Origin of the sequence: Streptomyces sp. ISL-98 (assembly GCF_018614055.1) — a bacterium.
GTDB lineage: Bacteria > Actinomycetota > Actinomycetes > Streptomycetales > Streptomycetaceae > Streptomyces > Streptomyces spiramyceticus.
In genome coordinates, this window is record NZ_JAGGPB010000036.1 from 1 (window position 1) to 107,170 (window position 107,170).

Sequence of the window (107,170 nt, forward strand, 5' to 3'; positions counted from 1 at the left end):
TGTGCTGTGCTGTGCTGTGCTGCCACGGTGCGGTGCGGGTTGCCTGCGGCGCTTTCCCCTCCCCGCCCCTTCCCGAAACTGGGGCTCCGCCCCAGACCCCGGTCCTCAAACTCCCCCAAGGACTGCGTCCAGGGGGGACCCCCACGGGCTGAAAAGACCAGCCCGTCCGGGGGTCCGGGGGCTTGCCCCCCCACGCGGCGGCAGCCGCAAATGTCACAGCCGGGAAGGGGGCGGGTGGGGGCAAAGACCCGTCCCGGGTCCCTAACCGCCGGTCACCACGTCCGCCCAGCGCCGCGCCACACCGCCCCACACCGACCGCAACGCCCCCTCCTCCCCCTCCACCTCGCGCATGATCTCGCCCGCGTCCAGGCCCAGTTCGCGCAGCGGGCCCGCGTCCTCGCGGCCCCAGTGCGCGATGTCCCCGGCCAGCACCTCCGGATGGAACTGCACCGCCCACACCCGGCGGCCCATCCGGTACGCCTGATGCGCGCAGCGCTCGCTCGTGAGGAGCGGTACCGCGCCGTCCGGCAGGACCGCGCTCTCCTCCCAGTGCCACTGCACCGCACGCAGCGCCGCTCCGGAGGCCGCCGGAGGGCCGAACAGTGCGTCCTCCGCACACTCCTGAAGCGGCGTCAGTTCGCAGAGCCCGACCTCCGGACGCGCGGCCCGCCCCGCCTTGCCGCCACAGGCGACGGTGAGCAGCTCCGCGCCCAGGCAGATGGCGAAGGTCGGCAGATCACGTGCCACGGCCTGCCGCAGCAATCCCCGCACGCCCTCCAGCCACGGCGCCCGCTCGTCCTCGTACGGACCCATGGAGCCACCGAGGACCAGCAGCCCGTCGTACGCGTCGAGAGAAACGGGCAGGTCCTCGCCCCGCCAGGGTCGGCACAGCTCCAGCGCCGGCCCCCGCTCCTCGATCCACTCCGCCATCCTGGCGGGCCCGGTCCCGTCCTCGTGCTCGACGACGAGGATCACTTTGCCCGGCACACTCGACACCCCGGCACCTCCCGGCGCAGACCATTCGGCGGCCGCTCATCACGGCGAGGGAGCGACTCTATTCGCCCTTAGCATTGCTCCGATCATTTCTGACCGAATCTGTACGGGAGTCACCATGAATCTCGGGGTGCGCTGGACCCTGCACGGCGACGGGCGGACCCCCGCCCCCGGAGCCGTGGTACGCCCCGACGAGCGGCTGTCCTGGCCGCGTACGGCCGGGCTCGGCGCCCAGCACGTGGTGGCAATGTTCGGTGCGTCGTTCGTCGCGCCGGTGCTCATGGGCCTGGATCCCAATCTGGCCATCATGATGTCCGGTGTCGCAACGGTCATCTTCCTGCTGGCCACCCGCGGCAGGGTGCCGAGCTACCTGGGCTGTTCGCTGTCCTTCGTCGGCGTGGCCGCGACGATCCGCGCATCGGGCGGCGACAGCGCGACCGTCACCGGCGCGGTTCTCGTCGTCGGCGTCGTGCTTTTCCTCGCGGGCCTCGCGGTGCAGAAGTTCGGTGCCCGGATCATCCACACGGCGATGCCGCCCGTCGTCACCGGCGCCGTCGTCATGCTGATCGGCTTCAACCTGGCGCCTGTCACAGCATCGACGTACTGGCCGCAGGACCAGTGGACCGCGTTGCTGGTGATGCTCTTCACCGGCCTGGCCGTGGTCTGCCTGCGCGGATTCTTCTCGCGCGTCGCGATCTTCCTCGGCCTGCTCTTCGGGTACGGCATCTCCTGGGTCTTCGACCGGGTCTTCGGCAAGATCTACTCCCCTGTCGGCGGCGCCGAGGCCGTCGATCACTGGCGGCTGGACCTCTCCGCCGTCGGCCGGGCGGACTGGATCGGGCTCCCCTCCTTCCATGCGCCGAGCTTCGAGTGGTCGGCGATCCTCGTCGCGCTGCCGGTCGTCATCGCGCTGATCGCCGAGAACGCCGGGCACGTCAAGGCCGTCGGCGAGATGACCGGCGACTCGCTCGACGACAAGCTGGGCACCGCGATCGCGGCCGACGGCGCCGCGTCCATGCTGTCCACGGCGGTCGGTGGGCCGCCGAACACGACGTACTCCGAGAACATCGGCGTCATGGCGGCCACCCGCGTCTACTCGACCGCCGCCTACTGGGCCGCCGCCGGCTTCGCGCTGCTCTTCGGCCTCTGCCCCAAGTTCGGCGCGGTCGTGGCGGCCATCCCCGGCGGCGTACTCGGCGGAATCACCGTCATCCTGTACGGCATGATCGGGCTGCTCGGCGCCCAGATCTGGACCAACGCCCGGGTGGATCTTCGGAATCCGCTGAACCTGGTGCCCGCCGCGGCAGGCATCATCATCGGTGTCGGCGGCGTCAGCCTGAAGATCACCGACACCTTCGAGCTCAGCGGTATCGCACTCGGCACGATCGTGGTCATCACCGGCTACCACGTGCTCCGCGCCCTGGCTCCTGCCCACCTCAAGGACCAGGAGCCGCTGCTGGACGCGGGGACGTCGACGTACGACACGGAGGAGACGCCCGCCGGGCGCTGAGCGCCGAGCCTAATCGCCCCGCGCCAGCTGATACGCGTAGTCCGGCGTAAAGGTCCCCGCCGCCCCCTTGCAGCCGTCCGACTCCCCCGGCAGCTTGATCCACAAGTAGGCGTCCACCCGCGCCACGCCGGTACGGGTCGTCGGCGTTCGGCCGAGTGCGCGGCCCGCCGGGTCGCACCACTGCCCTGCGGCCGGCGGCCCGTTGCCGTTCCTGCTGGTGTCGATGACCGCGCCGAGCCGCGACGGGCCGCCCAGGGCCGCGAGTACGCTCCGGGCGTAGGCCGTCTCGTCGGCGGTGCGGTGGAAGTTCGAGACGTTGGTGAAGATGCCGTCGCCGCTCGTCGCGGCGCCCGCCTCCCGCAGCGCCGCGGCCTGCTTCCGGGCAGAGTGCCAGCCGGAATGGCCCGCGTCGAAGTAGACCCTGGCCTTGGGGTTCGCGGCGTGCAGCGTACGGCCCGCGCGGGCCAACGACGCGAAGCGCGCGGCCCTTTCGCCTGCGGAGAGGCAGTCGGCGAGCGCGATCGAATCGGGCTCCAGAATGACGATCACCTGGCCACTGCCGAGCCCCGCGGCGAACTCCCCGATCCATTCGTCGTACGCGTCCAGGTCCGGCGCACCGCCCTGCGACGCCCCTCCGCAGTCCCGGTCGGGTATCGCGTACGGCACCAGGACCGGCACCCGCCCCGCCGACGCCGCGGCCGAAGTCACCGAGCCGACCTGCGCGGTGACGGCTCCAGGGTTGTACGCCGCGAACCAGACGGCGGCGGGCCGGTCGGCGATCCGCGACGCGATGAGCGCCTGCCTCGGGTCGCCGCGGTTCGCCCGTACCCAGTCCAGCACCTGGGACTCGGAGTGCCGGTAGAGCGTGCCGTTCACGGGAGTGGTCGGCGGCTGCGGCGCGGCCTTCTTCGTGGGCTTCGCCGACGGCTCCGGCGGCTGCGACGTCGACGGCGAGGCGCTCGATGAAGGTGCGGGTGAGGACGACGGAGCCGCAGGCGTCGTGGGGCTCGGCCGCGCCGGCAACGGCGGTTGCAGCGTGGGCGTTCTCGTCAGCCGCGGCTCGGCGGTCGTCCTGTCCCCGCCGCCCTCGACCGCGGACATCATGCCCGTGACCGTACCGACGGCGACGACGGCCGAAGCCGCGACGACCATGACGGCCCGGCGCTTGGCGCGCCTGCGCTCGATGCGTGCGATACGGCGCTGCGCACGAAAGCCTGACACCGTGAACTCCCCCCCAGGCAACCGGTCCCCCGGTGCCGCCGGGGCCGTTCGTTCCCCCGTTCTGGGGAAGCCCCGGCCGACGGCACCCGTCCGGAAGCCTAAGGCTGGGACGCTGCCCATATGGCGCAGATCGAGCACTTCCCAGCTCAGGCCGACCACTCCCGGACCTCGGTCGACACCGTAGTGGCGCGGATGCGCGCCTTCCGCTCCGACTGGCCTGCGTCCGACGGCCTCGCGGTCTTCAACCGGGTCTATCTGGCGGTCACGGAGGAGATCGGCCTGCGCATCGACTGCGGCCTCTTCCCCGACGCCCGCACCGCAGCCACCCTCGACGTGCTCTTCGCGGAGCGCTATCTGGCCGCGGTCGACGCCACGTCGGCGGGGCGGCGGCCGCCGGACTGCTGGCGGCCGCTGTTCCAGTACAGGCGCCATCCGGGCGTACGGCCGCTGCAGTTCGCACTGGCCGGGATCAACGCGCACATCGGGCACGATCTGGCGCTGGCGGTGGTCGACACCTGTCACGCGCTCGGCTGCCTGCCTGCCGACCTGGAGGGGGACTTCGACCGAGTGGGCGACACGCTCGTGGCGCTGGAGGAGCGCATCCGCGAGGAGCTGATGCCGGGGCCCGATCTGCTGGAGATCGCCGATCCGCTGACCCATCTGCTGGGCTCGTGGAGCCTGGAACGGGCCCGCGACACCGCCTGGTCTGCTGCCAGGCTCCTCTGGGGGCTGCGTCAACTGCCGGAATATGCCGAGGAGTTCAGGGAGCGCATGGACGCGGGGGTCGGGCTCGTCGGGCGGATGCTGCTGACTCCGCTGCCCGGCGGGCGGCACGACCGATGAATCCCCGGTGAACAGCGTCCGTCGGACCGCCGGAGGCCTCTCTTCCGCCCCACACCCCGCCCTACCCTGACCCGCACAAGTGCACGATCAAGGAGTGCACCGGCCGCTGGGCGAGGACACACGTGAAGTGGTTGAACCCCGAGAACGTGGTGGCGCTGCTCACCGCGGTGGTAGGTGTGGCGGCCGCTGTCGGCCCGTTCTGGTACGAGCGGAGGGTGCCCCGCCGCAAGCGGATCGGCTACCGCGTACAGATGGACACACCGATAGGCGGCGACGCGCGCAACGGTCACGGCACCGTGCGGCTCGGCCTGTTCGACGACTCCCCGGACATGTCCGACGCCACGCTCGTCCTGATCCGTATCGAGAACGACGGCGCACAGGGCATTTCGGCCGCCGACTACACCGGGCCCGACACCCACGGCCTCACGGTCCACTTCACCGATCGTACGGTCCGCGGCCTGGCAGTCACCCAGACCAATCCCGAACACGCCCATCTGATGGCGCACTTCACCCCTGCCGCCGGGATGCGGCACGACCTGAACCGGATCCATCTCCCGAAGGTGCCCCTCAACCGGGGCCAGCACTACAAACTCCTGGTCCTGCTCGGTGAGGGCGGCGTGGGCAGTCCGGTCCGGGTGACCGGCGGCCTCCAGGACGGCGACGTGATGCCCAACGAAAGCACCACCCCGGACGACAAACCGCCCCTCTTCAGCAGACCGGCCCGCATGATCACCGTGGCGCTCGCCGTCTGCGTCGTCGCCCTGGCCACCCTCACCGTCCTGCGCGACGACGCGGCACCGCCGCCCATGGGCTGCGCCACGGGGAAGCTGACCGTCACCGGCTCCACAGCGTTCACCCCGGTCGCCGAGGAACTGGCCGAGAAGTACCAGCAGCAGTGCCCCGGTTCGGAGGTCACCGTGGACACGCACGGCAGCACGGCCGGGATCCGCGGCCTGGACGAGGAGGGCCGGGCCGCCGAGGGCGGATCGCCGCCGCTGATCGCCCTCTCCGACGGCCCCAAGCCGAACGGATACCCCGCGTTGCGCGAGAGCCGGGTGGCCGTTTCCGCCTTCGCCCTGGTGCTCAATGACCGGGTGCCGCTGAAGGGTCTGACCACCACGCAGGTACGGAAGCTGTACGCGGGCGACATCCGCAACTGGAAACAGCTCGGCGGCCCCGACCTGCCCGTCCGCCTGGTCAGCCGGGACGCCAACTCCGGGACCCGCCAAGTCTTCCAGCGCCGCATCCTCGGGCGGGGCGAGCCCGCCAACTCCTCCCAGGACTGCGTCGGCCCGGACGACTCCACCAGCACGGTCATCCGCTGCGAACTGGACTCCACCGAACAGGTCCTGGCCAGAGTGGCCGCCCTCCCCGGCGCCATCGGCTACAGCGAACTCCGCTCCGGCACAGGCCCCCAAGGCCTGCACCGCCTGCGCCTGGACGGCCGGAAGCCGAGCATCGAGCACATCGGCGCCGACGGCTACCCGTACCACGAGATCGAGTACGCCTACACGTACGGCAGCCCGCCCGCCGACTCCCTGGTCTCCAGCTTCCTCGCATACATGACGCGCGGCAGCGGCCAGGACGTCATGCGCACCCACGGACATCTGCCCTGCGCGACCCCGGAGGCCGCGGAGCCCTGCGCGGGAGAGTGAACGAGGCGGTTGAAGGCTGTCCGGGGCCGGCCGGATCGCGGCCGACCCCGGACAGCACGTTTCAGTCCTCCGGCAGCTCGACCGGGGCGATCTCGTCGTAGAGGTCGCCGGGACCCGGGTTCGTCGGGTCGGTCGTACCGCCGAAGTGGTGCATCACGCCCCACACCGCGTTGAGGGCGGTCTGCACGGCGCCTTCGGCCCACCCGGCCGTCCAGGAGATGTCGTCGCCCGCGAGGAAGATTCCGCGCTTGTCCTCGGGGAGGCTGTCCTGCATGAAGTGGGTGAACAGGCGGCGCTGGTAGCGGTAGTGGCCGGGCAGGTTCGCCTTGAAGGCGCCCATGAAGTACGGCTCGTTCTCCCACGACACCGTGACCGGGTTGCCGATGATGTGCTTCCGGATGTCGACCTTCGGGTAGATCTCGCCGAGGGACTTCAGCATGACCTCCATCCGCTCGTTGGCGGACAGCGGCAGCCACTTGAGGCTGTCGTCGCACCAGGTGTACGAGAGGCAGATGGTGGCCGGCTTGTCCGGACCGTCGTCCAGCAGGTACGTCCCGCGGGTCATCCGGTCGGTCAGCGTCATCGACATGACGTCCCGCCCGGTCTCCTCGTCCTTGTCCAGCCAGAACGGCCGGTCGACGGGCACGAACAGCTTGGACGACTCCATGTAGTGGGTGCGCTCCATCGCCGTCCAGTGGTCGATGGGGAACAGCGAGTCGTCGCACGCGATCTTGGAGAGCAGCATCCAGGACTGGGCGGTGAAGACCGCCGCCGGGTACGTCCGGATGTCGCCCGAGGCGTCGGTGACCGTGATCCGGTTGCCCGCGGTGCGGTGCAGCCGCGTCACGGCGGGCTTCGGCTGCCCGTCGTGGAGGGACTTCAGCGACGTACCGAGCGGCCAGTGCACGATCTTCTGCGGCTCGCGCTCCCAGAGCCTGACCGGAAGCTGCTGGCTGCCGCCGACGATGCCGCGGTGGTGGTCGTCCGCCTCGGTGTAGACGACACGCAGGATCTCCAGGATGGAGTTCGGGAAGTCGGTGTCCCAGCCCCCGGTGCCGAAGCCGACCTGGCCGAAGATCTCACGGTGGCGGAAGGACTTGAAGGCCTCCGACTCGCACAGGAAGCCGTAGAAGGTCTGGTTGTCGAGCTTCTCGACGAGCGTCGCCCAGATCTCGCGGATGCGCGGAACGTCGCGCTCGCGCATGGCCTGGTTCATGTCGGAGAAGTCGGCGCCCTCCTCCAGGCAGGCGTTCCACGCGTTCATGACGTCGCGGTAGACCTGCGGGAGGTCGTCGACGGTCACGGCGTAGTGGGACTCGCCCTTGAGGTCGACGATCGTCGAGGGGGTCTCGGGGGCCAGCGGGTTGGGGAACGCCTTCGTCTCCAGGCCCACCAGGTCGATGTAGTGCTGGAGCGCCGTGGAGGACGGCGGGAAACGCATCGCGCCCATCTCGGCGGTCAGGGACTCGTCGCAGCCCTCGAAGCCGACGGTACGCAGCCGGCCGCCGATCTGGTCGGCCTCGTAGACGACGGGCTTGAGGCCCATCTTCATCAGCTCGTACGCGGCGATGATGCCGGAGAGTCCACCGCCGATGACCGCTACCTCGGTGCCGTGCTCGGTCGCGGGTATCTGGCCGAGCCCTGCCGGGTTCGCGAGGAAGTCGTCGTACGCGTACGGGAAGTCCGGACCGAACATGGTGATCGGCGGCTGCGCGTCGGTGTGCTGGACAGCGGTGGGCACCGTTGACGTCATGAGGGTACGGACTCCTTGCAAAGCGGCAGAAAGGTGTGAGGCGGGGAGGGCTCAGACCAGGGACGTGTACAGGGCGGGGCGGCGGCCCTGCAGATACGGGTTGTTCTCGCGCGAGGCCCGCAGGAGCTCGGGGTCGACGTCGCCGAGGACCAGCTCGGGGTCACGGCTGGCGCGGGCGCGGGCAACGCCGTCGGGTCCGGCGAGGCAGCTCAGGCCGACGAACTCGAACTCGCCCTCGGGGCCGGTCCTGTTGACGTACGCGATGTACATCTGGTTCTCGAAGGCCCGGACGGGGACGACCGATTCGGCGACGAACTCGGCCGGGTGCATCAGGGCGGTCGGCACGAGGAGGAGGTCGGTGCCCGCGAGCGCGTGGGCGCGGACGTTCTCCGGGAACTCCACGTCGTAACAGATCATGATGCCGACGCGGAGCCCGCCGAGCTCGGCCTGGACGACGGTGTCGTCGCCGGGCGTGAACCACTTCTCCTCGAAGCAGCCGAAGAGGTGGGTCTTGCGGTAGTTGGCGAGGCGTACGCCATCGGGGCCGATCAGCTGGGCGGAGTTGTAGACGACCTCGCCGTCGCGCTCCGGGTAGCCGTAGAGGACGGCGAGTCCGTGGCGTACGGCGATGTCTGCGACGGTGTCGGCCGCCTCCCCGTCTGCGGGCTCGGCCAGCCGGTGCACGTCCGCGTCGATGGCGTAGCCGGTCAGGAACATCTCGGGGCAGACCAGCAGCCCGGCACCTGCGGCCGCCGCACGGCCGGCGGCGGCGTCGAGAGCCCTGAGGTTGTCGTCGACGGAGCCAGGACGGCCGGAGCTCTGGAGCAGGGCGGTGCGCAGCGGCGGCATGGCAGTCCTCGGGCAGGTGGGGCGGGGTGTGAGGGAGACGTTTAAGACGGTACGTTCCGCGCTCGTGCCCGGACAAGGCGCGACCGTTGCGGACCGACCGTCGATCTGTTGCGCAGTTCGGCGGAGCGGCGGTGATTCATTGCGCGGGCTCTCCTGCTGGGGAACGAGCCCGCCCCGCCGTGCGGCGGAGAGCCGTACCCGACTCTCGCGCGATGTGGCGGAAGGGGTGCGGGCGGAACAGTAGCGGGCGTCGGAACACCCGCATCGGAACACCTACAGAGGGGCTGTCATGAACCGTCGTCTCACGCACCGCCGTACCAAGATCGCCGCGATCGCCGCCGTACTCCTGATCACCACCGCCACGGCGGCAGGTTCCGCGGTGGCCGACGGAAAGGGCGGCCCGGGGAAGGAACGTGAGGCGGCCGCCCTGACCGGCACGGCCAAGCTGCAGCGGCCTGCGGGCGACGACGTGACGATGTCCTTCGACGCCCACCTGGACGCGAAGGACAGGCAGAACCCACTGGCCGCGCACGGCACCTTCCGATTCAGCCACTACATGGGCGACTGGGGCGGCGCGGCCGAGGCGAAGGTCGACTGCCTGATAACCGGCGGCAAGGTGGCCGTGGTGTCGGGCGTCGTCACCAAGGCCGACCGGGACCTGAAGGACGCGGTGGGCAAGCGGGTCGGCATCACGGTCCACGACACGGGCAAGGTGGACGGGCTGGGCTACAGCTGGGCCGCACTCGGCCTGCCGCAGGAGTCGCCGGACGACTTCCCGAAGTGCGTGAGCTCGGCGCCGTTCGAGAAGACGAAGGCGGGCACGGGTGACCTGAAGGTCCTGCCGTGGAAGTTCGACCGCCCGGCGAATTAGCTCCGTCCGGGGAAGGGGCGGGGACGGGAAAGCGCCGCAGGCACCCGCACCCGCACCTACGCCGGCGCCCCCGAAGAGAACCGCCGCAACAGCGGCGAAAGCACCAGCACCGACTTCGTCCGCTCGACGAACGGCTCCCCCGCGATCCGCTCCAGCACCCGCTCGAAGTGCCGCATGTCGGAGGCGAAGATCTGGACGACGGCGTCCGCGTCGCCGGTGACGGTCGACGCGGACACCACCTCCGGGTAGCGCGACAGGCCACGACGGATGTCCTCGGGGGACGTGTTGTGACGGCAGTACATCTCGATGAAGCCCTCGGTCTCCCAGCCGAGCGCCGCCGGGTCCACCCGTACGGTGAACCCGGTGATGGCGCCTTCCGCCCGCAGCCTGTCCACGCGCCGCTTCACAGCGGGCGCGGACAAGCCGACCTCGGAGCCGATGTCCGCGTACGAGCGGCGGGCATCCTCAGCGAGGGCGTGGACGATGCGTTCGTCGAGATCGTTCAGTCGCACTACGGTGTGGATCACTTCTCTGCGGTGGCCAGACTGGAGCGGCGCAAGCCGTAGAAGAAGTAGATCACGAGCCCGACCACCATCCAGACACCGAAGACCGCCCAGGTGACTCCCGGCAGCTCCAGCATCAGGTAGGCGCACAGGAGGAAGCCCACGATCGGGGTGACCGGGAAGAGCGCGACCTTGAAGGTGCGGTTCATACCGGGACGCGTGTAGCGCAGGATGACGACGGCCACGTTGACCAGCCCGAAGGCGAAGAGCGTGCCGATGCTGGTGGCGTTGGCCAGCTCGCCCAGGGGGATGGTGGCGGCCAACGTTCCGCAGAACAGGCACACGATGATCGTGTTGATTCGCGGCGTGCCGGTCTTCGGATCGACCTTGGCGAAGACCTTGGGCATCAGGCCGTCGCGGGACATCGCGAAGAGGACGCGAGTCTGGCCGTAGAGGACGGCGAACACGACGCTGGCGATGGCGACGACCGCGCCGGCGGCGAGGACGACGCTCCACAAGGCGTGCCCGGTGACGTTCTCCATGATCTGCGCCAGTGCAGCCTCGCTACCCTCGAAGTCCTGCCACGGCATGGCGCCGACGGCGACCAGCGCGACGAGGCAGTACAGCGCCGTGACGATCAGCAGCGAGAGCATGATCGCGCGGGGCAGGTCCCTCGTCGGGTTCTTCGCTTCCTCGCCGGCCGTGGAAGCCGCGTCGAAGCCGATGAACGAGAAGAACACCAGCGAGGCGGCGGAGGTGACAGCGGTTACGCCGAGCGGGGCGAGCGGGGTGTAGTTGCCCGCCTTGATGCCCATGAAGCCGATGACGCAGAAGAGCACCAGCGTGGCGATCTTGATGACGACCATGATCGTGTTGATCCGGGCGCTCTCCTTGGCCCCGCGGAGCAGGAACACCATGCAGAGCAGCACCACGACGAGGGCGGGCATGTTGATGTAGCCACCCTCCCCCAGCGGTGCGGAGAAGCCCTCGGGGATGGTGATGCCGATGGTGCCGTCGAGCAGCTCGTTGAGGTACTGGCCCCAGCCGACGGCGACAGCCGCGACTGAGACGCCGTACTCCAGGACCAGGCACCAGCCGCAGATCCAGGCGACGAGCTCACCCATGGTGGCGTAGGTGTACGAGTACGAGGAGCCCGAGACCGGGATGGAGCCCGCGAGCTCGGCGTAGGACAGCGCCGAGAACAGCGCGGTCAGACCCGCCAGGATGAAGGCGATCCAGATGGCCGGACCGGCCATCGCGGTGCCCTCGCCGAGGACGACGAATATGCCGGTGCCGAGCGTCGCACCGATGCTGATCATGGTCAGCTGCCACATGGTGAGCGAGCGCTTGAGCGCGCCGCCCTCGCCCTGGCCGCCTTCCGCGACAAGCTGCTCGACGGGCTTGCGCCGCATCAGCCGGTTGCCGAGATGCGGACGCTCGGATTCCGGTTGGGGGGTGACGGGTGGCGCTGCGTCCAACACTGGGGTGGCTCCTTATCGCTGCCGATCGGGAAGGCGGCGACCGCGGCGGATCCGCTCCGGGGGTGACTTGAAACACCCCGGAGCTCGGGAACCGCCGAGCAGGCGGTCCCCGCCACTCCACGTACAGCGTTGAACCCTACGAGCTGTGCGTTCAGATCCGTAATGCAGCAACCTTGCGCATCGGCGAACGATCATTGCGCACAAGCGCGACGGGTGACTCTTTGTTGCGCCTCACCTTTCGATTTCCCTTTTGTCCGGTTGACGTGCCGTCAGCCCTGGCGCATCCTGCGGCGCCCGTACGTCGGCCAAGATGCGGAGGCAATCGATGCGGAGGCAACCGATGACGTGGCTCGACCCGAAGCCCTACCTGCGCGGCGTCGCCTGGTTCGACGGCGGACGGGCGGTCCGCGCGGATCCCGCCGACCTCGACCGGCTGCCGTGGGACATCCGGGAACGCTCCCGCGTCCCCGTCGGCGTACGCCTGGAGTTCACCGCCCGGGGCGCCACCGCCGTCGACATCCGCTACCGCGCCGCCCTGCCCGGCCCCACCGACGCGTTGTACGGCCTCGCCCACACCTTCGCCCTGTGGCACGACGACGCTCTCGTCCAGGAATTCACCCCGGACCCGGCGGAGGAGGCCGTCGTACGGATCCAACTCCCCGCCCTCCAGGGCAGTTTCACCGTCCATCCGCCCGAGAGCGTGTCCCCCGAGATCCTCGGCCTGCGCCCGGCCGACGGCACCATCGCCCCCGCCGCCCGCCGGCCCCGCTGGCTGGTCCACGGCGACTCGATCACGGAAGGCTGGTGGTCCACCCGCCCCGCCCACGCCTGGCCCGCACGGGCCGGCCGCGCGCTCGGTCTGGACGCCGTCAACCTCGGCTACGCGGGCGCCGCCAGGGGCGAGCTCGCCACCGCCGAGCAGCTCGCGGCCCTCCCCGCGGACCTCCTGACGCTCGCCTTCGGTACCAACTGCTGGTCCGGCGCCCCGTTCTCCGCGCCCCTGCTGTACGAGACGGTGCGGGCCTTCATCGGCCTCGTACGCCGCGGCCATCCCGATACACCGCTGCTCGTCCTCTCGCCCGTCCTGCGCCCGGACGCGGAGCGGACGGCGAACGCCCTGGGTGCCACCCTCGGAGACCTCCGTACGGCCCTGGAGGAGGCCGCCAGGGCCCGTATCGCCGAGGGTGACACCCTGCTTGCTCTGCTCCCGGGCCGCGACCTCCTGGCCCCGGAACACCTGGCCGACGGCCTGCACCCGAACGACGCGGGCCACGCGGTCATGGCGGATGCCGTCGCGGCCGCTCTGCGGGAGGCGGGCTTCGTCGCCCGCTCCGGCCGGGACGCGTGTTCGCCCACGGCGTGACCGCTGACGGGTCGTGAGGGGCCATGGGTTCGCGATGGCCGGGTATGCGAGCACGTGATGACTGAGGAACCGCCCATGGTGGTCCTGGATTCGCCTGTCCAGGATTCACCGCAGGGAGACAGCGCGAAGGCCCGGGAAACCGCTGCCCATTACCTGGCACAGCACTGCCCCTGGGCCGACCTCGACGCCGTGCTGCTCGTCGTCAGCGAGCTGGTGACCAACGCCGTCAGGCACACCCCGGGCTGGTGGCGGCTCAGGCTGCTGGCGGGCCTGGAGGAGCTGGTGGTCGAGATGGACGACTCCAGCGCACAGCCGCCCGTGCCCCGCGAGCCGGACTTCTCCGGCGGCGGCGGATTCGGCTGGCCCATGGTGCTCAGGCTGGCGGGCCGGGTCGAGATCCGACCGCTGCCGCAGGGCAAGCGGGTACGGGCGACCTGGCCGCGCCCGGTCCATGCGTACTAGAACACGTACACAACACCGCGGCCGGTCCCCGCGGAAGCGGGAACCGGCCGGGAGTGGACAGACAGCGGAGCGTCAGCTCCAGCTGGCGTGCAGCGGCTTGCCCTCGGCGTAACCGGCGGCGCTCTGCACACCGACGATCGCCTTCTCGGCGAACTCCTCCAGCGAGCTCGCACCGGCGTACGTGCACGAGGAACGGACGCCCGCGATGATCGAGTCGATCAGGTCCTCGACACCCGGACGCACCGGGTCGAGGAACATGCGCGAGGTGGAGATGCCCTCCTCGAACAGCCCCTTGCGGGCCCGGTCGTACGCCGACTCCTCGCTCGTACGGTTACGGACGGCGCGTGCGGACGCCATGCCGAAGGACTCCTTGTAGGCGCGGCCGTCGGCGGAGTGCTGAAGGTCGCCGGGCGACTCGTACGTACCGGCGAACCAGGAGCCGACCATCACATTGGACGCACCGGCGGCGAGCGCCATGGCGACGTCGCGCGGGTGACGGACGCCGCCGTCGGCCCAGACGTGCTTGCCGAACTTCTTCGCCTCGGCGGCGCACTCCATCACGGCGGAGAACTGCGGGCGGCCCACGCCGGTCATCATGCGGGTGGTGCACATGGCTCCGGGGCCCACACCGACCTTGATGATGTCCGCGCCGGCCTCGATGAGGTCGCGCACACCCTCGGCGGCGACGATGTTGCCCGCGACGATCGGGACCTGCGGGTCGAGCGAGCGCACGGCCTTGACCGCGGCGATCATCGACTCCTGGTGACCGTGCGCGGTGTCCACGACGAGCACGTCCACACCGGCGTCCAGCAGCTGCTTGGCCTTGCCCGCGACGTCGCCGTTGATGCCGACGGCGGCCGCGATGCGCAGCTTGCCGTCCGCGTCGGTGGCGGGCGTGTAGAGGGTCGCGCGCAGGGCGCCCTTGCGGGTCAGGACACCGGCGAGGCGGCCGTCCTTGTCGACGGCGGGCGCGTACTTGTGGTTGGCGGCGTCGAGCCGGTTGAAGGCCTCGCGCGGGTCGATGTCGGCGTCCAGGAGAACCAGGTCCCTGGTCATGACCTCGGACAGCTGCGTGAAGCGGTCGACGCCGGTCAGGTCGTGGTCGGTGACGACACCGATCGGACGGCGGTCCGCGTCCACGACGACGCCCGCGCCGTGCGCCCGCTTGGGGAGCAGCGACAGCGCGTCGGCGACGGTCTGCGTGGGGGCCAGGACGATCGGGGTGTCGAGCACCAGGTGGCGGGACTTGACCCAGGAGACGACCTCGGTGACGACGTCGATCGGGATGTCCTGCGGAATGACGACGAGCCCGCCGCGACGGGCCATGGTCTCGGCCATCCGGCGGCCGGCGATCGCGGTCATGTTCGCGACGACCAGCGGGATGGTGGTGCCGGTTCCGTCAGGCGCTGCGAGGTCCACGCCCTGGCGGGAACCGACGGCCGAGCGGCTCGGCACCATGAATACGTCGTCGTACGTCAGGTCGTACGGCGGCTTCAGATCGTTGAGGAAACGCACGTGCTGAACATCCCAGTCGTTCGGAGTTGGCCCCCGGGCATTTCAGCCGGGGAAAAACGCACGTACTTCAGTGTCCCACGACCGCACGGTTACACCCTCCGGGTCAATCCTCCAGGTCACAGGGGGTGCCCTGGTCGGATCCTCCAATCACCGCGCCGCGTCGTCGGGGTCTGCCCGGTCCAGCGCGGGCCGAGGCGCCGTTCCCGTCTCTCCCAGCAGGTAGTCCGCCGCCGCGGTGTCCGTGACCAGGCTGGTGACCAGACCGGAGCGCAGTACGGCGTCGATGGCGGACGCCTTGCGCAGTCCGCCCGCGATCGCCACCACCTCGGGGATACGCCGCAGCCGGTCGGCCTCGACGGTGATGCACCGCTCGCCCAGGTCGCGCCCGACCCGGCGGCCCTGCGCGTCGAAGAGGTGCGCGGACATCTCGGCCGCGACGCCCAGCGAGGCGTAGTGGGCCCGCTCCTCGTCGCTGAGCATGTCGTGGACCGTGGAGATTCCCGGCTCCCAGGAGCCGATGGAGACGGCCGCGACGGTCACCTTGTCGAAGTACTCGAAGGCGCGCGCGATGCCGGTCTGGTTGCGCAGCGCCGCCGCGGTGGCCGGGTCGGGGAGCAGCATCGGCGCGTAGATCGGGTGCGCCTCGCCGCCCGACACCTGGGCGGCACGCCGTACGGCCTCGACCGAGCCGCGCTCCGCCGTCCCGGCGTCGTACACACCCGTCAGCTGGACGACCGTGCACGGCGGCAGCTGGTGCAGGGCGGCCGCCATGTGGATGGTGGACCGGCCCCAGGCCAGGCCCAGCACATCGCCTTCCGTCACCAGCTCGCCGAGCAGGTCGGCCGCGACCTCGCCCAGGTTCTCCGGGTCGGTGGGGGCGCTGCCGGTGGTCGTCTCGTCGACGGCGTCCGCCGGGGACTCGACGACGACCGCGTGCCGCAGGCCGTAGCGGGCCCGGAGCGCGTCGGAGCGCTCGGCGTCCAGCTCGGCGGGTACGCGGATTTCGATGCGTACGAGATCACGTTCGAGCGCCGTCTCCAGGACCCGGGCCACCTTGAAGCGGCTGACGCCGAACTCCTCGGCGATCTGGATCTTGGACTTGCCCTCCAGGTAGAAGCGGCGGGCCATGGCCGCCGCCTGCACCAGCTCAGCGGGTCCCATCCGCAGGGCTGACCGACCCGCCGACATAGCAGACACCGCGTTCTCCTCACTGCTGTTCACACTCTGGACTCGCAGTTCATCCTGTCAGACCGCGAGTTGTTGATCAGCCCCGAAGGGCAGGCGTTCACCGAGCCGTGGCTCAGTGGTTGCATGCCCAGGCGGCGGAGGCCGTCGCCTCGGTCGCCTGGTTGCGCAGCATGCGCACCGCTGCGGCCGGGTCCTGGGCCCCGTACACGGCGGAACCGGCGACGAAGACATCCGCGCCCGCCTCGGCGCAGCGCTCGATGGTCGAGGCCGATACGCCGCCGTCGACCTGGAGCCACATCTCCAGGCCGTGCTTGGAGATCAGCTCCCGGGTGCGGCGGATCTTCGGCAGCATGATGTCGAGGAACGCCTGGCCGCCGAAGCCGGGCTCGACGGTCATGATCAGCAGCATGTCGAGCTCGGGGAGCAGGTCCTCGTACGGCTCGATCGGTGTGGCGGGCTTGAGGGCCATGGAGGCGCGGGCGCCCTTGGCGCGGATCTCGCGCGCCGTGCGTACGGGCGCGGCGGCGGCCTCGGCGTGGAAGGTGACCGATCCCGCGCCCGCCTCGACGTACTGGGGGGCCCAGCGGTCGGCGTCCTCGATCATCAGGTGACAGTCCAGCGGGATGTCCGTCGCCCGGCTGAGAGATTCCACGATCGGCACACCCAGTGTGAGGTTGGGCACGAAGTGGTTGTCCATCACGTCGACATGCAGCCAGTCGGCGCCTTCGACTGCCTTCGCCTCCTCCGCCAGGCGGGAGAAGTCGGCGGAGAGGATACTGGGATTGATCTGAACGGCCATGGGCCAAGCCTGCCACGTTCCGGGGCACTTCCCCTCCCCGGTACGTCCCCAGTAGGTCTTCGGTACGGACCAGAGGCTCCCGGGATCAGTACAGTCGGTGTGAATCCCGGCGATTCGGCCCACCGCGAGGGGCTATGAGGGCCTGTTGGGGGCGTCATGCCGGACGCACAGGAGCTTCGACCGCCGTCGCGAAAAGGCGTGGCCCACCTGGTCTGCGGACGCCGCAGCAAGTGGGTCGTGGTGGCTCTGTGGCTGTTGGTGATGATGCTGGCCTTCCCGCTGGCAGCGAAGCTCACCGACGCCCAGGACAACGACGCCGCGTCGTGGCTGCCCGGCAAGGCCGAGTCCACCCAAGTCCTCGAGGAATCCGAGGAGTTCAGGCCCGAGGTCATCACCGCGATCGTCGTGTACGCACGGGAGAGCGGCCTCACGGCGGCCGACCGCGCGCGCATCGCGGAGGACGTGGCAGCCATCAAGGAGCTGCGGGACCACGGGCTGCGCGGCGACGAGACCCGCGGCCCTGTCTTCGACCGGCCCGACGACCCGCGGGCCGCCCAGGTCTTCGTACCGATCACGATGGACGAGAAGGGCTGGGACCGGATCGCGCCCGCCGTCGACTCCATCCGCGCCGAAACCGGCACGGGTGACTCCGGGCTGGCTGTGCACATCACCGGGCCCGGCGGCACCGCGGCCGACTTCTCCGAGGCCTTCGAGGGCATCGACTCGACGCTTCTGCTCTCGGCGCTCGGTGTGGTGATCGTGATGCTGCTGATCACCTACCGCAGTCCGTCGCTGCTGATCGTCCCGGTGATCTCGGTCATCGGCGCGCTGTCCGCCGCGCAGGCGCTGATCTACCTGCTGGCGGAGCATGCCGATCTGACGGTCAACGGGCAGAGCGCGGGCATCCTCACGGTCCTCGTCTTCGGCGCCGGTACGGACTACGCCCTGCTGCTGGTCGCCCGCTACCGCGAGGAGCTGCGCCGCCACGAGGACCGGCACGAGGCGATGGCCCTGGCGCTGCACCGCGCGGGCCCTGCGGTGCTGGCCAGTGGTGCGACCGTGGTGCTCGGCATGCTGATGCTGATCTTCGCGGAGATGAACTCCACCAGCGGGCTCGGACCCGTCGCCGCGATCGGCGTGGCGGTCGCCCTGCTGGCCATGCTGACGCTCTTCCCCGCCCTGCTGGTGATCTTCGGCCGCTGGGTCTTCTGGCCGGTGATCCCGCACCTCGGCTCGCCCGAGCCCACCGAGCGCGGCATCTGGGCGCGCTCCGGCCGGCGCATCGCCCGCCGCCCGCGCATGATCTGGGCCGCCACCACCCTCGTGCTCGCCGTTTTCGCCCTGGGGCTGACGCAGCTGCGCGCCGCGGGCGTCAGCAACGCCGACGCGTTCACCGGCACACCCGATTCGATCACCGGTCAGGAGGTTCAGGCCAGATACTTCCCGGCGGGCAGCGGCGATCCGCTGGTGATCATCACCAATGCGGCGCAGGCCCGGCAGGTCGGCGAGACGGTCGCGCAGACCCGTGGCGTGCTGCCGCAGTGCCGAACCGCCGGGTACGAAGCCCGTGCACGAGGGCCGTGTGCTGATCGAAGCGACGATGACGGATCCCGCCGACAGTGCGGCGGCCAAGGACACGGTGGAGCGGACACGGGACGCCGTGCACGCCGTCCCGGACGCCGACGCCCAGGTGGGCGGCGGTACGGCCGCCCTGCTCGACGCGGAGGAGGCCACCACCCACGACAACATCCTGATCATTCCGCTGGTGCTGGCCGTGGTGATGCTGGTGCTGATGGTGCTGCTGCGGGCGGTCATCGCCCCACTGCTGCTGATCGGGACCGTCGTGCTCTCGTTCGCCGCCGCCCTGGGCGTGAGCGCCCTCGCGTTCCGGTACGTCTTCGACTACGCAGGCGAGTCGACGGACTTCCCGCTCTTCGTCTTCGTGTTCCTCGTGGCGCTGGGCATCGACTACAACATCTTCCTGTCCACCCGGATCCGCGAGGAGGCCCGCTCCCAGGGCACCAGGGCGGGCGTGGTGACCGGCCTGGCGGCGACAGGCGCGGTCATCACCTCGGCCGGCCTGGTCCTCGCGGGCACGTTCGCGGCACTGGGCACACTGCCGATCGTCGCCTTCGCGGAGATCGGCTTCGCGGTCGCGCTGGGCGTGCTGCTGGACACCTTCGTCGTACGGTCCGTGCTGGTCACGGCCCTGTTCCTGGACGTCGGACCGAAGGTGTGGTGGCCGAGCCGGCTCGCCCGCGAGGACGCCCCGCCGGACACGGGCGGGCCGCCCTCACCGGAACGGGTGCGGGGCGGTGCCCCCTAGGGGGTGTCCGGTCGATCTCCGTGGGTGAAGGAGCGGGGCTTGGTGCGTGCAGCTGCAAGGCGGAGAAGGGAGGCGACGCGATGGGGGTCCCCCCTGTTCGAGCGCAGTCGAGAACTTGGGGGAGTCGCCGACCGACGACAACGCCGCAAATGTGCGTGCCAAGCCCCGCGACGCCACGGAGATCGACCGGACACCCCCTAGGCCGTACGGCGCAGCAGCGCGAGGTACATCGCGTCCGTACCGTGCATGTGCGGCCACAGCTGTACGTCGGGTCCGTCGCCCAGCGCCGGAACGCCCGGCATCAGCGGCCTCGCGTCGATCCACTCCACCTCGACCGGCCGGTGCCCGCCGCGGCCCTTCAGCACGTCATCCACGACAATTCGCGTCTCGGCGAGGTGCGGTGAGCACGTCGCGTACCCCACCACACCGCCCACGCGCACCGCGTTCAGCGCCTCGCGCAGCAGCCCGCGCTGGAGCGGGGCGAAGCTCTCCAGGTCCTCCGGGCGGCGACGCCAGCGCGCCTCGGGACGGCGGCGCAGCGCGCCGAGCCCCGAGCACGGGACGTCCATCAGGACGCGGTCGAAGGTGCCGGGGCGCCACGGCGGGTTCAGGCCGTCGGCGGCGATGACCTGGTACGGGCCGGGGTTGCCCGCGAGTGCGCGCTCGACGAGGCGGGCGCGGTGCGGCTGCTTCTCAGAGGCCAGCAGCGCGGCGCCGCGCCGGGCGGCCAGTGCGCCGAGCATGGCCGCCTTGCCGCCGGGACCCGCGCAGCCGTCCAGCCAGCGCTCGTCCGGGCCTTCGAGCGGCGCGTTGGCGAGGGCGACGGCGACGAGCTGGCTGCCCTCGTCCTGGACGCCGGCCCGGCCGTCCTGCACGGCCTCGATGGCTCCGGGCTCGCCGCCCTCGGCCAGCCGCACGGCGTACGGCGACCAGCGGCCGGGCAGCCCGGAGTCCTCGCCCAGTACGTCCAGCAGTTCGTCGGGCGTGGAGCGGCCGGGGCGGGCGACAAGTGTCACCTCGGGCCGCTCGTTGTCGGCTTCGAGGAGGTCCTCGATGCCGGCCCGCCCGCCGCCCAGCGCGTCCCACAGGGCGGTGACGATCCAGCGCGGGTGGGAGTGGACGACGGAGAGGTGGGCCTCGGCGTCGTCGTCGTACGGCGGCGCGACCTGCTTCACCCAGGCGTCGAGATCCTGCGCGGCGATCTTGCGCAGCACGGCGTTGACGAACTTGGCCCGCCCTTCGCCGAGCACCACACGCGCCAGCTCCACGCTCGACGAGACGGCGGCGTGCGTGGGGATGCGGGTGCCGAGCAACTGGTGCGCGCCGAGCGCCAGTACGTCGAGGACCGGCGGGTCCACCTCGCGCAGCGGCCGGTCGATGCACGCCGCGATGACCGCGTCGTACGTGCCCTGGCGGCGCAGCGTCCCGTACACCAGCTCGGTGGCGAGCGCCGCGTCGCGCGCGTCGAAGTCGCCCTTGGCGCGGGCCTTCTTGAGCAGCGGCGGCAGGACGAGGTTCGCGTACGCGTCGCGCTCGTCGACGGCGCGCAGCGCCTCGAAGGCGAGGAAGCGGACCGGGTCCTTCTGGGGACGCCGGTGCGGCTTCGCGGGGCGCTTGGCGGGTCGGCTACGAGGCTGGTCGTTCACGTAAAAGGTGCTCCGCTTGAGAGGGGGACGAACCCTCTCAGCGTACGTCCGCCACGCCGAGGTGTTCTCCCGGGGCGATCCGCACACCGCGCGCCCAGTCGGCGGCGAGCATCGGCTTCTTGCCCTGCGGCTGGACCCAGAGCAGCTCGACGGCGTGCGATCCGGTTCCGGCATACACATTCTTCTTGGCAGCGGACAGCTCGCCGGGGCCCAGGTCCGCGCGGTCGGGCAACGGCTTCACGGCGACCAGCTTGAGCCGCTCGCCGCGGAACAGCGTCCACGCCCCCGGCGCGGGCGTGCAGCCGCGCACCACCCGGTCGACGCGCAGCGCGGGCGCCGTCCAGTCCACCTGGGCGTCCTCGACGGTGAGCTTGGGCGCGAGCGAGATGCCTTCCGCGGGCTGCGGCACGGCGTGCAGAGCGCCGTCCTCGATACCGTCCATGGTGGCGGCGAGCAGCCCGGAACCGGCGAAGGCGAGCCGGGTGAGCAGGTCGCCGCTGGTGTCGGTGGGCCGTACCTGCTCGGTGAGTACGCCGAACACGGGCCCGGAGTCCAGCCCCTCCTCGATCAGGAACGTCGAAGCGCCCGTGACCTCGTCGCCCGCGAGGATCGCGTGCTGGACGGGGGCCGCGCCGCGCCATGCGGGCAGCAGGGAGAAGTGGAGATTGACCCAGCCCCTGGGCGGGATGTCGAGGGCGACCTTGGGCAGCAGCGCGCCGTACGCGACGACGGGGCAGCAGTCGGGCGCGATCTCGCGCAGCCGCGCGAGGAAGTCCGCGTCACGCGGGCTGAACGGCTTGAGCACCTCGATGCCGGCCTCCGCCGCCCGCTCGGCGACGGGGCTGGCGACCAGCCTTCGGCCGCGTCCCGCGGGGGCGTCGGGCCGGGTGACGACGGCGGCAACTTCGTGCCGGTCGGAGGCGATCAGGGCGTCCAGGGCGGGTACGGCGACCTCGGGGGTGCCTGCGAAGACAAGCTTCATCGGTGGCGCGGGCCTCTCGGGCGGGAAGGTATCGGCAGCGTACGGACGATGGCGGAATCGGCAGGCGCACCAGTCTATGGGCCGGGCCGACAGGGGGCGTACGCGCATCCGTGCGCCCCGCGCACAGACGGGTACGCCCCATCAGCGTGACCCCGGCGCCCGGTGGCGCGTTGTCAAGAGAGATTGACCGAACGGCCCGACAGCGGCCCCGACCTTCCTTCCCTCCCTCCCTTCTTCTACGCCGGTTCGAGAGGCTTGTTCATGGCCGACCACGCCACCCACGACGCCCAAGCACGGGCCAGCCTGCATCTGTTGGTACGGGACATCGAGCGGGTCCGGCGGCAGGTGGACGCACTGCGCACCCTCACCGCCCAGCTCGGCAACGTCTACCGCCCGCGTCGTTCCGGCCCGTCCACGGGCTTCGTCGTCTACGGCAGGGCGCCCGCCCCGACCGTCCGCCTCGCGCAGGAACTGCGGGACAGCGTCGAGACGCTGGTGACGGCCGCCGTGGACTTCGACCGTTCGCTCGGTTTCTCCTGGGACGCGGTGGGCTCGGCCCTCGGGGTCACGAAGCAGGCGGTGCACCGGCGTTACGGCGCCCGGCGGGCGGCGGCGCAGACCGGTGCCTCCACCGAGGGCGAGCTCGCCGTCGAAACGCCGGCCGCGACCACGACGCGCACACTGCCGGCCCCGCCGGTCCTGCCCGCGGTGCCCGCAGCCCGCTCGATGCCACCGCAGCCGACACCGGCCGGCCACGCCCTGCGCGAGGAGGCCCGTCCCAACGCCTTCCCGGGCCCCCGCAACGGCTGACGTTCCCTACCCCCGTCGGCCGCCCCGCGAGTACGCCGACACGGCGCGTACGCCGGGGCGGCCGAAGTGTGCGGCGTGCGCCGGGGGCGCGACCAACCGCTGTCGACGACCGTGCCGACCGTGCCCCTGGAGGCCGTGGCCCCGTAGGCGATACGCCGGTGGGCCACTGGCCGCAGGCCTTGGGCCGCAGCCCGTGGGGCCACCTTCCCGTCACCCCACCTCAGCCGCGAGCGGCGCCATGGGGGCTGGGAACTTGCCCCCCGCGGCGGAGCCGCACATGTCACAGCCAAGAAGGGGCGGGCAGGGGGACAGCGCCGCGCCGCAGGCAACCCAGATTGACGCTCCCCTCCGCACCAGCCGGGCCGCCCCTACCCAGGCGCCCGTACGGCGGGGCCACACTCACGCGGGCGAGGCCGCCCACTCACCCAATGTCGAGCGGATCGATCCTGATCCGAACAGGATCCCCGCCCCCGCGAACCAACCGCGCCACCTGCGCAGACTTCAGCGCCGCAGCCAGCGCCGCACCGCTGCCCGGCGGCACCCTGAGCAGTGCGCGCTCCCACACCTCGCCCACCGGAGGATCCCCGGGCCTGCGCGGTCTGCCCGGTTCCGCCACGGGCAGCGGCACCGGCCCCAGCACCTCGGCGTCCCCCGGCAGCTCGGCAGCAGCCAGAAACGCGGCGACCGCCTCGGGGTGCCCACTCACCGCGGCCATCCGGGACACCGGCGGAAAGCCCAGCTCCGCACGCTCCGCGAGCTCGCGCTGCGCATGCCCCACCGGGTCCCACCGCACCAGCGCCTGCACCGGCCGCAGCGTCGGCTCGGCCACCACGACCACCGTGCCGCCCTCGCCCTGCGCCCTGACCAGCGCCGCAGCGCTGATCCAGCGCCGCAGTGCCTCCTCCCCGGCCCGCAGATCCGGCCGCCCGAGCATCGCCCAGCCGTCCAGCAGCAGCGCAGCGGCGTATCCGCCCTCGGCCACCGGCTCCGCCCCCGGCGTACTCACGACGAGCGAGGGCGCACCCGGCACCGAATCCAGCACATGATCACGCCCCGACGTACGCACCGGCACCGCCGGAAACGCCCGCCCCAGCTCCTCCGCCGTGCGCTTCGCACCGACCACCTGGGCCCGCAGCCGCACGCTCCCGCACTCGCCGCAGCGCCACCCGGCCGCGTCCCGGCCGCACCAACCGCAGTGGAGTTCCTGCTGGTCGGCCGCTTCGAGCGGCCCGGCGCAGTGCCGGCACCTGGCGGGCGTACGACACCGCTCGCAGGCGAGGCTCGGTACGTACCCACGCCGCGGCACCTGCACGAGCACCGGACCGGTCTTGAGCCCGTCCCGCACGGTCTGCCAGGCCAGGCTGGGCAGCCGCGCAGCCCGCGCCGCACCGTCCCGCGCCAGCTCCGCGTCGCCGACGGTACGTATCAGCGGGGCCGCGGCCCGCACCTGCTCGCGCCCGGCGCGCAGCGGCGCCGCCCACGTCCCCTCGACGAGCTGAGCCGCCTCCACCGTGCAACTGACGGCCCCCAGCAGAAACGCGCACTTACTGTGCTGCGCCCGCAGCTCCAGCACCTCCCGCACATGCGGAAACGGCGCGTTGTCGTCGCTGTGGCTCGAATCCCCGTCGTCCCACACCACGACGAGCCCCAGGTCCGCCACGGGAGCGAACATCGCGGCCCGCGTCCCGACAACCGCCCGCACCGACCCGCGCCGGACGGCCAGCCACTGCCGGTATCTCTTCTGCGGCCCGGCATCGGCGGTCAGCAGAACATGCTGCCCCTTCCCCACCAGCGCGGTGAGCGCAGCATCCACCCGCGCCGCACTGCGCCCGTCCGGCAGGACGACCAGCGCACCCCGCCCCGAAGCGAGTGTCGCCACCACCGCACGGGCCAGCTCGTCCGGCCAGTGCGGCCCCGGCAAAGCGGTCCACACGGCCCGCGGCGCCCCGCCGCCCGCCAACTCCCGCAAAAAGGCGGGCCCTTGGGCATACCGCTCCCACGTCCCCGCCTCCGGCACACCGGGCGGCGGCAACGGCTCCGGCGACGGCTTCGCCTCAGCGGGCCCGTTCCTCGGCGGGATCGCCAGCTGCAGTACGTCGGCGAGGCTCCCCGCGTAACGGTCGGCGATCGCCCGCGACAGCTCCAGCAGCTCCGGGCTGAGCACCGGCTCCGGTGACACCACATAGGCGAGCGCCGCGAGAGGCCCGGCGTAGTCCGACTCGGCCCGCCGCTCTATGAGAAAGCCGTCGATCATCCCGCCGCCCTCACGACGCCCCTCACGCACGTTGTGCGCTCCGGCACCGAACCGCACCCGCACCCGCACCCCGGGCTGCGCGACGGCGTCCAGCTCCTCCGTCACGGCATAGTCGAAGTACTTGTCGAGGTGCAGCACCCCCTTGTCGACCATGACCCGCGCGACGGGCAACTCCTTCGCCAGCGGCGCCCCCCGCCACGTCCGCGGCTTGGCCTTCGGAACCTTCGCCTGCCGCACGGTCTCCCGAATGAGCGCAAGCTGCTCCGGCACCCCTGCCCGGGGCTCTTCGGACCGCTCGTTCTCCCTGCTCACAACCAAATTCCTACCAGACACCACTGACAGCCCGAACGCACAGCCAGGGCGCACGACGGCCCCGGACCATCCCGGTCCGGGGCCGTCGCTGCCGAGCAGTGCGGGTTACAGCCCCGCGGCCTTGCGCAGTGCCTCCACGCGGTCGGTGCGCTCCCAGGTGAAGTCGGGGAGCTCGCGGCCGAAGTGGCCGTACGCGGCTGTCTGGGCGTAGATCGGGCGCAGCAGGTCGAGGTCGCGGATGATCGCGGCCGGGCGGAGGTCGAAGACCTCGCCGATGGCCGTCTCGATCTTCTCGGTGCCGACCGTCGCCGTGCCGAAGGTCTCGACGAAGAGACCGACCGGCTCCGCCTTGCCGATCGCGTACGCGACCTGGACCTCGCAGCGCGCGGCGAGGCCCGCGGCGACGACGTTCTTGGCGACCCAGCGCATCGCGTACGCCGCCGAGCGGTCGACCTTGGACGGGTCCTTGCCGGAGAAGGCGCCGCCGCCGTGGCGGGCCATACCGCCGTACGTGTCGATGATGATCTTGCGGCCGGTGAGGCCGGCGTCGCCCATCGGGCCGCCGATCTCGAAGCGTCCGGTCGGGTTGACCAGCAGGCGGTAGCCCTCGGTGTCCAGCTTGATGCCGTCGTCGAGGAGCCCCTTGAGGACGTGCTCGACGACGAACTCGCGGATGTCGGGAGCGAGCAGCGAGTCCAGGTCGATGTCCGAGGCGTGCTGCGAGGAGACGACGACCGTGTCGAGGCGGACGGCCTTGTCGCCGTCGTACTCGATGGTGACCTGGGTCTTGCCGTCGGGACGCAGGTAGGGGATGGTCCCGTTCTTGCGGACCTCGGACAGGCGGCGGGAGAGGCGGTGCGCGAGGTGGATCGGGAGCGGCATGAGCTCCGGAGTCTCGTCGCACGCGTAGCCGAACATCAGGCCCTGGTCGCCGGCGCCCTGCTTGTCGAGCTCGTCCTCATCGCCCTCGACCCGGGTCTCGTACGCCGTGTCGACACCCTGAGCGATGTCGGGGGACTGCGCGCCGATGGACACCGACACGCCGCAGGAGGCGCCGTCGAAGCCCTTCTTCGAGGAGTCGTACCCGATGTCGAGGATCTTGTTGCGTACGAGCGTGGGAATGTCGGCGTAGGCCTTGGTGGTCACCTCGCCGGCCACGTGCACGAGGCCAGTGGTGATCAAGGTCTCCACGGCGACCCGGGAGGACGGGTCTTCCCGCAGGAGCGCGTCGAGGATCGTGTCGCTGATCTGGTCAGCGATCTTGTCGGGGTGGCCCTCGGTCACGGACTCCGAGGTGAACAGGCGGCGGGACACATCGCTCCCTGGGGTTGCAGCGGCTGCTGGCTGATCATTGATGGAAAGAGCCGGGAGCTGCGCCCGGCGTCGTTCCGGCATCAGTTTATCGGTCGCATCCGGTCGGCGGACCACGTGTCTCGCTTCGTGGGAGCCCTGTGACCAGCGGCACTGCATTGTGCAGCACCTCCAACACCGGCCGCCAGAGGGCACAACGCCGGAATTTCCCCGGTTTGGGGCGACCCGTGAAGCGGCCAAGAATTAACCCAGTCGACGTGTCACAAGGTCCCAGACCGTGTCGGCGAGGGCTTCCTTGGGGCCGTACGGAACCGGGGTCTCGTCCCCGTCGGCGGCGAGCACCACGGCTTCGTTCTCCTCGGAGCCGAATGTCTTGCGCTCCCCCACCTCATTGACGACCAGCAGGTCACAGCCCTTGCGCCGGAGCTTGTCCCGGCCGTTGGCGAGGACGTTGTCGGTCTCGGCGGCGAAGCCGACGACCACCTGGCCGGGCCTGCTCCGCTCTGCCGAGATCTCCGCGAGGATGTCGGGATTACGGACCAGCTCGACGGCGGCGGGCTCCTGGCCGTCCTTCTTCTTGATCTTTCCCGAGGCGTATGCCGCCGGGCGGAAGTCGGCGACGGCCGCCGCCATCACCACCGCGTCGGCGTCGGCGGCCGCCTTGAGCACGGCTTCGCGCAGCTGCACCGCGGTCCCGACGCGGACGACGTCGGCGCCGGCCGGGTCCGGCAGGCCGGTGTTGGCCTCGATGAGCGTGACCCGGGCGCCGCGCGCGACGGCGGTGCGGGCCAGGGCGTAGCCCTGCTTGCCGGAGGAACGGTTGCCCAGGTAGCGCACGGGGTCGAGCGGTTCGCGCGTACCGCCCGCGCTGATCACGACATGGCGGCCCGCGAGGTCCGGCTCGCTCACACCGCGCGCGAGGACCCGGCGGCAGAGCTCGAAGATCTCGTCCGGGTCGGGCAGCCGCCCCTTGCCCGTGTCGACACCGGTCAGCCGGCCCACCGCGGGCTCGACGACGACCGCCCCGCGGCGGCGCAACGTCGCGACGTTCTCCTGGGTGGCCGGGTGCTCCCACATCTCGGTGTGCATGGCGGGCGCGAAGACCACCGGACAGCGGGCGGTGAGGAGCGTGTTGGTGAGGAGGTCGTCGGCGAGGCCGTGAGCCGCCTTGGCCAGCATGTCGGCGGTGGCGGGGGCGACGACGACCAGGTCGGCGTGCTGGCCGATGCGTACGTGCGGGACCTCGTGGACGTCGGACCAGACCTCGGTCGAGACGGGGTTGCCGGAGAGCGCCGACCAGGTGGCCTCGCCGACGAAGTGCAGGGCCGCGTCGGTCGGCACGACCCGTACGTCGTGACCGGACTCGGTCAGCCGTCGCAGCAGCTCGCACGCCTTGTACGCGGCGATGCCCCCGCTGACCCCCAGCACGACCTTCGGCTTGCGTGCCTTGTCCACTGCGTCTCCCCGCTGGCTCTCCGGTTTATGTCCCTATGACACACCACAGGCCCGGCAGTCGTACTGCCGGGCCTGGGATGAAAAAGATTCCTGCGCCTGCTGACTACTGCGCCGGACCCTCAATGGCCTCGGAGGTCAGCAGACCCGCATTGATCTCGCGCAGGGCGATCGAGAGCGGCTTCTCGTGGACGTGGGTGTCCACCAGAGGGCCGACGTACTCGAGCAGACCCTCACCGAGCTGCGAGTAGTACGCGTTGATCTGACGCGCGCGCTTGGCCGCGTAGATCACGAGGCTGTACTTCGAGTCAGTAGCCTCGAGCAGCTCGTCGATCGGCGGGTTGATGATGCCCTCGGGCGTGGAAATGGAAGAGGACACGCTCTACCTTCCGAAAACTTCTGGAAAATGGGACAAAGATCAAACAACTTCCATCAAGGCTAGCAGCTCACGCGCCACGTCCTCGACGGAGGTGTTGACCAGGGTGACGTCGAACTCCGCCTCCGCGGCGAGTTCGACCTTTGCGGCCTTGAGACGGCGCTCGATGACATCGGGCGCCTCAGTACCGCGACCGGTCAGCCTGCGGACCAGCTCGTCCCAGCTGGGCGGGGCCAGGAATACCAGCAGAGCCTCCGGCATCGACTCACGGACCAGCCGTGCGCCCTGGAGATCGATCTCCAGGAGCACGGGCACGCCCGCTTCGAGGTGCTCGTTCACGGCATGCCGGGGCGTGCCGTAACGATTGCCGGCGAACTCGGCCCACTCCAGCAGCTCACCATTGGCGACCAGCTTGTCGAACTCCTCGTCGCTGACGAAGAAGTACTGGACGCCGTGGCGCTCGCCGGGGCGTGGTTTGCGCGTGGTGGCCGACACCGAGAGCCAGACCTCGGGGTGGACCTTGCGCATATGGGCGACGACCGTGCTCTTGCCGACCCCGGAGGGGCCGGAGAGCACGGTCAGCCGCGGACGTACGTCCGGGGGCACGGGGGTCGTCCCCCGGGATGTTGCAGCCATGGATGCGATTATCCAGGTTCTCGGGAGTGCCCGAGAACGTCAGGCGGGGCCGCCGCCGAACTCGCGCTCCAAAGAGGCGATCTGGTTGGAGCCCAGACCACGCACACGGCGGCTCTCGGAGATCCCGAGTCGCTCCATGAGCTGCTTGGCGCGGACCTTGCCCACGCCGGGCAGAGACTCAAGAAGGGCGGAGACCTTCATCTTGCCGATGACGTCGTTCTCCTGTCCCTGCTTGATGACCTCGTGGAGGGAGGCGCCGGAGTGCTTGAGTCGATTCTTGACCTCGGCCCGCTCCCGGCGAGCCGCGGCGGCCTTTTCGAGCGCGGCTGCGCGCTGTTCAGGGGTAAGGGGCGGAAGAGCCACGCCTACGTCACCTCGGATGTCGAACTGTCGGATACGGACCGGTGAGGAAGCTAGTCGCCCCACACCAGGGTGAGCAACGAACAGCGAGCTGCGCGTTTGCTCTCGACGGAGACTAGCGGCCATGACCGCTCCAGTCAGCGAGAACAGACGAAAAGTCCTGGTCAGCCTCTGTCGAGCTGGACATTCAAGACATAACACCCTGGTTTTGGGTCAGGATTCCGTCAACATGACTCGCGCAGCCGTCGGCGGGTGCCGGATCGGCCTCCTGTCACGCTCCTGAGACCGCCGTACGGACCTCGTCCGCGAAGCGAGAAGCGGAATCCCGCAGTCCGGCAATATCGGGGCCGTGCCTGAGCACACCGCGGCTCACGCTCGGCACGACATTGCCGACCGCCGAGCCGAAGACGCCCGGCAGATCGGCCGGAGTCGCACCCTGCGCGCCGATGCCGGGAGCCAGCAGCGGGCCGTTGATGGCGAGGTCGACACCCGCGTCGCCGAGGGTCGCACCGACCACCGCGCCGACCGATCCGAGCGGCTCGGCGCCCTCGTTCTCGGCCGCGATGTGGTCGAGCATCAGCTGCGCGAGGGACCGGCCGTCGGCGGCGGACGCGCGCTGCACCTCGGCGCCCTCCGGGTTCGAGGTCAGGGCGAGGACGAAGACGCCGCAGCCGTTGATCACGGCGGCGTCCAGGGCCGGGCGCAGCGAGCCGAAGCCGAGGTACGGCGAGACCGTCACCGCGTCCGAGAACAGCGGCGAGTCCTTGTCCAGGTACGTAGCGGCGTACGCACCCATGGTCGAGCCGATGTCGCCGCGCTTGGCGTCCATCAGGACCAGCGCACCGGCCGCCCGGGACTCCTCGACCGCCTTCTCCAGTACGGCGATGCCGCGCGAGCCGAAGCGCTCGAAGAACGCCGACTGCGGCTTGAGTACGGCAACCCGGTCGGCCAGGGCCTCCACGACGGTGCGGGTGAAGGTCTCCAGGCCCTTGATGTCGTCGTTCAGGCCCCAGGCGCCGAGCAGCGAGGCGTGCGGGTCGATGCCGACACAGAGCGGTCCGCGGGTGTCCATGGCGCGGCGCAGGCGGGCGCCGAAGGGCTCGGGAGTCTTCACTTGGCGGCCTTCCGGGTCTCGGCGCCGACGGCGTCGGCGAGGGTGGCGTACGGGCTGTTGGCGAGGCGCGCGGCCAGACCCTTGTGGATGGCGCGGCCCCAGAACGGGCCCTCGTAGATGAAGGCGCTGTAGCCCTGGACGAGCGTGGCGCCCGCGAGGATGCGCTGCCAGGCGTCCTCGGCGTTTTCGATGCCCCCGACTCCGACCAGGGTGATCCGGTCTCCCACGCGGGCGTACAGGCGGCGCAGGACCTCCAGGGAGCGCGCCTTGACGGGCGCTCCGGACAGTCCGCCGGTCTCCTTGACGAGAGCCGGGTCGGACTTCAGGCCGAGGCCCTCGCGGGCGATGGTGGTGTTGGTGGCGATGATGCCGTCGAGGCCGAGCTCCAGCGCCAGGTCGGCGACGGCGTCGACGTCCTCGTCGGCCAGGTCGGGTGCGATCTTGACGAGGAGCGGGACGCGGCGGTCGGTGACCGTACGGTCGGCCGCCTCACGCACGGCGGTCAGCAGCGGGCGCAGCGACTCGGTGGCCTGGAGGTTGCGCAGTCCGGGGGTGTTCGGGGACGAGACGTTGACGACCAGGTAGTCGGCGTGGGCGGCGAGGCGCTCGGTGGAGGTGACGTAGTCGGCGACGGCCTCATCCTCCGGGACGACCTTCGTCTTGCCGATGTTGACGCCGACGACGGTCCGGAAGACAGGGTTACGGGCCGCCAGGCGGGCCGCCACGGCTTCGGAGCCCTCGTTGTTGAACCCCATGCGGTTGATCAGCGCGCGGTCCTTCACGAGGCGGAAGAGGCGCTTCTTGGGGTTGCCGGGCTGCGGCTGGGCGGTGACCGTACCGATCTCGATGTGGTCGAAGCCGAGCATCGACATGCCGTCGATCGCGACGGCGTTCTTGTCGAAACCGGCGGCGAGACCGAACGGGCCGTGCATGCGCAGGCCGAACGCCTCCGTGCGGAGCGAGGAGTGGCGCGGCGCGAGTACGGCGGCGACGAAGGTGCGCAGCACCGGTACGCGGGCGGCGAGGCGGATCCAGCGGAAGGCCAGGTAGTGGGCCTGCTCGGGGTCCATGCGCTTGAAGACGAGGTTGAAGAAGAGTTTGTACATGGTGTGCCTTCTGGGCGAGGTGCGAGGGGTGCCGGGCTCATGAAGAGGGGGACACCGGTCGGTGTCCCCCTCGTTCGCCCTACTCTGCGCGGGCCGCGGTCAGATGTTCCGCGTGTTCCTGGAGTGAACGGACGCCGACGTCGCCGTGGTTGAGCGCGTCGATGCCCTGGACGGCGGCGGCGAGCGCCTGGACCGTAGTGAGGCACGGGACGCTGCGCGACACGGCAGCCGTACGGATGTCGTAGCCGTCGAGGCGGCCGCCGGTGCCGTACGGGGTGTTGACGATGAGGTCGACCTGGCCGTCGTGGATGAGCTGGACGATGGTCTTCTCACCCGCCGGGCCTTCGCCCTCGCTCTGCTTGCGCACGACGGTGGCGTTGATGCCGTTGCGCTTCAGCACCTCGGCCGTGCCGGAGGTGGCGAGCAGCTCGAAGCCGTGGGCGACCAGTTCGCGCGCCGGGAAGATCATCGAGCGCTTGTCGCGGTTGGCGACCGAGATGAACGCGCGGCCCTTCGTCGGCAGCGGACCGTACGCCCCCGCCTGCGACTTGGCGTACGCCGTGCCGAAGACCGAGTCGATGCCCATGACCTCACCGGTGGAGCGCATCTCCGGGCCGAGGACCGTGTCCACGCCGCGCCCGTGCATGTCGCGGAAGCGGCTCCACGGCATGACGGCCTCCTTGACGGAGATCGGCGCGTCCGGCGGCAGCGTGCCGCCGTCGCCGGTCCTCGGCAGCAGGCCCTCGGCGCGCAGCTCCGCGATGGTGGCGCCCAGCGAGATGCGGGCGGCGGCCTTCGCGAGCGGCACCGCGGTCGCCTTCGAGGTGAAGGGGACGGTGCGCGACGCACGCGGGTTGGCTTCCAGGACGTACAGGATGTCGCCGGCCATCGCGAACTGGATGTTGATCAGTCCGCGTACGCCGACACCCTTGGCGATGGCCTCGGTCGAGATCCGCAGCCGCTTGATGTCGAAGCCGCCGAGGGTGATCGGGGGCAGCGCGCAGGCGGAGTCACCGGAGTGGATGCCGGCTTCCTCGATGTGCTCCATGACGCCGCCGAGGTAGAGCTCGGTGCCGTCGTAGAGCGCGTCGACGTCGATCTCGATCGCGTCGTCGAGGAAGCGGTCGACCAGCACCGGGCGGGTGGGGCTGATCTCGGTGGATTCGGCGATGTACGAGGAGAGGCGCGTCTCGTCGTACACGATCTCCATGCCGCGGCCGCCGAGCACGTACGACGGGCGTACGAGGACGGGGTAGCCGATCTCGTCGGCGATGGCCTTGGCCTCGTCGAAGGTCGTCGCCGTGCCGTGCTTGGGGGCAGGCAGACCGGCCTCGGCGAGGACGCGGCCGAAGGCGCCGCGGTCCTCGGCGGCGTGGATGGCCTCGGGCGGGGTGCCGACGACGGGTACGCCGTTGTCCTTGAGCGCCTGGGCGAGGCCCAGCGGGGTCTGGCCGCCGAGCTGGACGATGACGCCCGCGATCGGGCCCGCGAGGGACTCGGCGTGGACGATCTCCAGCACGTCTTCGAGCGTGAGGGGCTCGAAGTACAGGCGGTCGGAGGTGTCGTAGTCGGTGGAGACGGTCTCCGGGTTGCAGTTGACCATCACGGTCTCGTAGCCCGCGTCGCTGAGCGCGAAGGAGGCGTGGACGCAGGAGTAGTCGAACTCGATGCCCTGGCCGATGCGGTTCGGACCCGAGCCGAGGATGATCACGGCGGCCTTCTCGCGCGGCGCGACCTCGCTCTCCTCGTCGTACGAGGAGTAGAAGTACGGCGTCCTGGCAGCGAACTCGGCGGCGCAGGTGTCGACCGTCTTGTAGACCGGGCGGACGCCGAGCGCGTGCCTGACCTCGCGTACGACGTCCTCGCGCAGGCCCCGGATCTCGGCGATCTGGACGTCGGAGAAGCCGTGCTGCTTTGCGTCCGCAAGCAGGTCGGGGTCGAGCTTCGGGGCGGCAGCCAGGCCGTCCGCGTGCTCCTTGATCAGGTACATCTGGTCGACGAACCACGGGTCGATCTTCGTGGCGTCGAAGATCTCCTCGGGCGTCGCACCGGCACGGATGGCCTGCATGACGGTGTTGATGCGGCCGTCCGTGGGGACCTTGGCGGTCTCCAGGAGCGCGGCCCTGTCGCCGGGCTCACCGACGAAGGTGAACTGGCTGCCCTTCTTCTCCAGCGAGCGCAGCGCCTTCTGCAGCGCCTCGGTGAAGTTGCGGCCGATGGCCATGGCCTCGCCCACCGACTTCATGGTGGTGGTGAGGGTGGCGTCGGCGGCCGGGAACTTCTCGAAGGCGAAGCGCGGCACCTTGACGACGACGTAGTCGAGCGTGGGCTCGAAGGACGCGGGCGTCTTCTCGGTGATGTCGTTGGGGATCTCGTCCAGCGTGTAGCCGACGGCCAGGCGGGCGGCGATCTTCGCGATCGGGAAGCCGGTCGCCTTCGACGCGAGCGCGGAGGAGCGGGAGACGCGCGGGTTCATCTCGATGACGATGATGCGGCCGTCGTCGGGGTTGATCGCGAACTGGATGTTGCAGCCGCCCGTGTCCACGCCGACCTCGCGGATGATCGCGATACCGACGTCCCGCAGCCGCTGGTACTCGCGGTCGGTCAGCGTCATCGCCGGGGCGACGGTGATCGAGTCACCCGTGTGCACGCCCATCGGGTCGAAGTTCTCGATGGAGCACACGACCACGACGTTGTCGTGCTTGTCGCGCATCAGCTCCAGCTCGTACTCCTTCCAGCCGAGGATGGACTCTTCCAGGAGCACCTCGGTGGTCGGCGAGAGCGTGAGGCCCTGTCCGGCGATGCGGCGCAGCTCTTCCTCGTCGTGCGCGAAGCCGGAGCCGGCGCCGCCCATGGTGAAGGAGGGGCGTACGACGACGGGGTAGCCGCCGAGCGTGTCGACGCCCGCGATGACGTCGTCCATGGAGTGGCAGATGACCGAGCGGGCGGACTCGCCGTAACCGATCTTGGCCTTGACGGCCTCGACGACGCCCTTGAAGAGGTCGCGGTCCTCGCCCTTGTTGATGGCCTCTACGTTGGCGCCGATGAGCTCGACGCCGTACTTCTCCAGCACGCCCTGCTCGTGCATGGAGATCGCGGTGTTGAGCGCGGTCTGGCCGCCGAGGGTCGGCAGCAGCGCGTCGGGGCGCTCCTTGGCGATGATCTTCTCGACGAACTCCGGGGTGATCGGCTCGACGTACGTGGCGTCGGCGATCTCCGGGTCGGTCATGATCGTGGCCGGGTTGGAGTTGACCAGGATGACGCGCAGGCCCTCGGACTTGAGGACGCGGCAGGCCTGGGTGCCGGAGTAGTCGAACTCGGCGGCCTGGCCGATGACGATCGGACCTGAGCCGATGACCAGGACGGACTGGATATCGGTGCGCTTAGGCACGCTGGCCCTCCATGAGCTGTACGAAGCGGTCGAACAGGTACGCGGCGTCGTGCGGGCCTGCGGCTGCCTCGGGGTGGTACTGGACGCTGAATGCGGGCTGGTCGAGCAGCTGGAGGCCTTCGACCACATCGTCGTTCAGGCAGATATGTGAAACCTCTACTCGCCCGAACGGGGTCTCGGAGACCTTGTCGAGCGGGGCGTCGACGGCGAACCCGTGGTTGTGCGCGGTGACCTCGACCTTGCCGGTCGTACGGTCCTGCACAGGCTGGTTGATGCCGCGGTGGCCGTACTTGAGCTTGTACGTGCCGAAGCCGAGCGCCCGTCCCAGGATCTGGTTGCCGAAGCAGATGCCGAAGAGCGGAGTCTTGCGCTCCAGGACAGCCTTGATGACGGTGAGGTCGACCGTGGACGGGTCGCCCGGGCCGTTGGAGAGGAACACGCCGTCCGGGTTGAGGGCGTACACATCCTCAACACTGGCGGTGGCTGGCAGGACGTGCACCTCGATGCCGCGCTCGGCCATGAGGCGCGGGGTCATGCCCTTGATGCCCAGGTCGATGGCGGCGACGGTGAACTTCTTCGCACCGATCGCGGGGACGACGTACGGCTCCTCAGTGGTGACCTCGGCGGCGAGCGAGGCGCCCACCATCTGGGGCGCTTCCTTCACGCGGGCGAGCAGCGCTTCCTCGTCGCCCAGTGCCTGGCCGGAGAAGATGCCGACGCGCATCGCGCCGCGCTCGCGCAGGTGGCGGGTGAGGGCGCGGGTGTCGATGCCGCTGATGCCGACGACGCCCTGCTGGACGAGCTCGTCGTCCAGCGAGCGCCGGGAGCGCCAGTTGGAGGGGACGCGTGCGGGGTCGCGTACGACGTAACCGGCGACCCAGATCTTCCTGGACTCGTCGTCCTCGTCGTTGACGCCGGTGTTGCCGACGTGCGGGGCGGTCATCACGACGACCTGGCGGTGGTACGACGGGTCGGTGAGGGTCTCCTGGTAACCGGTCATGCCGGTGTTGAACACCGCCTCGCCGAAGGTCTCCCCCACGGCCCCGTAGGCGCGGCCGCGGAAGATGCGGCCGTCCTCCAGGACGAGTACGGCGGGAGCCTTGGCGGCTCCCCGGGTGGAGATCGTCATCGTGCGGTGCCTTCCGTCGTGATGAATTGCTTCATGGAGTTGATGGCTTCGACCCAGGCGGCGTGCTCCGCCGCGCGGTCGGAGCGGAAGCCGGAGTCGAGCAGCTTGTCGCCGTGCTGCCAGGTGACGACCAGCAGGCCGCCCTCGGCGAGGACCTTGCCCGCGATGCCCTTGTCGAGGCGGGCCTCGCGCAGCGCAGCCGCGGGGACGAAGAAGTCGGCAGCCCCGGGTCGTACGACATCGAGACCCGCGTCGGTGAGCGTCAGCTCGGCCCGGCTGCGCGTGCCGAGGCCGTGGGCCACGATCCGGTCGAGCCACTGCCCGGCGGTCGTGGAGCCGTGGTAGCGCCCGCTCATGCTCAGCTTCGCCTCACCGGGCGCCTCGGGCGCGGTGGGCAGCTCGGGCAGGTCCGACTGGAGCGTGCCGCGCCACTTCCATCCCTGGCGCATCAGCCAGTAGAGGAGCGCGACGAAGAGCAGCAGGCCGACGACCCAGCCGATCCGGGCGGCCACGTCGGTGACTTCCGCCGACTTCTGCTCCGCGGCGACGGCCTCGGCCGCCAGATGGATGAAAGGTGTCACGCCAGATTCCCGTCGACGACCGTTGCGCGGCCCCGGAGCCAGGTGTGGGTGACGCGCCCCGGCAGCTCACGGCCCTCGTAGGGGGTGTTGCGGCTGCGGGAGGCGAAGCCCGAGGGGTCCACGGGTCCACGGTAAGCCGGATCGACCAGCGTGAGGTTGGCGGGCTCGCCTGCCGAGACGGGGCGGCCGTGGCCCTCCAGGCGGCCGATGGCGGCCGGCCGGAACGACATGCGGTCGGCGACGCCGGCCCAGTCGATCAGGCCGCTGTCGACCATCGTCTGCTGGACGACGGACAGGGCGGTCTCCAGGCCGACCATGCCCATGGCCGCGGCCGCCCACTCGCAGTCCTTGTCCTCGTGCGGGTGCGGGGCGTGGTCGGTGGCGACGCAGTCGATGGTGCCGTCGGCGAGCGCCTCGCGCAGGGCCATGACATCGGCCTCGGTGCGCAGCGGCGGGTTCACCTTGTAGACCGGGTTGTACGTACGGGCCAGCTCGTCCGTCAGCAGGAGGTGGTGCGGGGTGACCTCGGCAGTGACGTTCCAGCCCTTGGACTTGGCCCAGCGGACGATCTCGACCGAGCCTGCGGTCGACAGGTGGCAGATGTGCACGCGGGAGCCGACGTGGGCGGCGAGGAGGACATCGCGGGCGATGATCGACTCCTCGGCGACGGCCGGCCAGCCGCCCAGACCCAGCTCGGAGGAGACGATGCCCTCGTTCATCTGGGCGCCCTCGGTCAGTCGGGGCTCCTGGGCGTGCTGCGCGACGACGCCGTCGAAGGCCTTCACGTACTCCAGTGCGCGGCGCATGATCACGGCGTCGTCGACGCACTTGCCGTCGTCGGAGAAGACCTTCACACCGGCGGCGGAGTCGTGCATGGCGCCGAGCTCGGCGAGCTTCTTGCCCTCCAGGCCGACGGTGACGGCGCCGACGGGCTGGACGTCGCAGTAGCCGGACTGCTTGCCGAGGCGCCAGACCTGCTCGACGACGCCGGCGGTGTCGGCGACGGGGAAGGTGTTGGCCATGGCGTGTACGGCGGTGAAGCCGCCGACGGCCGCCGCCTTGGTGCCGGTCAGGACGGTCTCGGAGTCCTCCCGGCCGGGCTCGCGCAGGTGGGTGTGCAGGTCGACGAGCCCGGGCAGCAGGACCTTGCCCTCGCCCTCGACAACGGTCGCGCCTTCGGCGCTCAGACCGGTTCCGACCGCCGCGATGGTCTCGCCGTCGATCAGTACGTCCTGGGGCTCGCCGCCCAGCACCTTCGCGCCACGAATAAGGATCTTGCTCATGGTTACTTGGTCTCCTCGGTGCGGGCGTGGTTGGAGCCGGGGGTGGCGCTGGGGCTGATGGCGGGCTCGTTGCCGCCCAGAAGCAGATACAGGACGGCCATCCGGGTCGAGACACCGTTGGCGACCTGCTCGACGGCCGTGCAGCGGTCGGAGTCCGCGACCTGCGCGGTGATCTCCATGCCGCGGTTCATCGGGCCGGGGTGCATGACGATGGCGTGCCCGGGCATCCGGGCCATGCGGTCGCCGTCCAGGCCGTAGCGGCGCGAGTACTCGCGCTCGGTCGGGAAGAAGGCGGCGTTCATCCGTTCGCGCTGCACACGCAGCATCATCACCGCGTCGGACTTCGGCAGCACCTCGTCGAGGTCGTACGAGACCTCGCAGGGCCAGTGCTCGACGCCGATCGGGACCAGGGTGGGCGGCGCGACGAGCGTCACCTCGGCGCCGAGGGTGTGCAGCAGGTGGACGTTGGAGCGGGCGACGCGGCTGTGCAGTACGTCGCCGACGATCGTGATGCGGCGCCCGTCCAGGTCACGCCCTATGCCGGCGTCCGGGCCGACCAGGCGGCGGCGCATCGTGAAGGCGTCGAGCAGCGCCTGGGTGGGGTGCTCGTGGGTGCCGTCGCCCGCGTTCACGACCGCGCCGTCGATCCAGCCGGACGTCGCCAGGCGGTACGGGGCGCCGGAGGCGTGGTGGCGGATGACGACGGCGTCGGCGCCCATCGCCTCCAGGGTCAGCGCGGTGTCCTTGAGCGACTCGCCCTTGGAGACGGACGAGCCCTTGGCGGAGAAGTTGATGACATCGGCGGAGAGGCGCTTGGCGGCGGCCTCGAAGGAGATGCGGGTCCGGGTCGAGTCCTCGAAGAAGAGGTTGACGACAGTACGTCCGCGCAGGGTCGGCAGCTTCTTGATCGGCCGGTCGGCCACGCGGGCCATCTCCTCGGCGGTGTCGAGGATCAGCACGGCATCGTCGTGGGTGAGGTCGGCGGCCGAGATGAGGTGGCGCTTCATCTGGTGCTCCGTGGTTCGTGAAGGGGCGCTGGTGTGAAGGCGGGCAGGGCAGGCTCGGGTACGGGCCCGGTCTCGCTCTTCGGGTCCGTACGGGAAAGCGCTACTGCTCGCCGGCCGGAGCGGTCTGCTGGAGGCCGAGCAGCACGGCGTCGCGGCCGTCCTCCTCGGACAGCTGGACCTTGACCGTCTCCCGCAACGAGGTGGGGAGGTTCTTGCCGACGTAATCGGCGCGGATCGGCAGTTCGCGGTGGCCCCGGTCGACGAGGACCGCGAGCTGCACGGCGCGGGGGCGGCCGATGTCGCCCAGTGCGTCGAGCGCGGCCCGGATCGTCCGCCCGGAGAAGAGCACGTCGTCGACGAGGACGACGAGCCGGTCCTCGATGCCGTCACCGGGGATTTCCGTCCGCGCGAGAGCACGCGCGGGGCGCATGCGCAGGTCGTCGCGGTACATGGTGATGTCGAGGGAGCCGACCGGCATTTTGCGGCTGGTGATCTCTTCGAGCTTGGCGGCCAGCCGGCGGGCCAGGAAGACACCGCGGGTGGGAATGCCGAGGAGCACCACGTCGTCGGCACCCTTGGCGCGCTCGACGATCTCGTGGGCGATGCGGGTCAGTACCCGCTCGATGTCCGGACCCTCGAGGACGGGGCGCGGCGCATCGGAATTCATTGCGTCCATTGGAAACGGACCTCCTTCTCCGCCTCACGGGACGGACCTTAAAGGACGTCGGAATTGCGTCGTCAACGGTACCAGTACGTTTCCCGGGTCTTGTCGCCACCCCTCGGAAGGGGTGGCCCGGACTCATTCGGCTTGACGCACCCAAGTAACGCTGCGTAACCTCACAGTGAGTTACCAGCCGCGCGGCGGAGCCGCACGTATTCACAGCGTCCGGGGAGCCATATGTCCAGCGAATACGCAAAACAGCTCGGGGCCAAGCTCCGCGCCATCCGCACCCAGCAGGGCCTTTCCCTTCATGGTGTCGAGGAGAAGTCCCAGGGCCGCTGGAAGGCCGTCGTGGTCGGCTCCTACGAGCGCGGCGACCGCGCTGTGACCGTACAGCGCCTCGCCGAGCTGGCGGACTTCTACGGCGTCCCCGTGCAGGAGCTCCTGCCCGGTACGACGCCCGGGGGCGCCGCCGAGCCGCCGCCGAAGCTCCGTCTTGACCTGGAGCGCCTCGCCCATGTCCCGGCCGAGAAGGCGGGCCCGCTCCAGCGCTACGCCGCGACGATCCAGTCGCAGCGCGGCGACTACAACGGCAAGGTGCTGTCGATCCGCCAGGACGACCTGCGCACTCTGGCCGTCATTTACGACCAGTCGCCTTCGGTCCTTACCGAGCAGCTCATCAGCTGGGGCGTGCTCGACGCGGAGGCTCGCCGCGCAGTTGCCCACGAGGACATCTGAGCAACGCAGCAGAAACGTAACGCCGGGGTCGGCGGAAGCTTTCGGGCTTCCGCCGACCCCGGCGTTTTTCTGTGCTGAGGGTGCTGAGGCTTTCCGCGGCGGCTCGGCGTGCGGCGGGCACGGCAAAGGGCCCGGGGCACGCTCTGAAGCATGCCCCGGGCCCTTGAGCCGTAATACTCCGAGTCGGTGGCTAGTCGCGACGCAGACTCGGCTTGAGGTCCTTGAAGCGGCCCAGCAGGCCGTTCACGAAGGACGGGGAGTCGTCGGTGGAGAACTCCTTGGCGAGTTGCACCGCCTCGTCGATCACCACCGCGTCGGGAGTCTCGTCCACCCACACCAGCTCGTACGCGCCGAGCCGCAGGATGTTGCGGTCGACGACCGGCATCCGGTCGATGGTCCAGTCGACCGCGTAGGTCGCGATGAGGTCCTCGATGCGGTCCGCGTGGTCCGCGTACCCCTCGACGAGCTGCATCGTGTACTCGCTCACCGGCGGCTGCCGGGTGTCGGTCCGGGCATGCCGCATCCAGTCCGCGAGGACCGTCTGCACGGACTCACCGCGCTGGTCGGCCTCGAAGAGGATCTGGAAGGCGCGCTTACGCGCCGTATTCCGGGCAGCCACGGTTAGCTGTTCACCCGGCCGAGGTACTCGCCGGAGCGGGTGTCCACCTTGATCTTCTCACCGGTGGTGATGAAGAGCGGGACGCCGATCTCGTAGCCCGTCTCGAGCTTGGCGGGCTTGGAGCCACCGGTGGAGCGGTCGCCCTGGACGCCGGGCTCGGTGTACTCGATGACCAGCTCGACGGCAGCGGGGAGCTCGATGTAGAGGGGGCTGCCCTCGTACATCGCAACGCTGGCCTCGAAGCCCTCGAGCAGGAAGCGGGCGGCGTCGCCGACGACCTCGGGGGTGACGTAGATCTGGTCGTACGTGTCCATGTCCATGAACACGAAGCTGTCGCCGTCCTTGAACGAGAACTGCATGTCGCGCTTGTCGATGTTCGCCGTCTCGACCTTCACGCCGGCGTTGAAGGTCTTGTCGACGACCTTGCCGGAGAGAACGTTCTTGAGCTTGGTGCGCACAAAGGCAGGGCCCTTGCCGGGCTTGACGTGCTGGAACTCGACGACGGACCAGAGCTGGCCCCCGTCGAGCTTGAGCACCAGGCCGTTCTTGAGGTCGTTCGTGGAAGCCACGGTTGCGGAATCTCCTGGACTGAAGGCTGGTGGGACCTCGGATGCGCGCTGCGGCACTGGGCTACAGCGCGAGCAGCTCCTTGGTCGTAATGGTGAGTAGCTCGGGTCCGCCGTCCGCCTCGGGGCGCACGACGAGCGTGTCATCGATCCTGACACCGCCCCGGCCCGGGAGGTGGACCCCCGGTTCGACGGTGACCGGCACGCAGACGTCCAGTTTACCCATGGCCGCAGGTGCCAGCTGCGGGTCCTCCTCCATTTCGAGTCCGACACCGTGTCCGGTCTGGGGCGCGAGGCCCTCGCCGTGGCCCGCAGCATCCAGTACGTGGCGTGCGGCGCGGTCGACTTCGCGGTACTCGACGCCGGGGGCGAGAGCCTCCCTGCCCGCCCTCTGAGCGGCGAAGACGAGGTCGTACAGCTCGATCTGCCAGTCTGCGGGCGTCGTACCGATGACGAAGGTACGGCCGATCTCGCACCGGTAGCCGCGGTAATTGGCGCCGAGGCAGACGGAGAGAAAATCACCCTCTTCAACGCGCCGGTCGGAGGGCCTGTGCCGGCCCAGACCCGAGTTCGGCCCTGTGGCCACCGAGGTGGGGAAGGCGGTGCCGTCGGCGCCGTGGTCGACGAGGCGGCGCTCCAGCTCCAGCGCGAGGTGCCGTTCGGTCCTTCCGACCAGGATCGATTCGAGCAGCTCGCTCAGCGCCTGGTCGGTGATCTCGGCCGCGATCCGCAGGCATGCGATCTCGTCCTCGTCCTTGACGATCCGCAGCTGCTCGACGGCGCCCGCGAGGTCGTTCAGGCGCAGCCCCGGTGCGACCGAGCTCAGCGCGCGGTGTCTGGCGACGGTCAGGTGGTGTTCCTCGACGGCGAGCGATGCGGCGCCTGACGCCGCGACGAGATCGGCCGCGGCGACGACAGTGTCGCCGCCGGGGACCGGCAGGACCCTGACCCGCAGCTGTTCGTCCGGGCGGCCGTCCAGAGGGTCGGTGGCGGCCGTACGCGAGCAGAGCAGCGCGTCCTCGCCGGGGCCGACCAGCAGCACGGACCCGGGCGGCGCCCCGCCCGCGAGGTAGCGGACGTTGGCCGGACGGGAGACCAGTGCGGCGGCGCTGCCGGAAGCGGCGCACCGGTCGCGCAGCCGCCCGCGGCGAACCGCATACAGCTCTGACATGTTTCGAGCGTACGAGCGGTGCCGCGGCCCGGCAGTGCGAGCGCGTCCGACCGGGCCGCCGCATGGAGGGGCGGCCTACCAGGCAGGCGGGCTCGCGATGGAGCGTGCCAGCACCTCGTCCAGGACACGGGCCGTGGTCGGCACGTCGTACTGCGAGTTGTCGATGATCGGCAGCCCCGAGCCGTACCAGCCGGCCATCCGGCCGTGGATACGGGCGACCTCCTCGTCCGACAGACGGCGGTTCCCACTGCGCTGGGCGTTGCGTTCCAGCACGATCTCCAGGCCGGGGAGGATGACGACGGGCAGCAGCCCGGGACCGACGTGGCGCTTCCAGCCGCCGAGCCCGACGACGGGACGGTCCGGGAAGACGGCGTCGTCGACGATGCACGATATGCCGTTGGCGAGGAAGTTACGGGCGGAGAAGCCGCAGGTGCGGCGGGCGAGCCGGTACTGGGCCTCGGACTGGTCGTTCCAGCCGGACTGGGGGTCGGCGAACCCGGAGCAGACCCATTCGCGTACGTCGTCGAGGCTGATGTGCGCGGTCGGCACGCGGCGGTGCTGTGCCCAGTACTTGGCGACGGTCGTCTTGCCCGCGCCGGCCGGCCCGATGAGCAGCACGGCCAGCGTCGTACTGCCGGTGTCGGTGGGCGCGGCGGCCGGCGGCGGCGCCGGAAGCGCGACGGGCCCGCCGGGCGGCAGCTGAATGTGCCCGGTGGTGTCCCGGGGCGGCGCCCCCTGAACATGTTGCGAAGCGGACCCGCCCCAGCCGGAACCCTGGGCATGCCCTTGCGCGCCACCGCCAAGGCCCGCCCCGGAACCGTGCGTGGCCTGTGGGGCGTGGGGTGCGTGAGGCGCCTGTGGAGGCGCAGGGGGGCCGCCGGGGTGCGGGGCACCGTGGGCCGCTCCCGGGGTCTGCGGGGGGCCCTGGGGCGCCGGTGGCCCGTCGGAGTGTGGGGCACCGTAAGCGGGATGCGAGGCGCCTGAGGCGGCACCGGAGACCTGCGGGGAGCCCTGCGGCGCCGGTGGTCCGGCGGGGTGCGGCGTGCCGGGAGCGCCGTGCTGGGCGCCGGAGATGGCTTCCGGGGCCTGGGGGTGTCCTTGGGGTGCCGGCCCTGTGGCGTGCTGGGTGGGCTGGGCCCATGCGGTGCCGGGCTGGTGGGGTGGTGGCAGCGGAGCCCCCACTGCGTGCTGCATCCGGTGCCACTCCGTCTCGTACAGGCGACTCGTGCTGGGCGGCCAGGGCGGACCGGGCCTACCGAACGGTACCTTCCCCGCCCGCCCTACTGTGAACGGGCGGGGACGGTCCAGAGTGCCCTGTCAGCCGTCGAGTTCGTCGGCGAGGGCGCGCAGCGCGAGCCGGTACGAGCCGATGCCGAAGCCCGCGATCGTGCCGCTGGCGACGGCCGCGACCACCGAGGTGTGCCGGAATTCCTCGCGTGTGTACGGGTTCGAGATGTGCACCTCGATCAGCGGAGCGGTGCGCTGGGCCGCCGCGTCCCTCATCCCGTACGAATAATGCGTGAACGCACCGGGGTTGAGAACGACCGGAATTGACCCGTCCGCGGCCTCGTGGAGCCAGCGGATCATCTGGCCCTCGTCGTTCGTCTCGCGTACGTCGACGTCGAAGCCGAGCTCCTTGCCGAGCCGCCCGCACTCCTCGACGAGCCCGGCGTACGAAGTCGCCCCGTACACATCGGGTTCCCGCGAGCCGAGCCTGCCGAGGTTGGGCCCGTTGAGGACCAGGACCCGTCGCGTCACTTGGACACCTCGCCGTACGCGGCCAGCAGCACCGCCGGGTCGGGGCCTTCCAGCACGGTCGGCTTGGCGAGGCCGTCGAGGACGATGAAGCGCAGCAGGTTGCCGCGGGACTTCTTGTCGACCTTCATGGTCTCCAGCAGCTTGGGCCACTGGTCGCCGCGGTAGGTGAGCGGCAGCCCGACGGACTCGAGCACGGCTCGGTGCCGGTCGGCTGTCGAGTCGTCAAGCCGGCCCGCCAGACGGCCCAGTTCGGCGGCGAAGACCATGCCGATGGAAACGGCCGCGCCGTGGCGCCAGTTGTAGCGCTCGTTCTTCTCGATGGCGTGCGCGAGCGTGTGACCGTAATTGAGGATCTCGCGCAGACCCGATTCCTTCAGGTCGCTCGACACGACGTCGGCCTTGACCCGGATGGCGCGCTCGATCAGCTCGGCGGTGCGCGGCCCCTCGGGCGTACGGGCCGCCACCGGGTCCTCCTCGATCAGGTCGAGGATCACCGGGTCGGCGATGAAGCCCGCCTTGATGATCTCGGCGAGGCCGCTGATGTAGTCGTTGACCGGCAGCGAGTCCAGCGCCGCCAGGTCGCAGAGAACACCGGCGGGCGGGTGGAAGGCGCCGACGAGGTTCTTGCCCTCGGCGGTGTTGATACCGGTCTTGCCGCCGACCGCCGCGTCGACCATGCCGAGCACGGTCGTCGGTACGGCGATCCAGCGCACCCCGCGCAGCCAAGTGGCGGCGACGAATCCGGCCACATCGGTGGTGGCTCCGCCGCCGACGCCCACGATGACGTCGGTGCGTGTGAAGTTGGTCTGGCCGAGCGCCTTCCAGCAGTACGCCGCGACCTCGACGGTCTTGGACTCCTCGGCATTGGGCAGCTGGATGGCGATGGCTTCGTAACCCTGGCTCGCGAGGTCCTCGCGGATCGCCTCACCCGTGCCGGCGAGTGCCTCGGGGTGCAGGACGGCCACGCGCTGGGCCCGTTCGCCGATCAGCCCGGGGAGCTCACCGAGGAGCTGCCGGCCGACCAGCACCTCGTACGGCGCAGCGCCCTCGCTGCCGCCGACCTGGATACGGGTGGGTGCCTGCTCGGTCATACGTCCTTCAGCTCCAGTGCGTCGAGGACCGCCTGTGCGACCTCTTCGGGGGTGCGGTCGTCGGTGTCGACGACCGCGGTGGCCACCTCGGTGTAGAGGTGACGGCGTGCTTCCATCAGCTGCTTCCACTGCTGGCGCGGGTTGACGGCCAGCAGAGGGCGTGCGGTGTTCAGCCCGACGCGCTTGATCGCTTCGCCCACGCTGATGGAGAGGTAGACGACGCGCTCTCCGGCCAGCGCGGTCCGCGTGCCCTCGTCGAGGACCGCGCCGCCGCCGAGCGCAAGGACGCCCGTGTGCTCGGCGAGCGCCGCCTTCACGGCCTCCCGCTCCAGCTCACGGAAGCGCGCCTCGCCCTCCTCGACGAAGATGTCGGAGATCTCCCGGCCCTCGGCCGCGACGATGTCCGCGTCGCTGTCGCGGTACTCCGTACCGAGCCGCTCGGCGAGCAGCTCGCCCACGGTGGACTTGCCGACCCCCATGGGCCCGACGAGGACGACCAGCGGGCCGGTCACCGTACGACCAGGTTGTCGAGGTACGACTGCACGTTGCGCCGGGTCTCACCGACGCTGTCGCCGCCGAACTTCTCCGCGACCGCGTCCGCGAGGACCAGCGCGACCATCGCCTCGGCCACGATCCCGGCGGCGGGCACGGCGCACACGTCGGAGCGCTGGTGGTGCGCGGCGGCGACCTCGCCGGTGACGACGTCGATGGTGGCGAGCGCGCGCGGCACGGTCGCGATGGGCTTCATCGCCGCCCGTACGCGCAGCAGTTCACCGGTGGACATGCCGCCCTCGGTGCCGCCGGCCCGCCCGGTGGTGCGGCGTACGCCGTCCTCGGTGGGGACGATCTCGTCGTGCGCCTTGGAACCCGGCACCCGGGCCAGGTCGAAGCCGTCGCCGACCTCGACGCCCTTGATGGCCTGGATGCCCATGAGGGCGGCGGCCAGCCGGGCATCGAGCCTGCGGTCCCAGTGCACGAACGACCCCAGTCCGACGGGCACGTTGTACGCGAGCACCTCGACGACGCCACCGAGGGTGTCGCCGTCCTTGTGGGCCTGGTCGATCTCCGCGACCATCGCCTTCGACGCGTCCGCGTCCAGGCAGCGCACCGGGTCCTCGTCCAGCCGCGCCTCGTCCGCGGGCACGGGCAGCACACCGTACGGCGCCTTGGCGGCGGCCAGCTCCACGACATGCGACACGATCTCGACACCGGTGGTCTGCTTCAGGTACGAACGGGCCACCGTGCCCAGCGCGACCCGCGCCGCGGTCTCCCGCGCGCTCGCCCGCTCCAGCACCGGCCGCGCCTCGTCCAGCGCGTACTTCTGCATGCCCGCGAGGTCGGCGTGGCCGGGGCGCGGGCGGGTCAGCGGGGCGTTACGGGCCAGCTTGGCGAGCTCGTCGGGGTCGACCGGGTCGGCCGACATGACCTGCTCCCACTTGGGCCACTCCGTGTTGCCCACCATGATCGCGACGGGGCCGCCCATGGTCAGCCCGTGGCGTACGCCGCCGAGGAAGGTGACCTCGTCCTTCTCGAACTTCATGCGCGCACCGCGCCCGTAGCCGAGCCGCCGCCGGGCGAGCGCGTCCGCCACCATCTCCGTGGTGATGGGGACGCCGGAGGGAAGACCCTCCAGCGTCGCGACGAGTGCGGGTCCGTGGGACTCCCCCGCCGTCAGCCAACGCAACCTGCTCAACGGTGCTCCTCGATGCTCGCGCCTGGGTCTGAATCGGCGCGGCCGGGTGCGCGGCCCTGGCCCGCCACCACTGATCCTCCCACGACCGGGCCCCGATCCGGCCGCCGGTCCAGCAATCGGACGACGTCAGCCGACGTCAGCGCCGGTCGCCGTCGACGGGTGCGTACGAGCCGAGGTAGTCGGCGCCGCGTCCCTGGCCGTGCTGCGCGGCGGCGTGGACGGGCCGCCCGGCGCGCACCGCACGCCGGTACTCGATCTTCCGCTTGATCTTCACGGCCCAGCTCACGAGGACCACGACCACGACCAGCACAATGAACGTGATCTGGACCCAGTCGGGCATGAAGGTCAGCAGACCGTCCAGAATCTTGCTGGCGCCGGAGGCTTGTGGCAGGCCGGATTCCATGGATGTTCTCCCCCTCGGGTGTTTCGACCGGCAGACCCTATCGGGCGGCCAGCGCCTGCTCCCCGGCCCCCCTCATGACGGCGAGCGGCGCGGCGGCGCAGCCCGTCATCTGCTCCACCTGGAGCACGGCCTGATGCACGAGCAGGTCGAGCCCGCCGACGACCGAGCCGCCGTGCGCCGACCAGGCGGCCGCGAGCGCGGTCGGCCATGGCTCGTACAGCACGTCGAAGAGCGTGCCGGGCCGCTCGGGCACGGCCTCGGCGAGGGCATCGGTGGTGCCGGCCGGGGTGGTCGCGATGACGAGCGGCGCGTCGAACGCCCGCTCCGCCTCCGCCCAGTCGGCGATGCGCACGTCGACCCCGAGCCGCTCGCCCCACTGCCGCATCTCGTTGCCGCGGGCCGCAGTGCGCACGTACGCGGTGACCGGGCCCGTACACAGCCGGGAGAGCGCGGCGAGCGCCGACGAGGCGGTGGCCCCGGCGCCGAGGACGGCTGCGGAGCCGACCTTCTCGACGCCGCGCTCGCGCAGGGCGGCGATCATGCCGGGGATATCGGTGTTGTCCCCGATGCGTCGGCCCTCCTCGGTGACGACGACCGTGTTCACCGCCTCGACGGAAGCCGCCGTGTCGCTGATCTCGTCGAGCAGCGGGATGACGGCGCGCTTGAGCGGCATGGTCAGCGAGAGGCCGGCCCAGGACGCGTCGACCTTCTCGAAGAAGCGGGGCAGGGCGGCCTCGTCCACCTCGAAGCGGTCGTACGACCAGTTGGTCAGGCCCAGTTCCTCGTATGCGGCGCGGTGCAGGACGGGTGAGAGCGAGTGGGCGATGGGCGACCCGAGTACGGCCGCCCGGCGTGCCTCAGTCACTTCCCTGGCTTTCATTGAACTTGTCCTTCAGCTCCTGGAACTCGGAGTAGGTCTTGGCGAACTCCGTCTTGTGCTTACCGTCGGTCGCCACGAAGTACAGCCAGCCGTCCTTGGTCGGCTTCAGGGCGGCAGTCATCGCCGCGCTGCCCGGGTTGCCGATGGGCCCGGGGGTAAGGCCCTTCTGCGTGTATGTATTGTACGGGTCCTGATTGCTGTTGATCTCGGACTCGCTGATGTCGATTTTGCTCTGGCCCTTGAGGTAATTGAAGGCCGAGTCGAACTGCAGCAGCTGATTCGTCTGCGTATTGGTCGGCTTCAGGCGGTTGTAAATGACCTCGGCCATCTTGCGGAAGTCGTCGTCCGTCTTGCCTTCCGCCTGCACAAGGCTCGCGACCGTGATGAGCTGCAACGGAGATTCCAGGCCCAGCCTCTTGGCCTCCGCTTCGATGCCCTGGCTCGCATATTGCCCATTGGCCCGCGAGACCATTTCCTTGAGCACGGACTCGGGCGTCGACTTCTTGCCGACGTCGTAACGCGAGGGATACAGGAAACCTTCGAGCGGGTCCTTGATCTTCTCGTTGTCGTTGGCCCACTCGGGCAGTCCGAGTTCTTTGAACTCGGCCTTGGCGACGTCCTTGGTTGTACCGGGTTTGAGCTTCAGCTTCTCGTCGATGGCCTCGTAGACCTTCACGTTCCGCTGGCCCTCGATGATGACGAGGGCATTCAGGTTCGCCGGATTGGCCATGAGCTCGACGGCCGCCTTCGCGGACATCTCCTTCTTCATCGGGTAGACGCCGGGCTGGATCGACTTGCCCTTGGGGTTGGCGGTCGCCGCGGAGACGAAGGCATCCGAGCTCTTGACCACACCCGCCTCGGTCAGGATGCCACCCATCTGTCCCAGTCCCGCGCCCTGGGGGATCTCGACCTCGACGGAACCCGTGCCGCTGCCAGTGAAGTCGGCAGGCGCACCGAACTGCTCCTGCCAGAACTGATAGCCGAAGTAGGCGACGCCACCCCCTCCGCCCACCAGGACCAGCGCGACGAACAGGCACGCCGTGCCGTTGCGGCTCTTCTTCTTTTTGGTCTTTCCGCGGCGGTCGCCGCCCCGGCCCCGACGCGTCTCACGCGAGTCGTCGTACCCGTCGTCATCGTCGTCGTCGTTGCCGCCCGCGAAGAAGGGGTGCTCCTCCGGACCTTCGAGGTCGGCGTCCCACTCGGGCTCCGGTGCCTGCTCCGGCACCGCGTGGCGCTGGTTCGGGGGCTGCGGCGGGGGGTATGCGTCCGGGGCGGCGTAGTAGTCGGGGTGCTCCGCGCCGCCGTAGGCGGGCTGCTGGCCGCTGTACGGGTCGGCGGGGTTCATGCCGTACGGCACGGCTCCCTGCTGCTGGCCCGTGTCCCAGCCGCCGTTGGCGTACTGCTGCTGGTCGTTGTACTGGGGCTGCTGCCCGCCGTAGTACGGCTGCTGCGGCTGCTGTTGCGGTTCCTGCTGGTAGTGCTGCGGCTGGCCGCCGTACGGACCCTGGCCCTGTACGGCCTGCTGTCCTGCCCATCCCTGGTCCCCGTACAACGGGTCCTCGGGATGCCACGGTTCGTGGCCTGCGCCCCGGCCGTACTCAGTCATGAAACCCCATAGTGTGCCGCGAGGCGGCGGCTGCGCGCGCGTGGGGCACGGCATCCGGTCCGCCTCTTCTTTGTGCGGCAGTTGTTCGAACACCGCCGCATCGCGCGGAACGTTACCGTATCGCGATCAGACAACCACTTCGACGCCCTCGCCCGGGGGAATGCCTGAGACCCGTTCGGCCTCCAAAGCGTTCTGAAGAATGACAATTGCGGCCGCTTGGTCGATCACAGAACGGCCCTTCTTGGACTTCACGCCCGAAGCGCGCAGTCCCTGACTGGCCGTCACTGTGGTCATCCTCTCGTCGACCAGTCGCACCGGAGTGGGTGCGATGCCGCGAGCGAGCTCCTGGGCGAAGACCCGGACCTTGGCCGCCGCCGGCCCCTCGCCCCCACTGAGGGAGCGAGGGAGGCCGACCACGACCTCGATCGGTTCGTACTCCTCGACGAGCTGCTTCAACCGCCGGTGGGCGGCCGGGACGTCACGTCCCGGCACGGTCTCCACCGGCGTGGCGAGGACCCCGTCGGGGTCGCACGAGGCGACCCCTATCCGGGCGTCCCCGACGTCGATCGCGAGGCGACGGCCGCGTCGCATCAGGCGATCTCGCCGACTGCGCGTTCGACGGCGGCCACGGCGTCGCCGATGGCGTCCGGGTTCTGGCCGCCGCCCTGGGCGACGTCCGGCTTGCCGCCACCGCCGCCGCCGAGGGTCTTGGCGGCCGTACGGACCAGCTCGCCGGCCTTGAGACCGCGCTCGCGGGCGGCTTCGTTGGTTGCGATGACCGTCAGCGGGCGTCCGTTGGCCGTGGTGAACAGGGCCACGACCGTCGGGCGGTCGCCCGGAATGCGGCCGCGGACGTCCAGGACCAGCCTGCGCAGGTCGTCGGCCGACGTGCCGTCGGGCACCTGGCCGGTGACGAGAGCGACACCGCGTACGTCCTGGGCACCGGAGGCGAGTCCGGCGGCGGCCTGGAGGACCTTCTCCGCGCGGAACTTCTCGATCTCCTTCTCGGCGTCCTTGAGCTTGGCGAGCATCCCGGAGATCTTCTCCGGCAGCTCCTCCGAGCGGCCCTTGACCAGCTCCTGGAGCTGGGCGACGACCGTGTGCTCCCTGGCGAGGAAGTTGTACGCGTCCACGCCGACCAGGGCCTCGATACGCCGTACGCCCGAGCCGATCGACGACTCGCCGAGCAGCTTCACCAGACCCAGCTGGGCGGTGTTGTGGACATGCGTACCGCCGCACAGCTCCTTGGAGAAGTCGCCGATGGTCACGACGCGGACCCGCTCGCCGTACTTCTCGCCGAACTCGGCGATGGCGCCCTGCTTCTTGGCCTCGTCGATGCTCATGACCTCGGCCTGGACATCGAGTTCCCGGGCGAGCACCTCGTTGATCTTGTGCTCGACGTCGGTGAGGACCGTGCCGGGTACGGCGTTCGGCGAGCCGAAGTCGAAGCGGAAGCGGCCGGGCGAGTTCTCCGAACCGGCCTGGGCGGCCGTCGGGCCGAGAGCGTCGCGCAGCGCCTGGTGCGTGAGGTGCGTGGCGCTGTGGGCGCGGGCGATGGCGCGGCGGCGCTTCTGGTCGATGACGGCGTAGGCGGAGGCGCCGAGCGTCACCTCGCCCACCTGGACCGTGCCCTTGTGGACGGAGACGCCGGGGACCGGCTGCTGGACGTCGCGGACCTCGACGACGGCGCCCGAGTGCAGCTTGATGCGGCCGGTGTCGGCGAGCTGGCCGCCACCCTCGGCGTAGAACGGGGTGCGGTCGAGGACGATCTCGACGTCGTCGCCCTCGGTGGCGGCCGGGGAGGGCACACCGTCGACGAGCAGGCCGACGACGGTCGACTCGCCCTCGGTGGAGGTGTAGCCGGTGAACTCCGTGGTGCCGGACTGGTCGGCGACCAGGCGGTAGGCGGACACGTCGGCGTGCCCGGTCTTCTTGGCCTTTGCGTCGGCCTTGGCCCGGTCCCGCTGCTCCTTCATGAGGCGCCGGAAGCCGTCCTCGTCCACGGAGAGGCCCTGTTCGGCGGCCATCTCCAGGGTGAGGTCGATCGGGAAGCCCCAGGTGTCGTGGAGCAGGAACGCCTTGTCACCGGCGAGGACCTTGCCGCCGGCGGCCTTGGTCTCCGTAACGGCGGTGTCGAGGATGTTCGTGCCGCCCTTGAGGGCCTTGAGGAAGGCGGCTTCCTCGGAGACGGCGACGGTCTCGATGCGCTTGCGGTCGGTCAGCAGCTCCGGGTACTGCTCGCCCATGGTCGTGATGACCACATCGGCCAGCTCGGCGACGACGGGCTGGGTGGCGCCCATCAGCCGCATGTTGCGGATGGCGCGGCGCATGATGCGGCGCAGGACGTAGCCGCGGCCCTCGTTGCCGGGGGTGACACCGTCGCCGATGAGCATCACGGACGTACGGATGTGGTCGGCGACGACGCGCAGGGAGACGTCGGAGGCGTGGTCGGCGCCGTAGCGGACGCCGGTGAGCTCGGTGGCCTTGTCCATGACGACGCGCAGGGTGTCGGTCTCGTACATGTTCTGCACGCCCTGCAGGATCATGGCGAGACGTTCGAGGCCCAGACCCGTGTCGATGTTCTTCGACGGCAGGTCGCCGAGGATCGGGAAGTCTTCCTTGCCCTCGCCGGCGCCGCGCTCGTACTGCATGAAGACCAGGTTCCAGATCTCCACGTAGCGCTCGTCGTTGACGGCCGGGCCGCCCTCTTCGCCGAACTCGGGACCACGGTCGTAGTTGATCTCCGAGCAGGGGCCGCAGGGTCCGGGGACACCCATCGACCAGAAGTTCGGGCCCATGCCCAGCCGCTGGATGCGCTCGGCGGGCACACCGATGACGTCGCGCCAGATCTGCTCGGCCTCGTCGTCCTCCTTGTAGACCGTGATCCACAGGCGCTCGGGGTCGAGGCCGAAGCCACCGTCCGCGACGGAGCTGGTGAGCAGCTCCCACGCGTACTTGATGGCGCCTTCCTTGAAGTAGTCGCCGAACGAGAAGTTGCCGCACATCTGGAAGAACGTGCCGTGGCGCGTGGTCTTGCCGACCTCTTCGATGTCCGGCGTACGCACGCACTTCTGCACGCTGGTGATGCGCGGGGCGGGCGGCTTGACCTCGCCGAGGAAGTACGGCTTGAAGGGCACCATGCCCGCGGGGACCAGCAGCAGGGTCGGGTCGTCCGCGATGAGCGACGCCGAAGGCACGACGTTGTGTCCGCGCTCCTCGAAGAAGCGCAGCCAGCGGCGGCGGATTTCAGCCGACTCCATCAGTGGTCCTCATTCCGGTTGTACGAATGCTGGGTGTAATCGAGTGCGGCGATGCGTCGCTGCACGGGAAGCTCGGGGTCGTTGTGCGCGTCGAGGCCGAGGGCCTCGCCGAGTTCGGCCTCGCGCTGCGCCATCCCCGCCTTGACGTCGAGCGCGAAGTCCTTGAGCCGGTGGCCTGCTTCGACCGCCTTGTCGGCGGCCTGCGCGGCGAGGCTCTCGGGCGTCAGCTGCTTGAGCTTGCGGTTGACCTTGGTGGTGGCCCACACACCGGCTGCGGCGCCTGCGGTGAACCAGAACGTACGGCGGAACATTGCGGCTTCAGCCCTTCCGCTTCCTGCGCCGGGGGGACGGTACGGTCCGGCCGACGATCACAGTGCGACGGGACGGTTCCGCCGGGGTGTCCTTGCTGCGGCCGATCGCCCGGCGTACGCCGTATCCGAAGGCCGCGACCTTGACGAGCGGGCCGCCGAAGGTCGATGCGACGGTCGTGGAGAGCGCGGACGCGTTGGAGGTGACTTCCTGGACGTCGGAAGCGATGGCGTCGACCCGGTCGAGCTGGGTCTGCGCGGAACGCACGGTCGCGGAGGCGTCGGCCAGCAGCGGGACGGCCTGCTCGGTCACGTCCGCCACGAGCTTGGTCGTCGCCTTGAGCGTCTGGGCCAGCCTCACCAGCACCACGGCGAGAAAGGAGACCAGGATCGCCCAGAAGACGGCCACCAGGATGCCGGCCACCTCTCCACCGGACACTTTGCACCGCTCCCTGTACGTGAGAAAAGTCGTCCTGCGAGCCTATCGCGCCGGGGCTCGGGGTCCGTACCGCATTACGTGTGCGTGGAGCGGGAGTTGCGCAGCGTGATTGTACGGAGTGCTTACGGATGGGTACGCTCCGTGTCCCATGCGACGCACTTTTCATTCTGTGTCTCCCTCGTCCCCCTCCCCCGATCACGGCAATCTGCCCGCTGAGCTGAATCCGTTCGTGGGGCGGCGCGAGGAACTGGCGGAGTTCGGCCGTCTGCTGGAGGAAGCCCGGCTGGTCACCGTGACCGGGGTCGGCGGGGTCGGAAAAACGCGATTCGCCCTGCGGGCAGGTGCCAGGCTGCAGGAACGGTACTGCGACGGGGTGTGGCTCGTGGAGCTGTCCGCCCTCGACGACGCCGACCTGCTGGAACACGCGGTCGCTGAGGCGCTGGGGCTGACCGATCACACCAGCAAGCCGCCGCGCGATGTGCTGGTCGGGCATCTCGCCGGGCGTCAACTCCTGCTCGTACTCGACGGTTTCGAGCATTTCGTCGACGCCGCTGCCGGCCTGGTGCGGGAACTGCTCCGGCGCGCGCCGGACCTGCGTGTGCTGGCCACGGGCCGGCTGCCGCTGTGCGTCGACGGCGAGCAGAACTTCCCGCTCCCGCCGATGCCGGACTCCGACGCGGTCCAGCTCTTCGCCGACCGGGCCGCCGCGGGGCAGCCCGGTTTCCGGCTCACGGAGGCCAACAACTCCGCCGTCCGGGAGCTGTGCCGTCGCCTGGACGGGATTCCGCTCGCCCTGGAGCTGGCCGCCGGGCGGCTGCGCGCTCTGTCCCTGGAGCAGGTGCTCGACCGGCTCGACGACCGGTTCCGGCTGCTGACCGGCTCCACCCGGGGTGCACTCCCCCGGCACCAGACGCTTCGTACCGCCATCGGCTGGAGCCATGAGCTGTGCACGCCTGAGCAGCGGCTGCTGTGGGCTCGGCTTTCGGTGTTCGTGGGGCAGTTCGACCTGGAGGCGGCGGAGTACGTCTGCGGCGGACCGGAGCCGGCGGGCAACAGCGGGCTGAGTGGCCCCAGCGTCCTCGATGTGCTCGCGGAGCTGCTCGCGCAGTCCGTCGTGACCCGCGAGGACACCCCGTCGGGCGTCCGCTACCGGATGCTGGACACCGTCAGGGAGTACGGCGCCGACTGGCTGGCGGCCACGGGCGACGCGGTGCGCGTGCGCCGCAGACACCGGGACTGGTACCTGGGGCTGGCGACGTGGTGCGAGCTGGAGTGGTTCAGCCCCCGCCAGGCGGAGGTGGCGGCACGCGTCGACTGCGAACTGCCCAATCTGCGCAGGGCGATGGAGTACTCGCTGGAGAATCCGGAGGACGTGCATCTGGGCCAGTACCTGGCGGGCACGCTCTGGTTCTACTGGGTCGGCTGCGGACGTCTGTCGGAGGGGCGGCACTGGCTGGACCACGCGCTGGAGGCGGAGAGCGCGCACGAGGCGCACCGCCTGAAGGCGCTGTGGGTACTCGGTTACGTGGCCGTGCTGCAGGGCGACGCGATCGGGGCACTCGCCGCGCTCCAGGAGTGCCGCGAGAGCGCCGACCTCACCGGCAACGCCGTGGCGGCGGCGTACGCCGTGCACAGGTCGGGCTGTCTGGCGCTGGTGTCCGACGACATGCCGCGCGCGGAGGAGCTGCTGCGTGAGGCGCTCGCGCGGTACGAGGAGATCGGCGAGCTCAACAGCAATGTACTGATGGGGCAGGTCGAGCTGGCGATGGCGGTGGCCTTCAGCGGCGACCTGGAGCAGGCCGTCGCGATCTGCGAGGAGGTCAGGGAGGTCTGCGAGGACCACGGTGAGCGCTGGGCTCTCGCGTACGCGCTGTACGTCCTGGCCTATGCGGCATGGACGCACGAGCGGACCGACCGGGCCCGGGAGCTGCTCGAAGAGTGCCTCGCCATCGACCACGCCTTCCACGACCTGCTGGGCGCGGTGCTCGCACTGGAGCTGCTGGCGCTGGTCACGCTGGACCAGGGCGATCCGGCGGAGGCGGCCGTGCTGCAGGGGGCGGCCGAGCATATCTGGCCGTCGGTGGGGCTGCCGCTGCTCGGTTCGGCGTACTACAACGCGCCGCACGCGCTGTGCGAGAAGCGGGCGCGCGAGCGCCTCGGCGACGGCCCGTACGAAAAGCTACGGCGCGAGGGGGCACGCCTGGGCCTGGACGCGGCGGTGCGAAGGGCCCTCGATGGGCCGCCGGCTCCGGCGGATCCTGCCCCGCCCCGGTCGCGCATCGCGCGTTCGCCCCGCAGCAGCGGACCGAAAACGCGCGAGCCCGCCGCCTCCCGCTCCGTACGGAACGAGGAGACGACGGGCTGAGGCACTTGCCCGACTACGGCCGCTGGATCAGCGGGCGTAGTACTCGACGACGAGCTGCTCGTCGCAGATGACCGGGATTTCCTTGCGGTTCGGGTCGCGGTCCAGGCGGAAGGCCAGGGCCTTCAGGTTCACCTGGAGGTAGCGCGGCGTCTCACCCTCGGTGTCGTAGCCACCCTCGCGAGCGACCTGGAAGGGGTGCTTCTCGCGGCTGCGCTCGCGGACCATCACGACGTCGTCGGGACGGACGCGGAACGACGGCTTGTCGACCTTGCCACCGTTGACCTCGATGTGGCCGTGAACGACCATCTGACGGGCCTGGTAGATCGTGCGGGCGATGCCCGAACGCAGGATGAGCGCGTCGAGGCGGCGCTCGAGCTCGATGACCAGGGCCTCGCCGGTCTTGCCTTCGGCCTTCTTGGCGCGGTCGTAGGCGCGGGCCATCTGCTTCTCGCTGATGTCGTACTGCGCGCGCAGACGCTGCTTCTCGAGCAGACGGACCTTGTAGTCCGAGTTCTGCTTGCGCCCACGGCCGTGCTCGCCCGGCGGGTACGGACGGGCCTCGAAGTACTTGACAGCCTTCGGCGTCAGCGCAATACCGAGCGCACGGGACTTCTTGACCTTGGGACGCGACTGGTTAGGCACGTTCTCCAGACCTCCGTTGTAGGTTAGGTTAGGCTCACCTTACTCAAGGAGATCGCATGTCTCGCCCGGGGAACACCACACACCTCACGGACAACACGAAGAAGGCCGACAGCGAAAGTGTCGACGCGACGGAGGTCCGATCAGATCGTGGTCAGCCGCGTCCCAGCGGACTTGAAATCGCGCGGATGCCGTCAGCAGCCGAGCGCACACGAACTCTCGTACAGAGTACCTGCTCCGCGGTGGTACTTCTGCCCGGTCCTGCCGTGGCCCGTCCCGAGCAGCTGGTTCCCGAGGAGCGGAGCGTCGGTCCCGACGGCGAAGTGTTCCTGCTCTTCCCCGCGGATTCGCCGGTTGTACGCGCCGCCACGCACGCCCAGGACGACGAGCTGGCCGTGACGCTGGAGATCACGGATGTCGCGCCGGTCTCGGTCCCCAACCGTATCCGGGGCCGCGCCTGGGTCTCCGGCTGGCTCACCTGCGTACGCGGGCTGGCCGGGCCCGGGCGCATGCTGCTGCGGCTGGAGGTCGGCGAGGCCAGCGTGGACGATCTGTGGGGCGCCGGATCGGTCGAGCCCGAGGAATTCGCGGCGGCGGCCGCGGACCCGATCGCGGAGCACGAGGCGGAGCTGCTCCAGCATCTGCACTCGGCGCACGGCGACCAGGTGCGGCAGCTGTGCGGGCTTGCGGGAGAACGGGCCGAGTCCGGCAACGGCGATGGGGCCACCGAGTACAGCACGGTGCCCGTGGCGCTGGACCGGTTCGGGCTGCGGGTGCGCTTCAGCAGTTCCGACAGGCACGGTTTCGACGCACGGTTCGACTTCCGCGAACCGGTGCGCGACATCATCGGGCTGCGCCGTGCCATGCACCAGCTCTTCGAGGCCGCCGCCCACTGACGCCGCCCACTGGAACGGTGTGTCAGGGGCGTGCGTCCGACGGGCCGTCCCCGCGCAGCCTGCCGCGCACCTTCTCCACGACGTCGGCGTAGCGGGCTTCCGCTCCGTAGCGCGTGGGCTCGTAGTAGGTCTTGCCGTGCACAGCGTCCGGGGCGTACTGCTGAGCGGCGATCGCGCCCGGCACGTCGTGCGGATACACATAGCCCTGCGCATGGCCGAGCTTGGCCGCGCCCTTGTAGTGCCCATCGCGAATATGCGGCGGGACGGGGCCCGCCAGTCCCTTCCGTACGTCCTCCTGGGCGGCGAAGATCGCATTCGTCGCGGCGTTGGACTTGGGCGCGAGGGCCAGCGCGATGGTGGCATGGCTGAGGGTGAGCGCGGCCTCCGGGAAGCCGATCATGGCCACGGCCTGGGCCGCTGCCACAGCCGTCGGCAGCGCGGTGGGGTCGGCCAGGCCGATGTCCTCGCTGGCCGAGATCATCAGCCTCCGGGCGATGAATCTGGGGTCCTCGCCCGCCTCGATCATGCGGGCCAGGTAGTGCAGCGCGGCGTCCACGTCGGAGCCTCGGATGGACTTGATGAGGGCGCTCGCCACGTCGTAGTGCTGGTCGCCGTCGCGGTCGTACTTCACCGCCGCGCGGTCGACCGTCTCCTCGACCGTTTCGAGCGTGACCTCCTTGTCGCCCTTGGCCATGGCCGCCCCCGCGGCCGCCTCCAGGGCGGTGAGCGCACGCCGGGCGTCGCCGCCCGAGATCCGCAGCAGATGCGCCTCGGCGTCGTCGGCCAGCGTGACCGCGCCGCCGAGACCGCGCTCCTCGGTGAGCGCCCGGTGCACCAGGGAGCGCAGATCGTCGTCGGTCAGCGATTCCAGCGTGAGCAGCAGGGAGCGGGAGAGCAGTGGGGAGATGATCGAGAAGTACGGGTTTTCGGTCGTCGCGGCGATGAGCGTGACCCAGCGGTTCTCGACGGCGGGCAGCAGGGAGTCCTGCTGGGCCTTGCTGAAGCGGTGGATCTCGTCGAGGAAGAGGACGGTCTCCTTGCCGAAGCCGCCCGATGCGCGGCGGGCGCCGTCGATGACGGCCCGCACTTCCTTCACGCCGGCGGTGATCGCGGAAAGCTCCACGAAGCGCTTCTGGGTGGCCTGGCTGACGACGTACGCCAGAGTCGTCTTGCCGATGCCGGGCGGGCCCCAGAGCAGCACCGACGAGGGGCCCGCGGGGCCGCCGCTGCCCTCACCGACCAGTCGGCGCAGCGGCGCTCCCGGCTTCAGCAGGTGCTGCTGGCCGACGACTTCGTCGAGGGTGCGCGGGCGCATCCGGACGGCCAGGGGGCTGCTGGACGGATCCTTCAGCTGGCGGTCTTCTGCGGCTGCGGTGAACAGGTCTGGCTCCACGCACGAAGCCTATGTCAGCCCACTGACAACGCCGACGGCTCAGCTCTGGCCGGTCCAGAAGTCCCACCAGCGGGTCAGGATCAGCATGCCGATGATCCCGATCCACAGCACCGGCGGCACCCAGTGGAATTCCACCAGTGCGCTGCGCAGGCCCTCGGGGGCCCGGATGATGCGGTGCTTGATGTTGTGCGTGGTGACGTAGCAGAACATCACGATGGTGGCGACCCAGGCCAGGCAGCACCACAGGCACAGCGAGCCGATGTTGTACAGCGACTGGTACTGGAGCCAGGTGCAGAAGCCGACACCGAAGAGCGTGCCCGCGTTCAGGCCGAGCCAGAACCAGCGGCGGAAGCCTGCCCCGGCCAGCAGGGCCACGCCGATGCAGACGACCATCGCGTACGTGACAAGGCCGAGCATCGGGTTGGGGAACCCGAAGGCCTCGGCCTGCTCGCTCTTCATGATGTTGCCGCACGCGACAATGGGGTTGAGGCTGCAGCCCGGTTCGAACGTCGGGTCCTCGAGCAGCTTGATCTTGTCGATCGTGATGATCCAGGAGGCCAGCAGTCCCGCCAGACCGGTGATCACCAGCAGCAGGGCGAACCCACGGCCGCTGCCTGTCGTGCCCTTCGGATCCTCTCCCGCACGGTCGGAGGAGACGTCGTCTACCGCTGCAGTCGTCATATCGCCGTTCCATCGCTCAGTGGCCTGCCGGGCAGGGCCATTCTGCCGCACCAGCACCCGTGTCCACCGTTCGATGGACATAAGGAAGTACGCATGTCCGCGCAGGTTGACGGGTGACCGGACGGCAAGGGCCCGGCAGTCCAGTGGACGGCCGGGCCCTTGCACGCAGGTCAAGCCGGGTCAGCCGAGGCGGCGCCGGATCTCGTCCGTCACCTTGTCCAGGGCGACGGCCTCCTGCTCGCCGGACTCCATGTCCTTGAGCTGGACCACGCCGTCCGCCAGGTCCCGTTCACCCGCGACGATCGTAAACCGGGCGCCGCTGCGGTTGGCCGCCTTCATGGCCGCCTTGACGCCCTTCCCGCCGTACGCGAAGTCGGCGGCGACACCGGCCTTGCGCAGCTCGGTGACCGTACCGAACAGGAGCCGGCGGGCCTCCTCGCCGAGCGGCACCGCGAAGACACTGGTCGTGGCGGGCAGTTCGAGCTCGATGCCCTCCGCCTCCAGCGCCAGGACCGTGCGGTCCACGCCGAGCGCCCAGCCGACCGACGGCAGCGAGGGGCCGCCGATCATCTCGGACAGGCCGTCGTAGCGGCCGCCGCCGCCCACCGCGGACTGCGAGCCCAGACCGTCGTGGACGAACTCGAAGGTGGTCCGCGTGTAGTAGTCGAGGCCGCGCACGAGCTTCTCGTCGTCCTCGTAGGAGACGCCCGCCGCGTTCAGCAGCTCACGTACCTGCTCGTGGTACGTCTTGCACGCGTCGCACAGGTAGTCGCGCAGCATGGGAGCGCCCACGAGCTGCTTCTGGACCTCGGGACGCTTGTCGTCGAGTACGCGCAGCGGGTTGATCTCGCTCCGGCGGCGGGTGTCCTCGTCGAGGTCGAGCCCGCCGAGGAAGTCCTGCAGCGCGGCCCGGTAGACGGGACGGCACTCCTTGTCGCCCAGCGAGTTCAGCAGGATGCGGAACTGGGAGAGGCCGAGCGAGCGGTACGCCTGGTCGGCGAGGATGATCAGCTCGGCGTCGAGCGCCGGGTCCTCGGTGCCGATGGCTTCGGCGCCGACCTGCGAGAAGTGCCTGTAGCGGCCCTTCTGCGGGCGCTCGTAGCGGTAGTACGAGCCGGAGTACCAGAGCTTGACGGGCAGGTTGCCGGCCTTGTGCAGGTTGGCTTCCAGCGCCGCGCGGAGCACAGACGCGGTGCCCTCGGGGCGCAGGGCGAGCTGGTCGCCGCCCTTGGTCGTGAGGGTGTACATCTCCTTGGTCACGATGTCGGTGGACTCACCGACTCCGCGCGCGAAGAGCTCGACATTCTCGAAGCCGGGCGTCTCGATGTAGCCGTAGCCGGAGTTCTTCAGCGGTGCGGCGATGGCCTCGCGTACCGCCAGGAACGTCGCGGACACCGGCGGGATCAGGTCGTACGTGCCCTTGGGGGCCTTGAAGGTACTCACAGGAAGTCTTGTCACATTCCTCGTCGGGGAGCGGCGGCCAGACCGTTCAGATACGGGTTGGTGGCGCGCTCGCGGCCGATGGTCGTCTGGGAGCCGTGGCCGGACAGCACCACGGTCGAGTCGTCGAGCGGCAGGCACACGCGGGCCAGCGACTCGAGCATCTCGGCGTGGTCGCCGCCGGGCAGGTCGGTGCGTCCGACGGAGCCGGCGAACAGCAGGTCGCCCGAGAAGAAGACCGACGGAATGTCGGCCTGTTCGGGCAGCCTGAAGGTCACCGACCCCTTTGTATGGCCGGGCGCATGCGAGACGGTGAAGTCGAGACCGGCCAGCTTCAGCTCCGCGCCGTCCGCCAGCTCCTTGACGTCGTCCGGCTCACCCACGGTCAGCTCGCCCATCAGCGGCATGCCGATCGAACGGCCGAGGGCCTTCTCCGGGTCGCTCATCATGTACCGGTCGGCGGGGTGGATCCACGCCGGTATGTCGTGCGCTCCGCACACCGGGACGACCGAGGCGACGTGGTCGAGGTGGCCGTGCGTGAGCACGACGGCGACAGGCTTGAGCCGATGCTTGGCGAGCGTTTCCTCGACTCCCGCGGCGGCCTGGTGGCCCGGGTCGATGATCACGCACTCCTCACCCGCGGCGGGGGCGACCAGATAACAGTTGGTCCCCCAGGCCCCGGCGGGGAACCCGGCAATAAGCACGATCGTCCTCAATATGTCGTCCGGCGGGAGGCTGCTGTGGTGATTTGCAACAGGTCAGAGCCTACCGGCGCCGCTCAGCCCACAGCGAACCCATATACGGTACGGGCAAGCTCGGCTCGGCCGGACACCAGTGACAGACGAGACGTACGAGGAGAACACCGGTGGTCAGCAACGATCAGCGGCGGCGCCAGCTCGCCCGGGAAAAGTTCGAACGGCAGCAGCAGCGCCGCGCCGCGGCCCGGCTCAAGTCGCGCCGCCGCAACGCCGTGATCGCCTCGGCGCTGGCCGTGGTGCTCGCGGCGGGAGCGGCGGCGTTCGCCACCGGCGCTCTGGGCGGCAGCGACGACGGCAAGCAGAGCGTCGCCGACTCGACGCCCAGCAGCTCGCCGTCGAAGGCGCCCGACCCGTGCGAGAAGCCCGCCGCCGGTTCGGTCAAGAAGATGTCGTTCAAGAAGGAGCCGGCGCTCACCATCGACAAGTCGGCGTCGTACGCGATGAAGTTGCAGACGACCTGCGGCGACATCACGCTCGCCCTGGACGCGACGAAGGCTCCGCGCACGGTGAACTCCTTCAACTTCCTCGCCAGGAAGGGGTACTTCGACCACACCAAGTGCCACCGCCTGACGACGGCCGGCATCTACGTCCTGCAGTGCGGCGACCCGACCGCCCAGGGTTCCGGCACCCCCGGCTACAAGCTGCCGGACGAGAACCTCAAGGACCCGAAGCTCAAGGGCGGGGTCTACCCGGCGGGCACGGTCGCGATGGCGAACGCGGGCCCGGGTACCGGCGGCAGCCAGTTCTTCCTCGTCTATCAGGACAGCAAGTTGCCTCCCAACTACACACCGTTCGGAACCATCAAGGGCGGTCAGGACGTGCTGAAGAAGATCGCTGATGCCGGTGAGGCGACCGGGCAGGGCGACGGGGCGCCGAATGCCACGGTCGTCATCGACAAGGCGACGGTCACCAAGTAAATCCGGCAGGGCGGGATGCGGACAGCCGCCCTGCCGTTCGCCTATGTTGGCGGTGTGCGGGGCGCCTGTGGCTCCGCGAAGAAACTGTGGACGATGCCCGGGGGTCTCAGGCCCTTCGCAGGCATCATGTGGAGGAGGCGCTGTGAGCAGCGACCCGTGGGGCCGTGTCGACGAGACCGGCACCGTGTACGTGCGTACGGCCGATGGCGAGAAGGTCGTCGGATCCTGGCAGGCAGGCTCTCCCGAGGAGGCTCTGGCCTACTTCGAGCGCAAGTACGAGGGCCTGGTTGTCGAGATCGGCCTCCTCGAGCGGCGGGTGAAGACCACCGACCTGTCGGCCAAGGACGCCCAGACCGCGATCGACCACCTGCGCAAGCAGGTCGACGAGCACCATGCTGTCGGTGACCTCGACGCGCTGAGCAAGCGCCTCGACGCGCTGGTCGCGACGGTCGAGTCGCGCCGCGAGGAGCGCAAGGCCGAGAAGGCGAAGCAGACCGACGAGGCGAAGCACGCCAAGGAGAAGCTGGTCGCCGAGGCGGAGGAGCTGGCGCAGAGCGAGCAGTGGCGGGCCGCCGGTGAGCGGCTGCGGGCGCTCGTGGACATCTGGAAGGGCCTGCCCAGGCTCGACCGGAAGTCCGACGACGAGCTGTGGCACCGCTTCTCGCACGCCCGCTCGGCGTTCTCCAAGCGGCGCAAGGCGCACTTCGCATCGCTGGACGCCCAGCGCGAGGAGGCCCGCAAGGCCAAGGAGAAGCTGGTGGCGGAGGCCGAAAGCCTTTCGGGCTCCACCGACTGGGGTACGACCGCCGCGCGCTACCGCGACCTGATGACCGAGTGGAAGGCCGCCGGCCGCGCCCAGCGCGACGCCGAGGACGATCTGTGGAACCGTTTCCGCGGCGCCCAGGACGTCTTCTTCGCCGCCCGCAGCGAGGTCTTCGCCGAGCGGGACGCGGAGCAGTCCGAGAACCTCAAGCTCAAGGAGGAGCTCGCCACCGAGGCCGAGAAGCTGGTGCCGGTGAAGGACCTGAAGGCGGCCAGGGCCGCGTTCCGTTCCCTCAACGAGCGCTGGGAGGCCATCGGCCACGTGCCGCGCGACGCCCGCCCGAAGGTCGAGGGCCGGATGCACGCGGTGGAGCGGGCGCTCCAGGAGACCGAGGAGAACGAGTGGCGCCGTACGAACCCTGAGGCGCGTGCCCGCGCCGCGGGTCTGACGGGCCAGCTCCAGGACGCCGTCGACAAGCTGCGTACGCAGATCGACGCGGCGCGCGCCGCGGGCAACAACGCCAAGGCCGACAAGCTCGCCCGCGAGCTCGAAGGCCGGCAGGCGCTGCTCGACCAGGCGCTGAAGGGCCTGGAGGAGTTCGGCGGCTGATGTGCCGACGCGAAGGCCCCGGTACGGATCTCCGTACCGGGGCCTTCGTTCGTACCGCTCGTGCTGCTACGGCCTGCGGGCCGAGGTCACCCGGTAGACGTCGTACACGCCCTCCACGCCCCGTACGGCCTTCAAGACGTGTCCCAGGTGCTTGGGGTCGCCCATCTCGAAGGTGAAGCGCGAGGTGGCCACCCGGTCGCGGGACGTCTGGACGGCCGCGGACAGGATGTTGACGTGCTGGTCGGACAGCACGCGGGTGACGTCCGAGAGCAGCCGGGACCGGTCGAGGGCCTCGACCTGGATGGCGACCAGGAAGACCGAGGACTGGGTCGGGGCCCACTCGACGTCGAGGATGCGCTCGGGCTCCTTCGACAGCGACTCGACGTTCACACAGTCCGCGCGGTGAACCGAGACGCCGCTGCCGCGGGTGACGAACCCGATGATGGGGTCGCCGGGGACGGGCGTACAGCACCTGGCCAGCTTGACCCACACGTCGTCGACGCCCTTGACGACGACGCCCGGGTCGGCGTTCGCGCGGCGCTTGCCGCGGCCGTGCGTGGGCGGTGTGCTCTCGGCGATGTCCTCGCTGGCGGCCTCCTCGCCGCCGACGGCCTGCACCAGCTTCTGTACGACGCCCTGCGCGGCCACATGGCCTTCGCCGATCGCCGCGTACAGGGACGAGATGTCGGGGTAGCGCATCTCGTGCGCGAGGGTGACGAGCGAGTCGCCGGTGAGGATGCGCTGGATCGGCAGGTTCTGCTTGCGCATGGCGCGCGCGATGGAGTCCTTGCCCTGCTCGATCGCCTCGTCGCGGCGCTCCTTGGAGAACCAGGCGCGGATCTTGTTGCGGGCGCGGGGCGACTTGACGAAGCCGAGCCAGTCGCGGGACGGTCCGGCGCCGGCCGCCTTGGAGGTGAAGACCTCCACCAAGTCGCCGTTGTCGAGGGTCGATTCGAGGGGTACGAGCCGCCCGTTGACCCGCGCCCCTATGGTCCGGTGGCCGACCTCCGTGTGGACGGCGTACGCGAAGTCGACGGGTGTGGCACCGGCCGGGAGCGCTATGACGTCGCCCTTGGGCGTGAAGACGAAGACCTCGTTGCGGGACAGGTCGAAGCGCAGGGACTCCAGGAACTCGCTGGGGTCCTCGGTCTCCTTCTGCCAGTCGAGGAGCTGGCGCAGCCACGCCATGTCGTTGACGGTGTCCTGGCCGCGCCCGGTGTTCTTGGGTACATCGGTACGGACCTTGGAGGCACCTGCTACGGCCTCCTGCTTGTACTTCCAGTGGGCGGCGATGCCGTACTCGGCGCGGCGGTGCATGTCGAACGTACGGATCTGGAGCTCGACGGGCTTGCCGCTGGGGCCGATGACCGTCGTGTGCAGCGACTGGTACATGTTGAACTTGGGCATCGCGATGTAGTCCTTGAACCGGCCGGGGACCGGATTCCATCGCGCGTGGACGGTGCCGAGGGCCGCGTAACAGTCGCGGACGGTGTCGACAAGTACCCGAATGCCCACCAGGTCGTAGATCTCGGCGAAGTCGCGGCCTCGCACGATCATCTTCTGGTAGACGCTGTAGTAGTGCTTCGGCCGGCCGGTGACGGTGGCCTTGATGCGGGCGGCGCGCAGGTCGGACTGGACCTCGTCGGTCACTATGGCGAGGTATTCGTCGCGCTTGGGGGCGCGCTCGGCCACAAGCCGCACGATCTCGTCGTACATCTTGGGGTAGAGGATCGCGAAGGCGAGGTCCTCCAGCTCCCACTTGATGGTGTTCATGCCCAGGCGGTGGGCCAGGGGCGCGTAGATCTCAAGCGTCTCGCGGGCCTTCTTCTCCTGCTTCTCCCGCTTGAGGTAGCGCATGGTGCGCATGTTGTGCAGGCGGTCGGCGAGCTTGATGACCAGGACGCGCGGGTCCTTGGCCATGGCGACGACCATCTTGCGTACGGTCTCGGCCTGTGCGGCCTCGCCGAACTTGACCTTGTCGAGCTTGGTGACGCCGTCGACGAGGAGCGCGACCTGGTCGCCGAAGTCGCGGCGCAGGGTGTCCAGGCCGTACTCGGTGTCCTCGACCGTGTCGTGCAGCAGGCCGGCCATCAGCGTCGCCGGGTCCATGCCCAGCTCGGCGAGGATCGTCGTCACGGCGAGCGGGTGCGTGATGTACGGGTCGCCACTCTTGCGCTTCTGACCGCGGTGCCAGCGCTCGGCGACCTGGTAGGCGCGCTCGATCTGGCGCAGCGTCGCCGTCTCGATCTTGGGGTCGTTGCCGCGCACGGCCCGCAGGAGCGGTTCGAGGACCGGGTTGTACGGGCTGGAGCGCTGTACGCCCAGACGGGCGAGCCTGGCCCGTACCCGGTTGGAGGAGCCGCCGCCGGTGCGCGGGGTGGAGCCCTGGACGGGCTTGGGCGCGGAGACGGGCGTGGCGCCGTTGGCCCTCTCGGGGGCGGCTTTGGGCTTGCCGGCCGGTTCGTCGTTCTTCGCGGGAGGGGCGCTCTTCGCGGGTGCCGCGGCGGGTGCGCTCTTCGCGGGCGGGTTGCTCTTCGCCGGAGCGGGGCTCTTCGCGGGCACAGTCGACCCTGCCGCGGCCTTGTCGGCCTGCTTGGGGTCGGGCTGCGCGGCTGCGGGTCCCCCCGGACGGGCGCTGGGGGAGAGTGGCTGGGCCTCGTCTGGCAAGAGCGCTCCTCGTGCGGGTCCGGGTCCCCCGGTCAGGCCCGGAAAGCCCATGGTATCGATCCCCGGGCCCCGGTTCCCCCCGGGCCTGTTACTTGGGGGAACGCGAGAGGCGGGTCCGGGAATTCCTCCCGGACCCGCCTTTTCCCGTATGTCGATCCTGGTCAGACCGTGATCAGGGCCTCCAGCGGAGCGCCCTCGAGAGCCGGTTCCAGACGGGCACGCCCGTCGAGGAAACCGAGCTCCATGAGCACCGCGACCCCTGCGACCTGCGCACCTGCCCGCCGGATGAGCTCCAGCGAGGCTTCGGCGGTGCCGCCGGTGGCGAGGACGTCGTCGATGACCATGACGCGGTCGTCCGCGTTCAGGTCCTCGGCGTGGATCTCGATCTCGGCGGTGCCGTACTCCAGCTCGTACGCCTGCTTCAGCGTCGCACCCGGCAGCTTCCCCGCCTTGCGTACGGGGATAAAGCCGAGGCCGGCACGGACCGCGACCGGCGCGGCCAGGATGAAGCCGCGCGCTTCCAGGCCGGCGACGCGCGTGGCGCCGTACCGTACGCACAGCTCGGCGAGGGCGTCGGTGAGTGCGGAGAACGCCACGGGGTCCGCGAGCAGGGGGGTGATGTCCTTGAACATCACGCCCGGCTTCGGATAGTCCGGGACGTCCCGGATGCGGCTGAGCAGGAGCTCCTGCGTGCTCGTGCCCGTCATCGCCGCTTCCCCGAAGGCTTGCCGCGGCCACCACTGCGGCCACGGGGCCGGCCGACGACCGCACCGGCGGTCTCGGCGTCGTCCTCGAACCCGTCCTGCGGCGCGTCCGAGCCGTCGGATTCCTCCGCCGACTCGCCCTTGGCCGCAGCGGCCGCCCGCTTGGCGAGCACCCGCTTCTTCAGGGCCTTCATCTGCGGCTCGCGCTCCTTCAGGTCGGCGACCAGCGGAGTGGCGATGAAGATCGAGGAGTACGCACCGGCGGCGAGGCCGACGAACAGCGACAGGGAGATGTCGTTGAGCATGCCCGCGCCCAGCACACCGCCACCGATGAACAGCAGGCCCGCCACCGGGAGCAGCGCGACCACGGTGGTGTTGATGGAACGCACCAGCGTGCCGTTGAGGCTGCGGTTGGCGATCTCGCTGTACGTCCAGCGGGTCTGCTTGGTGATGTCCTTCGAGCCCTCCTTGAGACCGTCGAAGACGACGACGGTGTCGTAGAGGGAGTAACCGAGGATAGTCAGCAGACCGATCACGGTGCCCGGGGTGACCTCGAAGCCGACCAGTGCGTACACACCGACGGTGATGGTGAGGTCGTGGATCAGGGCGATGAGGGCGGCCACGGCCATCCGCCACTCGAAGGCGATGGCGAGATAGATGACCACCAGGACCATGAAGATCGCGAGACCCGTCCAGGCCTTGTTGGCGATCTGCTCACCCCAGCTGGGGCCGACCAGTTCGGCGTTGATGGACTCTGCCGTGACGCCCAGTTCCTCGGCGAGCTTGTCCTCGACCGGACTGGAGCTCGCGGTGTCCAGACCACTGATCTGGATGCGCATGCCGCCGTTGCCGAGCTCCTGGACGATCGCCTCGTGCCCGGAGGCCTTCTCGGCCTCCTCCTGGACGTGCGCGACCGATACATCGGTCTTGGGCGTGGTGAAGACGGCACCGCCCTCGAACTCGATGCCCATGACCAGACCCCGTACCGCCAGGCCGACGATGGCCGTGATGGTGATCAGGATCGAGATTCCGTACCAGATCATCCGCTTGCCGACGAAGTCGTAACCGACCTCACCGCGGTAGAGGCGGGCGCCGATGCTGCCGAGTCGAGACATCTCAGGCCTCCTTCGTGTCGATGGGGGCGGAGACGCGACGCGTGCGGCGCAGCGGGGGCTGGACGCCGAGTCGCTTCGGGTCCAGGCCGGACCACGGGTGGCCCCGGCCGAAGAACTCCGTGCGGGCCAGCAGGGTCATCAGCGGCTTGGTGAAGAGGAACACCACGACCACGTCGAGCAGGGTGGTCAGGCCGAGCGTGAACGCGAAGCCCTGGACCTTGCCGACGGTCACGAGGAACAGCACCGCGGCGGCGAGGAAGGACACGAAGTCGGAGACCAGGATGGTGCGCCGGGCACGCGGCCAGGCACGCTCGACGGCCGGCCGGAGCGTACGGCCCTCGCGGATCTCGTCACGGATGCGTTCGAAGTACACGATGAACGAGTCCGCGGTGATACCGATCGCGACGATGGCACCGCACACCGCAGGCAGGTTCAGCGCGAAGCCGATGCCCGGGCCGAGCAGCGTCATGATCGTGTACGTCAGGATCGCCGAGACGATGAGGCTGACGATCGCGACGAACGCCAGGCCGCGGTAGTAGGCGACCAGGTAGATGACGACCAGCGCGAGACCGATCGCACCGGCGATCAGACCCGCCTGGAGCTGCTCGCCGCCGAGCGCCGAGCTGACGGTGGTGACGCTGGCCTCGTCGAAGGAGAGCGGCAGTGCGCCGTACTTCAGGATGTTGGCCAGGTCCTGGGCGGACTCCTGGGTGAAGCTGCCGGTGATCTCGGCGCTGGCGCTCAGGGTCTGGTTGACCGTGGGGGCCGAGACGACCTCGCCGTCGAGGACGATGGCGAACTGGTTCTGCGGCTGCTGCTGCTGAGAAAGCTTGCTGGTGATCTTCTGGAACTTCTTGGAGCCACCGTCGGTGAACTCCATGTTGACCTTCCAGAGGCCACGCTGGGTGTCCAGCTGGGCGCTGGCGGTGTCGACGTCCTTGCCGTTGACCTCGGCCGGGCCCAAGATGTACTTCTCCCACTGGCCCTGGGAGTCCTTGCCGCAGGCGACCGACGGGTCCTCGGGCCTGACGCCCTCACCGGCCTTGACGCGCTGGGCCTCCTTGGTGCAGTCGAGGGCCAGGAACTTCTCCTGAAGCTTGGTGACCTCGGGGTCGGCCGAAGGTGTGGCCGAAGGCTTGGTGCTCGCGTCCGGGCTCTTCGAGGGGCTGCCCGTCGGAGTCGGCGTCGGGGCCTTGAGCGCGTCCGTGACGGCGCGGCCCTGAGTGGTGGGGCTGGTCGACGGGGTGGCGGTCGGCGTGGACTTGTCCTTGTCGCCGTCCTTGCCGCTCGTCGAGGCACTCGGGGAGGGAGTGGCCTTGGGGTCCGGCGTCGGGGCGCCCGCGGCGAGCGTCAGCACCGGCCGGAAGTAGAGCTGAGCGGTGGTACCGACCTGCTCCCGGGCCTGCTTCTCGTTCGTTCCCTTGGGGATGTTGACGATGATGTGCTCTTCGCCCTGGGTCTGAACCTCGGCCTCGGAGACACCCAGACCGTTGACGCGGCGGTCGATGATCCCGACCGCGGTGTCCATGTTGGTCTTGTTGACCGCGTTGGGCATGCCGGGCTCGCTCTTCGCCTTGAGCGTGATGCTCGTACCACCGGCGAGGTCGATGCCCAGACGCGGTGTGAGCTCACCGGTCGCGAACATCCCGCCGGTGAGGGCGACCATGGCGATCAGGATCAGAGCCAGGGCACGCCCTGGCCTCCCCGGAGCGCCCGCGGGCCTGCGGCCCTTCTTCGGTGCTGCCACCTTCTCGTTTCTCCCTGTCCAACCGCCCCCGCGCCGGGTGAGCGCCGGGGGCGGCCACGAAGTATGTGGGGCCCAGCCCCGCAGAAGCAGAAGTCGGCACGGTCCGGGGACCGCGGTACGCCGGTAGGCGTCGCCGCGGTCCCCGTGCGTGACTACTTGGCGTCGCCCTTGCCGTCGGCCTTCTTGTCCTTCGGCTCGTCGCCGGCCGCGGCGACAACGTCGTCCGCCTCATCGGCCTCGTCCGCCTCGGGCTTCTTGCCGAGGTCAATGCGCGCGTCGTCGTCCGAGTCCGCATCTGCGGCTTCGGTCAGCGAGGAGGCGTCGTCCGGAACGAGGGGAGCGTCGGTCTTGAGGTCGTCCTCGCCGTGGACGATGCGGTTGTACTCCTCGTCGTCGAGGACGGCGCCGACGGAGTTCTTCGCATAGACGGCGTGCACGCCGGGCGCGACCTCGAGCAGGATCGTGTCGTCGTGAACTTCCTTGACGGTCGCGTACATGCCCCCGATCGTCCTGATGCCGGTGCCGGGCTGCATCTCGTTGCGCATCTGCGCAGCCGCCTGCTGCTTCTTCTTGGCGGACCGGGTCATCAGGAACATGGCCCCGATGAGCACGATGAAGGGGAGGAGGGTCACGATATCCACGGGACGAAATTCCTTCGCACGACCGCGCTGGGAGGCGGCCTGATCTACGGGGGTGGGCACGCCGACCTGGAAGGGCGGCATCGGCGGAGTCTAAGCGAGTCCGCATCAATGGAACAACGCCCAGCATCGCACCGTGGTTCCTTGCCGGGCGAGCCTCCCGCGCCGTCAGGCCCCGAAGAGGCCCTGTTGTCCGCTTCCGCCGGGCCCCTGCTGGGGCGGCACGAGCCCGAGATGCGCCCATGCCGCGGGCGTGGCCACGCGCCCGCGCGGCGTACGGGCCAGCAAGCCCTCCCGTACGAGGAAGGGCTCGGCCACCTCTTCGACGGTTTCCCGCTCCTCCCCCACGGCCACCGCGAGCGTCGACAGCCCCACCGGTCCGCCGCTGAACAGCTTGAGCAGGGCACCAAGGACGGCGCGGTCGAGGCGGTCCAGGCCCCGGGCGTCGACCTCGTACACCTTGAGGGCCGCGGCGGCGATGTCGCGGTTTATGACGCCGTCGGCCTTGACCTGGGCGTAGTCCCGGACGCGGCGCAGCAGGCGGTTCGCGATGCGGGGCGTGCCCCGGGAGCGTCCGGCGATCTCGGCGGCGCCCTCCACATCGATCTCGACGTCGAGGAGACGGGCGGAGCGGTGGATGACCCGCTCCAGCTCGGCCGGTTCGTAGAACTCCATGTGCCCCGTGAAGCCGAAACGGTCGCGCAGCGGGGGCGGCAGCAGGCCGGCCCTGGTGGTCGCGCCGACGAGGGTGAACGGCGGCAGTTCGAGCGGGATGGCGGTGGCGCCGGGGCCCTTGCCGACGATGACGTCGACGCGGAAGTCCTCCATCGCCATGTAGAGCATCTCTTCCGCCGGGCGGGACATCCGGTGGATCTCGTCGAGGAAGAGGACCTCGCCCTCCTGGAGGGAGGAGAGGATCGCGGCGAGGTCGCCGGCGTGCTGGATGGCGGGGCCCGAGGTGATGCGGATCGGGGCGTTCATCTCGGCCGCGATGATCATGGAGAGGGTGGTCTTGCCGAGTCCGGGGCCGCCGGAGAGCAGCACGTGATCGGCGGTGGCGCCGCGTGCGCGGGCCGCGCGCAGGACCAGGTCGAGCTGCTCGCGGACCTTCTCCTGGCCGACGAACTCGTCGAGGTCCTTCGGGCGCAGCGCGGCCTCGACGGCCTGGTCCTCGCCGTCGGCGCCGGAGTCGACCAGGCGCTGGTCGATGTCGGATCCGGTCTCGTCCCAGTTCATGTACGGATCTCAGTTCTCGCGGGTCAGCGGGCGCGGTTGAGGGTCTGGAGCGCGGCACGCAGCAGTTGCGGTACGGGCGGCTGTTTGCCCCCGGCGAGGGCGGCCTCGGCCTGCGGCGTGACAGCGGCGACCGCTTCCTCCGCCTCGCGGGACGCGTACCCGAGGCCGATGAGCGCGGCCTGCAGCTGCTCGCCCCAGGGTGCGGGCCCCGAGGCGACGCGCTGGGCGCCGAGGTGTCCGCCGGTGCCGAGCGGTGCGCCGAGGCGGTCCTTGAGTTCGAGGAGAAGCTTCTGGGCGCCCTTCTTCCCGATGCCGGGGACCGCGGTGAGCGCCTTCTCGTCACCGGTGGACACGGCGACGCGCAGCGCGTCCGGGGAGTGCACGGCGAGCATGGCCTGGGCGAGCCGGGGGCCGACGCCGCTGGCGGTCTGGAGGAGCTCGAAGACCTGCCGCTCGTCGTCGTCCGCGAAGCCGTACAGGGTGAGCGAGTCTTCCCGTACGACCAGGGAGGTCGCGAGCTTCGCGTCCTGGCCGATGCGCAGCGTGGACAGCGTGTTCGGCGTGCACTGCACGGACATGCCGATGCCGCCGACCTCGATGACGGCGGTGGTCGGGGCGAGTGCGGCGACCGGGCCGCTGACGAACGCGATCATCGCGTGACCTTCCGTACGGGGATGCGGGGGGCGCGGGCCGCGGCGTGCGCCTGCTGGAGGCGGTTGAGCGCAGGAGCGCGCCAGATGTGGCAGATGGCGAGCGCGAGCGCGTCGGCGGCGTCGGCAGGTTTGGGCGGGGCGTCCAGTCGTAGCAGCCGGGTCACCATGGCGCCGACCTGGTCCTTGTCGGCCCGGCCGCTGCCGGTGACGGCCGCCTTCACCTCGCTCGGTGTGTGCAGGGCGACGGGCAGTCCCCGGCGGGCCGCGCAGAGCATCGCGACGGCGCTGGCCTGTGCGGTGCCCATGACCGTACGGACGTTGTGCTGGCTGAACACCCGCTCCACGGCGACGAATTCGGGCTCGTACTCGTCGAGCCACTGCTCGATGCCCCGCTCGATGGCGACCAGCCGCTCACCGAGCTCGGCGTCCGCCGCCGTACGGACGACTCCGACGCCGACCATCTTCAGGGGACGGCCCGCGACGCCTTCCACCACACCGACACCGCACCGGGTCAGCCCCGGGTCCACGCCGAGTACACGCATCGCGCCCCTCCCCCCACTCGACCAACTGTTCCTGCGTCCATGCCTGATCAGCACAGTAGCGGCTGGCTCTGACAACGCACGGACGGGCCGCCGGGAGCGTGTCCCGTCGGCCCGTCCATGCTTGTTGAGGCACTGTCGACGTGCTGATCAAACCTCAGGCCGCGTCGACCTTCTCCATGACCTCGTCCGAGACGTCGAAGTTGGCGAAGACGTTCTGCACGTCGTCGCTGTCCTCCAGCGCGTCGATGAGCTTGAAGATCTTCCGCGCGCCTTCCTCGTCGAGCTCGACCTGCATGGTCGGGACGAAGTTGGCGTCGGCCGAGTCGTAGTCGATGCCGGCGTCCTGGAGCGCGGTGCGGACCGCGACCAGGTCGGTGGCCTCGCTCAGGACCTCGAAGGACTCACCGAGGTCGTTGACCTCCTCGGCGCCCGCCTCCAGGACGGCGTCCAGGACATCGTCCTCGGACAGCTCGCCCTTGGGGACGATGACAACGCCCTTGCGGTTGAAGAGGTACGAGACGGAACCCGGGTCGGCCATCGAACCGCCGTTGCGGGTCATGGCGACACGTACGTCGGAGGCGGCACGGTTGCGGTTGTCGGTGAGGCACTCGATGAGCACCGCGACACCGTTCGGGCCGTAGCCTTCGTACATGATCGTCTGGTAGTCGACGCCGCCCGCCTCAAGACCGCCACCGCGCTTGACCGCGGAGTCGATGTTCTTGTTGGGGACGGAGCTCTTCTTCGCCTTCTGGATGGCGTCGACGAGCGTCGGGTTGCCCTCGGGATCGATGCCGCCGGTACGCGCGGCGACCTCGATGTTCTTGATCAGCTTCGCGAAGAGCTTGCCGCGCTTGGCATCGATCACGGCCTTCTTGTGCTTCGTCGTAGCCCATTTAGAGTGGCCGGACATCCGCCTGTCTCCTTCGCGTAACCAACTTCTGCTGCGTTCGCCAGAGATCCTACCGGGATACGGTCAGCGCCCGGCGCGCACCATGTCCGTAAAGAGCTGATGCACCCGGTGGTCACCCGTCAGTTCCGGGTGAAAGGACGTGGCAAGGGCGTTTCCCTGCCGTACGGCGACAATGTGGCCCTCGTGCTCGGCGAGCACCTCGACCTGGGCGCCGACCGACTCCACCCACGGGGCGCGGATGAAGACGCCCTCGACGGGGTCGCCCTCGATGCCCGCGACGTCGACGGTTGCCTCGAACGACTCGTTCTGACGGCCGAAGGCGTTGCGGCGCACGATCATGTCGATGCCGCCGAGCGTCTCCTGGCCCGAGCGCGGGTCGAGGATCTTGTCGGCGAGCATGATCAATCCGGCGCAGGTGCCGTAGACGGGCATGCCGTCCTTGATGCGCTCGCGCAGCGGCTCCAGCATGCCGAAGAGCACGGCCAGCTTGGACATCGTGGTGGACTCGCCGCCGGGGATGACCAGGCCGTCGATCTCCGCGAGCTCCTCGGGGCGCCGGACCGGCCTGGCCGTGGCGTCGGCCACGGCCAGGGCGATCAGGTGCTCCCGTACGTCGCCCTGGAGAGCCAGGACTCCGATCACAGGGTTGCTCATCACAGGTACTACCAGCCGCGGTTGGCGTAGCGCTCGGACTCGGGGAGGGTGTCGCAGTTGATGCCGACCATGGCCTCACCCAGGTTGCGCGAAGCGTCCGCGATGATCTTCGGGTCGTCGTAGAAGGTCGTGGCCTTCACGATGGCGGCGGCGCGGGCTGCCGGGTCGCCGGACTTGAAGATGCCGGAGCCGACGAAGACGCCCTCGGCACCGAGCTGGCGCATCAGCGCGGCGTCGGCGGGGGTGGCGACGCCGCCCGCGGAGAAGAGGACCACCGGCAGCTTGCCCAGCTCGGAGACCTCCTTGACCAGCTCGTACGGGGCGCGGAGCTCCTTGGCGGCGGCGTACAGCTCGTTGTTGTCGTAGCCGCGCAGGCGGGCGATCTCGTTCTTGATCTGGCGCAGGTGACGGACGGCCTCGACGACGTTGCCGGTGCCGGCCTCGCCCTTGGAGCGGATCATGGCCGCGCCCTCTGCGATACGGCGCAGGGCCTCGCCCAGGTTGGTGGCGCCACAGACGAAGGGGGTGGTGAACGCCCACTTGTCGGAGTGGTTGACCTCGTCGGCCGGGGTCAGGACCTCGGACTCGTCGATGTAGTCGACGCCGAGGGACTGGAGGACCTGGGCCTCGACGAAGTGGCCGATCCGGGACTTCGCCATCACCGGGATCGACACGGCCTCGATGATCTCTTCGATCATGTTCGGGTCGGACATCCGGGCCACGCCGCCGTCCTTGCGGATGTCGGCCGGCACGCGCTCCAGCGCCATCACGGCCACGGCGCCGGCGTCTTCGGCGATCTTCGCCTGCTCGGCGTTGACGACATCCATGATGACGCCGCCCTTGAGCTGCTCAGCCATGCCGCGCTTGACGCGTGCGGTGCCGGTCTCGGGGGCCTGGGTGGTGCTGGTGCTGGACACGGGTGGACCTCGCTGGGTAAGGAGAAGGCTCTTGCTTCCCCGAGGGAACAGTTCCCGACCAGTCCACCGCAAGGGCCAATGGATGGGCGGTGGCTCGTTTTGCTAGCTCCCTGGGCGGGTTTTGCTAGCTGCCAGGGCGGTCGGCCAGTGCCACAGGGGGCGCGTCGTCCATCTCGAACGCCAGGGGGAACGGGGCGTGGCCTGCCAGTCGGAACCAGCGGACCTTGCGGTGGCGGCGCAGTGCGCGGGCCGCGCGCACGGAGTCGTTGTGGAAACGCCGGGCCATCGGGACGCGCCGTACGGCCGCTGCGAGCTCCCCTGCAGCCTCCTCGCCGCCGGACGCCTCCTTCACGGCCTCGACCTGCGCGGTCTCGCCGAACACCGCTCGCAGCGCCTGGCTGAGCTCGCTCTCCGCGACCTCGCGGTGGTCCTCTTCGGCCTGACGGGCGGCGTGCGCGGCCTCGTACAGGACGATCGAAGCGGCAGGGTCGAGCACGCCGGACGTTGCCAGCTCCTGGGTGACCGAGGCGCGGCGCAGCAGCTGGGCGTCCAGGGCGGCGCGGGAGGCGTCGATACGGGCGTGCAGACGGTCGAGGCGGCCTGCGGTCCAGCTGAGGTACAGCCCGATCGCTACGAGGGCTACGACGATCCAGATGATCAGGGTTACGGTCACGGGCCGCAAGGTTACCGGGGACGCCGGTGTCGGCTCTTCGCCGGCGCCGCGTGGGTCCGTGCGGGGGTTGGCTTGCGCCGCGTGGGTCCGTGCGGGGTCGGGCCGCTCCGGGGGTGCCATTCGGGACTGCATGATTTAGCTGCCCGGCGGGGGCTGCGTTCGCGAAGCCAGTAATTGGCGCACAAATCACGCTTTACGTCCCGAACAGCGCCCCCTGCGCGACCCGCCCCCTCGCCGCCGTTCGCATCCTGGTTCAGACGGCCCCGTACCAAGGCCCCCCGCCGGCGTCAGCCGCGGGCCGCCAGGCCGAAGCGGGCGCGGAGGCCCGAGCGGTCGTCCGCGGCCACCGAAGCCGCGCCGTCGGTCACCGTCTCGTACACCGCCAGGATGTCCGCAGCGACCGTCGACCAGTCGAACCGGCGTACGTGCGCACTCCCCCGCTCCCGCAGCTCCACCAGCCGCTCCGGGTCCGCCAGCAGCCGTACGGCCGCCGAGGCCAGCGCGTCGGCGTCCTCGTTGGCGAAGAGCTCGCCGGCCGCACCCTGGTCCAGGACCTGGGCGAAGGCGTCGAGGTCGCTGGCCAGCACCGCCGCGCCCGCCGACATCGCCTCGACCAGGATGATGCCGAAGCTCTCGCCGCCGGTGTTGGGGGCGACGTACAGGTCGACACTGCGAAGCAGCCGCGCCTTGTCCTCGTCGCTGACCATGCCGAGGAATTCGACCTGGCGGCGCATCTCCTTCGGCAGCGAGGCGACGGCCTCCTGCTCGTCGCCGCGCCCCGCGACCAGCAGCCGCGTGTCCGGGCGCTCGGCCAGGATCTTCGGGAGGGCACGCATGAGGACGGGCAGGCCCTTGCGGGGCTCGTCGATGCGCCCTATGAAGCCGATGGTCTGCCCCTGCCACGCGGGCTTGGCCTCGGCCTTCGCGAAGAAGTCGACGTCGACCCCGTTGGGGATGACGACGGCGTCGCCGCCCAGGTGCTCGACCAGGGTCCGGCGCGCGTACTCGCTGACCGCGATGCGGGCGCTTATTTTCTCCAGCGCCGGCTGCAGGATCGGGTAAGCCGCGATCATCGCCCGGGACTTCGGGTTCGAGGTGTGGAACGTCGCGACGATCGGCCCCTGCGCGGCCCAGCAGGTCAGCAGGCCCAGCGAGGGCGCGGTCGGCTCGTGGATGTGGATCACGTCGAAGGTGCCGTCGTGCAGCCAGCGCCGGACCCGGGCGGCCGAGAGGAAGCCGAAGTTGAGGCGCGCGACCGACCCGTTGTACGGGACGGGAACGGCCCGCCCGGCGGAGACGACGTACGGCGGCAGCGGCGTCTCGTCGTCGGAGGGGGCCAGGACGGAGACCTTGTGGCCGAGCCCGATCAGGTGCTCGGCCAGGTCGCGGATGTGGAACTGGACGCCGCCGGGGACGTCCCACGAGTAGGGGCAGACAATGCCGATCTTCACGAGGACTCCTGACGCGGCTCGAGGTCGGCGAGCCACAGCCGTTGCAGCATGTGCCAGTCCTCCGGGTGTTCGGCGATGCCGGTGGCGAAGGCGTCGGCCAGCGCCTGCGTCATGACGGACGTCTTCTCGTTACGGGTACCCGTCTCGGGTACTTCGACGGGCGGATGGATCCGGCCCCGCATCAAGGATTCGTCGTACGACAGGGTCACCGGCAGCAGCAGCGCCCCCGTCTGCTGCGCCAGCAGCGCGGGCCCGGCGGGCATCCGCGCGGTCTCGCCGAAGAACTCGACCTCCACGCCCGAAGCCGACAGATCGCGGTCGGCGACCAGGCAGACGAGACCGCCGTCGCGCAGCCGCCGCGCCAGCGTCCCGAAGGCGCTGCCGCCGCTGTGCGGCAGGACCTCCATACCGAGGCTCTCGCGGTACGCGACGAACCGGTCGTACAGCGTCTCGGGCTTGAGCCGCTCGGCGACGGTCGTGAAGGGCACCTCGAGCTTGGTGGTGACCCAAGCGCCGGCGAGGTCCCAGTTGGCCAGGTGGGGCAGCGCGAGCACGACGCCCCGCCCCTCGGCGAGGCCCTCCGTCAGCCGGTGGATGTCCTTGATCTCGACGGCGGTCTTCACGCGCTCCGCACTCCACGCGGGAAGCCGGAAGGATTCCATCCAGTAGCGCATGTACGAGCGCATACCGGCCTTGGAGAGCTCTGAGAGGCGCTCGGGGCCCGCGTCCGGCACCACCCGGGCGAGGTTGGACTCCAGCCGCAGCACGCTCTTGCCGCGCCGCTTCCACACCGCGTCGGCGATGGTGCGCCCGAGGGCGACGGACACCGGCTCGGGCAGTTTCTTGACCGTGCCCCAGCCGAGGCCGTACAGGGCGTCGGTCAGCCGTTCCTTGCCACCGCTCACGACGTCGCCCCGGTTCCCGCCTCGGCATCGGCCTCGGCCGATTCGCGGCGTACGGTCACGACTCGCTGTCCCAGCGTCACCACGCTGCCCACGGCCACGATCCACAGCGCGATCGGCAGCAGCACGTCGATCCCGGGAACGCCGAAGTTGTGCAGCCCGGCCAGCCCCGCGGCGACGAGCGTGATGACGAGCCGCTCGGCCCGCTCCACCAGACCGTTGACGGCCACCGGCAGGCCGATCGATTCTCCGCGTGCCTTCGTGTACGAGACGACCTGGCCGCTGGCCAGGCAGAAGATGGCGACGGCGCACAGGATGTTGTCGTTGCCCGTGCCCGCGTACCAGAGGGCGATCCCGCCGAAAATCGCCGAGTCGGCGACCCGGTCGAGCGTCGAGTCCAGGAAGGCGCCCCAGCGGCTCGAAACCCCGGCCTGTCGCGCCATATTGCCGTCGACGAGGTCGGAGAAGACGAACAGCGTGATGACGATCGTGCCCCAGAAGAACTCTCCCCGGGGGAAGAAGACCAGCGCGCCCGCCATCACTCCGGCCGTGCCGATGAGAGTGACCGCATCCGGGCTCACCCCGCGTCGGAGGAGAAATGCGGCGAACGGTGTGAGGACACGCGTAAAGAATGCACGCGCGTACTTGTTCAGCATGGCCTTCCCGAGGGTCGGTGGCCGTGCGACCCCTTGCGGCCACCGGCTGGCCCATCGTAGCCACGACGGCGCACGCCCAGTGCCGGGGCCCGGCCACCCGTCGATCGGGTACGACGTATGGACGCAATGTGAGCCGAGTGCAAAGCTCGAATGACCGCGGGCGTCATCGGCGTCGCCTCGCTACTGCGGCTCCCAGATGTCCGCGCCCCCTCTCCTCAGCGTGCTCTCAGACTGGGAGGCACAGATCATGGGCGACAAGGCGAACGCACACCCCGGGGCCGCCGGCAGGGCAACAGCGGCCGACCGGCCCTCGTCCGTACGGAACGTAGTGCTGGTCGGCCCCAGCGGATCGGGAAAGACCACCCTGGCCGAGGCTCTCGCACTGGCGGCGGGAGCGGTCAACAGGGCGGGCCGGGTCGAGGACGGCGCGACCGTCTCCGACTACGACGAGATCGAGCACCGGCAAGGACGGTCGGTCCAGCTCTCGCTGGTCCCCGTCGAATGGGGCGGCATCAAGATCAATCTCCTGGACACACCCGGATACGCCGATTTCGTCGGCGAGCTGCGAGCCGGTCTGCGCGCTGCGGACGCGGCCCTCTTCGTCGTCTCGGCGTCGGACGGCGTGGACGGCGCGACCAGGGCGGTGTGGGAGGAGTGCGCGGCGGTCGGTATGCCGCGGGCCATCGTCTTCACCCACCTCGAAGCGGCCAGGTCCGACTTCGACGAGATGACCCGGCTCTGCGCGGAGACTTTCGGGGGCGACGACCCCGACGCCGTACTGCCGCTCTATCTGCCGCTGTACGGGCCCCAGGGACCCGACGGGCACGCCCCCGTCAAGGGCCTCGTCGGCCTGCTCTCGCAGCGCATCTTCGACTACTCCTCCGGCGAACGGAAGGAGGTGCCGGCCGAGCAGGACCAGCTGCCGCGCATCGAGACCGCCCGCAGCCGGCTCATCGAGGGGATCATCGCCGAGAGCGAGGACGAGACCCTCATGGACCGCTATCTCGACGGCGAGGAGATCGACTACAAGACCCTCGTCGAGGACCTGGAGAGGGCCGTCGCGCGCGGCACCTTCCACCCCGTCCTGGCGGCCGCCCCGGCGGCCGAGGGATCCCGCGAGGGCATCGGCACGATCGAGCTCCTGGAGCTCGTCACGGGCGGTTTCCCGACCCCCTCCGAGCACGAGGCGCCCGCGGTCACCACCCCGGAGGGCAGCCCGCGCCCGCAGATCACCTGCGATCCGGACGGGCCGCTGGTCGCCGAGGTGGTCAAGACCGCGTCCGACCCCTACGTCGGCCGGGTCAGCCTGGTGCGGGTCTTCTCCGGCACCCTCCGGCCGGACGAGACCGTACATGTGTCGGGGCACGGACTCACCGACCGCGGCCACGAGGACCACGACGTGGACGAGCGCATCGGCGCGCTCTCCTCCCCCTTCGGCAAACAGCAGCGCACCCTCAGCCAGGCAATCGCCGGCGACATCGCGTCCGTCGCGAAACTGATGCGCGCCGAGACCGGGGACACCCTGTCCGCCAAGGACGATCCGCTCCTGATGGAGCCCTGGACCATGCCCGACCCGCTCCTGCCGCTCGCCATCCAGGCGCACAGCAAGGCGGACGAGGACAAGCTCTCCCAGGGCCTGTCGCGGCTGGTCGCAGAGGACCCGACGATGCGCCTGGAGCAGAACCAGGACACCCGTCAGCTGGTCCTCTGGTGCCTGGGCGAGGCCCACCGGGACGTGGCGCTGGAGCGCCTGCGCAGCCGTTACGGGGTCCAGGTGGACGTCGTGCCGTACAAGGTGTCGCTGCGCGAGACCTTCGGCGAAAGGGCGGGCGGGCGCGGCCGCCATGTGAAGCAGTCCGGCGGCCACGGCCAGTACGCGATCTGCGAGATCGAGGTCGAACCGCTGCCCCCGGGGTCCGGGATCGAGTTCGTCGACAAGGTCGTCGGCGGCTCGGTACCGCGCCAGTTCATCCCCTCCGTGGAGAAGGGCGTACGCGCCCAGGCGGCACGCGGCGTCGCGGCGGGCTACCCGCTGGTGGACGTACGCATCACCCTCCTCGACGGAAAGGCGCATTCGGTCGACTCCTCCGACGCCGCGTTCCAGACAGCGGGCGCGCTGGCGATGCGGGAGGCCGCGGCCGAGGCGAAGATCCATCTGCTGGAGCCGGTCACGGAGATCGTGGTGATGGTGCCCGATCACTATGTCGGCCCGGTGATGAGCGATCTGTCGGGGCGGCGCGGCCGGGTGGTCGGCACGGAGCAGGCAGGGCCGGGTCGTACGCTCGTACGGGCCGAGGTCCCCGAGATCGAAATCGGACGGTACGCCGTCGACCTCCGGTCGATCTCGCACGGCACCGGGCAATTCAACCGCTCGTACGCCCGCCACGAACCCATGCCGCCGCAGCTTGCGGGCAAGATCCGCGAACAGGCCGAAAAGGGATCGTAGTTGACAGTGCCGTCCGCCCAATTGCCTTGCGGCGGGCGGCATTCCACTGTCCCATTACGGGCAGGGAACACCCGGATACGCTGTGTCCCAGCTCAGAAGGTGTGCCGGGAGCAGTAGTCGGGAACAGGCCGCAGGAGCGGTTGCGTGCGGCGATGGGGGCAGCAGTGGCGGACGACGGATACGACTTCTCACCCGGGGCACAGATCCCGCTCCAGGGCTCGGCGGGGCAGACCGCGGCGACGCACGCGCTCGCATCGGCGGCGTACCGCGACAGCCCGGTCGACGAGATCCTCGGCGCCAACAGCGACTGGCACAAGTCCGAGGTCAAGAAGGGCAAGCTCTCCCTCTTCGAACCGAACCTGGGCGAGGCGTTCTCGCGGGCCGTCCAGGTGCGCATGCTGGGCGGCGCCCGCAAGCCCCTCATCCAGTCCTTCGGCACCGAACCCCAGACCGTTGTCGAGCACTGCCTCGCGGCGACCCGCATCCGTAAGGAGCGCGACGCCAAACTCACCGGCGTCATGGTGGTCTTCGGCCTGGCCTTCCTGCCGGGAATGCTGATCTGGCTGGCCATGTTCCAGCTCCGCCGTACGATCGCGGGCTCCAAGGACAAGCGCGCCGGAGCCCTCGCGACCGCCGCCCTGGTCGCCGCCGGCGGTCTCGCCGTGATCTTCCTGATCAGGCTGCCCTTCGGCGGCTTCTGGGCCATCTACCTGCGGGCGATGGTCGTCACCCCCGTCATCGGCTGGCTCTGGGCCAAGCAGATCAGCGAGACCACGGCCAAGGACATGCGGGCCCGCTGGGAGAGCCTGCTGGCCGGCGGCGGCGTGGGCGCCAAGATCCCCGAGGCCGTACCCCGCGACCCCAACGAGTCCGCCGCCGAGCAGCTGCGCCAGTCGCTCGCCAGGCTCACCGCCGAGCAGCACAGCAACGCCGTCTTCTACGCCGGCCCCAAGGGAATACTGGGCATGGGCACCCGCTGGGGCAGCTGGCAGCTCGCCGAAGAGCTCGTCCCGCGCGACTCCGGCAAGGAAATCCACGGCTTCCGCAGCTGGGACGTCGTACGCGCCATCCACGACCAGCTCCGCATGCTGGAGCGCGGACCGCTGCACACGGGCGGCTTCCCGACCCCCTCCGTACGGCACTGGGTCGTCGCACCGGTCGGCGAGAACGCGGCCGAGGTGGCCAGGCCCGAGGGCCAGAATGTCGACGCGTTCCAGATCAAGGGCCACGAAATACAGCGGATCTGCAACGAGCAGCAGTTCGGCGCCGGCAACCGCCACTATCTGGGCGTTCAGTTCACACTGTGGGACGGCCAGCTGGTCATCACCATGCTGATCACCGTCACCGTGCTGCACGAGACCCTGCGCATCGAAGTCACCGGCCACGCGCTGGGCCCGGTGCACTCCCTCTTCACCACCAAGCCCAAGCCCAAGACCATCACGGTCAGCAAGACGGTCAAGTTCTGGGAAACCGTCGACAAGAACCAGCCACTTGTCGACGCCGACGAGGTGGTGCGCCTCGCCGTCCGCGCCCCGCTCACCTGGTTCCCGCCGATCCTGGACTTCTTCGGCGGCAAGCTCGTTCTTCCCGAGCCGTTCGGCCTGCGGCACGCCTGGGCGGAGAAGCCCTGGCGCCACCGCTTCATGGCCGACGACGCGATGCGCGCGGCCACGCCCGTCCTGCGCGTCGTCCACGCGGCGGCCATCCGCGTCCTCGACGACCACGGCGTGGACACGGACCGCTTCAGCAACCGCTCGCTCATCCTCAGCGGCATGGTCCAGGACCCGGCACCGAGGAACGCGGACCTCTACGACGCGTAGAGCGACACGTAAGGCTTCAGGAGGTCAGACGGAGGCGGCGGGCGGCCAGGCGTCCGCCAGCATCTTGCGGGTGTCCCCCAGCAGCTGCGGCAGCACCTTGGTGTGCCCCACGACCGGCATGAAGTTCGTGTCCCCGCCCCAGCGCGGCACGAGATGCTGGTGCAGATGCGCCGCGATACCCGCCCCTGCCACCGCGCCCTGATTCATCCCGATGTTGAAGCCCTGCGCCCCGGAGGCCGTACGCAGCGCGATCATCGCGCGCTTGGTGAACTCGGCGAGCTCGGCGGTCTCCGCCGCGTCCAGGTCCGTGTAGTCGGCGACATGGCGGTACGGGACGACCATCAGATGCCCGCCGTTGTACGGGTACAGGTTCAGCACCGCGTACACCTGCTCACCACGCGCCACGACGAGGCCGTCCTCGTCGGACTTGGCCGGAATCGAGCAGAACGGGCAGCCGTCCTCGGCCCCCGGACCCGTCGGCTTGTTCTCACCCTGGATGTATGCCATCCGGTGGGGCGTCCACAGGCGCTGGAACGCGTCCGGCGTCCCGACTCCGATCTGCTGTTCCGGCTCAATCGTCATGCGAGCCAGCATATTCGCTCACGGTGAGGGAGCAGCAGTGAGGGGCGGCCCCTGACGGGACCGCCCCTCGGGGCACTGGTTTGCGCGGGGGCCGGTGTCAGACCTGTACCCGGCGCTCCACCACGTCGACGAGCTCGGCAATGGCTTCGTCGCGGGGAATGCCGTTCTTCTGCGACCCGTCGCGGTAGCGGAAGGAGACCGTGCCCGCATTCATGTCGTCGTCGCCCACGATGACCATGAACGGGACCTTGCTGCGCTGCGCGTTGCGGATCTTCTTCTGCATACGGTCCGAGGAGGCGTCCACCTCGACCCGCAGGCCCTTCTTCTTCGCCTCGGCGGCGAACTCCTGCAGGTACGGGACGTGCGCGTCGCCGATCGGGATGCCGGTGGCCTGGACCGGGGCCAGCCACGCCGGGAACGCGCCCGCGTAGTGCTCGAGAAGCACTGCGAAGAAGCGCTCGATGGAGCCGAACAGCGCGCGGTGGATCATGACCGGCTGCTGCTTGGTGCCGTCCGCCGAGGTGTACTCCAGGTTGAAGCGCTCCGGCAGGTTGAAGTCCAGCTGGACGGTCGACATCTGCCAGGTACGGCCGATGGCATCCTTGCACTGGACCGAGATCTTCGGGCCGTAGAAGGCCGCGCCGCCCGGGTCCGGGACCAGCGGGAGGCCCTGCTTCTCGGCGACCTGGCGCAGGGTCTCGGTGGCCTCTTCCCAGATCTCGTCCGAGCCGACGAACTTCTCCGGGTCCTTGGTGGACAGCTCCAGGTAGAAGTCGGTCAGACCGTAGTCGCGCAGCAGACCGAGGACGAAGGTGAGCGTCTTGTCGAGCTCCTCCGCCATCTGCTCCTTGGTGCAGTAGATGTGCGCGTCGTCCTGGGTGAAACCGCGGGCCCGGGTCAGGCCGTGCACCACACCGGACTTCTCGTACCGGTACACGGTCCCGAACTCGAAGAGGCGCAGCGGCAGTTCACGGTACGAACGCCCGCGCGCATCGAAGATCAGGTTGTGCATCGGGCAGTTCATGGGCTTGAGGTAGTAGTCCGTGCCCTCGTCGAGCTGCATGGGCGGGTACATGCCGTCGGCGTACCAGTCCAGGTGGCCCGACTTCTCGAAGAGCTTCCCCTTGGTGGCGTGCGGGGTGTAGACGAACTCGTACCCCTCCTCCTCGTGGCGCTTGCGCGAGTAGTCCTCCATGACCCGGCGGATGATGCCGCCCTTGGGGTGGAAGACCGCCAGGCCCGAGCCGATCTCGTCCGGGATGGAGAAGAGGTCCAGCTCGCTGCCGAGCTTGCGGTGGTCGCGCTTCTCGGCCTCGGCGAGGAACTCCAGGTGCGCCTTCAGCTCGTCCTTCGACGGCCACGCGGTGCCGTAGATGCGCTGGAGCATCGGGTTCTTCTCGCTGCCGCGCCAGTACGCAGCGGCGTTGCGCATGAGCTTGAAGGCGGGGATGTTGCGGGTGGTGGGCAGGTGCGGACCGCGGCACAGGTCCTTCCAGCACAGGTCACCGGTCTTGGCGTCCAAGTTGTCGTAGATGGTCAGCTCGCCGCCGCCCACCTCGACGTCCGCGCCGTCGTCCGTCGAAGCGGAGCCCTTGATGCCGATGAGCTCCAGCTTGTACGGCTCGTCGGCCAGCTCCTCGCGGGCGGCCTCGTCGGTGACGACACGGCGAGAGAAGCGCTGTCCGCGCTTCTGGATCTCCTGCATCTTCTTCTCGACGGCCTTGAGGTCCTCGGGGGTGAAGGGACGCTCGACGTCGAAGTCGTAGTAGAAGCCGTCCTTGACCGGCGGGCCGATGCCCAGCTTGGCCTCGGGGAAGAGCTCCTGCACGGCCTGCGCCATGACGTGCGCGGTCGAGTGGCGCAGGATGTTCAGGCCGTCCTCGGACGAGATCTCGACCGGCTCGACCTCCTCGCCGTCGGCGAGGACGTACGCCAGGTCCTTCAGCTCGCCCGCCACGCGCGCGGCGACGACGGTGCGCTCGCCGGGGAATAGCTCGGCCGCCGTAGTGCCCGTTGTCACCACGCGCTCTTCCCGCTCGGAATCGCGTTGGATGAACACACGGACGTCTGACACCGGTCTCTCCTGACTGAGGGGGACGCACGCGATTTGCTACGCGCGCAATCACTTACTGTACCGAGCCCGGCGCCCCCATCGCGAAACGGTTATTCCCCGCCGCACGCCTCCTCGAAAAAGTCCAGGTTCTCGTGGAGCGACTTCATCAGCCGGTCCCGCTCCGCATCGTCCACCTGCACGGGCACCACACTGTTCGCCCCGGTCAGCCGCCGGAAGCCGCCCCGGCTCTCCAGCTGCCCGTGGACCCTGATCGGCAGCCCGACCAGGTGTGCGTGGCCCGCTATCCGGTACGCCTCCTCGTCGAGCACCATGCGTACGTGCGGCACCTCCGCGCCGGCCAGGACGCGCATCCGTACCGTGCCCGCCCCGCGCGGCCCCGAGCGCCGCATCCGTACCACCGCGCCCGTGATCCGTACGGGTACGGACGGCTCGTCCAGCATGTAGCGGGCGCCTGCCTCGCGCAGGGCCGGCAGGTCGCCGGGCGAGAACTCGACCGGCTCGGGGTGCACCGCGCAGCCTGCCGGTACGCCCGCGGCGGGCGACCAGTCCAGGGCGATACGGGCGCCTTCGGAGCCGTGCACCAGCGCGATGAGCGCGTCGGTCAGCTCGCGGCTCACGCCGGCCTCGACGGCGGAGTCGAAGGCCTCCATGCCGCCGGTCGCCCGCTGGTAGTCGGTGGCCTCGCGGGCGGCGTGCAGCGCGTGGTGCAGCCGTACGACGGCGCCGCGTCCGCCCTCGACCGGTACGAAGGCGGTGAGGGTGCGTCCGCCGGGCGAGGTCCCCACCAGTACGCCCTCCAGGGACGTCTGGGCCTGCCGCCGGTGCCGCGCGCCGTAGTACCCGGCGCGGCCGCGGGCGGCGAGCGCTGCGGCGAGGAGCATCTGGCGTGCCGCGGACCGCAGTCGTTCCTGCGCGGTCCAGGAGGCGGCGCCCGAGCGCCCGTCGGGGACGTCGCGCCACCAGCGGATCTCGTCGCTGGGCACGGCGAGGGAGACGAGCACCTCGCGGGCCGACGGGGCGGCGCAGCGGGCGAGTGCGGTCAGTGCCTCGCCGAGCAGGTCGTCGCTGTCGGGGAACGCCCTGCTCTCCGGTACGAGCAGGCTCGTACCGCCGCCGGAGGATCCCGGCAGGGTCCAGCGCGCGTAGCGTCCGGCCGCTCCTCCGCGCCGCTGCCAGCCGTGCCGGTCGAGCAGCGCGCCGAGTACGGCGGGGTCGACCTGGCCGGGGTCGGGGCCTTCCCCGACGTCCCAGATTCCGGGTGCGTCGCTCGGGTGTGGTCGTACGGGCTCGTCGATCGGCCGGTGCATCAGGGTCTCCCTCCCACCCCGACCCGGGTCATGATCTCGCAGAGTGCTCGGTCGTCGAATATCCGCGAGGTCGGGATCCGCACGGTCGTCCTGCGCCTGCCTGTCACCGGGTGTCCGGCCAGGTTGGTCCAGTAGCAGCAGTGCCGCAGGTCGAGGCGGTCGTGGCTGGCGCGCAGCCAGTCGTCCTGGGTCCGCGGTACGAGCATCACGACCAGGATCTTGTGCACGGAGACCGGGCTGCGGGCGAGCTTCTCCAGGTGGGGGTTGTCGAGCGTGAAGGAGAAGGCGGGTCCTGCCGGGTGCGGCGGGATCTGGTACGTGCACTTGAGCTGCACTTTGATGGTGACTTCGTCGTCGACCGTGTGCCCGGGGGCGCTGTGGCTCACGTGCCAGTCGATGCCGTTGTCCGGAAAGGGCTGTGAGAGGGAGCATCCGGCGGCTGCCGCGACCGCGTGGAGGTAGCCCACCTGGAGTGTCTCCATGCAGGCGGTGGTGGCGAGAGCGCCGCGCAGTGGCGCGGTCCGTCCGGGCAGCAGCCCTCCCCCGTGGCTCTGGGCACGGGACGTTCCCCCAGGTTCGGGCTGCGCGAGCGCCATGGCTGACGAGTGCCTTCCGGGCCGTGCCGGTCAGTTCCCCGCGACGCGCCGTCAACTGCGCGTCCCGTCACCTGTGTTGTCTCCGTACCACCTCTGCCGTAAACGGCGTACCGCACAAACGACCCGGGTATCACCGATTCGGGCAGGGGACGCACGCCATCTGCCAAGGGAGCAAGAGGAGTTCGACATGACGTGCTGGTACGAAGGACCCTTGGCCGCGTTCGACACCGAGACGACGGGGGTGGATGTCGAGGAGGACCGCATCGTGTCGGCCGCCCTGGTCGTGCAGGACATGCCGGGCGCGCGGGTGCGGGTGACCCGCTGGCTGGTGAATCCGGGGATTCCTGTGCCCGCGGAGGCCACTGAGATCCATGGCCTGACGGACGAGCACCTTCAGCGCAACGGCCGCTGGCCGGCGCCGGTCGTGGAGGAAATAGCCCGGTCGCTGGCCGAGCAGAGCATTGCCCGCCGGCCGCTGGTCGTGATGAACGCCCCGTTCGATCTGACGCTGCTCGACCGGGAGTTGAGGCGCCATCGGGCGTCGTCGCTGGCGCGGTATCTGGACAACCGGCCGCTGTGCGTGCTGGATCCGCGCGTACTGGACAAGCATCTGGACCGCTACCGCAAGGGCCGCCGTACGCTCACCGATCTGTGCGCGCAGTACGAGGTCGAGCTGGACGGCGCCCATGACGCGGCCGCCGACGCGGCGGCGTCCCTGGAGGTCGTACGGGCGGTGGGGCGCCGCTTCGCGTCGCGTCTGGAGCGGCTTTCGCCTGCCGAGCTGCACACACTGCAGGCGGTGTGGCACGCGGCGCAGGCGCGTGGTCTGCAGGCGTGGTTCGCGCGCAACGGGTCGGAGGAGGAGGTCAATCCGGCCTGGCCGCTGCGCCCCGAACTCCCGGCCGCCGCCTGATCGTACGGTCGCTCAGCGGGCTGCCTTCTTCATCAGCACCAGGCCGGTGATCGCGCCGAGGCCGAAGACGCCGGAGACGACACTGAGGGCGATCTGCAGCCCGCTCTCGTCGACCATGAGGTTGAAGAAGAGATTGGCGGCCACGCAGGCGATCAGCAGCAGCCACAGAAGCGTCTTGGTCGCGGAGTTCATCGGGTGCCCCTTCGTCGAGCGTCTAGCGTTCTTCGCGTTCGTGGATCACGGTATAGAGAGCGGCACGGCCCCTACCATCCAGCAGGCACCCGAGTCATGGTGCGGTCGGCTGCACCCCGGCAGCGGCAGTGGGCTACCCGTGACGACGTGAATTTCACCTATTGACAGCGGCCGGTTTTCTTGATGGCGGCCTGGGGCGGCGGCGTACGGCGGCATGAAAAAAGGCCGGTCCGTCTGTGACGGACCGGCCTTTCCCGGTGGGCGATACTGGTTTCGAACCAGTGACCTCTTCGGTGTGAACGAAGCGCTCTCCCACTGAGCTAATCGCCCGGGAACGGACTGAACCATACAACCCCCTGCGGGTTTCGTTCAAACCGCGAGGGCCGCCGCGAGCCCGCGCCGCCCCGCCCGCATCATCAGCGCGTGATTGGCGATGAAGACGGGACGCCCGGGGACGGCGAACCGCCGCACCAGGGCCTTGCGCACCTCCACTTCCTGCTCGTAGACGGCGCGTGTGCCGGTGCCGTGCGGTCGCACGGTCCAGCGCGCCCAGCCGTCCATGTCGCCGGTCATGGCCGCTTCCAGTACGCCGGCGGCCGCGTCGCGGCGCGTCTCGCCGACCGTGACGACGAGTTCGTACGGCAGGAGGGAGCGGAACCGGAAGGTGCCTGTGCGATCGTCGACGCGGGTTGCCTCGCGCACCTGCGGCCACCACCTCGGGTACTCCTCGGCGCGTTCCAGCACGGCGAACACGGCGTCGGGGGATGCCGTCAGATCCCATACGGTGCGGAAGCGGTAGTGGCACCAGTCCATGCCTGAAGTCTGCGCGTATCCGGGGGTACTCACACACATCTGAGTATCCGAGCCCATGCCCCGGTGTGTGGCCCGAGCCACACTCCTGGCATGGAGAATGCGCCACCACCCGCCGAGGAACTGATACTCCTCGACCGCGAGCTGGGTCAACTCGAGATCCGCCGCACGCAGTTGCTGACCCGAAGGGCGTGGCTGATCAGCGCCATGCAGGCCGCGCAACCGGCCCCGCAGAACCCCTTCGCCGGCCACGCCCGGGGCTTCGGCGGCGGGCAGGTGCCGCGTGCGCCCATGGCCGCCGCGTCGGCGCCGGACGCATCGTCGCCGAGTGCGCAGAACGTACTGCTGACGCTCGGCGGCATTCTGCTCACGATCGCCGCCATCGCGTTCACGCTGGTCAGCTGGGGCCACATGGGCATCGGCGGCCGCTCTGCGGTACTGGGCGCCGTGACGGCGCTGGCTCTGTCCGCACCGGTTGTACTGCTGCGCCGCGGGCTCGTCTCGACCGCCGAATCGGTGGCCGCGCTCGGGCTCGTACTGACGGTGCTCGATGCGTACGCCCTGCACCGGGCCGCGCTGCTCGCCGTCGACGGCCTCGCTTACGCGGCGATCAGTTCGGCCGCGCTGGCGGCGCTCTGGGCGGCGTACGGTCTGGGGCTCGGCCGGCTGCGGATGCCGCTGCCCGCCGCTTTGGTCGCCGCTCAACTCCCCTTCCCGCTCTGGGCGCTGGCTTCCGGTGCGGGCCCGCTGACGCTGACCTGGTCGCTGCTGGCGACGGCCGCGCTCGACGTCGTCGTCGCTCTGTGGGGCAAGGGCCGTGGCGTACGTCCGATGGCTTGTGCCGCCGCCTGGCTTGCGGGTGCGTGGGCGCTGCTCAGTGCCGGTGCCATGTCCGTGGCCGCCGGTGACGCCGCCGACGCGGTGCGTCCCGGTGTGCTGCTCCTGGCGATCGCGGCCCTGGCCCTGTTCGCTGCCTGGCGCGCGCCGTCGCCGCACGCGGTGGCGCCTTCGGTCGCGGCGGGGCTTGCGGCGATCGCGGCGGGCGGCGGCGTGGTCCGGCCTGCCGTGCCGGACGCGTGGGCGGTGCCCGCGTACGTGCTGTGCGCCGTGGCCCTGTTGGCCGTTGTACGGGTGAGCCTGCCGCGGCCCATGGTCCTCGGCCTGGCCGGTGCATCGGGTGCGGTGCTGGCCGGAGGCACGCTGTGGGCGCTGCCGCCGCTGGCGGTCACGCTGCTGGGCCCCGTGGCTTGGGCGGAACGGGCATGGTCCGGCGCTCCGTCCGGCGTCCGGGACGCGCTCTCCGCCGACCTCCCGTGGTCCTGGACGACGGCGACTCCGCTGGTCCTGCTGACGACCGCAGCGGTCCTGGTGGCGGCCCGCCGCCTGACCACGGCCGACCGCCCCTGGCACACCCCGGCGGCGTGCGCGGCGCTGGCCCTGACGTGGGCGGCGGCTTTCGCGACCCCGGCGGCACTGGACCTCCGCTACGCGGTGGCAGTCCCGCTGTACGCACTGCTGACGGCGGCCCCGATGGCGCTGGCGGCACACCCCACGGCGCTGACGCGCTTCGCCGGCAACGCCACCCGTGCCCCGGCCCGAACCCTCAGCGCACCGACCGAGCCCGCGCCCACCGCACAGGGCGAGGCACCGCACACATGCACCTCCGCAACACCCGTTACCCCCGCACAGGGCACAGGCCGCCCCATGCCCAAACACCACCAGCACACCGCCACCCACGCCGCCCCGCCCGGCGAAGCACCGGCCACAGGCACCTCGCCGGCACCCGGGACCCCCGCCCCGGCCCCCGGCACCGGCCCGGCACCCGAGGCATCCGCCTCGGACACGCCCGCCACTCCGCCGCACGCCGGTACGCATGGCCCCGCGCAGTCCCCGCCCGCCGGCACCGCCCCCGTAGCGGACGCGGCCGCCCGGCCCGGCCCCGGCTCCGCCCTCGCCCTCACCGGGCTCGGCTGCGCCCTCGCGTCGGCCGTTTCCGTTTCGCTCGTGGCCCTGGCCTCCCAGGCGGCCACCTTCGCGGTCCTCGGCTTCCTGCTGGTGCTGTTCGGCGCGGCCGCCGCCCTTGCCGCGGGCAGCGTCACACAGCCCGTCTCCGCCTGTGCGGCCGTCGTCTTCGCAACCGGGCTGGCCGGAGCCTGTGCCGCGGCGTTCGAGCTCCCGGCCCATCAGGTCGCGTTGGCGGTACTGGCCGTCCCGGCGGCGGTGGCTCTCCTGGCCGCCCGTATCCGTGGTCACCTCACCGCTCTGCCCATGGAACTCACCGGCGCCGCCGCGGCCCTCCTCGCGGTCGGGCTCGCCTCCGGCGATGCGCCGACCCTCGCGCTGGTGCTGGCCCTGTGCGGTGTCATCGCAGCGGGCACGGCCGTACGCGCCGACCGCCGGTTCGTCGGGTACGCCGCCGTGGCGCTCTTCGTACTGGCCACCTGGGTCCGCCTCGGCGCCTCGGGGACGTCACCACCCCCGAGGCGTACACCCTGCCCGTCACCGTCCCGGCGCTCGCCGTCGGCGTACTGCGACGACGACGCGACCGCGAGGCCTCGTCCTGGACGGCGTACGGTCCCGGCCTCGCCGCGACCCTGCTGCCGAGCCTGATCGCGGCCTGGGGCGACGAGCAGTGGCTGCGCCCGCTGCTGCTCGGGGCAGCGGCCCTGGCCGTCACGCTCACCGGCGCCCGGCAGCGGCTCCAGGCCCTCCTGGTGCTCGGCGGCTCGGCCCTGGCCCTGGTCGCCCTGCACGAGCTGGCGCCGTACGTCGTCCAGGTCGTCGGCGTACTCCCCCGCTGGCTGCCGCCGGCCCTCGCGGGTCTCCTGCTGCTGGCGGTCGGCGCGACGTACGAGCAGCGGCTGCGCGACGCCCGCAGGCTGCGGGACACCCTGGGCCGGATGCACTGAACCGGCACACGGCAACGACGAAGGCCCGGAAGACTTTCGTCTTCCGGGCCTTCGGTCCGGGTGGGCGATACTGGGTTCGAACCAGTGACCTCTTCGGTGTGAACGAAGCGCTCTCCCACTGAGCTAATCGCCCCGGCGCTCCGCAAACATTACCCCATGGCCGGGGGTTCCCCCGGCCATGGGGGAAGGTCCCGCGGACCGATGACCGGTCATTCGTCGATGTTCCACGGCATCGCCATGCCGAACTTCCAGACGTAGATCCCGACCAGCACAGCGATGATCACCAGGCCGACCGCGGTGAGGATGATGTTCCTCCGGCGGACCTTCGGATCGAGTGCCTTCACTGCCGCTTCGGTGACTTTCCGCTTCGTCCAGCGGAGCACCAGCTGCGCCCATACGAACTCGGTGGCCCAGATCGCCATGCCGCCGAAGATCACCAGCCACCCGGGGCCCGGCAGCGGCAGCATGACGACGCCCGCGGCCACGACGGCGAGGCCGATGATGAAGACACCGACCTGCCAGCTGAGGTGCAGCGTTCTGTACCGCTTGATGATCTGCGGCGCTCGCGAACCCAGCTCGCGCTCGCCCTCGGTCACGTCCCCCGTGGCGGGCTCTGCTGCCGCCGGTGCGACGACTTCTTCCCGCTCGTTACTCTCCGCGTTCATGTGGCCCAACCTACCGGATTCGGCCGCATCACCGGAATGGCCGTATCGCATCAAGTGACGCTCCGCCGTACGAGCTATCTGAAGAGCCACAAAAAGGTCAGAGGGGTTTACAACGGCACCGTAGGTGGCATGTCGATTTCGCCGACGTGCGAATCCCCGAGCGCACACTGAGCGAAAGGCCCTGGCGCTTATGAACACCACGGTCAGCTGCGAGCTGCACCTGCGCCTCGTTGTGTCGAGCGAGTCATCACTGCCTGTACCCGCGGGCCTGCGGTATGACACGGCCGATCCTTACGCCGTGCATGCCACCTTCCACACCGGAGCCGAGGAAACCGTCGAGTGGGTGTTCGCCCGCGACCTCCTCGCCGAGGGCCTGCACAGGCCCACCGGCACCGGAGACGTCAGAGTCTGGCCGTCGCGCAGTCACGGCCAGGGTGTCGTCTGCATCGCCCTGAGCTCCCCGGAAGGAGAAGCACTGCTCGAAGCCCCGGCGCGGGCGCTGGAGTCGTTCCTGAAGCGGACGGACGCCGCGGTGCCACCCGGCACCGAGCATCGTCACTTCGATCTCGACACCGAACTCTCACACATCCTGGCGGAGAACTGAGCCAGCCCGAGAGCCCTCCATCGCCGTCCGACTCGGGGCGACGGCGAAGGACGGACAACCACATACGGCAGACACCGGCGCCGTCTCCGCGGAATCCACCGTGGCGACGGCGCCGGTGTCTGCGCGCGCGAGCCGCTAAAGTCGGCCAGCATCGGCGGGCACCGGCCCGCAGCAGGCCAGGGAGCGAATCGTGCTGATCCCCCACGACACCCGGCGCGCACTCGACGTCGTCGTCGATCTGGTGAACACGGCGCCCGAGAGCGAGCCGGAGAGCGAGCAGACCGACCGGCTCGCTGACATCGAGGCGCTGTACGGCTTCGTACGGCTCCACAATGTCAGCGACGTGGGTGAACTCACCGAGAAGGATCTGAGGGCCGTACAGGACGTACGAGCCCGCTTCGCGGACGTGTTCGCGGCGCCCGACCCCCGTACCGGCGCGGAGCTGATCAACCAGCTGGTGGCGGCGGCCGGGACCACGCCCCGGCTGACCGACCACGACGGCTTCGACTGGCACGTGCACTACTTCGCGCCCGGCGCCTCCATCGCGGACCATCTCTCGGCGGACTGCGGGATGGCCCTCGCCTTCATAGTCGTCTCCGGCGAGCAGGAGCGGCTGCGGCGGTGCGAGGCGCCGGACTGCCGGCGGGCGTTCGTCGATCTGTCGCGCAACCGCTCCCGGCGCTACTGCGACAGCCGCACCTGCGGAAACCGGCTGCATGTGGCGGCGTACCGGGCACGCCGCAAGGAAGCCGCAGGCTGACGCCTCACAACACGCCCCACAGCACGCCTCACAGCAGGAAAAGATCGTGCATCGCGGCCAGCAGCAACAGGAAGCCGATCAGCCCGAGGAAGATCATCAGGGGTGGCTGGGAAAGCGCGAAGAGGCAGCCGCGCGATTCTTCGGAAGGTGCAGGGGCTTCGGCGGGTACGGGGGCATCGCCCCGGGATGTGTCCAGCATCTCGGAGTGATCATGGCGCAGTACGACCGCCCCCGATGACCAACACGCCCATCTGCGGGGGGAGTTCACCGGATCCCGCCCATCCGTTACACGGCGGCAATCGCTTCCGTGTCCGAGATACCAGGCTTTCGGGTCTCTCGCCCGGTGCAGGCGGTCAGATGCCGTGCTTCTTCAGGATGGCTTCGATGTCGCTGAAGTCCTCCGCCGGCGCGGCGGGCTTCTGCTTGGCCTTGGCCTGCGGGGCAGGGGGCTGCGCCTCCGCCTGACGGCCGGCCGCGAGTGACGGCGCGGACGCCTGCGGGGCGACGGCCTCGCGCTGAGCGGCCTTGGCGGCCTTGCGCTCCTTGCGGGTGCCGCCGGTGCGGCGCTCCACCGCCCTGGTCGTCATGAAGAGCAGCCAGGCGAGTCCGAGCAGAACGAACCCGGCCCACACGCTCGGCTTGAAGGCGATTCCCGAAACCCACTCGACGACGCCGGTCATGACCAGGCCGACAGGGACGAGCGAATAGGCGGCGATACGCGTGGCAGCCAGGAATCGCTTGCGGTACGCGGTGATCGCGGCGATGCCCAGACCGGCCGCGGACACCGCGGAACAGACGGTCTCAGCCAGCATCCGGTCCTCCAGCCTCGTGGGTTACGTACCCCTCCATCCTGCACCGGCCGAGGGTGCCGGGGCCACGCCCCCGTACGACCTCCGAGAGATCTCCGGGAGATCTAGGGGGCGGGATCCTCCCCAGGTCCTGGTTGGGAACCGGCCGGTGTGGCTGGGACACTGGCTCCATGAGCGACTCCATCCCCGCCCGCCCCGTCGTCCTCGACATCTGGTGCGACCTCCAGTGCCCCGACTGCCACTCCGCGCTCGACGACGTGCGCGCCCTGCGCGAGCGGTACGGCGACCGTCTGGAACTGCGGCTGCGGCACTTCCCCCTCGAAAAGAACAAGCACGCCTACGCCGCCGCCCAGGCCGCCGAGGAAGCGGTCGACCAGGGCAAGGACTGGCCGTACGTGGAGGCGCTTCTCGCCCGTACCAAGGACCTGGCGGCGAAGGGCGAGCCGGTGCTCCTCGATGTGGCGCGCGAACTGGGGCTGGACACCGAGGAGTTCGACACCGCCCTGATCGACGGCCGGCACCTCCTGATCGTCGACGCCGACCAGGCCGAGGGCAAGGCCATCGGCGTCACCGGCACCCCGACGTACGTCATCGACGGGGAGCGGCTGGACGGCGGCAAGAGCCAGGAGGGGCTGCGCGAGCGCATCGAGGAGATCGTCGACCGTCTGCTCGCCCGGTCCTGATCCGCCGGACACGCCCTAGAGCAGCTGCTTGTAGAAGTGGTACATCACCGGCTCGTAGCCGAGTGATTCGTACAGCCGCCGGGCCGGGGTGTTTTCCGCGAAGACATTGAGCCCGATGCGCTCGGCCCCGGCCGCCAGCGCCTCGCCCTCGGCGAGCAGCATCAACGAGCGCCCGTGCCCCTCACCACGATGCTCCTCGGCCACTTCGACGTCGAAGACGAAGGCGCCGCTCCGGCCGGGGAGCGGGTGCCGCAGCGACAGCCAGAGCATGCCCACGACCGTGTCGTCGCGGGTCAGGACGCCGAGGTACGTGCCGGGGGTGGCGGGTCCGACGAGAGCGGCATGATCGGCGTCGGCCTTGGCCTGCGCCGCCTCCTCGGGGAGGCCGCGCTCGGCCAGAGTCCGCGCGTAACGGGCCTTGGAGTCGGCGAGCCAGGCGTCGTACTCGCCCTCGGTCATCGGTCTGCCCGCGACGCCTTCGGGCAGCGCGGGGGCCCGTGCGGGCAGTGTTTTGACCATGTTGCGGCTGCGTTCGGTGTAGCCGAGAGCGACGGCCAGGCTCAGCGCCGCCGTCGCCTCGGGCGGCACGGAGACGTCCACGCGGTCGCATCGCCAGCCGCGCAGCACTTCCTCGGCGGCGAGCGCGGCGACCGTCGCCCGCCCGCGGTGCCGGTCGGCCTCGTTGATGTGCAGTGCGGTGATGCGGCCGGCCCCTGACCCGTAGCGGGGATCCGTCGCGAGCTCGATCGTGCCGACCGGGCGGCCGTTCACGCACACTTCGTACGTACGTGACTTGGCGTCGTCTGGGGCCTGCTGGAGCGGCGCGGTCGGCCGCAGAGTTGTGGTCATCACGGGAGTTGTACCCGCAGGGCCGCCGCACGTCATCCCATTTCACGGCGTCTTACGGCCCCGGGTCCGCTTTACGGGTCCAGGTCCGACGCGGCGCGCTCGTCGAAGACGCGCATGGCCTTGGCCGTCACCGGTCCGGGGGCGTCCGGCAGCAGGCGCCCGTCGATCCGGTGCACCGCCTGGACATCGCGCAGGGTGGACGTCAGGAAGACCTCCTCGGCCCGCTCCAGCACGTCCAGCGGCAGGTCGGTCTCCTCGGCGCCGGTCCATTCGACGGCCAGGGCGCGCGTGATCCCGGCGAGGCAGCCGGACGAGACGGGCGGGGTGAGCAGCCGGCCTTCGAGTACGACGAAGACATTGGAGCCGGTGCCCTCGCAGAGCTGTCCGACGGTGTTCGCGAACAGCGCCTCGGAGGCGCCGTGTTCGCGTGCGCGGGCGAGTGCGACGACGTTCTCGGCGTACGACGTGGTCTTGAGTCCGGTGAGGGCGCCGCGCTCGTTGCGCGTCCACGGGACGGTGATGACGGCGGTGCTGTCGGGGCGGCGGGCGCACTCCCCCAGCGCCACGACCAGCGTGGGACCGGCGTCCCCGCGCTCGGAGCCGAGCGGCGAGGTGCCGCCGGTGTAGGTGATGCGCAGGCGGCCGAGCTCCATGGGGTTGGCGTCCAGGACGGCGGCGCAGGCGCGGCGCACCTCGTCGAGGTCGGGCTCGGGCAGGCCGAGGCCACGGGCGGATCGGGCCAGCCGGTCCAGGTGCCGGGTGAGGGCGAAGGTCCGTCCCCGGGTCGCCTTCACGGTCTCGAATATGCCGTCCCCCACGGTCAGACCGTGGTCCAGTACGGACACCCTGGCAGTGGCCGCGTCCTGCAGCCCGCCGTCGACCCAAAGCTTCATGAAACGGTCCTTTCCGTCGCCCGGTACGCGCCCGACGCTACCGCGAGCAGCCTGGAGGCCTTGAGTTCGGTCTCGTCCCACTCCCGCTCGGGGTCGGAGCCCCAGGTGATGCCCGCGCCCGTACCGAAACGCAGGACCGGGCCGCCGGGAACGGTGCGGTCGATCCAGAACGTACGTATGCCGACGGCCAGCTCACCGGCGCCCCGGTCGGCGTCGACCCAGCCGATGCCCCCGCAGTACGGACCGCGCGGCGCGGTCTCCAGCGCCTTGATGATCGTGAGGGCGCTGGCCTTCGGTGCGCCGGTCACCGAGCCCGGCGGGAACGTCGCCGCGAGCAGCCCGGCCCATCCGGCACCGGGCGCGAGCTCGGCGCGCACGGTGGAAACGAGGTGGACGAGGCCGGGGTGCGGTTCGACCACGCACAGCTCGGGGACGGTCACCGATCCGGTCGCGGCGACTCGGCCCAGGTCGTTGCGGACGAGGTCCACGATCATGACGTTCTCGGCGTGGTCCTTCTCCAGCAGATCGTCCGCCGTACGCCCGGTTCCCTTGATCGGCCCGGACTCGACGGTCCGTCCGTCCCTGCGCAGGTAGAGCTCGGGCGACGCGGTGGCGATCTCCACGCCGTGCGCGGGCAGCCGGATCGTTCCTGCGTACGGCGCCGGGTTGCCGCGGGCGAGCAGCGCGGTGAGCGCGTCGACGTCGGCGCCCGCCGGGTCGGGCAGTGGCGCGGTCAGGACGCGGCAGAGGTTGGCCTGGTAGACCTCGCCGGCGGCTATGTGCTCGCGGATGCGGCGTACGCCCTCGGTGTACGCGGCGCGGTCCATGGAGGACGTCCAGGCGCCGGCGGCGGGCCCGTGCCACTTGCCCGGTACGGGGGCGGGGACCGGCTCGTTGCGTACGTCGCCGAAGCGGGCGCAGACGAGACGGCCCTCGAAGTCCGCCGCGACGGCCCAGAAGCCGGCGGAGTCGAGAGCGGCGGGGTCACTGGTGACATCGCGCAGGTCAGAGGCGACAAGGCCGCCGAAGCGGGCCAAAGGGGGAAGGTCGTGCACGGCCCTGAGTCTAGAGCGGAGCGTCATGACCTGCGCCGGGGCGAACGCAGCGCAGCACGCTGCACAAACGCGTTTTTGTACTGGCCCGGGAATCCGCTAGAGTTCAACACGTCGCCGGGACGTGGAAGCGCCCCGGAAGACAAGCGGACGTGGCTCAGTTGGTAGAGCATCACCTTGCCAAGGTGAGGGTCGCGAGTTCGAATCTCGTCGTCCGCTCGGTGTGGGGGATCTTCCCGAACCCCCGATTTCACTCCTGGTGGAGTGGCCGAGAGGCGAGGCAACGGCCTGCAAAGCCGTCTACACGGGTTCAAATCCCGTCTCCACCTCCAAGGACGATTAGCTCAGCGGGAGAGCGCTTCCCTGACACGGAAGAGGTCACTGGTTCAATCCCAGTATCGTCCACTGGAACCCCCGGGAACGGGGTGTCCGTCCCGCGCGATTAGCTCAGCGGGAGAGCGCTTCCCTGACACGGAAGAGGTCACTGGTTCAATCCCAGTATCGCGCACGCAGTTCGCAGCACCATCGGTACGTAGTGTCGGCAGTACGCAGGATCATCCCCGCGCGATTAGCTCAGCGGGAGAGCGCTTCCCTGACACGGAAGAGGTCACTGGTTCAATCCCAGTATCGCGCACCAGCAAGAAGCCCCCGGCCGTCTCGACGGCCGGGGGCTTCTTCGTGCCCTGGTCCTGGTCCCGTCCCGGGATCAGGAGGAGAAGAGCATCCGGCCGAAGCCCTTCTGCCGGTGGTGGCCGCCGTGGTGGCCGTGCTGCGGGGCGCCCCAGGCGGGCGCTTGGGCGGCGGGGTAGGCCTGCGGGGCCGGTGGCGCGGGCGGCGCCTGCTGGGTCCACTGGGATTCGAGGCGGGTCAGCGACTCGAGCTCGCCGTAGTCGAGAAAAATCCCGCGGCAACCGCTGCACTGCTCGATCTGGACACCATTGCGGTTGTACGTGTGCATGGGCGCATGGCACTTGGGACACTGCATGGTCGGCTCAACTCCTCGCCGTTGGTTCGGCATCGCCGGAATGTATGCCCGGCGGCGGTCCGCTCACCCTACGGCGTCGCTCAGCACTCCAACTCGGGCGGTAGGGCCGCGATTCGGACACACGCCTCGATCATCATCTCCTCCACCTCGTCCAACGGCCGTTCCTCGGCCGCCGACTTGGCGAGGGCGAGGGCCGCCGTCTGGACCGTCAGAGCTCGGGCGGGCACGTCGAGCTGTGGCCAGGGGTCGCCCTCGGGACGGACGGCCGTACCGCCTGCGGCGCGGTACGAGCCGAGGAAGCGGTCCCAGACGTCGGGCGCGAGCAGGCCCGCGGCGTACCAGGCGGCGGGGCGGGCCAGGTCCCAGGCGGGGTCGCCGAGGCCCATGTCGTCCACGTCGATGAGCAGCCACGGACCGTCGGGGGCGGGGTGGCGGACGAGTTGGCCGAGGTGCAGGTCGCCGTGGCAGAGGGCGATGCGGTTCTTGGGGGCGGGGGCCTCGTCCCGGGCCCAGGCGGGGAGGCCGGCCCAGGCCCGGAGGATGGACGCCGTGGCGGGATGGGTGCCGGCCGCCGCCCGCATGCGCGCGACTGCACGGGCTGCCTTGGCGGGGCCGCGCATGGGTGGCAGCGGCTCGGGTCGGAGCTTGCCCGGGGCGACCGCGTGCAGCCGGGCGAGGAGGGTTGCCGCGTCCTCCCAGGGGGCGGCGTCGGGGTCCTCGGGGTCGACCGGGGCTCCGTACGGCCAGAGGCTCAACGGCCGTCCGTGCAGCAGCGTGGTGAACCCGGTCTTGGCGGCCGGTACGGGCAGCGGGGGCAGGAGGATGCCGGCGAGGGGCGGGGCGGCGGCCGTGGCGATGCGTGCGGCGAGGGCGGTGAGGTCCGTGTCCGGGGCGTGGGATTTCGCTACGACGTCTCCGTGGCGTACGACCATGCCGTCCGGGCGGTCGGCGAGGACGTCGGGGTGCGGGCAGGCGCAGGGGTCTGCGGTGCCTTTGCGCGGGCGGCGCGGTGGGGGGAGCTGCGCTACGTCGTGCGCCACGGCGCGCAGCGCTTGCGCGACGGTTACGGTCACGGGCTCCCCGGAGTGCGGTGCGGTGCGGTGCGGTCGATGCCGCTGGGGAGCCTACGCGGTGCCACCGGCGGTGCCCTGCGGGCCTGTCCTCAAACTCCCCCAAGGACTGCGTCCAGGGGGGACCCCCACGGGCTGATCCGGGTCGGGAAAAGGCGTTGCCCGGACAGCTCCCCAGCTGTCCGGGCAAACGCAGCCGTCCGCCGCACCCCCGTCCCCACGGGGTTTTGAAATGGCCGGATGTCCTGGCCCGGTCCGCTCTACCGGGGCCGTGGGCGCCGCTCAGCGCCCGAGCATCACACCCACGGACGACGCCTGTGTGACCACTGCTTCCCAGCCTCCGAAGAGGACGACGAGCAGCGCCGCGAGGGGAAGAACCATGGCCGTCGCCACCAAGGGGTGGCGCGTACCGGACGGGCGGCCGCCGAACGAGGCGAATGCCCTGCGTCCCTGCGTGCGGATCATCGTCCGCGATGCCGTGTCCGCCATGGTCCCTCTCCTGTCATGTATGGGCAGCGGCGGGTGTCTGACCTCGGGGGACGAGTGCTCCACCCGCCGCTTGAGCTCAACATTAGGGGCGCGTCAGGACCGGGGCGTCATGCCCGCGTACCGATTGGCGGGCCTCCCGGAGGATGAGCCGCCACCCCCCGGCGTACTCCCCAGGGTGGAGAGGCGGTCCTAGGTCTTGGGGTCTTCCCGGAGGGGACGCTCCTGGTGTTCGGACCGTTCGGAGGCGTCCTCCCTCGGGACCGGCTGTTCGACCAGGGCGAGCACCCTGGTCGCCATGAAGCGCGCGGTGCGCACCACGGAGCCGCTGCGCGTGACTTCACTCACTTCTACCACTCCCCTGCGGACCGCTGTTTCCACCCGTCGGCCAGCCCTGCTGGCCACCACCTCGTACGTACGGGTCGTGTCTCCCGCGTCCACGACTATCTCCACGCGATCGCCCTTCATTGATCCAATCCCCCTTCTGCGACGGACCTTTGAGATCTCGCACGGGCCGGGGACGGCGGATCGGCCGCCCCCTGACCACTCTTCAAGTTTCCCACCCGGCACTGACAATCGATCGATTCGCGAGGGCGCGGCCTATGAGCACACCGGGCCGCAGGTACGTAAGCTGTGCCACGTCGAACGGACCGGTCAGCAGCAGGGGTGGGGGAGGCCCCACCGGAGGTAGGGGACGGACATGGCGATGATGCGGCTCCGGCGCGAGGACCCGCGTGTCGTCGGCTCGTTCAGGCTTCACCGGCGGCTGGGGGCGGGCGGCATGGGTGTCGTCTATCTGGGCTCCGACCGGCGTGGCCAGCGCGTCGCGCTGAAGGTGATCCGGCCGGACCTTGCGGAGGATCAGGAGTTCAGGTCGCGCTTCGCGCGCGAGGTGTCGGCGGCGCGGAGGATCCGGGGCGGCTGTACGGCGCGGCTGGTTGCGGCCGATCTGGAGGCGGACCGGCCGTGGTTCGCGACCCAGTACGTTCCCGGCCCCTCTCTGCACGACAAGGTCGCCGACGAGGGTCCGCTGGCCGCCTCCGAGGTGGCCTCGATCGGTGCGGCGCTGTCGGAAGGACTCGTCGCCGTGCACGAGGCCGGGGTCGTCCACCGGGACCTCAAGCCGTCGAACATCCTGCTGTCGCCCAAGGGCCCCCGGATCATCGACTTCGGTATCGCCTGGGCGACCGGCGCGAGCACCCTCACGCATGTCGGTACGGCCGTCGGGTCCCCCGGCTTCCTCGCGCCCGAGCAGGTGCGCGGCGCGGCGGTCACTCCGGCCACGGACGTCTTCGCGCTGGGCGCCACCCTTGCGTACGCCGCGACCGCCGACTCACCCTTCGGGCAGGGCAGTTCGGAGGTCATGCTGTACCGGGTGGTGCACGAGGAGCCGCAGCTGCTCGGGGTGCCCGACGCGCTCGCGCCGTTGGTACGGGCCTGCCTCGCCAAGGATCCGGAGGAACGGCCCAGCACACTCCAACTCTCGATGCGGCTCAAGGAGATCGCGGCACGGGAGGCGCAGGGCGTCGCGGAGGTCAGGCCGCCCGCGCAGCGCGGGGAGCACGACCGGCCGACGGGGCGGGCCGCCGAGCGGTACGCCGATCAGGACATCGAGCGTGTGCGCGCGACGGGTACGCCCACGCCCCGCGCGCAGGTCCCGCGCACCTCGTCATCGCGTACGGGTGCACGACCTGCCGCGACGCCGCGCAGCACGACGCGTTCCGGTGCGCGTACGAACGGACGGCCCGGGACCAGGCCGGGGACCAGGCCCGGGGTGCGGACGACGTCGACCGGGCGGCGCCCCGCGAACACGAGGCTGCTGCGGCAGCGCATCGTCGTCTTCGTCGTGGTGACGCTGCTGGTGGCGCTGGGGATCGCGGCGGCGCAGGGGTGTCAGGGGCCGGCCAGGAGTCTCGGCGTAACTCTCGACGGCCAGGACACGGCTGCCCTCGGTGCCGCTGGCGCCGCTCTCGACCTCGACGTGACGCGACGGGGTCGCTGAGCCGCCGGGGCCGTCAGGACTCCGGGCGGCCCGTCGCCACCGCGTAGAACGCGACCGCCGCCGCGGCGCCCACGTTCAGCGAGTCGACGCCGTGCGCCATGGGGATGCGTACCCACTCGTCGGCAGCGACCAGCGCCTGCCTCGACAGCCCGTCGCCCTCGGCGCCGAGCATCAGCGCCACCCGGTCGAGGCGGTGCGGGGCGGCGTCCTCGATCGCCGAGGCCTTCTCGTCGGGGGTGAGAGCGAGGAGCTTGAAGCCCGCCTCCCGTACATTTTCGAGGTCCTTGGGCCAGGATTCCAGGCGTGCGTACGGCACGGAGAAGACCGCCCCCATGGAGACTTTGACCGACCGGCGGTAGAGCGGGTCGGCGCTGTCCGGGGAGAGCAGTACCGCGTCCATGCCGAGCGCGGCGGCGCTGCGGAAGATCGCGCCGATGTTGGTGTGGTCGTTGACCGCCTCCATGACGACGACCCGGCGGGCCGTCGCGAGCAGGTCGTCGGCGGTCGGGAGCGGCTTGCGCTGCATCGACGCGAGCGCGCCGCGGTGCACGTGGTAGCCGGTGACGCGCTCGGCGAGGTCCGGGCTCACGGCGTACACCGGAGCCGGGACCTCGTCGATGACGTCGCGCATGACGTCGACCCACTTGGCGGAGAGCAGCATCGACCGCATCTCGTAACCGGCGTGCTTGGCACGTCTGATGACCTTCTCGCCCTCGGCGATGAAGAGGCCCTCGACGGGCTCGCGCTTGCGTCGGAGTTCTACGTCCGTCAGGCCCGTGTAGTCGCGCAGGCGCGGGTCGTCGGGGTCGTCGATGGTGATGAGATCGGCCACAGGGTGATACTGCCTTGTCGTGGGTGCGGTGCCAACGGCTCGGCCGCCGTGGGTTACCGGGGGTTACTGATTACTTCGACTTGGTCTCGCGGGCGTCGGCGTACCCGACCCGACCTACTTCGACCCTACGGTGACGACCTCGCCGATGACGATGACGGCCGGCGGGCGTACGTCCTCGGCCCTGGCCCTCTCGGCGACCGTCGCGAGCGTCGCGTCGACGCGGCGCTGGGCGGCCATCGTGCCCTCCTGGATGATCGCCACGGGTGTCTCGGGCGAGCGACCGTACGCCGTCAGGGCCTCCGCGATCGCGCCGATCCGCTCGACCGCCATGAGGAGTACGAGCGTGCCGCGGAGTCCCGCGACCGCCTTCCAGTCGACGAGCGAGCGCGGGTCCTCGGGGGCGACGTGGCCGCTGATCACCGTGAACTCGTGGGCAACTCCCCGGTGGGTCACCGGGATTCCGGCCGCGCCGGGGACGCTGATGGAGCTGGAGATGCCGGGGACGACGGTGCACGGGATGCCGGCCTCGGCGAGTGCCTGGGCCTCCTCCATGCCGCGGCCGAACACGAACGGGTCGCCGCCCTTGAGGCGTACGACCGCCTTGCCCGCCTTGGCGTGCTCGATGAGCGCGTGGTTGATGGCCTCCTGGGCCATGAAGCGGCCGTACGGGATCTTCGCGGCGTCGATCACCTCGACGTGCGGCGGGAGTTCGTCGAGGAGGTCGCGCGGGCCGAGGCGGTCGGCGATGACGACGTCCGCCTCGGCGAGGAGGCGGCGGCCGCGGACCGTGATGAGGTCCGGGTCGCCGGGGCCGCCGCCGACCAGGGCGACGCCCGGGGTGCGCGTGCGGTGGTGGGGGGCTACGAGGGTGCCGTCGCGCAGGCCCTCGACGATGGCGTCGCGCACGGCGGCGGTGCGGCGGGGGTCGGGGCCTCCGCTGGTGAGGACGGCTACGGTCACGCCTTCGGAGCGGCCGGTGGCCGGGGTCCAGGCGGTGGCCGCGTCGGCGTCGTCGCTGCGGACGCACCAGGTGCGGGTGCGGTCGGCTTCGGCGGATGCGGCGTTGTTGGCGGCCGTGTCGCTGGACGCGATCAGGGCGTACCAGGCGTCGGCCAGGTCCCCCTCGGCGTACGGACGGCGCTCCCAGCGGATCTCGCCCGCCTCGGCCATCGCCTCCACGGAGGGGCTGGCGGTCGGCGATACGAGAACGATGTCGGCGCCGGCCGCGATGAGCGCGGGGAGGCGGCGCTGGGCGACCTGGCCACCGCCGACGACGACGACGCGCCTCCCGGCGAGGCGGAGTCCGACGGGGTAGGCGGGATGCGGGTCGCCTGCGGCGGCGTGCGCGGTCATGGCGTGCGGCTCCTCTGGCGGGGAGTGGTTACGGCTCTGTACCGCTGCGACGGCGAAGCGGCTGGTGGGGCGAGGTTTCGACACCTCGCCAATACCTTACGGGCCGGGGGCGGGAGGGTGGTGGGCGGCTGGGGGCGGTGCGGGGGTGGGGTGCGGCTGGGTGTGCGGGGGCGGGTGCGGTGCGGCTGCCGTGCCGGTGCGATGGGTGCGGGCGCTGTACAGCTGCGGGGGTCGACGGGTGCGGTGCAGTTGTCGGGCGGGCGGGCGGGCCGCTGCG

97 protein-coding genes, 7 tRNA genes and 3 pseudogenes are annotated in these 107,170 nt (G+C 70.4%); 26 read left to right on the plus strand and 81 right to left on the minus strand.

Annotated elements, in window-relative coordinates; genetic code table 11:
* Positions 1-261 precede the first annotated feature (261 nt).
* The gene (locus J7I98_RS24895; protein ID WP_214925775.1) at positions 262-996 is read right to left on the minus strand and encodes a type 1 glutamine amidotransferase; all 735 of its coding nucleotides are present in this window, start codon (positions 994-996) and stop codon (positions 262-264) included.
* Positions 997-1,111: 115 nt separating this feature from the next.
* On the opposite strand from J7I98_RS24895, the gene J7I98_RS24900 reads away from it, so the two are divergent.
* On the plus strand, positions 1,112-2,503 hold the full coding sequence (locus tag J7I98_RS24900) for a uracil-xanthine permease family protein (RefSeq protein ID WP_214925779.1): 1,392 nt from the start codon (positions 1,112-1,114) through the stop codon (positions 2,501-2,503).
* A gap of 9 nt (positions 2,504-2,512) precedes the next feature.
* On the opposite strand, the gene J7I98_RS24905 is transcribed toward J7I98_RS24900, so the two are convergent.
* Positions 2,513-3,724 (minus strand): glycoside hydrolase family 6 protein, encoded by a 1,212-nt coding sequence (locus J7I98_RS24905; RefSeq protein WP_308377925.1) that lies wholly within the window; start codon positions 3,722-3,724, stop codon positions 2,513-2,515.
* Between the two features lie 120 nt (positions 3,725-3,844).
* Here J7I98_RS24905 and J7I98_RS24910 point away from each other — a divergent pair, with 120 nt between their 5' ends.
* Positions 3,845-4,567 carry a DUF5995 family protein gene (locus J7I98_RS24910; RefSeq protein WP_214925786.1) on the plus strand — a complete coding sequence of 241 codons (723 nt, stop codon included), beginning with the start codon at positions 3,845-3,847 and terminating at the stop codon, positions 4,565-4,567.
* Between the two features lie 122 nt (positions 4,568-4,689).
* Positions 4,690-6,222, plus strand: a complete 1,533-nt coding sequence (locus tag J7I98_RS24915; RefSeq protein ID WP_214925787.1) for a substrate-binding domain-containing protein — start codon at positions 4,690-4,692, stop codon at positions 6,220-6,222.
* Between the two features lie 61 nt (positions 6,223-6,283).
* On the opposite strand, the gene J7I98_RS24920 is transcribed toward J7I98_RS24915, so the two are convergent.
* Positions 6,284-7,975 carry an NAD(P)/FAD-dependent oxidoreductase gene (locus J7I98_RS24920; protein ID WP_214925788.1) on the minus strand — a complete coding sequence of 564 codons (1,692 nt, stop codon included), beginning with the start codon at positions 7,973-7,975 and terminating at the stop codon, positions 6,284-6,286.
* Positions 7,976-8,026: 51 nt separating this feature from the next.
* Positions 8,027-8,824, minus strand: a complete 798-nt coding sequence (locus J7I98_RS24925) for a carbon-nitrogen hydrolase family protein (protein ID WP_214925789.1) — start codon at positions 8,822-8,824, stop codon at positions 8,027-8,029.
* 289 nt (positions 8,825-9,113) lie between these two features.
* Between J7I98_RS24925 and J7I98_RS24930 the strand changes: the two genes are divergently transcribed.
* Positions 9,114-9,695: a Repetin gene (locus J7I98_RS24930; protein ID WP_214925791.1), complete on the plus strand. Its 582-nt coding sequence runs from the start codon at positions 9,114-9,116 to the stop codon at positions 9,693-9,695.
* Between the two features lie 56 nt (positions 9,696-9,751).
* Here the strand turns inward: J7I98_RS24930 and J7I98_RS24935 are convergent, their stop codons facing one another.
* Both J7I98_RS24935 and J7I98_RS24940 read right to left on the minus strand, forming a co-directional pair.
* Positions 9,752-10,207, minus strand: a complete 456-nt coding sequence (locus J7I98_RS24935) for an Lrp/AsnC family transcriptional regulator (protein ID WP_214926112.1) — start codon at positions 10,205-10,207, stop codon at positions 9,752-9,754.
* 11 nt (positions 10,208-10,218) lie between these two features.
* On the minus strand, positions 10,219-11,679 hold the full coding sequence (locus J7I98_RS24940) for an amino acid permease (protein WP_214925796.1): 1,461 nt from the start codon (positions 11,677-11,679) through the stop codon (positions 10,219-10,221).
* Between the two features lie 340 nt (positions 11,680-12,019).
* Here J7I98_RS24940 and J7I98_RS24945 point away from each other — a divergent pair, with 340 nt between their 5' ends.
* Both J7I98_RS24945 and J7I98_RS24950 read left to right on the plus strand, forming a co-directional pair.
* A complete protein-coding gene (locus J7I98_RS24945) occupies positions 12,020-13,042 on the plus strand; it encodes a GDSL-type esterase/lipase family protein (protein WP_214925798.1) in 1,023 nt (340 codons plus the stop codon).
* Positions 13,043-13,099: 57 nt separating this feature from the next.
* Complete coding sequence (locus J7I98_RS24950) at positions 13,100-13,504, plus strand: ATP-binding protein (RefSeq protein ID WP_251021135.1); 405 nt, start codon at positions 13,100-13,102, stop codon at positions 13,502-13,504.
* 72 nt (positions 13,505-13,576) lie between these two features.
* Here the strand turns inward: J7I98_RS24950 and J7I98_RS24955 are convergent, their stop codons facing one another.
* From J7I98_RS24955 to rpe, 3 genes are all read right to left on the minus strand, one after another.
* Positions 13,577-15,019 (minus strand): GuaB1 family IMP dehydrogenase-related protein, encoded by a 1,443-nt coding sequence (locus tag J7I98_RS24955; protein ID WP_214925803.1) that lies wholly within the window; start codon positions 15,017-15,019, stop codon positions 13,577-13,579.
* Positions 15,020-15,166: 147 nt separating this feature from the next.
* Positions 15,167-16,240: a sugar-binding transcriptional regulator gene (locus J7I98_RS24960; protein WP_214925805.1), complete on the minus strand. Its 1,074-nt coding sequence runs from the start codon at positions 16,238-16,240 to the stop codon at positions 15,167-15,169.
* 79 nt (positions 16,241-16,319) lie between these two features.
* Positions 16,320-17,006, minus strand: a complete 687-nt coding sequence (gene rpe, locus J7I98_RS24965) for a ribulose-phosphate 3-epimerase (protein ID WP_214925806.1) — start codon at positions 17,004-17,006, stop codon at positions 16,320-16,322.
* Between the two features lie 156 nt (positions 17,007-17,162).
* Between rpe and J7I98_RS24970 the strand changes: the two are divergent.
* Positions 17,163-19,332: pseudogene (locus tag J7I98_RS24970) on the plus strand (MMPL family transporter).
* A gap of 197 nt (positions 19,333-19,529) precedes the next feature.
* On the opposite strand, the gene J7I98_RS24975 reads toward J7I98_RS24970, so the two are convergent.
* Both J7I98_RS24975 and fmt read right to left on the minus strand, forming a co-directional pair.
* On the minus strand, positions 19,530-20,978 hold the full coding sequence (locus tag J7I98_RS24975) for an RsmB/NOP family class I SAM-dependent RNA methyltransferase (RefSeq protein ID WP_214925807.1): 1,449 nt from the start codon (positions 20,976-20,978) through the stop codon (positions 19,530-19,532).
* A 37-nt stretch (positions 20,979-21,015) separates the two neighbouring features.
* The gene (gene fmt / locus J7I98_RS24980; RefSeq protein WP_214925808.1) at positions 21,016-21,960 is read right to left on the minus strand and encodes a methionyl-tRNA formyltransferase; all 945 of its coding nucleotides are present in this window, start codon (positions 21,958-21,960) and stop codon (positions 21,016-21,018) included.
* A 261-nt stretch (positions 21,961-22,221) separates the two neighbouring features.
* Here fmt and J7I98_RS24985 point away from each other — a divergent pair, with 261 nt between their 5' ends.
* A complete protein-coding gene (locus J7I98_RS24985) occupies positions 22,222-22,770 on the plus strand; it encodes a hypothetical protein (RefSeq protein ID WP_214925813.1) in 549 nt (182 codons plus the stop codon).
* Between the two features lie 421 nt (positions 22,771-23,191).
* Here J7I98_RS24985 and J7I98_RS24990 read toward each other — a convergent pair whose 3' ends face one another.
* The 14 genes from J7I98_RS24990 to pyrR all read right to left on the minus strand — a co-directional run bounded on the left by J7I98_RS24990 (position 23,192) and on the right by pyrR (position 39,758).
* Positions 23,192-25,336, minus strand: coding sequence for a primosomal protein N' (locus J7I98_RS24990; RefSeq protein WP_214925814.1), 2,145 nt, complete (start codon positions 25,334-25,336; stop codon positions 23,192-23,194).
* Between the two features lie 105 nt (positions 25,337-25,441).
* Positions 25,442-26,650: a methionine adenosyltransferase gene (gene metK / locus J7I98_RS24995; RefSeq protein WP_214925816.1), complete on the minus strand. Its 1,209-nt coding sequence runs from the start codon at positions 26,648-26,650 to the stop codon at positions 25,442-25,444.
* 240 nt (positions 26,651-26,890) lie between these two features.
* Complete coding sequence (coaBC, locus tag J7I98_RS25000; protein WP_214925820.1) at positions 26,891-28,102, minus strand: bifunctional phosphopantothenoylcysteine decarboxylase/phosphopantothenate--cysteine ligase CoaBC; 1,212 nt, start codon at positions 28,100-28,102, stop codon at positions 26,891-26,893.
* A 103-nt stretch (positions 28,103-28,205) separates the two neighbouring features.
* Positions 28,206-28,478 carry a DNA-directed RNA polymerase subunit omega gene (rpoZ, locus tag J7I98_RS25005; RefSeq protein ID WP_028814064.1) on the minus strand — a complete coding sequence of 91 codons (273 nt, stop codon included), beginning with the start codon at positions 28,476-28,478 and terminating at the stop codon, positions 28,206-28,208.
* 39 nt (positions 28,479-28,517) lie between these two features.
* Entirely contained in the window at positions 28,518-29,111 is a 594-nt protein-coding gene (gene gmk / locus J7I98_RS25010; RefSeq protein ID WP_214925828.1) for a guanylate kinase, read from the minus strand.
* A gap of 39 nt (positions 29,112-29,150) precedes the next feature.
* Complete coding sequence (locus tag J7I98_RS25015; RefSeq protein WP_108147606.1) at positions 29,151-29,474, minus strand: integration host factor; 324 nt, start codon at positions 29,472-29,474, stop codon at positions 29,151-29,153.
* Positions 29,475-29,742: 268 nt separating this feature from the next.
* Complete coding sequence (pyrF, locus tag J7I98_RS25020) at positions 29,743-30,585, minus strand: orotidine-5'-phosphate decarboxylase (protein WP_214925831.1); 843 nt, start codon at positions 30,583-30,585, stop codon at positions 29,743-29,745.
* On the minus strand, positions 30,582-31,691 hold the full coding sequence (locus J7I98_RS25025; RefSeq protein WP_214925833.1) for a quinone-dependent dihydroorotate dehydrogenase: 1,110 nt from the start codon (positions 31,689-31,691) through the stop codon (positions 30,582-30,584). Before J7I98_RS25025 ends, pyrF begins: the two co-directional genes overlap by 4 nt.
* A gap of 79 nt (positions 31,692-31,770) precedes the next feature.
* Positions 31,771-35,082, minus strand: a complete 3,312-nt coding sequence (carB, locus tag J7I98_RS25030; RefSeq protein WP_214925837.1) for a carbamoyl-phosphate synthase large subunit — start codon at positions 35,080-35,082, stop codon at positions 31,771-31,773.
* Positions 35,075-36,211 (minus strand): glutamine-hydrolyzing carbamoyl-phosphate synthase small subunit, encoded by a 1,137-nt coding sequence (gene carA / locus J7I98_RS25035; protein WP_214925839.1) that lies wholly within the window; start codon positions 36,209-36,211, stop codon positions 35,075-35,077. The genes carB and carA overlap by 8 nt, the downstream gene beginning before the upstream one ends.
* Positions 36,208-36,792 (minus strand): hypothetical protein, encoded by a 585-nt coding sequence (locus J7I98_RS25040; RefSeq protein ID WP_214925842.1) that lies wholly within the window; start codon positions 36,790-36,792, stop codon positions 36,208-36,210. Before J7I98_RS25040 ends, carA begins: the two co-directional genes overlap by 4 nt.
* Positions 36,789-38,075 (minus strand): dihydroorotase, encoded by a 1,287-nt coding sequence (locus tag J7I98_RS25045; protein ID WP_214925845.1) that lies wholly within the window; start codon positions 38,073-38,075, stop codon positions 36,789-36,791. The genes J7I98_RS25040 and J7I98_RS25045 overlap by 4 nt, the downstream gene beginning before the upstream one ends.
* Positions 38,076-38,077: 2 nt before the next feature.
* Positions 38,078-39,082, minus strand: coding sequence for an aspartate carbamoyltransferase catalytic subunit (locus J7I98_RS25050; RefSeq protein ID WP_214925848.1), 1,005 nt, complete (start codon positions 39,080-39,082; stop codon positions 38,078-38,080).
* A gap of 100 nt (positions 39,083-39,182) precedes the next feature.
* Positions 39,183-39,758 carry a bifunctional pyr operon transcriptional regulator/uracil phosphoribosyltransferase PyrR gene (gene pyrR, locus J7I98_RS25055; RefSeq protein ID WP_214925860.1) on the minus strand — a complete coding sequence of 192 codons (576 nt, stop codon included), beginning with the start codon at positions 39,756-39,758 and terminating at the stop codon, positions 39,183-39,185.
* A 222-nt stretch (positions 39,759-39,980) separates the two neighbouring features.
* Between pyrR and bldD the strand changes: the two genes are divergently transcribed.
* Positions 39,981-40,481: a transcriptional regulator BldD gene (gene bldD / locus J7I98_RS25060; protein WP_214925871.1), complete on the plus strand. Its 501-nt coding sequence runs from the start codon at positions 39,981-39,983 to the stop codon at positions 40,479-40,481.
* A gap of 190 nt (positions 40,482-40,671) precedes the next feature.
* Here the strand turns inward: bldD and nusB are convergent, their stop codons facing one another.
* The 15 genes from nusB to J7I98_RS25135 all read right to left on the minus strand — a co-directional run bounded on the left by nusB (position 40,672) and on the right by J7I98_RS25135 (position 54,275).
* A complete protein-coding gene (nusB, locus tag J7I98_RS25065; RefSeq protein ID WP_214925874.1) occupies positions 40,672-41,100 on the minus strand; it encodes a transcription antitermination factor NusB in 429 nt (142 codons plus the stop codon).
* A 2-nt stretch (positions 41,101-41,102) separates the two neighbouring features.
* On the minus strand, positions 41,103-41,669 hold the full coding sequence (efp, locus tag J7I98_RS25070; RefSeq protein ID WP_214925877.1) for an elongation factor P: 567 nt from the start codon (positions 41,667-41,669) through the stop codon (positions 41,103-41,105).
* A gap of 61 nt (positions 41,670-41,730) precedes the next feature.
* Positions 41,731-42,837 (minus strand): aminopeptidase P family protein, encoded by a 1,107-nt coding sequence (locus J7I98_RS25075; protein WP_214925881.1) that lies wholly within the window; start codon positions 42,835-42,837, stop codon positions 41,731-41,733.
* A 75-nt stretch (positions 42,838-42,912) separates the two neighbouring features.
* Complete coding sequence (locus J7I98_RS25080; RefSeq protein WP_214925889.1) at positions 42,913-44,031, minus strand: AAA family ATPase; 1,119 nt, start codon at positions 44,029-44,031, stop codon at positions 42,913-42,915.
* 123 nt (positions 44,032-44,154) lie between these two features.
* The gene (gene aroQ, locus J7I98_RS25085; protein WP_214925899.1) at positions 44,155-44,595 is read right to left on the minus strand and encodes a type II 3-dehydroquinate dehydratase; all 441 of its coding nucleotides are present in this window, start codon (positions 44,593-44,595) and stop codon (positions 44,155-44,157) included.
* Positions 44,592-45,686 carry a 3-dehydroquinate synthase gene (aroB, locus tag J7I98_RS25090; RefSeq protein ID WP_214925906.1) on the minus strand — a complete coding sequence of 365 codons (1,095 nt, stop codon included), beginning with the start codon at positions 45,684-45,686 and terminating at the stop codon, positions 44,592-44,594. The genes aroQ and aroB overlap by 4 nt, the downstream gene beginning before the upstream one ends.
* Entirely contained in the window at positions 45,683-46,198 is a 516-nt protein-coding gene (locus J7I98_RS25095) for a shikimate kinase (protein ID WP_214925914.1), read from the minus strand. The genes aroB and J7I98_RS25095 overlap by 4 nt, the downstream gene beginning before the upstream one ends.
* Positions 46,195-47,379, minus strand: coding sequence for a chorismate synthase (aroC, locus tag J7I98_RS25100; RefSeq protein WP_214925926.1), 1,185 nt, complete (start codon positions 47,377-47,379; stop codon positions 46,195-46,197). Before aroC ends, J7I98_RS25095 begins: the two co-directional genes overlap by 4 nt.
* Before the next feature lie 136 nt (positions 47,380-47,515).
* Positions 47,516-47,782 carry a hypothetical protein gene (locus J7I98_RS25105; RefSeq protein ID WP_214925928.1) on the minus strand — a complete coding sequence of 89 codons (267 nt, stop codon included), beginning with the start codon at positions 47,780-47,782 and terminating at the stop codon, positions 47,516-47,518.
* Positions 47,783-47,819: 37 nt separating this feature from the next.
* Positions 47,820-48,662, minus strand: a complete 843-nt coding sequence (locus J7I98_RS25110) for a shikimate dehydrogenase (RefSeq protein WP_214925930.1) — start codon at positions 48,660-48,662, stop codon at positions 47,820-47,822.
* Positions 48,640-50,268, minus strand: a complete 1,629-nt coding sequence (mltG, locus tag J7I98_RS25115) for an endolytic transglycosylase MltG (RefSeq protein WP_214925940.1) — start codon at positions 50,266-50,268, stop codon at positions 48,640-48,642. Before mltG ends, J7I98_RS25110 begins: the two co-directional genes overlap by 23 nt.
* A 126-nt stretch (positions 50,269-50,394) precedes the next feature.
* Positions 50,395-50,859 (minus strand): Holliday junction resolvase RuvX, encoded by a 465-nt coding sequence (ruvX, locus tag J7I98_RS25120; protein ID WP_214925952.1) that lies wholly within the window; start codon positions 50,857-50,859, stop codon positions 50,395-50,397.
* A complete protein-coding gene (gene alaS, locus J7I98_RS25125; RefSeq protein WP_214925955.1) occupies positions 50,859-53,528 on the minus strand; it encodes an alanine--tRNA ligase in 2,670 nt (889 codons plus the stop codon). Before alaS ends, ruvX begins: the two co-directional genes overlap by 1 nt.
* Complete coding sequence (locus J7I98_RS25130; RefSeq protein ID WP_214925958.1) at positions 53,528-53,839, minus strand: DUF6167 family protein; 312 nt, start codon at positions 53,837-53,839, stop codon at positions 53,528-53,530. The genes alaS and J7I98_RS25130 overlap by 1 nt, the downstream gene beginning before the upstream one ends.
* A gap of 7 nt (positions 53,840-53,846) precedes the next feature.
* Positions 53,847-54,275: a DUF948 domain-containing protein gene (locus J7I98_RS25135; RefSeq protein ID WP_214925961.1), complete on the minus strand. Its 429-nt coding sequence runs from the start codon at positions 54,273-54,275 to the stop codon at positions 53,847-53,849.
* A 148-nt stretch (positions 54,276-54,423) separates the two neighbouring features.
* On the opposite strand from J7I98_RS25135, the gene J7I98_RS25140 reads away from it, so the two are divergent.
* The gene (locus J7I98_RS25140) at positions 54,424-56,640 is read left to right on the plus strand and encodes a tetratricopeptide repeat protein (RefSeq protein WP_214925964.1); all 2,217 of its coding nucleotides are present in this window, start codon (positions 54,424-54,426) and stop codon (positions 56,638-56,640) included.
* 27 nt (positions 56,641-56,667) lie between these two features.
* Here J7I98_RS25140 and rpsD read toward each other — a convergent pair whose 3' ends face one another.
* Positions 56,668-57,282, minus strand: coding sequence for a 30S ribosomal protein S4 (gene rpsD / locus J7I98_RS25145; RefSeq protein ID WP_138894445.1), 615 nt, complete (start codon positions 57,280-57,282; stop codon positions 56,668-56,670).
* A 185-nt stretch (positions 57,283-57,467) separates the two neighbouring features.
* Here rpsD and J7I98_RS25150 point away from each other — a divergent pair, with 185 nt between their 5' ends.
* Positions 57,468-58,175 carry a DUF2470 domain-containing protein gene (locus tag J7I98_RS25150; RefSeq protein ID WP_214926116.1) on the plus strand — a complete coding sequence of 236 codons (708 nt, stop codon included), beginning with the start codon at positions 57,468-57,470 and terminating at the stop codon, positions 58,173-58,175.
* Between the two features lie 22 nt (positions 58,176-58,197).
* Here J7I98_RS25150 and J7I98_RS25155 read toward each other — a convergent pair whose 3' ends face one another.
* From J7I98_RS25155 to J7I98_RS25170, 4 genes are all read right to left on the minus strand, one after another.
* Positions 58,198-59,568: a replication-associated recombination protein A gene (locus J7I98_RS25155; protein ID WP_214925974.1), complete on the minus strand. Its 1,371-nt coding sequence runs from the start codon at positions 59,566-59,568 to the stop codon at positions 58,198-58,200.
* Between the two features lie 39 nt (positions 59,569-59,607).
* Positions 59,608-60,249 (minus strand): vitamin K epoxide reductase family protein, encoded by a 642-nt coding sequence (locus J7I98_RS25160; RefSeq protein WP_214925977.1) that lies wholly within the window; start codon positions 60,247-60,249, stop codon positions 59,608-59,610.
* A 180-nt stretch (positions 60,250-60,429) separates the two neighbouring features.
* Entirely contained in the window at positions 60,430-61,692 is a 1,263-nt protein-coding gene (gene hisS, locus J7I98_RS25165; protein WP_214925980.1) for a histidine--tRNA ligase, read from the minus strand.
* 11 nt (positions 61,693-61,703) lie between these two features.
* Positions 61,704-62,393 carry an MBL fold metallo-hydrolase gene (locus tag J7I98_RS25170; protein ID WP_214925982.1) on the minus strand — a complete coding sequence of 230 codons (690 nt, stop codon included), beginning with the start codon at positions 62,391-62,393 and terminating at the stop codon, positions 61,704-61,706.
* Between the two features lie 161 nt (positions 62,394-62,554).
* Here J7I98_RS25170 and J7I98_RS25175 point away from each other — a divergent pair, with 161 nt between their 5' ends.
* Both J7I98_RS25175 and J7I98_RS25180 read left to right on the plus strand, forming a co-directional pair.
* A complete protein-coding gene (locus J7I98_RS25175; RefSeq protein WP_214925984.1) occupies positions 62,555-63,364 on the plus strand; it encodes a peptidylprolyl isomerase in 810 nt (269 codons plus the stop codon).
* Between the two features lie 142 nt (positions 63,365-63,506).
* Positions 63,507-64,736 (plus strand): DUF349 domain-containing protein, encoded by a 1,230-nt coding sequence (locus J7I98_RS25180; protein WP_214925993.1) that lies wholly within the window; start codon positions 63,507-63,509, stop codon positions 64,734-64,736.
* Between the two features lie 66 nt (positions 64,737-64,802).
* Here J7I98_RS25180 and J7I98_RS25185 read toward each other — a convergent pair whose 3' ends face one another.
* The 15 genes from J7I98_RS25185 to pgsA form a co-directional block, all read right to left on the minus strand.
* Entirely contained in the window at positions 64,803-67,403 is a 2,601-nt protein-coding gene (locus J7I98_RS25185) for a bifunctional (p)ppGpp synthetase/guanosine-3',5'-bis(diphosphate) 3'-pyrophosphohydrolase (protein ID WP_214925995.1), read from the minus strand.
* 161 nt (positions 67,404-67,564) lie between these two features.
* The gene (locus tag J7I98_RS25190) at positions 67,565-68,110 is read right to left on the minus strand and encodes an adenine phosphoribosyltransferase (protein WP_214925998.1); all 546 of its coding nucleotides are present in this window, start codon (positions 68,108-68,110) and stop codon (positions 67,565-67,567) included.
* Positions 68,107-69,222, minus strand: a complete 1,116-nt coding sequence (secF, locus tag J7I98_RS25195) for a protein translocase subunit SecF (protein WP_214926001.1) — start codon at positions 69,220-69,222, stop codon at positions 68,107-68,109. Before secF ends, J7I98_RS25190 begins: the two co-directional genes overlap by 4 nt.
* 1 nt (position 69,223) lies before the next feature.
* Positions 69,224-70,969 (minus strand): protein translocase subunit SecD, encoded by a 1,746-nt coding sequence (gene secD, locus J7I98_RS25200; protein WP_214926004.1) that lies wholly within the window; start codon positions 70,967-70,969, stop codon positions 69,224-69,226.
* A gap of 152 nt (positions 70,970-71,121) precedes the next feature.
* Positions 71,122-71,610 (minus strand): preprotein translocase subunit YajC, encoded by a 489-nt coding sequence (yajC, locus tag J7I98_RS25205; protein WP_214926007.1) that lies wholly within the window; start codon positions 71,608-71,610, stop codon positions 71,122-71,124.
* 165 nt (positions 71,611-71,775) lie between these two features.
* Positions 71,776-72,843, minus strand: a complete 1,068-nt coding sequence (ruvB, locus tag J7I98_RS25210) for a Holliday junction branch migration DNA helicase RuvB (RefSeq protein WP_214926009.1) — start codon at positions 72,841-72,843, stop codon at positions 71,776-71,778.
* A 23-nt stretch (positions 72,844-72,866) separates the two neighbouring features.
* Positions 72,867-73,496 carry a Holliday junction branch migration protein RuvA gene (gene ruvA, locus J7I98_RS25215; protein ID WP_214926011.1) on the minus strand — a complete coding sequence of 210 codons (630 nt, stop codon included), beginning with the start codon at positions 73,494-73,496 and terminating at the stop codon, positions 72,867-72,869.
* Positions 73,493-74,038 carry a crossover junction endodeoxyribonuclease RuvC gene (gene ruvC / locus J7I98_RS25220; protein WP_214926013.1) on the minus strand — a complete coding sequence of 182 codons (546 nt, stop codon included), beginning with the start codon at positions 74,036-74,038 and terminating at the stop codon, positions 73,493-73,495. Before ruvC ends, ruvA begins: the two co-directional genes overlap by 4 nt.
* Before the next feature lie 154 nt (positions 74,039-74,192).
* A complete protein-coding gene (locus J7I98_RS25225) occupies positions 74,193-74,948 on the minus strand; it encodes a YebC/PmpR family DNA-binding transcriptional regulator (protein WP_214926016.1) in 756 nt (251 codons plus the stop codon).
* Positions 74,949-75,011: 63 nt separating this feature from the next.
* Positions 75,012-75,602, minus strand: coding sequence for a pyridoxal 5'-phosphate synthase glutaminase subunit PdxT (gene pdxT, locus J7I98_RS25230; RefSeq protein WP_214926020.1), 591 nt, complete (start codon positions 75,600-75,602; stop codon positions 75,012-75,014).
* An 8-nt stretch (positions 75,603-75,610) separates the two neighbouring features.
* Complete coding sequence (gene pdxS / locus J7I98_RS25235) at positions 75,611-76,519, minus strand: pyridoxal 5'-phosphate synthase lyase subunit PdxS (RefSeq protein ID WP_214926027.1); 909 nt, start codon at positions 76,517-76,519, stop codon at positions 75,611-75,613.
* Positions 76,520-76,643: 124 nt separating this feature from the next.
* The gene (locus J7I98_RS25240) at positions 76,644-77,192 is read right to left on the minus strand and encodes a hypothetical protein (protein WP_214926030.1); all 549 of its coding nucleotides are present in this window, start codon (positions 77,190-77,192) and stop codon (positions 76,644-76,646) included.
* Positions 77,193-77,479: 287 nt separating this feature from the next.
* Positions 77,480-78,643 carry a glycosyltransferase family 4 protein gene (locus J7I98_RS25245; RefSeq protein ID WP_214926033.1) on the minus strand — a complete coding sequence of 388 codons (1,164 nt, stop codon included), beginning with the start codon at positions 78,641-78,643 and terminating at the stop codon, positions 77,480-77,482.
* Positions 78,640-79,548 carry a phosphatidylinositol mannoside acyltransferase gene (locus tag J7I98_RS25250; RefSeq protein ID WP_214926035.1) on the minus strand — a complete coding sequence of 303 codons (909 nt, stop codon included), beginning with the start codon at positions 79,546-79,548 and terminating at the stop codon, positions 78,640-78,642. The genes J7I98_RS25245 and J7I98_RS25250 overlap by 4 nt, the downstream gene beginning before the upstream one ends.
* Positions 79,545-80,201: a phosphatidylinositol phosphate synthase gene (gene pgsA / locus J7I98_RS25255; RefSeq protein WP_214926037.1), complete on the minus strand. Its 657-nt coding sequence runs from the start codon at positions 80,199-80,201 to the stop codon at positions 79,545-79,547. Before pgsA ends, J7I98_RS25250 begins: the two co-directional genes overlap by 4 nt.
* Positions 80,202-80,448: 247 nt before the next feature.
* Here pgsA and J7I98_RS25260 point away from each other — a divergent pair, with 247 nt between their 5' ends.
* Both J7I98_RS25260 and J7I98_RS25265 read left to right on the plus strand, forming a co-directional pair.
* Positions 80,449-82,647: an elongation factor G-like protein EF-G2 gene (locus J7I98_RS25260; RefSeq protein WP_214926119.1), complete on the plus strand. Its 2,199-nt coding sequence runs from the start codon at positions 80,449-80,451 to the stop codon at positions 82,645-82,647.
* 152 nt (positions 82,648-82,799) lie between these two features.
* On the plus strand, positions 82,800-84,467 hold the full coding sequence (locus J7I98_RS25265; protein WP_214926039.1) for a hypothetical protein: 1,668 nt from the start codon (positions 82,800-82,802) through the stop codon (positions 84,465-84,467).
* Positions 84,468-84,491: 24 nt separating this feature from the next.
* Here the strand turns inward: J7I98_RS25265 and J7I98_RS25270 are convergent, their stop codons facing one another.
* The 4 genes from J7I98_RS25270 to J7I98_RS25285 all read right to left on the minus strand — a co-directional run bounded on the left by J7I98_RS25270 (position 84,492) and on the right by J7I98_RS25285 (position 89,026).
* Positions 84,492-85,061: an HIT domain-containing protein gene (locus J7I98_RS25270; protein ID WP_214926040.1), complete on the minus strand. Its 570-nt coding sequence runs from the start codon at positions 85,059-85,061 to the stop codon at positions 84,492-84,494.
* A gap of 85 nt (positions 85,062-85,146) precedes the next feature.
* Entirely contained in the window at positions 85,147-87,123 is a 1,977-nt protein-coding gene (thrS, locus tag J7I98_RS25275) for a threonine--tRNA ligase (protein ID WP_214926043.1), read from the minus strand.
* Between the two features lie 89 nt (positions 87,124-87,212).
* Positions 87,213-88,430, minus strand: a complete 1,218-nt coding sequence (locus J7I98_RS25280; protein ID WP_374225168.1) for a hypothetical protein — start codon at positions 88,428-88,430, stop codon at positions 87,213-87,215.
* A complete protein-coding gene (locus J7I98_RS25285; RefSeq protein ID WP_214926045.1) occupies positions 88,430-89,026 on the minus strand; it encodes a DUF4365 domain-containing protein in 597 nt (198 codons plus the stop codon). Before J7I98_RS25285 ends, J7I98_RS25280 begins: the two co-directional genes overlap by 1 nt.
* 187 nt (positions 89,027-89,213) lie before the next feature.
* Between J7I98_RS25285 and J7I98_RS25290 the strand changes: the two genes are divergently transcribed.
* Positions 89,214-89,939 (plus strand): 3'-5' exonuclease, encoded by a 726-nt coding sequence (locus tag J7I98_RS25290; RefSeq protein ID WP_214926054.1) that lies wholly within the window; start codon positions 89,214-89,216, stop codon positions 89,937-89,939.
* Positions 89,940-89,951: 12 nt separating this feature from the next.
* Here J7I98_RS25290 and J7I98_RS25295 read toward each other — a convergent pair whose 3' ends face one another.
* From J7I98_RS25295 to J7I98_RS25305, 3 genes are all read right to left on the minus strand, one after another.
* Positions 89,952-90,131, minus strand: coding sequence for a hypothetical protein (locus J7I98_RS25295; protein ID WP_214926056.1), 180 nt, complete (start codon positions 90,129-90,131; stop codon positions 89,952-89,954).
* A gap of 258 nt (positions 90,132-90,389) precedes the next feature.
* Positions 90,390-90,461, minus strand: a tRNA-Val gene (locus tag J7I98_RS25300).
* A 39-nt stretch (positions 90,462-90,500) separates the two neighbouring features.
* Positions 90,501-90,944 carry an SRPBCC family protein gene (locus tag J7I98_RS25305; protein WP_214926125.1) on the minus strand — a complete coding sequence of 148 codons (444 nt, stop codon included), beginning with the start codon at positions 90,942-90,944 and terminating at the stop codon, positions 90,501-90,503.
* Between the two features lie 90 nt (positions 90,945-91,034).
* Between J7I98_RS25305 and J7I98_RS25310 the strand changes: the two are divergent.
* Positions 91,035-93,850 (plus strand): annotated as a pseudogene (locus J7I98_RS25310) (SCO7613 C-terminal domain-containing membrane protein).
* A gap of 61 nt (positions 93,851-93,911) precedes the next feature.
* Here the strand turns inward: J7I98_RS25310 and J7I98_RS25315 are convergent.
* A tRNA-Val gene (locus tag J7I98_RS25315) sits at positions 93,912-93,983 on the minus strand.
* A 76-nt stretch (positions 93,984-94,059) separates the two neighbouring features.
* Positions 94,060-94,515: a TIGR02611 family protein gene (locus J7I98_RS25320; RefSeq protein ID WP_214926058.1), complete on the minus strand. Its 456-nt coding sequence runs from the start codon at positions 94,513-94,515 to the stop codon at positions 94,060-94,062.
* 190 nt (positions 94,516-94,705) lie between these two features.
* Between J7I98_RS25320 and J7I98_RS25325 the strand changes: the two genes are divergently transcribed.
* Both J7I98_RS25325 and J7I98_RS25330 read left to right on the plus strand, forming a co-directional pair.
* On the plus strand, positions 94,706-95,119 hold the full coding sequence (locus J7I98_RS25325) for an SsgA family sporulation/cell division regulator (protein ID WP_003987206.1): 414 nt from the start codon (positions 94,706-94,708) through the stop codon (positions 95,117-95,119).
* A gap of 190 nt (positions 95,120-95,309) precedes the next feature.
* Positions 95,310-95,879, plus strand: a complete 570-nt coding sequence (locus J7I98_RS25330; protein ID WP_214926060.1) for a CGNR zinc finger domain-containing protein — start codon at positions 95,310-95,312, stop codon at positions 95,877-95,879.
* A gap of 28 nt (positions 95,880-95,907) precedes the next feature.
* Here J7I98_RS25330 and J7I98_RS25335 read toward each other — a convergent pair whose 3' ends face one another.
* Entirely contained in the window at positions 95,908-96,078 is a 171-nt protein-coding gene (locus J7I98_RS25335) for a hypothetical protein (protein WP_214926063.1), read from the minus strand.
* Between the two features lie 154 nt (positions 96,079-96,232).
* The gene (locus J7I98_RS25340; RefSeq protein ID WP_214926067.1) at positions 96,233-96,691 is read right to left on the minus strand and encodes a hypothetical protein; all 459 of its coding nucleotides are present in this window, start codon (positions 96,689-96,691) and stop codon (positions 96,233-96,235) included.
* Positions 96,692-96,858: 167 nt separating this feature from the next.
* Between J7I98_RS25340 and J7I98_RS25345 the strand changes: the two genes are divergently transcribed.
* Positions 96,859-97,371: a DsbA family protein gene (locus J7I98_RS25345; RefSeq protein ID WP_214926072.1), complete on the plus strand. Its 513-nt coding sequence runs from the start codon at positions 96,859-96,861 to the stop codon at positions 97,369-97,371.
* A gap of 15 nt (positions 97,372-97,386) precedes the next feature.
* On the opposite strand, the gene J7I98_RS25350 is transcribed toward J7I98_RS25345, so the two are convergent.
* From J7I98_RS25350 to J7I98_RS25360, 3 genes are all read right to left on the minus strand, one after another.
* Positions 97,387-98,220 carry a GNAT family N-acetyltransferase gene (locus tag J7I98_RS25350; RefSeq protein WP_214926075.1) on the minus strand — a complete coding sequence of 278 codons (834 nt, stop codon included), beginning with the start codon at positions 98,218-98,220 and terminating at the stop codon, positions 97,387-97,389.
* Positions 98,221-98,291: 71 nt separating this feature from the next.
* The gene (locus J7I98_RS25355; protein WP_214926084.1) at positions 98,292-99,113 is read right to left on the minus strand and encodes an aminotransferase class IV; all 822 of its coding nucleotides are present in this window, start codon (positions 99,111-99,113) and stop codon (positions 98,292-98,294) included.
* Positions 99,110-100,168: a chorismate-binding protein gene (locus J7I98_RS25360; protein WP_214926087.1), complete on the minus strand. Its 1,059-nt coding sequence runs from the start codon at positions 100,166-100,168 to the stop codon at positions 99,110-99,112. Before J7I98_RS25360 ends, J7I98_RS25355 begins: the two co-directional genes overlap by 4 nt.
* A gap of 143 nt (positions 100,169-100,311) precedes the next feature.
* Here J7I98_RS25360 and J7I98_RS25365 point away from each other — a divergent pair.
* The 5 genes from J7I98_RS25365 to J7I98_RS25385 all read left to right on the plus strand — a co-directional run bounded on the left by J7I98_RS25365 (position 100,312) and on the right by J7I98_RS25385 (position 100,802).
* Positions 100,312-100,384, plus strand: a tRNA-Gly gene (locus tag J7I98_RS25365).
* A 39-nt stretch (positions 100,385-100,423) separates the two neighbouring features.
* Positions 100,424-100,497 (plus strand) — tRNA-Cys (locus J7I98_RS25370).
* Between the two features lies 1 nt (position 100,498).
* A tRNA-Val gene (locus tag J7I98_RS25375) sits at positions 100,499-100,570 on the plus strand.
* A gap of 31 nt (positions 100,571-100,601) precedes the next feature.
* Positions 100,602-100,673: transfer RNA gene (locus J7I98_RS25380), tRNA-Val, on the plus strand.
* 54 nt (positions 100,674-100,727) lie between these two features.
* Positions 100,728-100,802: transfer RNA gene (locus tag J7I98_RS25385), tRNA-Val, on the plus strand.
* A 69-nt stretch (positions 100,803-100,871) separates the two neighbouring features.
* Here the strand turns inward: J7I98_RS25385 and J7I98_RS25390 are convergent.
* The 4 genes from J7I98_RS25390 to J7I98_RS25405 form a co-directional block, all read right to left on the minus strand.
* A complete protein-coding gene (locus tag J7I98_RS25390; RefSeq protein ID WP_214926090.1) occupies positions 100,872-101,150 on the minus strand; it encodes a zf-TFIIB domain-containing protein in 279 nt (92 codons plus the stop codon).
* Positions 101,151-101,230: 80 nt separating this feature from the next.
* Positions 101,231-102,223, minus strand: a complete 993-nt coding sequence (locus J7I98_RS25395) for an aminoglycoside phosphotransferase family protein (RefSeq protein WP_308377926.1) — start codon at positions 102,221-102,223, stop codon at positions 101,231-101,233.
* A gap of 279 nt (positions 102,224-102,502) precedes the next feature.
* Positions 102,503-102,709: a hypothetical protein gene (locus tag J7I98_RS25400; RefSeq protein WP_214926093.1), complete on the minus strand. Its 207-nt coding sequence runs from the start codon at positions 102,707-102,709 to the stop codon at positions 102,503-102,505.
* 189 nt (positions 102,710-102,898) lie between these two features.
* Positions 102,899-103,174: a hypothetical protein gene (locus J7I98_RS25405; RefSeq protein ID WP_214926096.1), complete on the minus strand. Its 276-nt coding sequence runs from the start codon at positions 103,172-103,174 to the stop codon at positions 102,899-102,901.
* A 232-nt stretch (positions 103,175-103,406) separates the two neighbouring features.
* Here J7I98_RS25405 and J7I98_RS25410 point away from each other — a divergent pair, with 232 nt between their 5' ends.
* Positions 103,407-104,708: a serine/threonine-protein kinase gene (locus J7I98_RS25410; protein ID WP_214926101.1), complete on the plus strand. Its 1,302-nt coding sequence runs from the start codon at positions 103,407-103,409 to the stop codon at positions 104,706-104,708.
* A gap of 13 nt (positions 104,709-104,721) precedes the next feature.
* Here J7I98_RS25410 and J7I98_RS25415 read toward each other — a convergent pair whose 3' ends face one another.
* From J7I98_RS25415 to J7I98_RS25425, 3 genes and pseudogenes are all read right to left on the minus strand, one after another.
* The gene (locus J7I98_RS25415; protein ID WP_214926104.1) at positions 104,722-105,540 is read right to left on the minus strand and encodes an RNA methyltransferase; all 819 of its coding nucleotides are present in this window, start codon (positions 105,538-105,540) and stop codon (positions 104,722-104,724) included.
* Positions 105,541-105,654: 114 nt separating this feature from the next.
* On the minus strand, positions 105,655-106,893 hold the full coding sequence (gene cobA, locus J7I98_RS25420) for a uroporphyrinogen-III C-methyltransferase (protein WP_214926107.1): 1,239 nt from the start codon (positions 106,891-106,893) through the stop codon (positions 105,655-105,657).
* Positions 106,894-106,989: 96 nt separating this feature from the next.
* A pseudogene (locus J7I98_RS25425) lies at positions 106,990-107,170 on the minus strand (hypothetical protein); the annotation flags it as partial.

What these genes read in the sequence shown, in the direction of transcription:
- J7I98_RS24900 (WP_214925779.1), top strand. Translation starts at nt 1,112, where the DNA reads ATGAATCTCGGGGTGCGCTGGACCCTGCACGGCGACGGGCGGACCCCC.
- J7I98_RS24910 (WP_214925786.1), top strand. Translation starts at nt 3,845, where the DNA reads ATGGCGCAGATCGAGCACTTCCCAGCTCAGGCCGACCACTCCCGGACC.
- J7I98_RS24920 (WP_214925788.1), bottom strand. Translation starts at nt 7,975, where the DNA reads ATGACGTCAACGGTGCCCACCGCTGTCCAGCACACCGACGCGCAGCCG.
- J7I98_RS24925 (WP_214925789.1), bottom strand. Translation starts at nt 8,824, where the DNA reads ATGCCGCCGCTGCGCACCGCCCTGCTCCAGAGCTCCGGCCGTCCTGGC.
- J7I98_RS24930 (WP_214925791.1), top strand. Translation starts at nt 9,114, where the DNA reads ATGAACCGTCGTCTCACGCACCGCCGTACCAAGATCGCCGCGATCGCC.
- J7I98_RS24945 (WP_214925798.1), top strand. Translation starts at nt 12,020, where the DNA reads ATGACGTGGCTCGACCCGAAGCCCTACCTGCGCGGCGTCGCCTGGTTC.
- J7I98_RS24950 (WP_251021135.1), top strand. Translation starts at nt 13,100, where the DNA reads ATGACTGAGGAACCGCCCATGGTGGTCCTGGATTCGCCTGTCCAGGAT.
- rpe (WP_214925806.1), bottom strand. Translation starts at nt 17,006, where the DNA reads ATGGCCGTTCAGATCAATCCCAGTATCCTCTCCGCCGACTTCTCCCGC.
- fmt (WP_214925808.1), bottom strand. Translation starts at nt 21,960, where the DNA reads ATGAAGCTTGTCTTCGCAGGCACCCCCGAGGTCGCCGTACCCGCCCTG.
- J7I98_RS24985 (WP_214925813.1), top strand. Translation starts at nt 22,222, where the DNA reads ATGGCCGACCACGCCACCCACGACGCCCAAGCACGGGCCAGCCTGCAT.
- gmk (WP_214925828.1), bottom strand. Translation starts at nt 29,111, where the DNA reads ATGGCTGCAACATCCCGGGGGACGACCCCCGTGCCCCCGGACGTACGT.
- J7I98_RS25025 (WP_214925833.1), bottom strand. Translation starts at nt 31,691, where the DNA reads ATGTACAAACTCTTCTTCAACCTCGTCTTCAAGCGCATGGACCCCGAG.
- carA (WP_214925839.1), bottom strand. Translation starts at nt 36,211, where the DNA reads ATGACGATCTCCACCCGGGGAGCCGCCAAGGCTCCCGCCGTACTCGTC.
- J7I98_RS25045 (WP_214925845.1), bottom strand. Translation starts at nt 38,075, where the DNA reads ATGAGCAAGATCCTTATTCGTGGCGCGAAGGTGCTGGGCGGCGAGCCC.
- J7I98_RS25050 (WP_214925848.1), bottom strand. Translation starts at nt 39,082, where the DNA reads ATGAAGCGCCACCTCATCTCGGCCGCCGACCTCACCCACGACGATGCC.
- pyrR (WP_214925860.1), bottom strand. Translation starts at nt 39,758, where the DNA reads ATGGACGCAATGAATTCCGATGCGCCGCGCCCCGTCCTCGAGGGTCCG.
- bldD (WP_214925871.1), top strand. Translation starts at nt 39,981, where the DNA reads ATGTCCAGCGAATACGCAAAACAGCTCGGGGCCAAGCTCCGCGCCATC.
- J7I98_RS25075 (WP_214925881.1), bottom strand. Translation starts at nt 42,837, where the DNA reads ATGTCAGAGCTGTATGCGGTTCGCCGCGGGCGGCTGCGCGACCGGTGC.
- J7I98_RS25080 (WP_214925889.1), bottom strand. Translation starts at nt 44,031, where the DNA reads ATGCAGCACGCAGTGGGGGCTCCGCTGCCACCACCCCACCAGCCCGGC.
- aroB (WP_214925906.1), bottom strand. Translation starts at nt 45,686, where the DNA reads ATGACCGAGCAGGCACCCACCCGTATCCAGGTCGGCGGCAGCGAGGGC.
- J7I98_RS25105 (WP_214925928.1), bottom strand. Translation starts at nt 47,782, where the DNA reads ATGGAATCCGGCCTGCCACAAGCCTCCGGCGCCAGCAAGATTCTGGAC.
- J7I98_RS25110 (WP_214925930.1), bottom strand. Translation starts at nt 48,662, where the DNA reads ATGAAAGCCAGGGAAGTGACTGAGGCACGCCGGGCGGCCGTACTCGGG.
- mltG (WP_214925940.1), bottom strand. Translation starts at nt 50,268, where the DNA reads ATGACTGAGTACGGCCGGGGCGCAGGCCACGAACCGTGGCATCCCGAG.
- ruvX (WP_214925952.1), bottom strand. Translation starts at nt 50,859, where the DNA reads ATGCGACGCGGCCGTCGCCTCGCGATCGACGTCGGGGACGCCCGGATA.
- alaS (WP_214925955.1), bottom strand. Translation starts at nt 53,528, where the DNA reads ATGGAGTCGGCTGAAATCCGCCGCCGCTGGCTGCGCTTCTTCGAGGAG.
- J7I98_RS25130 (WP_214925958.1), bottom strand. Translation starts at nt 53,839, where the DNA reads ATGTTCCGCCGTACGTTCTGGTTCACCGCAGGCGCCGCAGCCGGTGTG.
- J7I98_RS25140 (WP_214925964.1), top strand. Translation starts at nt 54,424, where the DNA reads ATGCGACGCACTTTTCATTCTGTGTCTCCCTCGTCCCCCTCCCCCGAT.
- J7I98_RS25150 (WP_214926116.1), top strand. Translation starts at nt 57,468, where the DNA reads ATGCCGTCAGCAGCCGAGCGCACACGAACTCTCGTACAGAGTACCTGC.
- J7I98_RS25160 (WP_214925977.1), bottom strand. Translation starts at nt 60,249, where the DNA reads ATGACGACTGCAGCGGTAGACGACGTCTCCTCCGACCGTGCGGGAGAG.
- J7I98_RS25190 (WP_214925998.1), bottom strand. Translation starts at nt 68,110, where the DNA reads ATGACGGGCACGAGCACGCAGGAGCTCCTGCTCAGCCGCATCCGGGAC.
- secF (WP_214926001.1), bottom strand. Translation starts at nt 69,222, where the DNA reads ATGTCTCGACTCGGCAGCATCGGCGCCCGCCTCTACCGCGGTGAGGTC.
- ruvB (WP_214926009.1), bottom strand. Translation starts at nt 72,843, where the DNA reads ATGAACTGGGACGAGACCGGATCCGACATCGACCAGCGCCTGGTCGAC.
- ruvA (WP_214926011.1), bottom strand. Translation starts at nt 73,496, where the DNA reads ATGATCGCGTTCGTCAGCGGCCCGGTCGCCGCACTCGCCCCGACCACC.
- ruvC (WP_214926013.1), bottom strand. Translation starts at nt 74,038, where the DNA reads ATGCGTGTACTCGGCGTGGACCCGGGGCTGACCCGGTGCGGTGTCGGT.
- J7I98_RS25225 (WP_214926016.1), bottom strand. Translation starts at nt 74,948, where the DNA reads ATGTCCGGCCACTCTAAATGGGCTACGACGAAGCACAAGAAGGCCGTG.
- pdxT (WP_214926020.1), bottom strand. Translation starts at nt 75,602, where the DNA reads ATGAGCAACCCTGTGATCGGAGTCCTGGCTCTCCAGGGCGACGTACGG.
- pgsA (WP_214926037.1), bottom strand. Translation starts at nt 80,201, where the DNA reads ATGCTGAACAAGTACGCGCGTGCATTCTTTACGCGTGTCCTCACACCG.
- J7I98_RS25260 (WP_214926119.1), top strand. Translation starts at nt 80,449, where the DNA reads ATGGGCGACAAGGCGAACGCACACCCCGGGGCCGCCGGCAGGGCAACA.
- J7I98_RS25265 (WP_214926039.1), top strand. Translation starts at nt 82,800, where the DNA reads ATGGGGGCAGCAGTGGCGGACGACGGATACGACTTCTCACCCGGGGCA.
- J7I98_RS25270 (WP_214926040.1), bottom strand. Translation starts at nt 85,061, where the DNA reads ATGCTGGCTCGCATGACGATTGAGCCGGAACAGCAGATCGGAGTCGGG.
- J7I98_RS25280 (WP_374225168.1), bottom strand. Translation starts at nt 88,430, where the DNA reads ATGCACCGGCCGATCGACGAGCCCGTACGACCACACCCGAGCGACGCA.
- J7I98_RS25285 (WP_214926045.1), bottom strand. Translation starts at nt 89,026, where the DNA reads ATGGCGCTCGCGCAGCCCGAACCTGGGGGAACGTCCCGTGCCCAGAGC.
- J7I98_RS25290 (WP_214926054.1), top strand. Translation starts at nt 89,214, where the DNA reads ATGACGTGCTGGTACGAAGGACCCTTGGCCGCGTTCGACACCGAGACG.
- J7I98_RS25295 (WP_214926056.1), bottom strand. Translation starts at nt 90,131, where the DNA reads ATGAACTCCGCGACCAAGACGCTTCTGTGGCTGCTGCTGATCGCCTGC.
- J7I98_RS25305 (WP_214926125.1), bottom strand. Translation starts at nt 90,944, where the DNA reads ATGGACTGGTGCCACTACCGCTTCCGCACCGTATGGGATCTGACGGCA.
- J7I98_RS25320 (WP_214926058.1), bottom strand. Translation starts at nt 94,515, where the DNA reads ATGAACGCGGAGAGTAACGAGCGGGAAGAAGTCGTCGCACCGGCGGCA.
- J7I98_RS25325 (WP_003987206.1), top strand. Translation starts at nt 94,706, where the DNA reads ATGAACACCACGGTCAGCTGCGAGCTGCACCTGCGCCTCGTTGTGTCG.
- J7I98_RS25335 (WP_214926063.1), bottom strand. Translation starts at nt 96,078, where the DNA reads ATGCTGGACACATCCCGGGGCGATGCCCCCGTACCCGCCGAAGCCCCT.
- J7I98_RS25340 (WP_214926067.1), bottom strand. Translation starts at nt 96,691, where the DNA reads ATGCTGGCTGAGACCGTCTGTTCCGCGGTGTCCGCGGCCGGTCTGGGC.
- J7I98_RS25345 (WP_214926072.1), top strand. Translation starts at nt 96,859, where the DNA reads ATGAGCGACTCCATCCCCGCCCGCCCCGTCGTCCTCGACATCTGGTGC.
- J7I98_RS25350 (WP_214926075.1), bottom strand. Translation starts at nt 98,220, where the DNA reads ATGACCACAACTCTGCGGCCGACCGCGCCGCTCCAGCAGGCCCCAGAC.
- J7I98_RS25355 (WP_214926084.1), bottom strand. Translation starts at nt 99,113, where the DNA reads ATGAAGCTTTGGGTCGACGGCGGGCTGCAGGACGCGGCCACTGCCAGG.
- J7I98_RS25390 (WP_214926090.1), bottom strand. Translation starts at nt 101,150, where the DNA reads ATGCAGTGTCCCAAGTGCCATGCGCCCATGCACACGTACAACCGCAAT.
- J7I98_RS25400 (WP_214926093.1), bottom strand. Translation starts at nt 102,709, where the DNA reads ATGGCGGACACGGCATCGCGGACGATGATCCGCACGCAGGGACGCAGG.
- J7I98_RS25405 (WP_214926096.1), bottom strand. Translation starts at nt 103,174, where the DNA reads ATGAAGGGCGATCGCGTGGAGATAGTCGTGGACGCGGGAGACACGACC.
- J7I98_RS25410 (WP_214926101.1), top strand. Translation starts at nt 103,407, where the DNA reads ATGGCGATGATGCGGCTCCGGCGCGAGGACCCGCGTGTCGTCGGCTCG.
- cobA (WP_214926107.1), bottom strand. Translation starts at nt 106,893, where the DNA reads ATGACCGCGCACGCCGCCGCAGGCGACCCGCATCCCGCCTACCCCGTC.